Origin of the sequence: Melghirimyces algeriensis, from assembly GCF_900182565.1 — a bacterium.
Taxonomy (GTDB): Bacteria; Bacillota; Bacilli; order Thermoactinomycetales; family DSM-45169; genus Melghirimyces; species Melghirimyces algeriensis.
On the sequence record NZ_FXTI01000011.1, the window covers coordinates 1 to 103,594 of the forward strand.

Here is a 103,594-nt window from a genome sequence, read left to right on the forward strand (position 1 = left end):
CACCCGTTCCCATCCCGAACACGGAAGTTAAGCCCTCCAGCGCCGATGGTACTTGGGGCGCAGGCCCCTGGGAGAGTAGGACGTTGCCAGGCAATCCCTTCATAAAAATATGAAAAATCCCTTGACATTACTGAGTAAGCATTATATAATATGTATCGTTGTTAAGCGATGATCCTCAGTAGCTCAATGGTAGAGCGCCCGGCTGTTAACCGGTAGGTTGCAGGTTCGAGTCCTGCCTGAGGAGCCAACTGCTCCCATAGCTCAGTCGGTAGAGCGCTTCCATGGTAAGGAAGAGGTCACCAGTTCGAGTCTGGTTGGGAGCTCCACACGGCCCGTTGGTGAAGCGGTTAACACACCAGCCTTTCACGCTGGCATGCAGGGGTTCGAATCCCCTACGGGTCACCAGAAACAGCGCCGGATTGATTTCGGCGATTCATGGACGGTTAGCTCAGTTGGGAGAGCACCTGCCTTACAAGCAGGGGGTCGCAGGTTCGAGCCCTGCACCGTCCACCACATTTGGAGGGATAGCGAAGTGGCCAAACGCAGCAGACTGTAAATCTGCCGGCTTTGCCTTCGTAGGTTCGAATCCTACTCCCTCCACCATTTGATGGGGCGTAGCCAAGTGGTAAGGCAACGGACTTTGACTCCGTGATGCGTAGGTTCGATCCCTACCGCCCCAGCCATCATACGACCCATTAGCTCAGTCGGCAGAGCACCTGACTTTTAATCAGGGTGTCCCAGGTTCGAATCCTGGATGGGTCACCATTATGCGGAAGTGGCTCAGTGGTAGAGCACCGCCTTGCCAAGGCGGGGGTCGCGGGTTCGAATCCCGTCTTCCGCTCCATAACCAACACCACCTAAAACAGGTGGTGTTTTATTTTACCGGAAAGAGAAATTCTCTTTCCGGTTTTTGTTTGTAAAAATGGATTCACTTTGGGCGATATGATCTTCAAAGAGGAACCACTCCATGATAAACACATAAATATTCATTTAATCTCTTTTTTATACCATTATATGAATATCAGTGTATAAAAAATCTGAAATGCTGTGTTAAATAGATGAAAGCGTTTAAATATGTTAAACTGTAGAGGAATCTCAAAATGAGCACATCACAAAACAGAAAATCGGGTGGGGCGTGTGATTGCAGAGTTAACGGAGTCCGATTCTCGACAGTATCCAGCAGAAGCTCCACGGGCCGAAGCGTTTAGCGGTCACCTGTTTTTTCTTTGGTCGCTAAACGGTTCGGAGGGACGGAAAAATATTCAGTATCTGTGGAGAGACGAGGGATCAGGGTTGAAATCGACTCCGTCTGACACGCCCTGTCCAAAATAAGAGACAGGTGTTGCTTGGATTATTTTTACCTATTGAGTTGTTTTTCATCCCTTAGGGTAAAACGGTTAAAGCACCTACTTTCATCTTGTGATGCTCAACAAATTTGCTTTAGCGGGAGGGGATTGTTCACATGAAGAACAACAAAGTGACAATTGTGGGGGTTCCAATGGATCTTGGTGCGGATCGTCGAGGGGTCGATATGGGTCCCAGCGCGATTCGGTATGCCTCTGTCAAAGAGAAACTGACCCAATTAGGATATGAGGTAAGCGATCAGGGAAATCTGTCCGTACCCACTCCTGAATCGTATGATGTGGGAGAAAAACAACTGAAGTATTTACGGGAAATCACATTGGTTAGTGATGAACTGATGCGTACGGTGGATGCAGTTAAACAGGAGGGGCGGTTTCCTCTGATTTTGGGTGGAGATCACAGTATTGCGATTGGAACTATTGCCGGGGCAGCCAAGCACCATCAACGCATGGGGGTTATTTGGTTTGACGCTCACGGAGATTTAAATACCGGCGAGACCAGTCCATCCGGAAACATTCACGGAATGCCTTTGGCTGTCAGCTTGGGTCTGGGCCATCCGGATCTGGTAGACTTGGGTGGCTTTGCACCAAAAGTGCATCCTGAAAATGTGGTGATCATTGGAGCGCGTCAGTTGGATGAAGGTGAAAGGGTTCTGATTCGGGAACGGGGAATAAAAGTCTATACCATGCACGATATTGATCGTATGGGAATGGCAACTGTGATGAATGAGGCATTGGAAATTGTATCGAACGGAACGGATGGTGTCCATCTCAGCCTGGACCTGGATGGATTGGACCCCCATGATGCTCCAGGAGTTGGGACTCCGGTTTCTGGAGGAGTTACCTATCGGGAAAGCCATCTGGCTATGGAAATTTTAGCTGAAGCGGATATTCTGACTTCAGCGGAATTTGTGGAAGTCAATCCGATTCTCGACCAGAGCAATCGGACGGCAAAAGTTGCTGTTGCACTGATCGGCTCGGTTTTTGGTGAAAAAGTGTTGTAAGCGCGAGAGTTCTCCGCAAAAGCGGAGAGCTTTTTTGCATCGATCCCAATAAAACAAGAGATCCGCTGGTTCAGCGGATGGATTCATTCTGTATTTCTTTGTTTGGTATCGAGCCTTCAGTTACTTCGCTCCTGCGATATCCGCCATAACGGAAGGGTCAATGTTGCCTCCGCTGATGATGACACCCACTTTATGTAAATCTTTGGGTAACCGGCCGAATAACAAGGCGGCTAAAGGAACCGCTCCTGAGGGTTCCACCACAAGTTTGAGACGAAAGAAGGCAAACCGGGTGGCCTCTCGAATTTCACCCTCCGATACGGTAAGAATGGTTTCCGTATATTTTTGGATGACGGGAAACGTGATTTCACCGGGGGTGGTAATGCGCAATCCGTCAGCGATCGTGGGAGGTGCAGGAATGGTGATTCGATTTCCAGCCTCGAAGGAGCGGCGTGTATCGTCCGCCTCGGCGGGTTCCACCCCAAATACCCGAATCATGGGTTGTATACCTTTAGCGGCGACAGCAGTGCCGGACAATAGCCCTCCTCCCCCAATCGGAGCGATGATCCCATCCAAGTCAGGAACTTCCCGGAGAAGTTCAAGAGCTGCCGTTCCCGCTCCAGCCATAATATGAGGATGGTTGTATGGAGGTATGAGAGTAAGCCCCCGCTTTTTGGCAAGATCCTTGGCAACCACTTCCCGATCTTCCTTAAATCGATCATAATAAACAACTTCCGCACCATAACCCTTTGTAGCCTCCACCTTGACCTTGGGAGCATCCTTGGGCATACAAATGACGGCTGGCACATTGGACAGATGGGAGGCCAAAGCGACGGCCTGAGCGTGGTTTCCCGAAGAAAAAGCGATAACACCCTGTTTCTTTTGTTCCGCAGAAAGCTTGCTGATGGTGTTATAGGCACCCCGAAATTTAAAAGCCCCTACTTTTTGCAGATTCTCGCACTTGAGATAGACCTCACATCCTGCCTGTCCATTTAGTGTACGGGAGGTAAAGATGGGAGTCTTGTGACTGATGCCTTTCAACTGTTCTTCTGCTGATAAGATATCTTGCAATTGCAATGCTTGCTCCAAAAACATCCACCTTCTTTTTCTTCTTTATTGGGTTGTTTTTATTGATTCTGCAATGAACTTAGCGAATCCTCTTTGGCTATTCAGCCAGCGCAAGGGAAAAAATCTAAATAGTTGACGGATGAATGATCGGACAAAGTGTGATCCTAAAAGCATTGGATTGTCAAGCCTTTTGTTTGAAATCATGTCCTGGGGATTTCTTTTTTTCCTATCTTATCGCATAATGAAAAGATGGGGAAAATCGAAAAAAATGTAACCGAAATTAAACGGATGGGTTTGGGAGGAGGCCAATGGACTTATTGGATGGCATCACCCAATATTTGAATGACTTCGTCGATATCATGATCGTCAGTTATATCATTTATAAATTGTTGATGTTGGTAAAAGGAACCCGTGCAGTTCAACTGCTGAAAGGGATTTCTGTTGTTTTGGCTGTCTGGATTCTTTCAAGCTTCTTTCAACTCTCCACACTGGAGTGGTTGATGGAAAACCTGTTTTCTTGGGGGATCATTGTCGTCATTATTATCTTCCAGCCGGAGCTTCGCCGGGCGTTGGAACAACTGGGCCGAGGACGTTTCTTCAATCGAAGTGTCCGGGAAAATGAGCAGGCGCTTACCAAAATTGTAGGAGAAATCGTCAAGGCGATTTCTTATCTTGCCAATCGGAGGATTGGAGCTTTGATTGTCATGGAACGAGAGACGGGGCTATCCGATTATGTGGAAACAGGGATTGAACTGGATGCCAAATTGAGTTCCGAATGTCTAACCAATATCTTTATGCCTAAGGCCCCGTTGCACGACGGAGCTGTGATCATCCGTCATGATCGGTTGGTAGCGGCAAGCTGTTATCTTCCATTGTCGGAAAATCCGTTTATCAGTAATGATTTGGGCACCCGCCATCGAGCAGGCCTGGGCATCAGTGAAGGAACCGATGCAGTGACGATCATTGTTTCCGAAGAAACGGGAAAAATATCTCTTGCCATTCAAGGACAACTGGAGTGCGACTTGTCCGAAGAAGAGTTGATCTCCCGTCTTTATGAAGAGTTGAAACCTCCTAAAAAAGAAATGCCATTTATGCCCCGGAAGGGGGAGAAAGATGGATAAATGGCTACAAAACGACACTGTGGCTAAATTGGTTGCTTTTCTGTTGGCTGTTATGTTATGGTTGGTCGTCAGCGATGAGACCAATCAGTTTCAGGATCATGACACCAATAACATTGTTTCCAATGTGGTATTGGATGCTTATTATGATGAAGACAAGTTTGAGATCCGTGGCCTTCCAGAAACAATTACACTTCATGCACAAGGGCCCGATCCTTCAATAAAAAGGGTGGAAGCTTCTCGTTTGCAGGCTTATGTAGATCTTCGAAACAAAGAGGCGGGAAGACATAAAAATGTACCGATACAGGTGAAAACCAAAGGCTTGCCAGGAGTGGAAGTAAGCCCTCAGCCCCGCTCGGTAGATGTGGTGCTAGAGGAAAAGAGAAGTGAAACCTTTCCAGTTGAAGTGGAAATTATCGGGCGACCGGAAGCCAAATATCACATTGGGGAACCTGTGGTGGATCCGGGAAGGGTTCGGTTGTTTGGTTCTAAATCCACTTTGAAAAAGGTGCGATCGGTGAAAGCGTTGGTTCATGCTGAAGGAGCTACGGAAACGATCAGCCGCTCCGTCTCGTTACAAATATACGGGGAAGATGGACTGATGAGCGGGGTGGAAGCAGATCCACAGGTGATAGATGTGGAAGTCCCGATCGTCAGGACCGGAAAAGAGGTTCCCCTTCAATGGAATCAGATAACAGAACCCAAAAAAGGTTATGCTGTGAAAAATGTAAAACTGAGTACAAACAAAGTGATGGTGTACGGACCAAAAGATTACATCAAAGAGCTGAAGAACTATCCGCTTCCCAAGCTGGATCTTTCCAATGCTACAAGTGATCGTACGTTTAAATTGCCACTTTCTCTTTCCGGTGAAGCGGTAAAGGTGACGCCTGAACGGGTAAACGTTCAGGTAGAAATTGTAGAGGGAACGAAAAAAACGATGAAGGATGTCCCGATTGAGATACAAGGGAAGAAAGAAGGGTTCGATGTTCAAGTGGTAAGCCCGGACCGTTTTGATCTTACCCTTTTCGGGGCACCGTCCATTTTAAAAAACGTTGAAAAGGAAAATGTAAAAGGGTCCATTGATCTGGCGGATCTCCCTCCCGGAGAGCATCATGTTTCGGTAAAGGTAGATCTGCCCAAATATATCCGAGTCGTTGATGAAGAAGATCTGACAGTAACGGTTCGGATTCAGAAAAAATAGAGTATGAGTGGACCGAGAAGGAGGAGAAACCATGGGTAAATATTTTGGAACGGACGGTGTCAGAGGTGTGGCCAACCGAGAGTTGACCCCCGAACTGGTTTATCGTTTAGGTCGGGCAGGAGCCTATGTTCTGACCAATCATTCAGAGAAGGAGAATAGGGAGAGACCCTTGGTTTTGGTGGGCCGCGACCCACGGATTTCCGGAGAGATGTTGGAATCCGCCTTGGTTGCGGGAATGCTTTCGATCGGTGTGGATGTGATTCGTCTGGGTGTTGTATCCACACCAGGTGTTGCCTACTTAATCCGGAATTTTGAAGCAAGTGCTGGAGTGATGATCTCTGCATCTCATAACCCCTTTTCGGATAATGGAATTAAATTTTTTGGTCCAGATGGGTTTAAGTTAACGGATTCATTGGAAGAATCCATTGAGTCGCTTCTCATGGAGGAAGATCAAATGCCGCGTCCCGAAGGAGAGGGGATTGGTCGGGTGAATGACCGACCGGATGCATCCTTGAAGTATATTGAATATCTTCGTTCCACGATTCAAACGGATCTCTGTGGAATGGATATTGTCGTGGATTGTGCCAATGGTGCTGCTTCCCGGTTGGCTCCCTCGCTTCTACGGGATTTGGGAGCGGATGTTACAGCGATTAACGCCGATCCTGATGGGTTCAATATCAATGTGGACTGTGGATCAACCCATCCAGAACGATTGCGACAGGAAGTATTACAGCGAAATGCTCATATTGGTCTTGCCTTTGACGGAGATGCGGACCGATTGATTGCGGTGGATGAAAAAGGGGAAATCGTGGATGGAGACCGTGTTCTCTGCATTTGCGGGAGCTTTATGAAAGAGATGGGTGAGCTTAAAAAGGATACCATTGTCACCACCGTGATGAGTAATATCGGCCTGTTTAAAGCGACAGAATCCATGGGAATCCGGACTGAAAAGACCCAGGTGGGCGATCGGTATGTGATGGAAGCCATGCGCCAGGGAGGTTATAACCTGGGTGGTGAACAGTCCGGCCATATCATCTTCCTTGACTACAATACAACCGGTGACGGAATGTTGACCGCCCTTCAATTGTTGCGTGTCGTAAAGGAAAAAGCGACGACCTTAAACCAGCTGGCCCAGATGATGACACAGTATCCACAGATCATGGTAAATGTCCAAGTGAAAGATAAGGAAAAATGGGGCGAAAATGAAGCAATACGTCAGGAAATTGAACGAGTGGAGAAATCTTTAGGAGATGAAGGTCGCGTATTGGTACGACCGTCAGGTACTGAGCCATTAATCCGGGTGATGGCAGAAGGTCCCGATGAAAAGGAATTGGAGTCCCATGTAAATGCCATTGCGGATACGATTCGCAACGAACTGTCTTAAAACATGACCCCGTCGTTTAGACGGGGACTGCTTTTGATTAAAAAAACATCCAGTTATCGGATTTGTTTATTTGTCACCTTTAAAATAATAGTGATTAATACATTTTAGAATTTATTTACTTTACAAATGGAATAGACTTGCATAGCATAGTATTAGTTGCATTTTTGGAGGTGATGCAGGGAAAAGTTGGATGAATTTATGATTCCATAGGTTGTAAAGCGCCAGGACTGTGGCAGTGGGACCGCAGTTGACGAGGAGGAGGGGGATCGAGCAATCGGCGGATACCTCCCGGCTTGTGCACCGGAGCCGATGAACCGGAACACAAAAGAATGGGGTGACCTGTTCCACAAACGTTTCGGTACGGTGTACCACCGAAGGGGATCGAGATACAGGTGGTCAGACCAGAGATAAAAAAACAGAGAAGAAGTCCGCTTGGGTTATAAAGTGGTACTTCTGTTATTTTAGGGGGTTTGGTGAAACCGATGTGTGGAATCGTAGGTTATATCGGACAAAAACAGGCACAAAACATCCTGTTGGAAGGTCTTCGAAAGCTGGAATACCGGGGGTATGATTCGGCTGGGATCGCTGTTTATAACGACGGTAAACTGAATGTGAAAAAGACAAAAGGACCGCTTTCCGCTTTACAGCAACTGACGGACAAGGACCCGTTATCCGGCGAAATGGGAATTGGACATACCCGTTGGGCGACCCATGGGAAGCCTTCCGATGAAAACTCTCATCCCCATATGGATGAAAAACAGCAGTTTTCCATCGTTCACAACGGAATTATTGAAAACTACCTTGACATCAAAGAAGAACTTCAAGAAAAGGGATATACGTTTGCCTCTGAAACAGACACAGAAGTGATCGCACATCTCTTGTCCGAACTGTATGATGGAGACTTGGTATCCACGGTTCAGAAAGCTGTCAAACGGATGGAAGGAGCCTATGCATTGGCGATTGCCAATGTCATGGAGCCGGATAAACTGGTTGCTGTTCGTTTGGCCAGTCCATTGATTGTCGGTGTCGGTGATGGAGAGAACTTTATCGCCTCCGATATCCCGGCAATCCTGGAACACACTCGCGATGTGTATGTCCTGAATGATGGAGAAATGGCTGTTCTCACCCAGGATCGTGTGGAGCTCTTCACCACGGATGGAACACCCGTCAACCGGGACATGTTGCATGTCACTTGGGATGCTGCTACAGCGGAAAAGGATGGCTATGAGCATTTTATGCTGAAAGAAATCCATGAACAGCCCAAGGCGATCCGCGATACATTGGCCGCTCGGTTGAAAGAAGGCGTGGTAGATCTGTCACGGGAGATTTCTTTGACTCCGGAGGAGTTGAAGCGCTTTGACAAAGTGCATATTGTGGCCTGTGGGACCGCCTATCATGCAGGACTGATCGGAAAGTCCGTCATTGAATCACTGGTCCGCATCCCCGTGGAAGTGGATATCGCGTCTGAATACCGCTATCGCAACCCGATTCTCACCCCTTCCACCCTGGTGATTGTCATCAGCCAGTCCGGGGAAACGGCAGACACTCTGGCAGCGCTCAGGGAAGCCAAACAGGCAGGAGCCAGGGTACTGGGTATCACCAATGTTGTGGGAAGCTCTGTTGCCCGCGAAGCGGATGAAGTGTTGATGACCTGGGCAGGTCCTGAGATTGCTGTTGCCTCCACCAAAGCCTATACCAGCCAGTTGATCGCCATTTACCTGCTAGGTCTCTATCTGGCCCGTGTGCTGGGTACCCAACCGGAGGAACAGTTGCTGGAAGTGACGGAAGCCCTGCCTCGTCTTTCCGAGCAGGTGAAGAGCATCCTGGAGGACCATGGATCGATTCGGAAATTTGCTGAGAAGATTGCCCAGCATGAAAACCTCTTTTTCATCGGGCGTGGCCTGGACTATCCCGTTGTGCTGGAAGGGTCTCTGAAACTGAAGGAGATCTCCTATATTCATTCTGAGGCGTATGCCGCCGGAGAGCTGAAACATGGCACACTGGCCCTGATTGAAGAAGGCATCCCGGTGATTGCACTGGCTACACAGCAAGCGGTCCATGATAAAATGGTCTCCAACATTATTGAAGTAAAAGCCAGGGGGGCTCATGTATTGGGCCTGGGACTGGAAGGAAGAACCGACCTGGACCGCTCCGTGGATGAACACATCACCATCCCGGAAACCTTGTCCCTTCTCACACCGGTTCTCTCAGTCATCCCGCTTCAACTTCTGGCCTACTACACCTCCACCGCCCGCGGCATCAACGTCGACAAACCGCGCAACCTAGCCAAGAGTGTCACGGTGGAGTAAGAGTGTGATACCATATATAATTGTGTAGCTTTGAAATAAAGTTTAATAAAAATAGCCCTTTAGGAATCTAGTTCCTAAAGGGCTATTTTTTATTCTTAATTATGAATTTGGTTGCTGTAAAAGCCTTTTTAAAAACTGGTTTAACCGGTACGGGCTGGAGTGTCTTTTTCTGACTAACCCATTCTGCGTATTTGTTCCAAAAGCATTTCGTCAATCTCTTACTTCAAATATTGCTTAATAGTCTGGAACGTCAATAGTGATTAAAATCTTTCAAATCAACATCATTCATTTTCCCTTACACCATTTGTAAGTGTTTTTAGTCTTTTATACTGGTTATAATGTGTATACGAACAATGATAATTTCGGAAAATGATAATAAAAAAGGAGAGTTATACATGGTCAGACAAGGAAAATTGCTGGAAGTTAAAGACTTACAAAAAAACTACGGAAAGAAAAACAATATAACAAAAGCTTTAAACGGTGTTAGTTTTGACATTCTCCTAGGAGAATTCTTAGGAATCATGGGGCCAAGCGGTTCTGGTAAAACGACATTACTAAACTGCATTGCAACGATAATAAAGCCAACATCCGGGTGTGTCCTTTTAAAGGGGGAAAATATCAGTGCTTTTGACAGTAAGGATTTAGCGGAATATCGCGGCAGTCGAATCGGATATCTGTTTCAAGATTTCGCTTTGCTGGATAATCTAACGGGACAGGAAAATATACTATTACCATTGTCTATTCATGGGGTGGATTTTGCAAAAGCACGCGCTAAATTAGATGAACTGGCGGATTTTTTAGAAATTACAGATATTCTTAACAAATTCCCAGCTCAGATGTCTGGGGGACAAAAGCAAAGAGTAGCTGCTGCACGCAGTCTAATTTCTGATCCAGATATCGTTCTTGCGGATGAACCGACAGGGGCATTGGACACACGCTCTGCAAGAAATTTAATGAATAAGTTAGAAGGGATTAATAGAAATAGTGGAAGAACGATTTTAATGGTTACCCACGACCCTAATGCAGCAAGCTTTTGTTCAAGAATCCTTTTTATTCAAGATGGTGTGGTATTTCATGAACTGCGTCGCAAACAAGAGGAGTCTCGCGAGGAATTTTATGAAAGAATTTTGCAGTTACTTGCTCAGCTTGGGGGAGGAAGCGCAAATGTTTTCTAGGCTGATTTATCGTAATGCGAAACGCAGTCGGAAGGAGAATTTAATCTACTTTGCAACACTTGTTACAGCAGTAGCCTCGTTTTATATCATTCTATCACTGGGGAAACAGAATGTTATCTTATTCTTAAAGCAGTTTGAAAGTGATGCGATTGATAAACTCTTAGCGCAAATACCAATTGTATATATATTTGCATTATTTTTGTTGTTTTTCTTGATTTTATTTGCTAATCAGTACCAATTAAATCGAAGGAGTAAAGAGTTTGGGCTCTATCTCATGTTAGGAATGCGCAAGAAACGCCTTGTTCTTCAACTTTTAGCAGAAGGGTTTATGACTTCTATTTTCGCACTTATCGGGGGCATTTTCATAGGCGTATTCTTAGCAGAAATCATCAGCTTGACGGTTTCTAAATTAGTTGGACAGGGAATTATCGGTCATCAACTCAGCTTGTCGGTAGGTGCGATTTTCTTTACCATCATCGGTTTTTTATTCATCCAGTTTAGTGCACTAATCATTCTTGGTGGGAGATTATTCAATCGAGAAATACATCAATTACTTTATGAGCAAATGGATAACAAACAGGATATGGGACATATTAAAGGCAACGTACTCCATATTTTAGTAGGTTCTGTCTTACTAGGTGTTGCATATTGGATTGCTTTATATCGTTTGACGGATTTTGCAGGACTGACTCTTTTTGTGACATTGGCTCTCGGAAGTTTAGGAACAATCCTTTTTATGAGGGGATTTGGAAAATTACTAGGCTTATGGGCAAGCATGTCCGAGCATAAATCTACTAAAGGACTGCACACCTTTACATTAAGGCAGTTTCAAGAAAACATAGCGAATCGATCTACTTCTGTTGCCGTAACATCGATTCTAATCACGTTGTCGATCATTTTGATAGCAAATGGTGCCTCGACAATTTTGAGTTTAGAAAATTTATATAGTCGAGATGCCTCGGTTTATGATTTTACTGTTGACGGAGACAGCCAAAAGGTTGAGCAATTTTTGACTTCAGAAAAAATGGAACCATATGTAGAGGATTTAAACTTTCTCAAAATTGGAAGGATGAAGCATCAGGACGAGCAGAAGGAAGAGGATAGGCCGTCGCCGCTAGTGGATTGGTCTAAATTGAGAGAGCAACTTATTATGGCTCTGCCAAGCGAACAGAAAGAGCAATTTTTATCTGGGGAAATGCAGGGTTACTCGATCAGTTCGGAAAATCCCGAAGCGCTTAATCTGTTGGGGGTTCTGGAGATTGATGCCGCAACACCTTACCTCATTCCTGAATCATCTTACAATGGACTTTTAGAAGCGATAGGAGAAAAACCGCTGAACCTGCATTCAGATGAAATTGCCTTATACTTTAATCCAGATTTAGTACCTATCGATCAGCTTGATCGGATGCCTGTACTAGATCATATTCTTAAAAAGGCTAACAAAGAAGGACAAAGTTTGATGAGCATTCATGATCAGGCAATCGATATACGCTCATCCATTCCAATGAGAGGATTAGTAGCAGATCGCTCGGTAAAAATTTTTTCAGCGTTTATCGTCCCGGATCCTATGTTTGAACAATTATCAGAGTCCTATAATTCATATTGGAATTTTCGCATCCCACAAAAGATGCAGGAGCAGCAGGGTTTAATGAAACCGATGATGGAGGTGAGAGATATATTAAAATCTTCTGGCTTCCAGTTTGAAAGCTATTTACAAAACTTTGGACGTCAACTCTTCTATGTTGTTGCTGGAAGTTATACCATCTTATATATGGGATTCTTATTCTTAATTATTGCTTGTACGGTATTAGCTCTACAATTTTTAACGCAAATGAAGCAGACTGGACAACGCTATTTAACGCTTTCCATGCTGGGTGCCAAACGGAATCAAATGAAAAAATCGATGTATAAACAGGTATTGTGGACCTTTCTGTTACCGATGTCTCTGGCATGCGTGAGTGGATCTGTTGGGATTAGGGCTATGATTCTATTTGTGATTATTAACTTCGAAGATGAACCGTTACTGTATCCTATTGCCTTTACCTTTGCATGTTTTGTAATCGTCGTTGTGGCGATCTATGGCGTAGCAGTTGCCCGTTCAGCAGATCATGAAATCGATAAATTGCGTTGGAAGCCGAATATAGATTAAGGAACCGACCGTTACATTTCACATCAAAGGGGGTGCTGAAGTGGCGAGAATTGTAATGGTTGAAGATGATCCATTGATGCGAGAAGAGTTAATCGATATATTGCAAAAAGAAGGGTTTGAGACAGTAGCGATTACAGATTTTCATGATATCGCTCTTCAAATAGCCACTTTGGCACCGGACCTAGTCATATTAGACATTAATTTGCCGGAACAATCCGGATTTGAAATATGCAAAAGTCTAAAATCAAAGGGGATTGGTCCAATATTGGTTCTTACATCCAGAGATAAGTTGCAAGATGAATTACATGGTCTTTATTTAGGAGCAGATGATTACCTCACAAAGCCATGCAATCGTGATCGATTATTAGCGCGTATTCAAAACCTGCTGAGAAGATATGAAGGACAACCTTCCTTGATCGATGGGGGCAGTTTTTCACTGGACCCCAATACTTTTACGTTGTATAAGGGGTCTCAATCATTGGTGTTATCCGCCAATGAAGGGGGGATTTTACTGGCTTTAGTACAGAATAGACCTGAGATTGTATCCAAAAGGGCACTGAGTGAACGTTTATGGGGAACAGACCAATATATCGACGAAAATGCACTTCAAGTCAATCTCACGCGCTTACGAAAAACACTGCGACAATTAAACTTGGAAAATCAAATTGAAACAATAAGGGGTCAAGGTTATCGACTTAGGGGGTAGGGTGAAACCATGAAATGGATTAAGCAAATATATGATTGTTTTCATGCTTATAAGCTATGGTTTCTTATCTTAATTGTAACAAACCTCCTATTTATTTTTTTTGCTTGGTTAGCTTACCCAGAAACCTTTGAGGTGTTAGTTGGGCTCATGATTGTTTTTACTCTAGCAATGATATCGTTACCTGTATTCATGATTATGAGAAAGCAAAAAATCATAGAAGCTGCCTATGAAGATTTTTTGCTGGAACCGAATGAGACGAACGAAGAAATATTATGTCGGGTATCTCCTAAAATACATCGATCGTTTATCCATGGAATGGGAAATGTCCTAAGATCCTATCAGTCAAAACTGAATGAGCAAGCGATGGAGTTGGCCGATTATGAAAGCTATATAGAAGGATGGGTTCACGAAATGAAAAAGCCTCTGTCATTGATGACATTGCTATTAGATAACCGCAGGGACGAAATGTCTCCCCTTGTTAGACGGCGTATGATTCATGTTAGAGATCAAATGCTAGGAGATGTAGAGCGAATTTTGTATTTTGCGAGACTTCGGGCTGCTCATAAAGATTATATGTTTGAGCCAATACACTTACTGGCATTTTGCAAACAGATAACTGAAAACCATCAAACACTACTAGATGAATCCGGTTTTCAAATAGAGTTTATAGGTGAAGAAATGGAAATTATATCTGACCGCAAGGGATTAGCATTTATATTGGAACAAATTATCGCGAATAGTACGAAACACGTTGCACGGAATCAGAGTAGTCCAATATTGAAATTTGAAACAGTTTTTGATCAAGTGAGTGATCAAACCACTTTAAATATTAGTGATAATGGACCTGGTGTATCTGAAGAAGATTTACCATTTATTTTTGACAAGGGCTTTACGGGAAGGAGAGGTACTTATACAAGACAGGCAACAGGTATGGGGCTCTTCTTAGTGAGCAAGATGGCTTATGATTTAGCCATTCAGTTGGATGCAAAATCAGAGATTGGTTCGGGGTTGGTCATATCGCTGATATTTCCAAATGTAAAACAATAAGCTGTCATACGCCTGATGTTAAGTATAAAAGATAAATAGATAACACACAATTATTTTATTTTAAATGGAGTTCACAGATATTCCAGGCAAGGAGGATCACAAAGATATCCTTGCCATAAAAGGGAGCAAGCTGTTGTTATGAGCGAGTCATAATTGCAGCTTTTTTTCTTTATATTTGTTTGAGAAAGCCGTTTCTCACTACGTTTTATATACAAAGACTAACTGGCTTCTTCAGTGGGTTTGTCGGAAGAAAAATATAATTGGCGTCTGTATTTGATAAACAGAGAAGCGGTTAACGATAATGACAATATACCGAATAAGAGAGTCATCTGTTGTAGTCCAACACCATCTAATAGAAGGCCGGTCATTAGTAATGCGATTTGAAACAATGATCTGTCAGCCATATTGCGGAATGAAAAAAAACGCCCATGGAAAGCCTTTGGTACCTTTGTTTGAAAAACTGTAGCGGCTGTAGGAAAGAAAGATCCGACTGAAAAACCGAATATAGCGAACGATAAGATTGTGATCATTGGATGATAGGCAAAATAAAGGGTGAGCTGTGAACATCCAATTAAAATGGAAGAACCAAATAAAATGCGATATACTGACTGCTTTTCTCTTATTTTCTTTACCAAAAAAGCCCCCAACAAAAAAGCAATCCCCTCGACCGTGTAAATCCAACCTTTGATAGCAGGATTTTCTTGCAATTCACTGATATTCATGACAATCAAATTAAAACCACCGATAAACAGAATGGGTATGAAAGTCATAAACAATGTCATGCAGACAACCGGCAACTCTTTCATGACAGGGAACACATCTTTAAAACCCGAATTGGCGTCATTCTTTCTATGTAATGGTTGTTTTGCTTTTGTCTCGTCTATATTTAGAAAGGCGGTGAAGACGAACAAACCTAAATAGGCAAAAAATGACACGATATAAATCGTTGACAAGGAGACAGTGACTAACAATGTTCCGGCGATCGCTGTTCCTATAATACGGGATAGGGTAGAGACATTCATATGTAATCCGTTTAGTTGGAGTAATTCTTTTTCTTTGACTACGAGAGGAAGAGATGCTTGAAGAGCTGGGAAATAAAAAGCTGTTACAATATGTGTTACCATCAGAAAGATAATCATCCACCAAACAGAATCCGTTTCAATGGCAATAAACATAAAAATGACACTGATTGCTCGCGTGAAGCCTGATGCGAGCATCACTGTTTTCTTATTCAATTGATCCGTCAGTTTACCAGCCAAGGGCCCAAATGCGATACCAGCGATCAATCCAGAGGCGATAATCAGTGATTTTAGAAAGTCAGATGGAACCTTGTCTTGCATAAATTCCAAATTCCCGATAATGCTGACCCACAACCCCAAACCAGCGATCCATTCACCAGATAATAGAATCCATACATTTCTGTTATTCCACAATCTGATCCAACCTCTCCATCTAAAAATATTTACCAATGTGCTTTGCGGTGTAATTGAAAATGAATTTCGTTTTCAATTATGATAACATATCATTACATTTTAATGATTATTTACTTCTCCAATTGAAAGATCGTTGTCCTGGAAGGGCTTGGAGACAAAACACGGATTCGTTTTAACAAAGGGAGAATCGAGGAGTAGGCAGGATCGATTGATTCAGTGATATGAGGTCATGAAGAAAAGTCCGTTGTCAGAAAACCGGAAGAAGCATGTTGATCAGAGTAACAGTCCATTACCTAACGATGTCGAAAAATGATCAAGAACACTCATATAAAACAGCACTTATGTGATGATGATCGTTTTGTTACAAATAGTATAAAATAATGATAATGATTATCGTTATTAAAGTCAATTTTTTTGTAAATAATGATAAAAGGAGAGACAAGATGAAATTGATGCATAATCAGGAAAATCAATCTAAACGACTAGATGATAAAGTGGCGTGGAGTCGTTTATTCTGTCAAATCAAGGGGATCGACAGAGTGAAAACAAATGAACAGCCTCCAAGACTTGCGAATTCTTTTGAACTGATTATTGTGAAAGAAGGAAAGGGGTTAATAAGACTGGATCAAGCAAGCTTTTTTTTACATGCTCAAGATGTTTGTTTCATCCATCCCTCACAAGTGTATAGTGTGGAAACGAAGCACGATGAGAGCCTTGAGTATATATGTTGTAGGTTCGAGGTTTTCACGGTTGGAAGAGAAGGGTTGGAACTGACTTCGTTTAGAGAGCATCATCTTTTTCCGTTAAAGGGGAAGCAGTCCGTAGGAGAATTTCCGGAGATCCTAGAAACTGTGGAGTCGCTTTATCATTTCAAAGAGAGCGGGAAGGGTTTGGAACGATTTCACAAACGAATTTTATTGGAACAGTTGATCTATTTGATAGCCAAAAATCGAAAGACATCTTCAGAGAAGGATACGTTGAAGGCGATTGAGGAGACAAGGGTTTTTATGGAAAACCATTTCCATGAAAACATCTCGATTGGAATGCTAGCTTCAAAGGCTGAAATCAGTGCCAAATATTTCTCAGATCTATTTAAAAAAGAGTATGGGATCAGTGTCAGCGAATATTTGACAAATCTCAGAATCAATAAAGCAAAATCCCTGTTGGTAAAGGGGGAAGAAAAGATACGGGATATTGCCAATCAAGTTGGGTATAGTGATGAGTTTTATTTAAGCCGTAAGTTTAAACAGACCGTAGGCATTTCTCCTTCAATCTATCGTAAAAGGAGGAAGCAAAAGGTTGCAGCGTATGATCTACCGACGATTGGTCATTTATATGCCTTAAATATTTGCCCATATGCTGCCCCCATTCATCCCAAATGGACCTCCTATTATTATCAAACCCATCGTCATGAGATTTCCGTTCATTTAAGTGCCTTCCAAATCAATAAGGATTGGAAGGCCAATCTTCAGATCCTTGAAAAGAATCCCCCAGATCTTATTATTAGCAGGGATGGAATCAGCAAAGAAGAGAAGGAACAGCTGTCAAACATTGCTCCCGTCTATTTTTATCCCCAAAAGATTTCTTGGCGGGAACAGCTGCTTTCGATTGCCAAGTATTTAGGGGAATGGCAAGAGGCGAAAGAATGGTTGAAAACCTATGAAAGAAAGGTTATGCATACAAGAAATCGAATGAAAACGTATGTTGGAGCAGAGACGTTTTTACCTTTGCGGTTATATCGGGGTCTGCTTTACCTTGACTACACTCGCACAATCAAGGAAGTATTTTTTGGTGATTTGCAGATGAATGCCTATCCGTTAAATGATGGCAAGCCGAGGAAACGAGTGATTTTCCTTTCAGAACTAGCCCGATGCAATCCCGATCGGTTATTGCTGAATATCTGTCAGGAATCAGCGACGATCGAGAGCTGGTCTTCGCTTCAACAGGAAAGGTTGTGGAATGACCTGAACGCAGTCCGCTTTCATCAGGTTTATACGATTTCTTCAGATCCATGGAGGGAATATTCTTCCAGTTCACACAAACGCGTTCTAGAGGAAACGATCGCACTTTTTACAGGTTGTTCAGAGAATCAGAAAAACGGATCTTCGCTTCTTTTCTGAACATGTCATCATGTCAGAACCAATGATCCAATTAAAATGTTTCTGGAAATCGTCCAAATAGATTCTGGAATCTGTACATGTACGGAAGAGAGTGTCTATTTTATCATTGATAATGATTATCGATATTAGTTATTTCCGTTGAGAGGAGTTTTTCAGCGATTATGAAAAAGAAATGTCTGGGTATTGCCCTTATTACTGTGTTCATGCTTTTACTGGTAGCATGCGGTGCAAAGAAAGAGGCTGCACATGAAACCAGGACCATTCATTATCTTGGTCAAGAGTATACAGTTCCCAAAAATAGCGAACGGATTGTGATTGCCGGAAGTGTTGAAGCGATGGAAGATGCACTCGTACTTGGTGTTGAACCGATTGGTGGAATTACCGTAGGAGGGAAGTTTCCCGACATGTTCGCGGAAATTACAGATTCGACCGAACCGATCGGAGAAAAGAAACAACCCAACTTGGAAACGATATTAAAGCTGAAGCCGGATGTTATTTTAGGCAGTTCAAAATTCCCGGCGGATGTTAAGAAAAAGTTGGCTAAAATCGCTCCTACGATTCCGATTTCTTATATATCGACGGATTGGAAAGCAAATTTGCGTGTGCTGGCGGAATTGACAGGCAAACAGGATCAAGCCGAACGGATTTTGCAAAAATATGAGGATGATGTGGCTGCAGCCAAGAAGCAATTAAGTGAGAGATTAAAAGATAAAACGGTTGTCACTGTTCGAATCAGGGGCGGAAATATCATGATTTACCGAGAGGATGTGTTCTTCAATCCTACGTTATACAAGGATTTGGGACTGACCGTACCGGAACAGGTCAAATCCGCAAAAACTCAGGAAGTGATTTCACTGGAGAAATTCAGTGAGCTAAACCCGGACTACCTCTTTGTGCAGTTCTCTGCGGATGAGAATAAGGAGCAACCCAAGGTTTTTGAGGAGCTGCAAAAAAACCCCATCTGGAAGAGTATCAATGCGGTGAAAAACGACAAAGTATTCGTCAATGTGGTTGATCCTCATGCACAAGGGGGTACAGCATGGAGTAAGATTCACTTCCTCGAAGCAGCTGTTGAGAGGTTGTCCAATGAATAAAGTCAAGCGAATAAGAATTTCTTTGCCGGTCCTTATTTTAGGACTCTCGCCGATCATCATTGCATTTACAATGATAGGCTCCATACTCTATGGAGCCAAAGATATCGGTTGGAGCACGGTGTTGGATGCGTTCTTTCAGTTTGATTCGGGAAATGTAGATCACCAAATTGTGATGTATTCCCGTTTGCCAAGGGTGATTGGAGCGCTTTTGATTGGAGCCTTTCTTGCCATATCAGGAGCGATTATGCAGGGGATGACAAGAAACTATCTTGCATCCCCTTCAATTATGGGAGTTTCTGATGGGTCCGTTTTTGCCATTACATTCTGTATGATTTTTATTCCAAATGCCTCTCCCCTGGATATGATTGTATATTCACTTGTTGGCTCGGCAGTCGCAGTAGGCATTGTCTTGGGATTTATGTCACTGTTGCCCAATGGAATGTCCCCCGTTCGAATGGCAATCATTGGAACCATCATTGGAACGTTTCTGAGCAGTATATCAGCCGCCATGGCTTCCTATTTTCAGGTTTCACAGAATATCAGTTTTTGGTATAACGCTCGCTTGCATCAAATCGATCCAAACCTCATAAAATTGGCCATTCCTTTTGCACTTGTTGGAATAGGGTTGGCACTGCTCATTTCCAAGTCGATTACCGTTCTTTCATTGGGTCATGAGGTTTCCGTAAGTTTGGGGCAAAAAAATGTGTTTGTAAAAGTGGTTGCGATCATTAGTGTTGTCATTTTGACCGGTATTTCGGTCGCTTTGGCCGGTAATATCGGATTTGTAGGGCTGATCATTCCCCATATCACCCGGTTTTTGGTCGGCTTTGATTATCGATTGATTATTTCTTGTGCGGGTGTTATTGGGGCCATCTTTCTAGCGCTGTCCGATATCCTGAGTCGATTTCTAAATCATCCATTTGAAACGCCCATTGGGGTTGTCACCGCATTGATCGGGGTTCCTTTCTTCCTCTACTTGATTCGAAAAAGAGGGGGGATGAAATATGCCTCGTGACTCTGCAAGACGGTATTGGACAGTGTTGATTACAAGCTTTTTGATGATTTTGGCTGCAATATATGTCAGCCTGACCAACGGTGCATTTGACATTGCCGTCTGGGACGTGGTGAGGACCCTCCTTCGAATCGATCCAAATGCAGCGCATGATTTAGTCATATTTGAATTTCGACTTCCCCGTATTGTGATTGCGGGATTGGTCGGTTTCGGCCTGGGGATTGCAGGAGCGGTGCTCCAGGGGATCACCAGAAATGGATTGGCTGATCCTGGGATTTTGGGGATTAATGCAGGTGCAGGAGCGGCTATCGTCATCTTTATGTTTTTCTTTCAAGGTCAAATAACGGGAACAAGCTGGGTGTCAATTTTGGCAATGCCATTGTTTGGATTGGTTGGTGGCCTAGGAGCGGCAATTTTTATTTATCTGTTTTCATGGAGTAACGGAAGGTTGGACCCTCAACGCCTGATTTTAGTTGGAATCGCCATAGGGTCCGGATTTGGGGCGTTGTCCCTACACCTGTCGCTAAAGATGAATCCACAGGATTTCGAAATGGCGACGGTATGGTTTACAGGGAGTATTTGGAATGCGAACTGGAAATATATTGTACCGGTGTTTTTATGGCTTGTCATTTTAGTCCCTATTGTTATCAGGAAATCATATATTCTTGATCTTCTTCAGCTGGGAGAAGATATTGCCACAGGTCTGGGAGTCTCCACAGAAAAAGAAAAAAATGTGCTGCTTCTCTGTAGTATTGGAATCGTCAGCGCTTGTGTCTCTGTTTCCGGAAGTATTGGATTTGTCGGACTGATCGCGCCTCACATCAGTAAGCGTCTGATTGGCATTCATCATAACCGTGTCATTCCTGTCAGTGGTACCGTTGGGATGTTTCTTGTCATTATTTCCGATTTTATTGCTAAAACCGTCTTTTCTCCGGTTGAACTACCTGTTGGGATCGTTATTTCTCTCATTGGTGTTCCGTATTTCATCTATTTATTGTATAAAACCAAGGTTTAAGGATTTCATAATGGTATGAATGGGGGATTAATCATGAAGGAAGTTACAAATTCCGATCCATTTACGATTGTGGGAACAGAACAGTACAACATGGTTTCCAAAATGAATCGAGAATACCGAATCTTTGTGTCAAAGCCAAGTGAGAAGCCACCTGCATCCGGTTACCCAGTGATCTATCTGCTAGATGGGAATTCCATATTTGGAACAGTTGTAGAAGCAATCAGAATTCAATCAAAAAGACCTGAGAAAACGGGTATTGTACCGGCTATTGTCGTTGGCATCGGTTATCCGACGGAAGCCCCTTTTTCCCCTCATCGTTTTTACGACTATACAATGGCACAAACCGATCAAGAAATGCCCTTTAAGCCCGACGGAAAACCCTGGCCTAAACAGGGTGGGGCGAGTGAGTTCTTATCCTTTATAGAAGAAGAACTGAAGCCGAAGATTCACCAGACCCTTAAGGTTGACTCCAATAAACAGACGATCTTTGGTCACTCACTGGGTGGATTGTTTGTATTGTATACCCTCTTTACAAGTCCTCGTTCTTTTCAATCATATATTGCAGGAAGTCCTTCACTTCATTGGAATGAGCGGAACATTCTCGCAAAAGAAAGGAGCTTTATGGCTCGACTTGAAAGAGAAGCCATTCATGCCAAACTGTTAATAGGAATTGGGGAATTGGAGAAGGAGCATAAAAGCAATATCGGAGAACTGGCAAAAAAAATGTCAGAGCGGCTTTCTTTCTATAAAAATCGAGGGTTGAATGTAAAATTCATTCAGTTTGAGGATGAATGTCACACCTCTGTTCTACCACCTCTCATTAACAAATCTTTACGCTTTTCCTTGCATTCACAGGTGGATCAGTAAATATGGCTTCATCAATCATTGGATGAAGCCATTATATAAAATTGAAAACAGTATGATTCTACAAAAAATAATCTTGACGAGGCGGTTCAATTTTTGTAAGATGAGAAATAAATTTAGTGATAATGATTATCAATTTCAATAAATAAGCGATTTGGATTCGCAAAAAAAGGATGTGATCTGGTTGGGCCATTTACACATTGAAGGAAAAGTTGCTCTGGTGACAGGAGCAGCACAAGGAATTGGGAAGGAGGTGATGAGGTCTCTTGCGGAACATGGTGTGTGCGTGGCAGGGGTAGATAAAAATGCAGAAAAATTGATGAAGTGTGTCTTTGAGTTAAAGGAAGAGGGTTATGATGTGCATGCTTTTCATGCTGATGTCCGTAACAGCAATGCAGTAAACGATGTTATTGAGCGAATTGAAGAGATTTGTGGCGCGATTGACATTTTGGTAAATGTAGCCGGAATTCTTCGGACAGGTCCAATTGAAAGCTTTACGAATGAAGATTGGGAAGAGACCTTCAGCGTGAATACGGCAGGCGTTTTTCATGTATCACGGGCTGTCAGCCGGTTGATGATTCCCCGTCAATCGGGTGCGATTGTTACAGTGAGCTCAAACGCAGCTGACGTTCCACGAATGTTTATGTCGGCTTATGCTGCTTCAAAAGCTGCTTCAACCATGTTCACCAAATGTCTCGCTCTTGAGCTTGCTCCGCACCATATCCGTTGTAATATCGTATCCCCTGGTTCAACGGATACTGAAATGCAGACAGCGATGTGGGCTGATGAAGATGGGGCAAATAAAGTGATTGCGGGTACGTTGGAGGAGTATCGTCTGGGGATTCCTCTTCAAAAAATAGCCAAGCCTTGCGATATTGCAGATGCTGTCCTTTTTCTGGTTTCAGAACAATCACGTCATGTCACGATGCATGACTTGCGTGTAGATGGTGGGGCAACATTAGGAGCTTAGATGAAAAGGAGGCGTAACATTAATGCAAAAGATCATTGATGCAAGTACGGCTGAACAGCTGCTTCATGATTATCAACCTGGCTCATCGTTTTTTCTGTCATCCTCCAACCAAACGCTGTTGGCCGAAGGGGTCTTTGCCAGTGTACAGAGTGATCCTTCACATGAACGAACAGCACTGATTGAGCATACAGAATCATTGCTGAAGGAAGCCAAACGATCCGGAACAAGTCAACATCCAATGGTCGTTGGAGCGATTCCGTTTGATCTAACCAAACCGTCTCGCTTGATTGTCCCTTTAAAGGGTCAATGGGCAGGTCCGCTCCCTTTTGGTCAAATGAAAAATCAGATCGATGAACCGAGTGGTGCGGAATACGACATCCACCCTGTTCCGACACCAGAAGATTATAAGCATGCGGTTGAGCGGGGATTGGATAAAATCGCTGCGGGTGAATTGACGAAAATTGTATTGTCACGGTCCCTGCACCTTACAGCAAAAGAAAAGGTGGACATCCCTCATCTGCTTCGTAAGTTGGCGAGGCACAATCCAAAAGGTTACACATTTGCTGTGGATTTAAGTGGGCAAAAATCGCTTCAGAAACCTACAGAAACCACAGGTGGAAAAACGTTGTTGGGGGCAAGCCCGGAGCTGCTCGTTTCAAGATCGGGATTACAAGTGGTCGCCAACCCTTTGGCTGGGTCCGCCCCAAGAAGTGGAGATCCAAAAGAGGATCAACGCCGTGCATCCGGTCTACTAGCTTCAGTGAAAGATCGGCATGAGCATGCGGTTGTCGTGGATGCAGTTGCACAGGCACTTAAACCGTATTGTAAAACCTTATCGGTTCCAAAAGAGCCATCGCTTCTACATACTGAAACATTGTGGCATTTATCTTCGGAGATTAAAGGAGAATTGATACAGCCTTCCACGACATCTCTTGAGCTTGCTCTCGCTCTTCATCCGACACCGGCTGTTTGTGGAACGCCAACGGAGTTGGCAAGAAAAGCGATTCACGAAATTGAGCCTTTTGACCGCGGCTTTTTCAGCGGAATGGTTGGCTGGTGTGACAGTAAAGGAGATGGAGAATGGATTGTCACCATTCGATGTGCAGAGGCTGAAAGTCATTCACTGAAACTGTTTGCTGGAGCTGGTGTTGTGGAAGGATCAAACCCAGAGAAAGAACTGGCCGAAACCACGGCTAAGTTTCGGACGATGCTTCTGGCAATGGGCTTAAGCAGTGAAAAATGTTAAACAATGTTGGAGGTATCAACGATGTTTGCAAATTGCACTTCATGGCCAGAAGCGTTTACAGACCAGTATCGGAAGGAAGGATGCTGGAAAGGTGAAACGTTTGGCGAAATGCTGAGAGAAAGGGCTTTAAAATATGGTGATCGAACAGCCGTTACCGGTAAGGAAAGAGAGATCAGTTACAAGCATTTGGACCGGAACGTTGACCAATTGGCTGCCGGACTTCACCAAATGGGGATCAGACAATACGATCGTGTAGTTGTGCAATTGCCGAATCGAATTGAGTTTTTTGAAGTGATTTTTGCACTGTTTCGTTTGGGGGCGCTGCCTGTCTTTGCTTTGCCTTCCCATCGTTACAGTGAGATCCGTTATTTTTGTGAATTCAGTGAAGCGAAAGCCTATATCATTGCGGACCGTGACGCAGGATTTGACTTTCGCTCCCTGGCAAAGAAAGTAATCGAGACCGTACCCACTTTACAGCATATCGTCGTGATCGGTGATGGAGGTAAATTTCAAGCGCTCGATCAATTGTATCAAGACCCAATCGATTTACCCAACATTGATTCAAGCGAGATTGTATTCTTTCAGCTTTCAGGTGGAAGCACGGGACTCCCTAAATTCATTCCACGAACACATGATGATTACATATACAGCCTTCGATTGAGTGCAGAGGTTTGTAACCTTCATGAGAGCAGTGTGTATCTTGCCGTTCTCCCGATTGCTCATAATTATCCACTTAGCTCTCCGGGCGTTCTGGGTACGCTTTATGCGGGAGGAAGAGTGGTTCTTTCCGGTGATTCCAGTCCGGATGAAGCATTTCCATTGATTGAACGGGAACAGGTAACGATTACAGCGCTTGTACCACCAATTGCATTAGTGTGGTTAGAAGCGGTGTCATCCCGTCAATGCGATTTATCCAGCCTCGAAGTGTTACAGGTTGGCGGAGGGAAATTTGGTTCAGAGGCAGCGAGAAGAGTCAAGCCAGTGATTGGTTGTACATTACAGCAAGTGTATGGAATGGCTGAAGGATTGGTGAACTATACAAGACTGGATGATCCGGAAGAGATTTTGATTCATACACAGGGGAGGCCGATGTCACCCTATGATGAGATTCGCATTGTAGATGAGGAAGACCGAGAAGTGGCGTTGGGCGAAGTGGGAGAATTACTGACAAGAGGTCCCTATACCATCCGGGGATATTATAAAGCGAAAGAGTATAATAGAAAAGCCTTTACGTCAGATGGTTTTTATCGAACAGGGGATTTAGTCAGGATGACTCCTGAGGGATATTTGATTGTCGAGGGACGTGCAAAGGATCAAATCAATCGAGGTGGTGAAAAGATCGCTGCAGCGGAAGTGGAGAATCATCTTCTCGCCCATCCTTTGGTTCGGGATGCAGCAATCGTTTCCATGCCGGATGAATTTCTGGGTGAACGCTCTTGTGCCTTTGTCATTGCACAGGATGATTCATTGAACATTGCTGAGGTGAAAGCATTTTTAAGAGAGCGAGGGCTGGCAGCATTTAAAATCCCTGATCGGGTAGAGTTTATAGATTCTTTCCCAAAAACAGCTGTAGGAAAGGTGAATAAGCGATCATTGCGACAAATGGTTGCAAACAAATAAGAAGAAAAGAAAGGTCGTGATTAGATGCCTATACCGGCAATTGCATCCTATCAAATGCCTGGGAGCTCAGACTTGCCTGAAAACAGAGTTTCATGGACACCGGAACCGAACCGTTCAGTATTGCTCATCCATGATATGCAAAACTATTTTCTCCATGCTTTTATGCAAAAGGAGTCTCCGTTAGTAGAGCTGGTTCAACATATTAAAAGGATAAAAAGAAAGTGTCACGCACTTCAAATTCCTGTCGTTTACTCGGCCCAACCCGGCGGACAAACACCGGAACAGCGTGGTTTACTCCAGGATTTTTGGGGAGACGGAATTCCAAACCATTCGGATGAACAGAGTATTCATACGGATCTTTCACCGGATTCAAATGATATTGTACTGACAAAATGGCGATACAGTGCCTTCAAAAAAACGAATCTTCTGGAACTTGTAAAGGAACAGGGGCGAGACCAGCTCATCATTTGTGGAGTCTATGCACACATTGGATGCTTGTTAACAGCAAGTGAAGCCTTTATGCAAGATATACAACCGTTCTTTATAGCAGATGCAGTAGCTGACTTTTCTTTTGAACATCATCAGATGGCGATCCAATATGCTGCTGATCGTTGTGCTGTCACCATGTCGACTGAGCAACTGATTGATGAATGGAAAAAGAGCCTATCGGACGGCTATCACGCATTGCCGATGAGTTTACAGGAGGTTCAAAAACAAGTGGCTGAGCTTCTTCAGGAAGATCCTGTTCATCTCTCCGTTGATGAAGACTTGATCCATAGAGGGTTGGATTCCATTCGCATCATGAGTTTAGTGGAAAAGTGGAGAAGCAGCGGAGCCGAGGTTACCTTTGTTGATTTGGCGGAACGACCGACTCTTTCGGAATGGTGGAGCTTGTTGTCTGCCCAATCAGAAAAGATCGCCAGTCGAGATCTGGGTTAAAGGAGGGACACGCTATGTTGAATCGTCCAGCGTGGCGCTTGCCTTTATCTGTAGCACAATCGGGGATCTGGTTTGCTCAGCAGCTGGATCCCGATAATCCTATCTATAATACGGGAGAATATATTGAGATTGACGGACCGATTGATCCGGCACTCTTTGAGAAAGCCGTTAGAGACGTTTTGTCGGAAGCAGAAGCTTTGCACGCTCGTTTTGAGGAAGATGGGAATGGACCGTATCAAATCATCCAACCATCTGTTGATTTTACGTTTCATGTGATAGATGTCAGTACAGAAGATGATCCGGAAGAAGCGGCGATCCATTGGATGAAGGAAGATTTGTCTAAACCTGTCCGTTTACGCTGTGGCGAACTCTTTACCGAAGCCTTGTTTAAAGTATCTGCGAATCGTTTTTTCTGGTATCAGCGCATCCACCATATTGCGATCGATGGCTTTGGTGTTTCACTGATTGTTCAGAAAGTAGCAAAAGTGTATACAGAGCTTGCAAACCATTTCGTTCCAAGTGGACACTTCGCATCGATCACCTCAATGGTGAAAGAGGATGAAACCTATCAAGAATCGGAACAGTTTAAGCGTGATCGGAAATTTTGGCTGAAGCGTTTTGAAGACAAGCCGGAAATCGTCAGTTTTTCCGATCGCGTTGGCAGGACGTCCAATACGTTCATTCGACAAACAGCTTATCTGCCGGCTTCGGAGATAAAGCGTCTGAAACAGGGAACAGAAAAGCTTAAGACAAGCTGGCATGAAGCATTTATTGCCACAACAGCCCTTTACCTTTACCGAATGACAAATTCACCGAATGTTGTGCTTGGGTTACCGATGATGAATCGCCTCGGTTCTTCGCTGATCAATGTACCTGCAATGGTCATGAATATCGTACCTCTCCGTCTATACCTCCATTCAGAGATGAGTGTTTCGGAGCTGTTGACTTACATCAGACAGGAAGTAAGTGAAGTCAGACAGCATCAAAAATACCGTCATGAGCAGTTGCGCCGGGATTTAAAGCTTTTGGGGGAAGATCAGAGATTATTTGGCCCACAGTTGAACATGATGCCATTTGAATACAACCTCAGCTTTGCAGGGCATCCAGGGAAGATGCACAATCTTGCGGCAGGGCCGATTGATGATTTATCTATTAATATCAGAGCCAATGAAGATGGATTAACCATTGATTTTGATGCCAATCCGGCGATTTATCGTAACGATGAACTGTCAAGCCATCAACAGCGGTTCCTGGCATTACTGAAAACATTGACCGACATGAATCCGGCGCTGCCCATTGGAAATATCAATCTCCTTCTTCCGGAAGAGCGCCATCAAGTGATAAAAGCATGGAATGAAACGACACAAACACCATTAAACAAAAATTTTTTAGAACAATTTGAAAAAACGGCAGCTATGATGCCGGATGATCCAGCAATCGTATTTGAGAATGAGGTGCTGACGTATTCGGAGTTAAACAGACGAGCGAACCGTTTGGCCCATTTACTGCTTGAAAAGCATCAAATCGGACCCGAACAATATGTAGCGATGGCTCTTCCACGTTTACCGGAAATGGTGATTAGCATGTTGGCCGTTCTTAAAACGGGAGCGGCATATCTTCCGCTGGACATGGAATATCCAAAGGAACGCATTCATTTCATGCTTGAAGATACGAATCCAGCTTGTATCCTTACGCATTCGTCCATGGTGTCAAAACTGGTGAATGGAACTTCCGCTCCGCTGGTTGTTGTGGATAAGTCCACAACAGAAAAGGAACTTCAGAGGTGTTCGGATACCAATGTATGTAAGCGGCAGTCACCTCTTCATCCCGCTTATGTCATTTATACATCCGGATCTACGGGGAAACCAAAAGGTGTCGTTGTGTCATTGAATAGCTTGAATCATTTTCTGTTTGCGATGCAGGAGAGATTCACATTACAGAGACAAGATCGGTTACTGGCTGTAACCACCATTGCGTTTGATATTTCAGCATTGGAAATTTACCTGCCATTAATCAGCGGAGCCAGCGTTGTCATTGGGAAGAAGGAAACGGTTCAAGATCCACGGGCTTTGGCAACGCAGATTTCCAAAAATGAGATTACAGTGATGCAGGCAACGCCAACATTATGGCATATGCTTGTAACCTATCACCCGGATTGTGTGGCGGGTCTTCGTGTACTCGTGGGGGGAGAAGCACTCCCTGGCCATTTGGCATCCGCCTTGCATCATCTGGATTGCGAGGTTACGAACCTTTACGGACCGACAGAGACAACGATTTGGTCAACGGCAGCAACCATTTCCCCTGAAGATATTCAAAATCCACCCATTGGTCGCCCGATTTGGAATACACAGGTATATGTGTTAGACAATCGGCTTCAACCCGTTCCTCCAGGAGTCGTTGGAGAGCTGTATATTGCAGGTGAAGGGCTTGCCAGGGGATATTTGAAACGCCCAGACTTAACGGCAGAACGGTTTGTTGCGAACCCTTACGGTGCAGCAGGCAGCCGTATGTATCGAACAGGAGATCTTGTACGATGGGATGACAACGGTTCTCTCAATTATATAGGACGTGCAGATCAGCAAATGAAGATTCGTGGCTTCCGGATTGAGTTAGGTGAAATTGAGACGGCCATTATGAAGGATGAACGTGTTGAACAGGTGGCAGTCGTTGTTCGGGAAGACCAAGCCGGAGACAAACGTTTAATCGCTTACATTGTCCCATATACAAAAGAGAAGGTTGAGATAGGAACATTGCGTCAATTTTTGCATGAGAGCTTGCCGGATTACATGGTACCGTCTGTTTTCATGGTGATCGATCATTTACCTTTGACACCGAACGGAAAGGTTGACCGTAAAGCATTGCCAGATCCCCATACGCCATTATCCGATCATGTCAGGAAAGCTCGAACACCTCAGGAAGAAATCTTATGTGAATTGTTTGCGGAAGTACTAGGGGTATCCCATGTTGGAATTGACGATCATTTTTTTGAATTAGGGGGGCACTCATTACTTGCTGCACGTCTCATGAGTCAAATTCGCGATGTATTCGGAATGAACCTGACGATTGGTACACTGTTTCAAGCCCCTACCGTTGCAAGTCTGATGAAACAGTTAGCAAAAACGGACACTGCAAAACCGATGGTCAAATCAGTGGAACGTCCTGAGGTGGTCCCACTTTCCTTTGCCCAGCGAAGGCTTTGGTTTCTTCACTGCTTGGAAGGACCAAGCCCCACATATAATATTCCTGTGGTTGTACGACTGTCAGGAGAACTTCACTACGAAGCATTGCAGCAAGCCCTATATGATGTAATCGATCGACATGAATCACTCCGAACCATTTTCCCGGATCAACAGGGTACTTCCTGCCAGTTCATTTTACCTCCTTATCAAGTACGACCCGAATTGCAGGTCATCAAGACGAGTGAACAGGAATTATCGGGTGAGCTGAATGCTGCTGTACGCTACCGTTTCAATTTGTCTGAGGAACCTGCCATTCGGTTCTATCTGTTCAAGCTTCATTCAAATGAACATGTGTTATTACTGCTGATGCATCATATAATCATCGATGGTTGGTCTTTAACACCGTTAACGCGGGATTTGGCTTCTGCATATCATGCTCGCTGTCAAAATGAACAGATACGCTACTCACCTTTGCCTGTACAATATGCGGATTATGCGCTTTGGCAGCAACAATTGCTAGGAAAAGAGCAAGATCCGACGAGTTTAATGGCGAAGCAACTTGAATATTGGAAAGAGAACTTATCCAACTTACCGGACGAGTTGCCATTGCCTGCGGATTACCCTCGACCTCGTGAATCCAGTTATGAGGGAGGGGTTGTCAAGTTTGAAATGGACCCGACACTTCATCAACAACTCCTTGAATTGGCTCGCAAGAATAAAGTGAGTTTATTTATGGTGCTTCAAGCGGGATTTGCAGCTCTTCTGACTCGGCTGGGAGCAGGAACGGACATTCCGATCGGCAGTCCCATCGCAGGTAGAAGTGATGATTCTTTAGAGGATCTTGTCGGACTATTTATCAATACACTCGTTCTGCGAACGAATACTTCAGGAAATCCAAGCTTCAGAGAACTGCTTGAGAGAGTCAGAGATGTCAATTTATCTGCTTATGAACATCAGGATCTTCCATTTGAGAGGTTGGTGGAAGTTCTCAACCCACATCGATCCCGAACAAAGCACCCCTTATTCCAGGTAATGTTTGTATTTCAGAATACACCTGATCCGGTGGTGGATCTCAAAGGCCTGGAAAGTCATCTTGAAATTCGCAGTGTAGGCTCCGCTAAATTTGACTTAACCTTAGAGCTTCGCGAAAAACGTCAGCGTGACGGTTCACCTGATGGACTGAACGGTTTTTTTGAATACAGTGCCGATTTATTTAAATATGCGACAGTCGAATCGTTTGCCATGCGATTCAGGCAGTTGCTAACGGAAGTGGTGCAAAATCCTGATCTTGCCATTGGACACGTGGATATGCTGTTACCGGAAGAGCGCGAACACATGATCAGGAGTCGTGCTGATGACACGCGTCCGGAACGGGAGATCCATTTACCGAAATTATTTGAAAGCCAAGTTCAGATGACACCGGATCGAACAGCTGTTGTCTTTGAAGGGGAGAATTTAAGCTATGATGAGTTAAATCAACGAGCAAATCGGCTGGCACACTTACTGATTGAAAAAGGTGTTGGACCAGAAAAAATCGTAGCGTTGGCTTTCCCCCGTTCACTGGAGATGGTCATCGGTATACTGGCGGTTCTTAAGGCTGGAGGAACGTATTTACCATTAGACCCGGATTATCCAGAAGAACGTATCCTTTATATGTTGGAAGATGCTCAACCGGTATATGTGATTACCAATCAACAGCTGGCTTCCAAATTGCCCTGTGTCCATCATGCACAGCTACTGATTGTGGATGAGGAGAGAACAGTCCAAACATTGGAAGCCAATCATACCCATACGAATCCGACAGATTACGATCGAATCCGTCCGCTGTCATCTGATCATGCGGCTTATATCATTTACACATCCGGATCAACAGGCAATCCCAAAGGTGTCGTGATTCCACATCAAAATGTCATTCGTCTGTTTCAATCGACAGACCATTGGTTCCAATTTTCTTCTGACGATGTTTGGACGATGTTTCACTCCTATGCATTTGATTTTTCAGTATGGGAGATTTGGGGACCCTTACTGTACGGAGGAAAACTGGTCATTGTCCCCCACACCGTTAGCCGTTCCCCTGAAGATTTTTTATACCTGCTTGTGAATGAACAAGTAACGGTTCTAAATCAAACGCCTTCGGCATTTTATCAGCTGATGCAAACCGATAGAGAACATATGGAATTATCAAACCATCTTTCGTTGCGATATGTCATATACGGTGGAGAAGCATTAGAGCTTCGTCGTTTGGAAGACTGGTATGAACGTCATCCGGATTCGATGCCAAAACTGATCAACATGTATGGGATCACGGAAACAACCGTTCATGTAAGCTATATTGAACTGAATGAACAGATCATACGTGAAAGAGCCAATAGCTTAATCGGTCAGAGTATTCCCGATTTGGATGTATATATTTTGGATTCCCATTTACAGCCCGTTCCACCAGGTGTGGTTGGAGAGATGTATGTAGCGGGCAAAGGGTTGGCGCGTGGCTATTTAGAAAGACCCGATTTAACCGCAGAGCGATTTGTTGCCAACCCATTTGGTCCATCCGGTTCAAGAATGTATCGGACTGGAGATTTGGCCAAGTGGCGTTCAGACGGAACATTGGATTATATCGGACGGGCAGATCAACAGGTGAAAATCCGCGGTTTTCGGATTGAGCTTGGGGAAATTGAAGCTGTGATGGCGAAACATCCTTCTATCGAACAGATAGCAGTCGTGGACCGTGAAGATCAGCCTGGTGATAAACGTCTCGTTGCCTATGTCGTATCAGCAAATGGCATTTCTTTAGAAGCAGTTGAGTTAAGAAAATATGCAGCGGCGTTTCTGCCAAATTATATGGTACCATCCGCTATCATGTTGGTAGACGAAATCCCTTTAACCGCTAACGGGAAGCTGGATCGCAAGGCCCTCCCTACTCCTGAGCTTCCCATTACGGTTACAGATCAGGGACCAAGGACTCCACAGGAAGAGATATTGTGTGATCTTTTTTCAGACATTCTAAAGGTGTCTCAAGTAGGGGTTTATGACAGTTTTTTTGAACTTGGAGGCCATTCCCTGTTAGCTGTGCGTTTAATGAGTCGCATTCGTGAAGCGCTTGGAGTGGAGTTAAGTATCGGTGACCTGTTTGAATCCCCTACGGTTTCCGGACTCGCTGAAAGGCTGGAGATGGGGGGGAGCCAAAGTGCTTTGGACGTCTTATTACCGCTTCGGGCATCTGGTGACAAGTCTCCTGTATTTTGTGTTCATCCCGCTGGTGGGCTTAGCTGGTGTTATGCCGGATTAATGACTTCAATCGGAACGGACTATCCGATTTACGGATTACAGGCCAGAGGGATTGCGCAAAAAGAGGATTTGCCCAAAACGCTTGATGAAATGGCGGCAGATTATATTCAACAAATGAAGACGATCCAGCCAAATGGACCTTACAATCTGCTTGGATGGTCACTGGGGGGAAATGTGGTTCATGCGATGGCCTCACAACTGCAAAGCCAAGGGGAAGAAATCGCTCTTGTTGTTATGCTTGATGCATACCCCAATCACTTTTTACCGATCAAGGACGTACCGAATGAACAGGAAGCGCTTATAGCATTATTGGCGTTAGGAGGTTATGACCCAGAAAACATGGATGGAAGACCGTTGAACATGGACAATACGATGGACATTCTGCGTCGGGATGGAAGTGCTTTGGCCAGTTTAGACGAGTCCACCATCCTCAATTTAAAGGAAACGTATCTCAATTCTGTACGCATTCTTGGGGAATACAAACCGAAATGTTTTGATGGCGATCTACTCTTTTTTCGATCCACCATTATTCCGGATTGGTTTGATCCTATTGAACCTGAAGCTTGGTTGCCGTATGTACGTGGGAACATTGTCCAATATGACATTGAATGCCGACATAAAGATATGTGTCAACCGGGGCCGCTAGCTGAAATTGGGAAAATACTTGGAGATCAATTAAAGGAGAAGCAATCGCTCCTGCTGACGAACGGAAGGAGAGATGCGTAGTGACAAACCCATTTGAGGATCAAGAAAGTACCTACCTGGTATTGATGAATGAAGAAGGTCAGTATTCTATTTGGCCAGCTGATATCGATGTTCCCCCTGGTTGGTCCATTGTTTTTACTGAGAATACAAGGGAATCGTGCATCGAATATATTTACTCACACTGGACAGATTTAAAGCCTCATAGTCTCAGAAAATAGCTGTTCGTAATAACAATAACGCTGTTTTCAATTTCGTACCATGAAGTATACTGAAGGTAACTTCTGGTACGTTTTTTTCATGCCAGAAGGTTAGGAGGTGGTTGATGATGAACCTTCATGATTTTCTGGACTGGGCATTTGCTCGCCATTTGAATCCGCTAAGTTGGTATATTCGACCCATCTTTTTAATGATCATTTGTATCTTTGCTTATAAACGCAGTTGGAAAGGGATGGTTACCACCTTTTTTTTGATGACCAGCAGCATGGTTTGGTTTCCACCACCCCAGACAATCGATCCCAGAATGCAAGCCGTGTTGGAATATGAAAAAATGCTGTTACAGGATCCCCTTTCTGCAACCCTGACGATCTTTGTTGGAGTGATTTTTGTTGTACTCGCCTGTCTGGCTTTTTGGAAACATTCATTAAAAATGGGACTGGTTATTTTAAATGCGATGCTGATCGGAAAAGTTGTATTTGGACTCATTTTTACGGGTGAAAATGGCTGGGCTCCTATTGGGAATACCCTTTTTGGCTTAATCATCGTGAATGGAATCGCTGTTTATTTGCTTTATAGGAAACGGAAACCAGAAACAATAAAGGCCTGACTGCAAGGAGGATGAAATGGTGATCAGAGAAGAGATTTTAAACAGAAAAGGAGCCAGAAAAACAAGCGAAATCCCAGCGGAAGTGATGAGGTTACTCAATCAAGGGAAAATAGAGAGTGTCAATCTCACTGAATGGCTGGCTGTAAACCATATTTCGTTACTGAAAAGTGTTTTGCCATCTATCGGTTTCGAAGGTGCATCAGCATGGATCATATCTGAAATGGAAAAACGGAATGTCAAAACAGGAACGAAAGCGATCCGGATGGTTGGAGCTTTATTGGATCAGGTGATGATGGGTGAAAGGGATGAGAGAAAGACAAAGTTAACGGGTAAATGCTCCCATCACCTTTCCGACAGTGTGCGGTGTTGGGCGGCATTTATGAATAAAAATCGGAATGATTCATTACAGGACAAACTGTCGTACATCCGCCCTTTTGCAGCAGACCATCATTTTTGTGTTCGGGAAATCGCCTGGATGTCCGTTCGTGAAGACCTTTCCCAGGATATCGAAAAGAGTGTAGAGTTATTGATGGACTGGGCCAAAAGTGATGATGAAAATATTCGCCGATTTGCAGTTGAGTCGCTACGCCCCCGCGGTGTCTGGACAAAGCATATTGAAAGGCTAAAACAGGAACCCCGGTTAGCCCTTCCCATTCTGAACTTACTCAAATCCGATCCATCGAAGTATGTTCAGGACTCCGTTGGCAACTGGCTGAATGATGCGAGCAAAACGCAACCCGATTGGGTAATTCGCCTATGTGATCAGTGGGAAAAAGAATCCGATACAAAGGCAACCGCTCGAATCATTAAAAAAGCCAAACGAACCATCATGAAGAAGTGTTGAATGATAAGGATTCAAATTAAAGTACAGGTTAAACATCGCAAAAAGCACAGCATCAGCCCCTGAAATCCAACAATTGCTTGGAGCAAACCCGATGGATGCCAACTGTCTCTTTGTTTCCACCGGAGGGTTTACGTCCAATGAAAAGACGTTGCGAAGCAAAATACTGTTGAATGAGTTGATTTGGAAAGGCTTGTGAAATTGGTTGTTGATTGGTATGAAAAGATGCCGAATGATACGAGAGCCTTTCTCCCGTTACGAAAGATATATGTTCCGGAGTAATTGATCTTTAAAAGAAAGTTATTAACAACAGTAATCAGCGGAGCCCTTACACCGTCCATTTCATAGATGGTGTAAGGGTTTTTGCCGTGATATCGAATGGAGGAAGATCGAAAGTATATCTCTTTCTAGGACTGGTAGAGAAAACAGGAACTATAAAAATAATTTATAATTAATATAATGAGAACATTTAAAGGAGTGGTTTCATGAAATTGAGGAAGATATTATATTTTGTAGGGTTTGGATGCATCCTTTTATTAGCCGTTCATTTTTTCGTTATATGGCATATAACGGACACGATGAGCGAAAATACATATCGATTGGAAAATAGGATTTCAGCATTGGATAAAGAAATAAACGATTTACAGCGTAATGATGCAACAAAAATGAAGAATTCGGAGCATACCATGAAGTTCCTTCAGCAGGAATACGCCAACTACCGAGATTTTGCAAATAGTGAGAGACAGAATTTTATTCAGTTAGTAAATATTTTCTTTATCGCTTTAGGGGGTTTAGTTACAGGAGCAAGTATTGTGCTTTTTTGGATTTTTGGTCAGACCAAAAAGGAAGTTGAAGAGAATGCTGAGAGAATGATCCAAAAATCCGCAAAGGAAATAGCAGAGAGTGCGGATAACAAGCTAAGGAATTTAGTAAGTACTGAAATGGAAAATGTTGAAGGGAAATACCGTGAGTTAAAAAGATTGATGGATCATCAATACTCCCTTCGTCAAAGTCGGGTATTGGTGGTATCTCCTCCAGAACAAATAGAGGACATGAAGCGATTGGAGATAAAGCGGATGGAAGAAATCGTCAAGGAAGTTCAGATCCTTTGCAATGATGACTTAGACTTTGAAGAGTACGAAAAAAGGATAGAAGACGGGCAGGTTGATATCATCATATATCGGTATGAAAAGGGCGGAAAAGAACAAGAGGTAAAAATACGAAAATATATTCAATCATTAAAAGATCGAGGCTTAACGATTCCCGTGGTCGTTTATGCAAAGCGACCAATCCAAGTAGATGGAATAGATGAAGAATATGTGCATTCTTATCCCTTTTCTGTAATGGCCAACCTTCCGACCACCCTTACGGTCAATATGATTTCATTGACAAATATTTTGTCCTATGTCAGAAGATAAGAAAATATGTAGAGAAATAAGTGTATCTTTACCGGATACACTTATTTCTCTTTTTTATGCCGCTGCTGGTAACGAGTCACTTTTTTTCGGTTTCCACATATTTTCATCGAACACCATTTGCGCCTGCCACGTGTGTCCGTAAATAACAGTACACACTCTGGATTGGCACATCGGTGGATATGGTTTAATTTGTCAGAAGCGAAAAGGCGAAGGGCATCCCATGCGATTAGCGAAAGGAGGGCATCTGCGGGTTGCCCCATTGGAACAGGGATTAATGTCTGATCTTTTAACTGATAAGCAAATGGGGCACGTTTGATGAACGCTTCCAGATGATGCGCCCAGTGAGGGGAAAGTTCCTTTCCATCCGCCATCCTTTCGTAGCCGTCTCGAAGAAAGAAACGCACTTCCCGTAAACGGGGCAATGCATCTTCTGCCCATTCTTCCACCTCTGTATCAAATTGCTCCTTGTATAGGATATTTTGTTTAATTAACGTTCGAAACCATGCGATCACTTGTTCCGGGGTCGTGAGTAAATCATGTCGCCTTCCATGCCTTACCAGCTCCGTATTGACTAAATCGATTGAGATCTCCCCCGAAATCAGTGGAAAATGGTTTTCTACCGTCATCAACATCATCTGCCTTTTATTTTTAACCCATTATAACACAGTTGACAGGTTAAACTAAATGGAGTATATTATTAACCATTAAATACATCTTTTAATGGTTAATCAGGAGGGATTTGATGCAACAACCCTTTTTAGGTTCAAAAATTGTATGGGTGACGTTTTTAACGCTGATGGGTGCTTTTGGTTTAAACTTAACAGCGGGTCAATTTTTTTCTCCTTTAAATGACACATATGGTTGGGGTTTACCGATTTTAAGCTTGGCGGTATCGGTAAATATGATTACATGGGGTATTTTTCAGCCGATTATGGGAAGGTTGATTGATCGGTTTGGTCCGAAGTCCGTGATTGCAGGCAGTGCATCTTTAATGGGATTTGCCTTCCTGCTTTCGGCAACGATCACAGAGGTATGGCAATTCTTTCTGTACTATGGGATTCTGACAGCTATTGGATTTGCAGGCTGTGGTTCCATGGCCAATTCTGTATTGGTTTCCCGGTGGTATGTGAAAAAACGGGCGAAAATGCTTACGAGAAGCTCCATGGGAATGAACATCGGTCAATTGGTACTACTGCCGCTAACCGGATTTTTGATTGCCAATTCAGGGTTTCGAACTGCATTTGTTGTACTGGGCTTGATCATGCTCATCATTGTTGTTCCCATCGTATTATTCGTCGTAAAGAATAATCCGAATGATGTTGGCCAGATGCCGGATGGGGACACTACATCTGTATTTACAGCTACCAAGAGTGCTTCATTGACAGAAGCATTGCAGAGTCGAGAGTTCTGGATTGCCACTTTAGGATTTGCTACATGCGGCTTTACGCTATATTTTGTCACGATGCATCTTCCCAATTTTTCTGTTGATCTGGGGGGCGGAAAGTCGCTGGGGGGTCAGTTACTGGGGATCGCCGCCTTGGCAAGTGCGGTCTCCATGTGGATTACAGGTCAGCTGACCCGTGTGATGGGGAAAAAGAATTTACTGGTGATTCTTTATATCATCCGGTTTAGTGCTTTTATGTGGCTTGCCGTGTCACCCGGCATTTGGCAACTGTATGTCTTTGCCGTCGTATATGGGAGCTCTTCGATGCCGATTATTCCGCTTGTCACAGGAATGATTGGTGATCGATTCGGAAAAAACGCGATGGGAAGCATCCTTGGTTTCAGCTGGTTCATTCATCAGGCCTTTGCAGCTTTGGGTGTATTTTTGGGTGGTTATCTCCGGTCCGTGACAGGGGATTATACGTCTGGATTTTGGATGGGTGCTTTCTTGCTTGCATTTGGAGCCGTGTTAACAACAATGATGAAGGAACATTCTGTACATTCCGATCATCAAAGAGTGGTGCAGTAATATAATAGGTTCAAAAAAAGCCCAACAAAGGATTGGGCATATTGAAACCAGCTTCAATGAAAGGAGAACACTCCCCTGTGGGTAGTTAATACATTACAATTTAAATAGAATGCCCACCAGAGAATAAATAATAACTGTCGAAAATAAAACCGTCATATGAATCAGGGAAAAAATAAACAAGGATTTGGCCCATTTCTCTGAATCCATGTTTCTATAGCCCCAAACACTTAAAATCAGCCATGATATACTCAAAAGAAGCGCCACTAACATCAGACCAAGACTTAAAGATCCAAGAAGAAAACTGATGGCAATTAAAATCACCAAATAAACATTGGTCTGTCTATAGGTTCTTTTCACCCCTTTGACTACAGGAAGCATTGGAACGTTTGCCGCTTTATATTCATGGTGATTTCGAATCGCTATGGCATAGAAATGAGGCATCTGCCAAATCACTGCAATCACAAAAAGACCGAGAATCGCAGGGTGTGTGATGTCTGGATAAATCGCAGCCCATCCGATCAGAGGGGGCATGGCTCCAGAAATGCTCCCGATCTCCGTATTATAAATGGTTCTCCTTTTACTCCATATCGTGTAGGGAACAATATAAAAAAACAACCCTAGAAATCCTAGGAATGCTGCTAGGGGAGTGGCTAATGCAAGCGTTCCGATTCCAAAGACAGACATAAAAATCCCAAGCCACAATACGGCGTTGGGCTGTATTTCCCCGGTTACAGTGGGTCTGTTTTTGGTTCTCTCCATAATGGCATCAATATCGCGGTCATATAGGTTATTAAACGCTCCAGCGGCACCCATGACCAAGATCGAACCCACCAGAGCAAAGATCGTTTCTGGAAGCTTTTCCAACAGACTCATCTGATAGGTATATAGAGCCAATGTTAATCCAGCAAACATCGGAAATAGATTGGATTTAATAATTCCGGTCTTCACAGTCTTTGCTAAAATTTTTGGCAGAGTCTGTTTCGGGGTTGTCAATTTTTCTTCTCTTTGCATGATTAGCCTCTTCTCTTTTGCAAGATGATTCTACCACCCAAAATGGCTCGATGATATTTTGTCCAGAAATGTCAACTAGTATTTATGTACAATATATTTCGTATCATTGTCAAGGGAGGAGAAAAGGGAATGCACCAGGCCACAAACGGGCCAAAGAGGGAGAAAAGAAATGCGGCAAATGCTTTTGGAATCCATGCATTCAGTAAGCTTTCATTCTTCTGATCACCAAATAAAGTGTATATTTGATGAAATCTGTTTTTATCCAGCTGTTATTATGAGATGATTTGAATAACAGCTTTTTTTCTATATTTAAAAATAAATGCAGGTGATGACACGAAAAGTGATAAAGAGATCTAAGGGTGTGAGTTCGCTTGAAAAGCAGAATAACCGTATTGATCAGCGTTATATTGTCGCTGTTGGTAGCTTCGATGGATACAACCATTATGAATACGACGATGCCCATTATTACCAAGAGTTTGGGTGGATTTGATCTTTTTGCGTGGCCGTTTGCTACATACATGATTCTGGCAACTGTATTAACTCCAGTGGCCGGTCGGTTATCAGACTTATTTGGGAGAAAACGGGTTTTTGCTTTTGGCATTGTTTTATTTTTCGTTGGTTCTTTATTATGCGGGATGTCCCAAACGATGGTTCAGCTTGTCATCTTCCGTGCCGTTCAAGGGATGGGTGCTGGCATTATGATGCCGTTCCCTGCCATTATTGCAGGTGATCTGTTTTCATTGAGCAGCGCGGGAAAATTCAAGTGTTGGGTATGTCCATGTAGGGGCTGTCAGCAGTGCTCGCTCCCTTGTTGGGTGCTAAATGTTGATGTTGGCTCTTGATTGATTAACTTTTTGATGATATGGGTGGCGATGAAACCAGGAAATCCCTTCATAAAATACCTTTTTTTCATTTAAATTCCTTCAGTCCAGTGAAATAAAATAAAAAACACGCGCATTTGATTACATAAATTGTAATTAATGGCGTGTTTTTTGTATAGGGATAAAGTTTTTTAGTCTTATTGTATGATTCAAAAATAAAAAAACGTTAAGAGAAGCAAACATAACTGAGATTCAATACAAAGTAGTGAAAGGGTGATTTCCGTTTCCGCATCTCTTTCCTCCAGCGGGGAAGTGGAAGGCACCCCCTTTGGTTCCAACCAGCGGACAAAGTATCCGCTAAACGGTTGGGACCTTCGGGGATTTCGCTGGGTCGTCGGAAAAGGATGCTTCACCGGAAATCCCCCTCTTTTTACCTTTGTCAGCAGTCTCATAACTCTTTTTTTCGAAGTGTTCTCTCATCAATTTTTTATTTCGTTGTTTAAACCTTTCATTATGTGAGGAGACGATTCCAACAGCACTTGCATCCGGCTGAATATATTGCTTGGCTTTGTTGACCGCATTGGCTGCATCCTGGAAGGCTCCGGCAATTAAGTTGAGCTTTCCTTCATGCTTTAGGATATCCCCCGCAGCGTAAAGCCCCTCGATGGAGGATTCACTCATTGCATTTCCAGCAATACAGCATTGGTCCACCAATTCAATGTTCAGATCGCTGTTTTCAAGCAGTGATGCATCCCGATGAAAGCCGTGGTTGATGAGTACTTCATCAACGGATAGATAAGAGATGTCTCCCGTTTGATGATTGGTTAATTGCACACGTTCAATGGTATCCTGGGATTTGGAAGCGAGCAGCTTTGTGATGGATGTATGAAAAAAGCACTCCGCGGAGCTGTTTATCAGCTGTGTAATCTGGGATTCGTGTCCGGATAAACTCCCTTTGCGATGGGTGACATAAACCTTTTTCGCAATTGGCTCCAGTTCATTCGCCCAGTCAATAGCCGCATTTCCTCCACCGGAAATGATGACCGTTTTCTCTTTAAAATGCGCTAACGATTTAACTGTGTAGTGCAGGTTGGTTACTTCAAACCGCTCAGCACCTGTGATATGAAGCTTTTGCGGCTTCAATATGCCACTTCCGATCGCGACGATCACCGTTTTTGAATAGTGCTTTCGTCCTGAAGCAGCGTGTAATACAAATAACCCGTCATTTTTCCGTGAAATGGACACGATTTTTTCATTCAATACGACTTCGGGATGAAAGGTTAATCCTTGCTCAATCAATTGTTCCATTAACTCTGCACCTGTGATGGGTTTTAAGCCGCCCACATCCCAGATCATCTTCTCCGGATAGATATGAATCTTTCCTCCCAATTGAGGCTGACACTCGATGATCTTGGTCTTCATTTCTCTCACGCCACTGTAGAAAGCGGAATAAAGACCTGCAGGTCCTCCTCCAATAATCGTTATATCAAAACATTCATTTTCCTTCATTCTACCTCACTCCTCATCGGTAAACCGTAATCCTTATGCCGATACACCATTTGTATTAAATTCATAGTTGACACAAATCAAACCGGGGGTTATAGTGTCATTGTAAACATAAATGATAATCATTATCAATAGAAAAATGGATTTCTATATGGAATCGGAGGCTATAAAATGGTTCGCCTTTATACAGATTCATTACATGTTGGTTATGGTGAACGCTCCATTGTAAAGGATTTAACCATTGAAATTCCGGATCAGAAAATCACAACCATCATCGGTTCCAATGGTTGTGGAAAATCGACGCTCTTGAAAGCGATGACCCGGATTATTCCCCATCAGTCAGGGGGAATTGTCCTCGATGGGAAAATGATTGCAAAGGAAGATACAAAAATCCTTGCGAAAAAAATGGCCATTCTCCCGCAAACGCCTGAGAGTACAGCGGGATTAACGGTTGGGGAGTTGGTTTCATATGGGCGTTATCCCTATCACAAAGGTTTCGGGCGGTTAACGCAAAGCGACCTGGATGTTATTCACTGGGCGTTGGATGTGACTGGAACCACCGCATTTAAATATCAACCCTTGGATGCGCTCTCAGGGGGGCAACGTCAGCGCGTCTGGATCGCGATGGCTTTGGCTCAGGAAACAGAGATGATTTTTCTTGATGAACCGACAACCTATTTGGATATGGCCCATCAACTGGAGGTTCTGGAGCTTCTGCAACAGCTTAACAGAGAACAAGGTCGTACTATTGTGATGGTGCTTCACGATCTGAATCAGGCGGCCCGATTTGCTGACTACATTATTGCGCTAAAAGACGGGCAAATCGTAAAAACTGGTAGCAGTGAGGAAGTGATTTGTCATGAAGTATTGAAAGATGTGTTTCAGATTGATGCGGAAATTAGTCGAGATCCTCGAACTAACAAACCGATATGCATTACATACAACTTATTAAAGGGTGATCCAAATGAAAAAAATCATGATTTCCGTTCTTCTCTTGTCTGTGCTCATGCTTAGTGCATGTGGCAACAACCCGGAAGGGGCCGGGAACAAAGAAAAGAAAGGAGAGACGATTACCTACCAGTCTGAAAATGGTCCGGTTGAAGTTCCCGCTGACCCGAAGCGTGTGGTTGTTCTCTCCTCTTTTGCCGGCAATGTGATGGCTTTGGATGTCAATCTCGTTGGCGTTGACTCATGGGCAAAAAAGAACCCGCGTTGGAAAGAGGAACTGAAGGACGTGGAAGAGGTTTCCGATGAAAGCATTGAAAAAATTATTGAGCTGGATCCGGATTTGATTATTGGACTTTCCAGCATTAAGAATATTGACAAATTAAAGAAAATTGCTCCCACAGTCACCTTTACCTATGGAAAAGTGGATTACTTAACACAGCATATTGAAATTGGAAAACTTTTGAATAAAGAAAAGGAAGCCAGAGAATGGGTGAAAGATTTTAAAAAACGTGCCCATCAAGTCGGTGAAGAGATTAAAACGAAGATTGGCAAGGATACAACGGTTTCTGTGATTGAAAGCTTTGACAAACAACTTTATGTTTATGGTGAAAACTGGGGACGGGGAACGGAGATTTTATATCAGGAAATGAAGTTAAAGATGCCTGAAAAAGTAAAAGAAAAAGCATTGGGACCTGGATACTATGCACTTTCTTTGGAAGTTCTCCCAGAGTTTGCAGGGGACTATCTCATTGTAAGCAAACAGCCCGGTAAAGATCATTCCTTCATGAAGTCTAAAACCTATCAAAATATTCCAGCTGTTAAAAAGAAGCGAGTATATGAGGTAAATACTAATGAATTTTACTTTAATGATCCACTTACCCTGGAATATCAACTAGATTTCTTTCAAAAATCATTCTTGGGGGACTAACATGGTTCAAAGGAATGTTCAATACAGGAAAGATGAGAGGATATGAGCAATCAGCCAAAAATGGGTTCATTTATCGTTAAGCTTCAACTGGCTGGACTGATATTTGTCGGTTCATTTATTGTTTCCATGGTCTTTGGAGCGGCGGATACCAGCATGCATGATCTCTGGCTGGCACTTTCATCAGATGTGATCACGGATCAAGCAACCATCATTCGGGAAATTCGCTTGCCGCGTGAAGTTGCTGCCATGGTGGTTGGCGCAGCTCTTTCCGTTGCCGGTGCGATTATGCAAGGGTTGACGCGAAACCCGCTGGCCGATCCGGGGCTACTGGGGTTAACCGCTGGTGCGAATGCCGCCTTGGCATTGACGATCGCCCTGCTTCCGACGGCAAATGATTTCACCATCACCATTGCCTGTTTTATCGGAGCAGCGATCGGTGCTTTGCTGGTATTTAGCATTGGACTGTTGAAAAAAGGGGGATTATCTCCTTTTCGGATTGTACTAGCTGGAGCCGCCGTACATGCATTTTTTTTTGCGATTGCTGAAGGAATTGGTTTATATTTTAAAGTCTCCAAGGATGTTTCCATGTGGACAGCAGGGGGAGTGATCGGGACGACGTGGAGTCAACTGCAAATGATTACACCGTTTATTTTGATAGGGATCTTCATCTCTCTCTTTCTCTCTAAGCAACTGACTCTGCTCAGCCTGAATGAAGAGGTTGCCGTGGGACTGGGGCAAAAAACGACACAAATCAAATCCATTCTGTTTATCCTTATTATTTTACTTACCGGTGCTTCTGTGGCACTCGTTGGAAATATGACCTTTATCGGATTAATGATTCCTCATATTGTTCGTGGCATGGTTGGGACGGACTATCGTTTTGTCTTACCCATGTCAGCGATTATTGGCGCGGCGTTTATGCTGCTGGCTGATACACTCGGTCGCACCATCAATGCCCCTTATGAAACACCGGTCGTTGCAGTCGTCGCCGTATTGGGATTGCCCTTCTTCCTTTTTATTGTCCATAAAGGAGGGAGAGCGTTCTCATGATTCACCCAAAAATCATTAGAAGGCAACAAGTCATCCTCTTTGCTTTGGTGGGGCTGATTCTGGTGACGGTCCTCATTGGTATGGGCATGGGGAATGCTTCTGTATCGTACAATCGTTTGCTCCCGATCCTTTTTGGACAGGGAACCTTTAAAGAGGAATTTGTCTTGTTCTCGATTCGCTTGCCAAGAATCGCGATTACATTTTTGGCTGGAATGGCTCTGGCCGTATCCGGTGCCATTTTACAAGCAGTTACCCGCAATGATTTGGCTGAACCGGGGATGATTGGCATTAATTCAGGTGCGGGGGTTGCCATTGCCATTTTCTTTTTATTTTTCCCGCTTGATGCAGGGTCGTTTATTTACCTATTGCCTGTCATTGCCTTTTTTGGTTCGTTGCTTACGGCGTGTTTGATCTATCTGTTCTCTTATAAAAAAGGCGTGGGACTTCAACCTGTTCAGCTCATCCTTACAGGAGTCGGTTTTACGATGGCTCTATCCGGAGTCATGGTGGTTCTGATTTCATCAGCTGAGCGGCGAAAAGTGGATTTTATTGTGAAATGGCTATCCGGTAACATTTGGGGAAATGACTGGTCTTTTGTCCTAGCGATCCTGCCGTGGTTAGTGATTACGATTTTCTTTACCTTATACAAGTCCAACCGGTTAAATCTGTTGGGATTAAGTGAACCCGTCGCCATTGGCGTTGGCCTTTCTGTTCAGCGGGAGCGATTCATTCTCCTTTTGACCGCTGTTGCCTCCGCTGCTGCTGCGGTTTCCGTTACAGGCGGGATTGCTTTTATCGGATTATTGGCTCCTCATTTGGCAAAAGCTCTGATCGGTCCAAGAGCTCAACTGTTTCTTCCCATTGCAATCCTTACCGGTGGATGGTTGCTTTTGATTGCGGATACCATCGGGCGCAATCTCGTTGATCCTGAGGGGATTCCTGCAGGTATCATGGCAGCACTGATCGGTGCCCCTTACTTTATCTACTTGTTAATCAAAAAAGTATAGGTTTGCCCAAATCCGCATGATGGAATGATCACGCCATCATGCGGATGATTTCTTTTGCAGGGAGGTATTAAACATAATTCCCGCGATGGTTGATTTCCTTTACAATCAGGTGCACGCCTTGTTTGATTTGGGACTCGTTTACATTGAATACATGGAGCTTTAGAATCTTATCCTGTGGAAATGTTTGCAAATAGTGACGGTGGATGGGGTCCACCCATACGTTTTGCTGTTTCAAGCGTTTGATCAACTTGTTTACAATGATTGTTCTAGGCAATACCATATGGACATTCATACATAAAGAAGAAGGGCGATGGAAAGCGTCAGCTTTCAAATCAGTGGGAGCATGCCGTTCAAGCTCTTGATAGAGTGTGTTGGCACGACTCAGGTAGGAACGGTGTACCCGGTCCCTGTGCCGTTCAAACATCCCGCTTTTCATATAGATCTCCAAGGCGGCTTGGGAAATCATCGAACTGTCGATATCGGCAATTTTCTTATACTGTTGGAAGCTCTCCACCAATATTCGCGGTAAAACAGCTACACCCACCCGCAATCCGGGAAATATAATTTTTGAGAAACTTTTTAGATAAATGATTCGATCATTAGGTAGGTAAGAAAATAGGGGATCTATCTTTGAATCCTGTTCAAAGTCGGCTAGATAGTCATCCTCCACAATATAGACATCATACTGCTCTGCCAGTTTGACGATCGCTTCTTTTTCCTTTCTGGAATACGAAGTGCCCAAAGGATTGTGGAATCGGGGCATGGTATAGAAAAACTTGATATCCCCCTTGCTGAAAACCTTCTCCAACTCCTCCAGATCAATGCCTTTCGATGTTCGTCGAATTCCAACGGCTGGGATCTGATGGGTATTGAAATGTTCCATAAATAAATGGTAGCTTGGCTGTTCCACTGCGATTTTGGATTGGTGATTGGGAAATGGAAGTAAGGTGAGCAGAAAGAGGGCTTGTTGAACACCGGAAGTAATGACGATGTTTTCTTTTTTTGTAAAGACCTGATCCGTTTCCAGGTGCTTTTGCATCATTTCAATCAGGGATGGTAACCCCTTTGGGGTGCCATATACAAACAAGTCCTGTTGGTAGGAATGAATGGCTTGATTGATGCAATGTTGAAAGTCCAGGTAGGGAAATTGGTTCCAAGCGGGTGTGGAGGTGGCAAAGTCAATGTGATCGCTTGGAGGGCTTGGAAAGTCAAAATCTTTCTTTACGACGTAGTATCCGCTCTTGGGGACAGAGTATATTTGATGTCTTTTCTCCAATTCCTGCAATGCCTTGATGACAGTCGTTTTACTGCATTGATACTGCTTGGACAATATGCGAATGGAAGGGAGCTTTTCCCCTTCCTTTATTTGTTCGGTTTGGATCAACTGTTCCAGAGCGTTCAACAGAGATTGATATTTATGCATCGATGTCATTCCCATTCTGTACCGGTACAGATTGTATTTATTGATATTGTAAGCCATTCCCTTCAGCCATACAATACGGTTATTGGTTGAGGGGAGGTTTGATCAATGAACTTGCATAAAAAAGCCTATCTGGCGGCATTGTTATATGCTTCCATTATCGGTTTGTCGTTTATGCTTGTAAAAATTGCCCTTACGGTAGCCAGTCCGACGGATACATTGGCACACCGATTTACGATTGCGTTTGTATTTGCCACGCTTCCAGTTTTATTTGGAAAAGTAAGAGTAAAGGTTGCTGTAAGTGATCTTCTGCCCATATTTTCCCTGGCGCTCCTATACCCGGTGCTATTTTTTACATTTCAAGTGTTTGGTCTTGTCTATACCTCTTCTTCGGAAGCGGGCATTATCCAAGCCACCGTTCCCATCTTTACATTAATCCTGGCAACGCTCTTTCTAAAAGAACACTCCAGCATGGGACAAAAGGTTTCAATCCTTAGTTCCGTATCGGGTGTCATCTATATTTTTATAATGAATGGGTTCAGCATGGAAAATTACAGTATCAAGGGAACCTTGCTGATTCTTTTATCGGCTCTGTCTGTATCGTTTTATAGCATTTTGGCCAAAAAACTGACCAAGAAGTATACGTTATTTACATTAACCTATGTGATGACTTTCTTTGGATTTATAACGTTTAATGGATGGGCCATTACAAACCATATGGTTGAAAAAGATCTTGTCCACTTTTTTACACCCTTTTTAAGCTGGAAGTTTATCCTTGCTGTTTTCTATTTGGGTGTCCTGTCCTCTCTTTGTACTTTGTTATTATCCAATTATGTACTCTCCAAAATTGAAGCTTCCAAAAAGAGTGTGTTCAGTAATCTGGCAACGCTGATCACCATGATTGCCGGGGTACGATTCACTTTTATCATGTGATCGGTGCGGTGGTGATTCTTGCCGGTGTGTTTGGAACCAATTATCTTGGCTCCAAACCCGGAAGAAGAGAAGTAAGGATGATCAATAGCCGACCTGAAAAGAATATAGGATGATGAAAAGATCAGGAAAGAGGGAGCCTTTTAAAGAGATGTTTGCTGCAACCCTAGCAGGAAACATCTTTTTGGTATTTCACAAGGGTGGTTACCTTACCAAAGAAATCATCTTCCATTTGTTCGACTGGAAGAAAATTCATCGCCTGATAAAACTGCCTGCCCCGATGGTTTTCTTTTTCCACCCAGGCAAAAACCTGATGGATGTGCGGTTGGGCGTTAAAAAGTGTGGTCAGGAGTTGTTTGCCGATTCCCAGTCCCTGAAATGATGGTAACAGATAGATACGGGTTAATTCAAAATGGGCAGGGGCGTGTTCAGCCAACTCCGCATAACCAATGATTTGCTCTTCTTTACAAGCCACATAAAACTGCCGATGGGGTCGGTTACAATCGTCCTGATAAGCTTTGAGCAAGTTTTCAGTGGAATAAGCCCTGTTTAGAAACATTTCAATCGCTCTGTGTGGTAAAAATGAACCATAGGTTTGGAACTAGGTTTGATAAGCGACGTGCTGAATACCGGCGAGGTCCTTTTGTTGAACGGGTCGGATCTGCATTTTGATCACCTCCATCTCATGCGCATCACGGATTGACAACGAAACCCGTTATATCATCTTCAGAAAAATCCATATTTTGATACATAATCCATATCTCCCGCCCATACAATGGAGAATCATAGATTTTATGATAGGTCCAATCCATTCATCAGAAGGACAATTTATTGCATGGGGGGATTTGAATCATGGATCATCCCGGCAAGAAGGTGATGACTTCCTTAGCCTTGGCCGGTTCCTTGCTCCTTCCGAGTCAATCTGTCGATGCGGCTGTCTCGACGGAAGCGGAAGATGAAAAGGTGAAGAAGGACAAAGAAGGGAATCAGGCTACGCAAAGCACATCTGAAGTTCAACGATCTCCACAGAAAGTGGAATATCATGTGATTTCTTCAGGGATTCGGATGCACATGGGGGCATCTTCCGGGCAGGATTCCAGCTCTTCTGATGTTCAGTTTAAACGGTCCGCCGGGTTTCATATCGTTAAAAAAGGGGATACCTTGAGCGAAATCGCTGCGGACCATGGAATGAAGCTGAAGAATCTGTTAAAGCAGAATCCCCAGGTTGACAATCCCCATTGGATTCAAGTCGGGGACCGGATTCGCTTGGACGCATCTTCCAAAGAGAGTAAGGATTATACGAAATCCAAGCAGAAGAAAGGATCTTCCAACCTTTCTTCATCGAATGGAAGGCAAAGTGGAAAAGCGTACCAGGTGATTCGCGAAGCCAAAACGCTTCTGGATGCTTCTTACCAATACGGTGCGGAAGGACCGAATCATTTTGACTGCTCAGGATTTACGCAATATGTATTTAAGCAAAACGGATATCATCTTCCCCGAAGCAGCTCTGCGCAAGCATCGGTTGGTCAAGCCGTTCGTCGCAGTGCCCTGAAAATGGGAGATTTGCTTTTTTTCCGCACCGGTGGAGGTGGAATCAGTCATGTATCGATTTATATGGGGAATGGGCAAATGATCCATGCGACCAATCCTCGAAGCGATATCACCATCAGCAACTTAAATGAACGGTACTGGAGTAAACGATATGCCGGTGCCCGACGAGTGATCCAGTAGAAGAAACCAACGGCTTCCTTCGGGAAGTCGTTTTTTTATCCGTCGCCTTTGCGTAGCCAGAACAGAACCAGACCCATGAAGAAAAAAAGAAAGCCAATGGTCATAAAAAAAAGGTAAGATCCTATGGAGTCGGGGAGTGATTGGCCAGTAGCAGCCACAGGGAGTCCGACAGCCATTTCCAAATCCACCCAGGCGGTGGATGGAATCAGGATTAACATCCAAGTGAAAACAAATGAAGTGATCGGTCTCATATGGGTATCCCCCTTTGATGTCTCGGTTTTGTATATCACTATAAAGATATTTTCGCGTTTTGCCACTCCATTTACTTCTTTTTTTCAAAAAATATATCGTCCGGTATGTGACGGCTCCTCACTTATCCGGGTGACCTATTCATTTGGTTTTATTTTATGATTCATGCAAAAGATGCCATTTTTAGGTAGCGTCAGCATAAGGCTTTTGTATTGTGATAGAAAAGAGACCTAAAACGAGGCACATACATTCGAATAACAGGATAGGGGGAGGGAAAATGGTTCTATCATTTGGTCGAAAAGTAACGGTTTTACTCATTCTTGTTTTGCTGATTCTGGGTATGTTTCCATCCAAGGCCAGTGGAGAAAAGGTGGAGGACTGGAATTGGAGTATCTTGTTCACGGAAAAAAATCGTTCAGAGCGGGGAAATCTTTGAAAGAACGGCTGCTTCCTTTGTGGAAGCAGCTTTTTTAATGAAAATGACATTTTGGACAAAAGAAAGGGAATCATGTAAGCTGGTAAAAACAAGGGAAAAAAGGATATACAATCTGTGCCCAATTTTAAATGTTTTTAAACAGGTTGAATGTGAGACGGAGGAATGAACCAGAGATGCGAATCGGTTTTCGGACAACTAAAACAGTGATTGCCGTCCTCTGCTCCATTTTTATTGCGGAGGCGTTGGGATTGAAACTGTCTACCTTCGCAGGAATTGTGGCAACCCTTCTGATTCAGACAACCCGCCGGGAAACACTTGTGGCAGCTGTTAAATTATTGGCCGCCTCTTTCATCACCTTGGTGATCTCGACCCTGCTTTTATATTTTTTGGGGTTTCATTTGTTTGTAATCGGATTGATATTGCTGATCATTATCCCAATTCTGACCAGCACCCGCACTCAACGCGGTGTTGTTTTGAGTACAGTGGTCTGTATTCATCTTTATACAGCCGGGAGTGTCCAATGGGAAGTACTGGTCAATGAATTGGCTCTGCTGTTTGTGGGAATGACTGTGGCGATCACCATCAATCTCATCTATATGCCCAACCGAAAGGATGCCTTGGATCATATTCAAGTGCAACTGGAGAGAGAAATGGCTTCGTTTTTGGATCAATTAGCTTTGGCTTTGGAAGGGGAAAATGAGGACTGGGATGGAGGGGAGATTCTCCGGATCGGTTCATGGATTCAAGAGGGCAAACAACTGGCCGTGATTCATGAGGATAATTATATCACTCAGGACGATATGCTGGATCTTACGTATTTTGAAAGAAAAGAGAAACAGTTTTCCCATATGAAATATATGTTGGTGTTGGTTTCACGGGTGGAAACAGAAGTGGTTCAGGGAAAAATGATCGCCGGACTGTTGCGACGTCTGGCTCAATCGTTGCGGGAGCGACAGGAGACCGCATCGGAAGCGCTTATTCTGGAAACGGAATCCTTGCGGGAACGATTTGAAGCGATGGATCTTCCGGCCACACGGGAGGAGTTTGAAACCCGGTCCGCACTTCTTCAGATTTTGCATGAATTGAAGGCATTGATTCGGAAGGAAGTATGGTGAGTGAAAACAAGCCAGGCTCATCGAGTCTGGCTTGTTTTCACGGTTTAAAGTTCTTTAATGGCAGAAACGGCAATGAGCGCCCAGCCGATCAAAAATGAGACACCACCGAGTGGAGTGATCATTCCCAGCTTGGTAATGTTGGTTAAAGCCATGATATACAGGCTGCCGGAAAACAGAATGATTCCAACCAGCAGAAGCCACCCTCCACTTGTAACTAGGGGAGTGTTGATACGGGTGGTCAACAAACCGACAAAAAGCAGTCCCAGGGCATGGATCATATGATATTGAGCACCGGTTTGCCAATTGGCCAACATTCGTTCCGATACTTTTCCTTCCAGACCATGAGCTCCAAAGGCTCCTAGAGCGATGCTTAGAAACATATTGATGGCCCCCAACAAGATAAACCCCTTCATTTTACACCCTCCATTCTCGATTGTTTCTATGATTCCCATTCAGTATATCGTTTTCTCATGATAATGCACGTTACGGTCTTATTAAAACCAGGAGTTCTTTTGTCAAAAACCGAAAAGATTGTATAGGTAACGTGCTTAACGATTGTTCAGTTTCTGTTTAGGTTCTATTAAGGTGGACGATTTAGAATCAATATGAAGTGTTGTGGAAGGGAGCGAAACCGATGGATGGTGTCGCAAGAGAGCGGGTTCAAAATCCTGTCGTTCTTTTCGACGGTGTATGCAATGTATGTAACCAAACGGTGCAGTGGATTATCCGCAATGACCCGAAAGGGCAATTTCGGTTTGCTTCGCTGCAGTCTGATGTGGCGGAAGCGCTGTTGAAGGATGCAACCATGCGGTCAACCTTAGGGGATTCCATGATTCTGATTGAAGATAAACGTATATACATGGAATCCACAGCGGCATTGCGCATATGCCGAAGGTTGGCAGGCTGGAGAAAAGGGCTTTATGTGTTTATCCTTATTCCATCCTTTCTTCGGAATCGAGTGTACCGTTGGTTTGCCCGTCATCGATATCGGTGGTTTGGAAAACAGGATCAATGTATGCTTCCCACCCCAGAGATTCGGAGCCGCTTCCTAGATCAAATGGAAGGAGGAAAAAGACCTGAATGAAACAAATCCGATGGAAAAGGGTGTTTGCTCAATCCATTCCGACAACCTTTCGTTGGTTTTTGGCAGCCAACTTCCTGATCTATGGAGTGGTCAAGCTGGTCATAGGACAGTTTGGGGTTCCTTCGAATGAGATTGCAGCGGCAAATGGAGAAGGATTTGTCATGGCATGGACATTTTTTGGCTATTCCCGTGTTTATGAAATATTTATTGGATTGGGTGAGGTGGTCGCAGCCATCCTGATTCTGATTCCCCGTACAGCTACAGTGGGAGCGATTTGCTATTTTCCAATCACGATCAATGTAATGATGGTCAATTACTGTTTTGATATTGGCGTGCAGGATTTAAGCACAGTGATGACGGGAATGTGTGCGGTGCTGTTATGGATCGACCGTCATAAATTGATGGGTCTTCTGCGTCCTTCCTCACAAAAGGAAAAAAAGATTGGAAAAGAGGGGATCAGCGGATGACCAGCTTTGTCCTTATGCAATTGGTTGGATGCTTTATCCTATCCACCTTGTATTACACATTTAAGGAATGGAAGGGATAAGTCTCAGTCTGTCCAGAATGATGTCTTAGAATGGGAGCAAGGAGAAAAACAAAACGCATAAGCACGACGGATTCTGTCAAGGTCCTGAATAGCAGATCCCCGTTTTCCAGCAGTTGTTGGAAGCGGGGATTTGTTTTTAAAAAAGAATCCAATAAAGGATATTTACAAATAGTAAATATCAGTTTATAATAATTACAAATATATTTCACCTATTCAACTCTATTGCGCGAAACCAAAATCGATAATCATTCTCAACGTGTTGCTGTTTGTCGGATTTCCGGCAAACAGCTTCTGTCATTTTAAGGGGTCCGATATTGAATTTTATTCTCAATTGACCATAGCGAAAGGCGGGTGGGAGTATGTTACAAGAGTTGAAAATGGAGTCGCGGGCAACGATGTCTGCGATGAGGGATACAACATCAGAGAAAAATGTGCCCAAGAACGAAAGTCAAAAAGGTGGGAATTTGTTTTTACAGACGCATGGAGAAGCAATCGCGGCAGGAGTGAGCGGAGCATTGATTCTGCTGGCATGGCTAGGGCAAAGCTGGCTGGGGTCACTGGATGTCATATGTTATCTGACCGCTTATGTAATTGGTGGTTTTGCAAAAGCCAGAGAAGGGCTTCTTGCGTTTATCCATGAGAAAAAACTGGATGTGAACCTGCTCATGCTGTTGGCCGCAGCTGGAGCTGCGGGGATTGGATACTGGCTGGAAGGGGCGCTCTTGATTTTCATTTTTGCCTTGAGTGGAGCGCTGGAAGCCTATTCGGAACAAAAGAGCCGCCGGGATTTGTCCGCATTGATGTCAATGAAACCGGAAACGGCCCGGATCATCATCGGTGGAAAAGAACGCCGTGTGCCGATTGAGCAGCTGAAGGTGGAGGATCAGGTATTGGTAAAGCCGGGTGAGCAAATCCCTGTGGATGGAACGGTGGTCCGGGGTATGTCTGAGGTGAATCAAGCCGCGATTACCGGTGAATCCGTGCCGGTGGAAAAGGGAAAAGGAGCCGAAGTGTTTGCTGGAACGCTTAATGGAACGGGTTCGTTAATGATTCGTGTCGATCGGTTGTTGGAGGAAAGTACCTTTTCACGTATTGTTCGACTTGTACAGGAAGCGGAAGAACAGCAACCTTCCGCTCAACGAACGATTGAGCGTTTTGAAGGATGGTATGTCAAGGTTGTGTTGGCTGTCACAGCCCTGCTTCTCTTCTTGCCTCCACTCCTCTTCTCTTGGAGCTGGAGCGATGCAGGTTACCGGGCGATGGTGTTTATGGTCGTGGCTTCCCCTTGTGCAGTCGTTGCCTCCATTATGCCTGCGGTATTGGCTGCCATGTCCAATGGTGCCCGCAAGGGCCTTTTGTTCAAGGGAGGTTCTTACGTCCAAGCGTTGGCGGACATTGGGGTGGTGGCTTTTGATAAGACGGGAACGCTGACACATGGAGAACTTGCGGTAACAGATGTGGTACCTTTGAGGGATTGGAGCAAAGACGGAGTATTGAAAGTGGCTGCCACATTGGAATCGTTGTCGGAGCATCCCATTGCCCAGGCCATCATAAGAAAAGCACAGGAAAAGGAAATGGATGTTCAGCGTCCGGAGCATTTTGATTCATACACCGGACGGGGAGTGAAGGTGAGATGGAACGGAAGACATTGGCGGATCGGGAAGCCGGAATGGATTCTCTCTCCTGATGAAAGGGATCAACTGTTGCCAACATTGGAATCAGAAGGAAAAACGGTGGTTTGTCTCGCGAATGAAAACGGCCCTGTCGGTTTGATTGCTCTGAAGGATACCATTCGGACTGAAGCGCAAATGGCGATCCAGGCGTTGAAAAAAATGGGGATTACTACGGTCATGCTGACAGGTGATCGAAGGCAGACAGCGGAAGTGATCGCCAGGCAGGCGGGAGTGGATCATGTACGTGCCGAGCTTCTTCCGGAATCCAAGGTTCAGGCCATTCGCGAACTGGAAAAAACGTATGGATCGGTCGTGATGGTAGGAGATGGAGTGAATGATGCCCCCGCTCTGGCAGGAGCTACAGTGGGAATCGCCATGGGGGCCGCAGGAAGCGATGTTGCCTTGGAATCCGCTCAAGTGGTTTTGATGAATGACGATCTGAATAACCTTCCAAAAGCGATTGCCCTCGGAAAGCGGACTGGATCGGTGATTCGACAAAACCTGGTCTTTGCCCTGTTGATGATCGGGGTCTTGATCGGCACCAATCTGTTTCAGGGGCTTCCGTTGCCAATGGGTGTAGTGGGTCACGAGGGAAGTACGCTGCTCGTGATTTTAAATGGATTACGCCTGTTACGTTGAAGAAGTCAATCAGACGATCGTCCCAGAAAAGTCCTGCGATGGATGCAGGACTTTTTTGGTATGAAAAATCCGGACTTTTCGCAGAGGAGATTGCTTGGAGTCCATTGTATCATCAAAGATAGTTGACATCTCATTTTTGTTAGAAACAGGTGAAAAATGATGAATTCCATATGGAAAGAGCGACGAATCTATATATTGCTAATGGCCAATATCGCTTCATCGGTAGGGACAGGAATATCCGGGATTGCTGTTCCCTGGTTTCTGATCCAGCGATCCGGAGGGGAAGCCATTTATGGGTATTTGATGTTCGGAATGACGGTCGTCTCTTTTCTGTTGTCTCCGACGATTGGTGTATGGGTGGATCGTGTTTCCCGAAAGCGGCTGCTTTTATGGAATCAATGTTTCGGGATGATGGTAACATTTCCACTCGCTTTATGGGGATTCACGGTTGGACACTTTGAAATATGGCAGTTGGTAGCAGTTAGTGCTTCCAGCTTTCTGTATTACACTCTGCATTTCCCGGCTCAGTTTGCTTTGGTACAGGAGATTTTTGACCGTTCCCAGTATTCGACACTAAACAGTCTGCTTGAAGTGCAGAGTCAGGCAGCGGCTGTGATCAGTGGGGGGCTGGCCAGTTTGCTGTTGGATCGGGTGGGTCTGGACTGGATTTTATTCCTTGACTTTGCTACCTACTTACTCAGCTTCTTGCTGTTGTGGAGGATTCCCTACTCCCGGAAATCGAGGGAAGATGGGGAGACTCCTGTTTTCCGGAGTTGGTGGGGAGACTTCCTGGAAGGGTATCAGTATCTTCGAACAAAGCCGATGTTAACCCTTTTCTTTCTTTGTACATTGTTTCCGTTTATCGGGGTGATGGCAAGCAATTACCTGAATCCCATCTATGTGGTGAAAACGCTGAATGCGGATGCAACCGTTATGGGTCTTCAGGAGATTATGTATGCAGTGGGTGCTGTGGCGGCGGGGGTATTGATCCCATGGTTTGTGCGTCGTCTGGGTCCCTATGCCACTCTGCTCACCACAGTTGGCTGTTTTGTCCTCGCCACCGCGGTATTGGCCTTTGTTCCAATGGTGATGGTTTTTTTAATGATCAAGTTGCTGTTTGGTGTGGGAAATGCCGGAACACGGGTAGTTCGCAAGACACTGATGATGGAGAAGGTGCCCAACCGATTGATTGGAAGGGTCAATAGTTTTTTTATGGGGGTTGGTTACATCCTTCGCATCGTCCTGTTAGGCTTGTTTACTGAAATGGTTCCCGAAAAAGGGGCCATGTGGGCATATGCGATCTTGTTGATTCTTATGGTGGCGGCTTGGATCGGTATTGCTGCCAGTCGCAATGTGCTCAAAAATGATAGACAATACCCTAATTATCCAATAAAAATGAAACAGGTTGGGGTTCATGACAAAGTGGTGAAGGGGTGATTTCCATTTCTGCATCTCTTCCTCCAAGACAAAAGAGACAACATGGGTTGCAACCATGTTGTCTCTTTTGCTCTTTTAACTGTCGGTCTGATCAGGGACAGGTTTCGGTTTAGAGGGCTTATCTTCCTGTTCCAGCTGCGATTTCGCCAGAGAAATTTCCGGTTCTTTGGAGGTATGGTCTTGAATCATTTGGTTGATGTCAATTCCAGAGACTTGTTTCACCATTTCCGGAGCTTGAGCCATCAGTTGGGTGACATAATTGCTTACCTTGGAGGCACCATCCCCACCTTGGCCGGAATCCACGACGGTAATCTTATCGATTCGGGACATGGGTTCTGTTACTTTCCCTGCCAACTCAGGCAGCATTTTGACGACCAGATCCAAAACAGCTGCTTGACCATACTGTTCAAACGCTTCTGCCAGTTTTTGTTTCGCTTCTGCCTCTGCAAGACCTTTTGCCCGAATCACATCGGCCTGAGCCATTCCCTCTGCTTTCTCCACTTCTGCTCGTGCTTCCCCTTGGGCTTTATGGGCTGAGGCATCCGCCTCCCCTTTGGCTCGAATCGCCTCAGCTTCGGCTTTGGCCTGCGCTTCTTGCTCAAAACGGGTGGCTTCAGCGGACTGCTCTTTGGCGTAACGATCCGCATCTGCTTTTTTGCGGACCTCTGCATCATATTGCTTTTCCCGGCGCAGAATCTCTTTTTCTTCCAGTTCAATCGCTTTGCCCTTTCGAACCAGTTCAATCTTCATCTCTTCGTCCACCACTTGTTGCTTATACCGGTTTTCCTGCAGTTGATATGCCTGATCCGCTTCCGCTTTCTTCATATCCTGCTCAATTTTATATTGAGCCACTTTCAGTTCTTTTTCTTTCTGCGCTTCGGCAATATGTGTTTCAGAGATCAGAGTGGCTTTTGTCCCCTCTTGTTTTGCTTTGGCTGTCTGTATTTCTGTATCCCGACGAGCATTCGCTTCCGCAATATCTGCATCCCGACGTACGGCTGCAATCCGTGGTCGCCCAAGGGCGTCTAAGTAGCCGTTATTGTCACGAACATCCTTGATGGTAAAGGAGACGACCTGTAAGCCCATCTTTTTCAAGTCTTTAGCGGCAACTGCCTGAACTTCCTGTGCAAATCGATCCCGGTTTTTGTAGATTTCTTCCACTGTCATGGTTCCCAGAATGGCCCGAAGATGACCTTCCAAAACTTCTTCTGCCTCATCCTGAATCATTTCCGTTTCTTTGCCCATAAATTGTTCGGCAGCCGTGGCTACATCCTCCAGGGAACTGCCCACTTTAATGATGGCGACACCGTCAGCCATAACCGGTACACCTTGTTCCGTATAAACTTCTGGAGTGGAGACGGTTAATTTATGAGAGAGAAGAGAGAGACGTTCCGCTTGTTGAAAGATTGGGACAATAAACGCCCCGCCCCCACGGATGATTTTCATTTTTTTGGAGGAAGAATCCGTTAACACATTTTTTCTGCCTAGCATACTTCCGGTTACAATCATCGCTTCGTCCGCACCCACCGTTTTATACCGTGCCCAAAAGCAGACGGCCAAAACCAGGAGTGCGCTGCCTGCAAGAATGAGGATAAACAGGGCATTCATGATAAAATCATCCTTTATTATTTTGATTTTTTTCAACCGGGGTGACCCAGAGGGTATCATCCTCCACTTTGTGGATGATCACACGGGCTCCTTGAGGAATGGATTGATGAAGGAGACTGGATGCAATTTGATTGGTATGACCCCCTCCTGTCCAGATTAAAACTTCCCCGTATCCAACAGCAGGGATGGTGGTGATGACTTCACCCTCGCGGTCCGTCAGATCGGCCATCCGAAAGCTGGAGGAGCGTTCAGCGTTTTCAGCGGGTTTGACCACCAGAAGGTATAAGAGAATAGAGATTGTAGCAGCGATTCCCAAAGAGGATAAAATCAGGGTCAATCCTTCCAATGCTGTGGTTTGGGTCAGAAGAATTCCTGAAGCCCCAAAGGCGGTAAGACCTCCTGTCCAGAGGATCGGGGCAAGGAAAGGGGAAGAAGCACCTATGACTCCTTCAAACAATCCTTCCAGTAGGTCGCCAAGAAGCCATATGATTACGGTTAAAAGGAGTCCTGTAAAAAAAGAGCACCAAAACACCAGACTCCAATCCATGGAATCCGTCCCCCTTTTCGATTCTTCATGATTTGCGAATTGGAAGTTTTACAAAAAAGAGAAGATCCGCCTTTTGGCGGATAGCGAAGTATAGATTATTGGAACTTCAGGGTGACCACAAAGATAATGAACACTAACAAAAGCAGAGTGATGTTCAAAAGGTTGATATAACCTTTGACTGTCTTTGTCATCGCGGAAGGTTCTGTTTCCGACTTTACTCTTTTCAACAGACGGCCTCCATAGACAGGCAAGCCGACGGCATACAAAAGAACAATCAGGCTTCCAAACCGTTCTTTGATCAATAGATACATGGGCTTATCCGGTCCCCATTGAATCAGGAGATACAATCCAGAGGCTAGGGTAAGTATGGCTACCGGAACCATCATACGGACATTCAGGTTATGGACATTGACAAGGCTTTCAGTCATGGAGATGCCTTGCTCATGCAATTTTGTCGACTTTCTTAACCAAGTGGCCATGACGGTGAGCCCGCCTACCCAGCTCGCGATGCTCAGCACATGGATAAATAAGGCGATTTTTACGTCCATGAATTTTTTCCCCATTTCTGTTTGAGGTCAATATTTAGGTAATCAGCACTTCAAACCCTTTGATTTCAGAGTTCCGGGTCTGGGTCCGGTCGGATCGTTTCCGGCCACCGTGTGACTGGGCGAAGTGTTCACTTTCTGTCCAACGGATAAAGTCTTCCTTGCTTCTGAAAACTGTTTCCGCCACCAGATGTGTTCCATCTTCCGCTTGCAAGAGGCGAAAAGAGACAAACCCCGGAACCTCTTTCATTCGCTCAGGAGCTTGACGAAAACGTTCTACCAGGATCAGCATATGCTCCTTGGAATCCACTTGGATTTGGTTGTTTACTTGGTACATAACTGGACACCCCCTCTCTATTTTACACAAACAACTCCCCATTTTGGAGCAATCAAGGGGAACTATTTTTTCGTATGTCAAAAAGTCATGGATTTGCCATCGGGAAATAGAAGGTGCAAGATGGAGAAAGACCGTGTTTTTTAAACAGTGATGAAGGAGGGTTTGACTTTGATTACCTTTACCTCCGTGTCGAAAACCTATTCGGACGGCACGGAAGCGTTAAAGTCCCTTAATTTCCATGTAAAGGAAGGGGAGTTTTTTGTTTTGATCGGTCCCAGTGGTTGTGGAAAGACAACCACAATGAAGTTGATCAACCGCCTGATTGAGCCGACACAAGGAGAGATCTATTTTAAGGGTCAGGAAATTCATACCTATCCGATTCATGAACTTCGCTGGAACATTGGATATGTATTGCAGCGAATTGCTTTGTTTCCTCATATGACTGTGGCTGAAAATATTGCAGTCGTACCGGAAATGAGAAGATGGGAAAAAGCTAGGATTCGGGAACAGGTGGATCGGTTGCTGGAACGAGTGGGGATGGACCCTGTGACATATCGTCACCGCAAACCGGCAGAGCTTTCAGGAGGACAACAACAGAGAGTTGGGGTAGCTAGAGCGTTGGCTGGAGATCCCGATCTCATTCTGATGGATGAACCATTTAGTGCGCTGGACCCGATCAGTCGGGAACGTTTGCAGCTGGATATTCAAAATCTACAGCGGGAAATCCGGAAAACGGTGGTCTTTGTTACGCATGATATGGATGAAGCGATGGCTTTGGGGGATCGGGTTTGTCTAATGCGAAAAGGACGCATCATCCAACTGGACACTCCCCAACGTCTCATCCAACATCCGGAAGATGACTTTGTACGGACATTTATCGGAGACAGAAAAATGCCCTGGCAGACGGCGATTGATGTAATGGTGGATGCTAACAGTCCCTGGATCGTAATGGAAGGAGAGCGGAAAGAGACGGATGGTCCGCTGTTTGTTCGTGGAGAGAGGGGAGAATTTCTGGGTTGTTTGGAAAACGGGATTCTAAAGAAGGAGGTACCCGTGCTTCCAAATCACAGTCCGCTGCATGAAGCCCTTCAAATCTTTCGGGAAAACGGAGTGGAGCGAATGCCAGTCGTTCGGGAAGACAAGCTGGTTGGTGTTTTGTCTTACCGGAGTATCGTGGATTATCTGGAACGGGTGGAGCGCCAAAAGGGGATGACACGATGATCCGACAGTGGATTCAGTTGGTGGAGAAACATGCAGATGAGCTTGTTCAAACGACGTGGGAACATCTTCAGTTATCCATGCTTTCCCTTCTGCTGGCAGTGTTAATCGCTCTTCCTCTGGGAATCTATCTGAGCCGAAAACAGAAGCTGGCGGAATCGATCATTGGAGTGACCGCTGTATTGCAGACGATCCCCAGTTTGGCGTTGCTTGGGTTTATGATTCCTTTGCTCGGGATTGGAAAAACACCGGCTGTGATTGCGCTGACTGCGTATGCCCTTCTGCCGATCCTCCGGAATACATATACAGGCATCAAAGAGGTGGACCCAGTGCTGACAGAAGCGGCGACAGGAATGGGAATGAGTTCTTGGCGACGGCTTGTAAAAGTGGAACTTCCTTTGGCCATGCCTGTGATTATGGCCGGGATTCGAACGGCAATGGTATTGATTGTGGGCACGGCGACCCTGGCCGCTCTGATCGGAGCCGGCGGTCTGGGGGACCTGATCCTGACAGGGATTCAACGGGCGGATAATGGTTATATTCTGTTGGGAGCCATCCCCGCAGCATTATTGGCGATCTTTTTCGATCTCGTACTTCGGTTGACAGAGAAACGCTCCCGCAATGCTTCAGTTAGACCGATTGCGGTTGTGGGATTGTTGGCGGTCCTGGTGGTGCTGGCCCCGTTTGTCACCGTGGATTCCAAAGAGGATATCGTCATTGGTGGAAAGCTGGGGGCGGAACCAGAGATTCTGATTCATATGTATCAAATTCTGATTGAAGAAAAGACCGATCTTACCGTCCAATTAAAACCCCGTCTGGGAGGAACGGATTTTTTGTTCAAGGCTTTGCAAAAAGGGGATATTGATATTTATCCGGAATTTACGGGAACAGCCATTACCACTTTGTTGAAGAAAGAACCTTCCGGCACCGACGAGGAGGCTGTATATCGCCAAGCAAGGGAAGGACTTATGGATAAATATAATCTGGTGATGCTGAAACCTATGGCGTATAACAATACCTATGCTTTGGCGGTCAAAAAGAAGACGGCACAGAAATATAACCTGAAAACGATTTCTGACCTGAAACCTCACGTGGGTCAGTTGAAGGCGGGGTTTACCTTTGAGTTTAAGGATCGAAACGACGGATATCGAGGGATTCAAAAGGTATATGGTTTGATGTTTCCACATTTGCAAACCATGGATGCAGGGCTTCGCTCCAAAGCGATTCAAACTGGAGACGTAGATGTGATTGACGCTTATTCCACAGATGGATATATGATTGAGTATCGTTTGGTGGCGTTAAAAGATGATCAACAGCTCTTTCCAACCTATCAAGGGGCACCTTTGATGCGTAAGGAAACATTGGAGAAGTATCCGGAATTGGAAGGGGCACTCAACCAGCTGGCTGGCCGGATCACAGAAGAAGAGATGCAAAAAATGAACCACCAGGTGGACTTTAAAGATGCAGACCCCAAACAGGTGGCGAGCAATTATTTAAAGCAGGAAGGGCTGGTGGAGTGAAGAGATATATACTAATTTGCAAAACAGATAGATAAGAGGGGATATAAAAGGATTTTCACCTTGCTGCAAATTTAGGAGGAATTAGTGTATCACTTATTTCTCTTTTATTTTGTGGCTGGAGGGTTTATTTAACCTATTGAAATGAAGTTTAAAGGTTAATTCAGAAAGGGTATATGATAAACATAAGGGGTTTCACATGAATGCAAAAGCGCTTCCCCAGAAGAAGCGCTTGAATCATAAGGAGAGGTTTTCATGGACGTCATTCATACAAGAGTTTTTGAATTGAAGCAAGGTGGAGGGAATCCTTGTCCGGTTGTACTGGATGCAGATTATCTATGTGATAAACAAATGCAAAAAATGGCAGCTGATTTTGGTGTAGAGACAGCCTTCGTTGTTAGACCAACCAGTAAGGGTGCAGATTATAGACTACGGTACTTTGTACCTAAACATGAAATGGAGATGTGTATCCATGCAACGGTTGGTGTAGTTACTGTGTTAGTAAAAAAGAAAGGCGTAACAAAATCACCTTTACAAATTGAAACGCCTTTAGGGGTTATTTCTGTAAGATGGGAAATGGTAGCCGATCAGATTCGGGTTCGAGTAATGCAATTCCCGCCGAAGTTTTTTAAAAACAATCCACTTGTGAATGAAGTGGCCCAAGTGTTGAATATTTCCAAAGAAGATTTGGCTTTAAACGCTCCTGTGCAAACGGTGTCTACTTCTCGGCCTAAATTAATCATTCCTTTGAAAAATGAAGAGACTTTAAGCCATCTACAGCCCAATTTTCAAGGTTTGTGGGAACTTTGTAATCGTTATCATATCACGGGTTTTTATCCATATTCCGTTGTTGATCATGGTTTTGTTTCTGCTAGGCAGTTTCCTGATAAAGCAGGTTATAATGAGGACCCAGCTACGGGTGTGGCGGCTTGTGCTTTAGGTGCCTATTTGGTAGAACACCAAGTTTTTAAGAGGAAACAGGGGTGGAACGCTTTCAGAATAAAGCAAGGGGAAACAATGGGAAGCCCCAGCATCATTTTTGTTCGAGTTTATTATGACGAAGGAAATATCAAAAAAACGGAAGTTAGCGGAAATGCCAGGATTGTTAATGAGAAATAGAATCTTGCTGTCAGCTCACATCATATGTTCTTGTTGAGGGGATGTACCTTATCCTATCTTTTTTTGCAGATAAATGTAGATTCGTGATTTCCCTTCCAGCCCCTCGCTCACCTTTATGCTTCATTGATCTGGAACAAATCCATCGTCTGTCACATACGCAGGACAACTCCATATACCAACGCGTTTTTTCTTGGCCTTTAATTCTGTCCGCTGAAGTAAGTGGAGGAAATCCTGCCTCTTGGATGGTTCATTCTTCATTCGTGCCAGTCCATTTTTCAATAACTCCATCTGAACACTTTTCCCATCCGCAAAAACATAGGCTTTGACCCGAGAATCACTACTCTTCGGTTGAACATCGTATCTCAATTGAATTCTCTGCGCATTTTTTAAGAGAGAGTCTGTGAATTCCTTGGCTTCTTTCCCCAGAGGTTGTTTTTTCCGTACCTTTGGCGTTTCCATCTGAAGAAACTGTACCGTTTTCACTCTTCCATCTATGTTGAATCTGGCTTGGTCTCCATTTAACGTTTCAACAAAATCAGCCTTCACTACGATTTTATTCACAGGCATCTCAAGTACTTGATTTGGGTTCTTACATCCTGAAAGCAAGAGGAAAAACGGCAATACCCAAAACCATCCCCGATGCATCGAGAGCCTCCTTAAAATCGAATCTTTTGGGTGTAGTATAGCATACATGGCTCGTTTATGAGTTGAAGGACGTTAAAATATGCTTTGTAACTCCAGTTCCATCCGAAAATTACTTTATAGTGATTCATATCAAATGGAAGGAAATCCAATGGGAATGATTTGTTAATGAGTGTTGCTTGTTCTTTTGTTGGGTAGATCCGAAACTTAAACGCTTTGTGCATTTGTTTTTCACCTCCTTTTCCTATATTATATACGTTAATACGTAATAGGACGAGGAGGCAAAATGAATGGCACGAAAGAAATTTACCACTTCTTTAGATGGAGAAGTGATTAAGCAATTAAAGCTACAAGCTGTTAAAGAGAATACAGATGCTAGCAAGATTATTGAGAAGTTAGTCAAAGAATATTTACAAAAAATGTCGGACTTACGAGAGAGGGATTAACCCCTCTCTCGTCGGTGTGCTCGCTTTCATCCCAACCCTGAAGGGCTGGGTTTTCCCGCTCGCATTCTATAAAATATTGAAGACAGACTGATATATAATAAAGATAGCATTGGGAAGAAAGGGGTTTATGATGGAAAACACCTTTGAGTTGATCCTTTTGTTGCTTGTATTGGCCGCTGGGATCACGGCCATTGCCAAAAAATTAAACATTGCCTATCCGATTGTGTTGGTGGTGGCAGGTACCTTGATTGGTCTGGCTCCGATCAAGGGATTGGAGGAGTTGAAGCGGTTTGTGGCGGAAGAGGAAGTTTTCCGGTTTGCGGTGATTTCCATCTTTTTGCCTGCTCTGCTTGGGGAAGCAACATTGAAGTTGCCCTTTTCTCACTTAAGAGAGAACAAAAAGCCGATCTTGATATTGGCTCTGGTTGGAACCTTTTTATCCTATATGGTTGCGGGTTTTTTGTTTATGGGATGGATCGGCTTTTCCGCTGCGGTGGCTTTCACCTTTGCCGCGCTTATAGCGGCGACAGATCCGGTCAGTGTTCTGTCGATTTTTAAGAGTATGAGAGTCAATCCCCGACTGATGACCATTATGGAAGGGGAGAGTCTGGTCAATGACGGATTGGCCGTTGTTTTGTTCAATATCTCCTCATTGAGCCTTCTCGCTTACCTGGATGCCGGTGCGGCCGGGATCGGTTTGGCGGGGCTGGAGCTGTTGAAGGTTGTGGTTGGCGGTTTGGCTGTGGGGGGAATTCTTTCTTATGTTTTTTCCCAGTTGACTCGCTTTTTTGACGATTATCCGTTAGAGATTATATTTTCCATCATTCTGTTTTACGGTTCATTCTTGGTGGCTGAATTGTTTCATGTATCCGGGGTGATTGCTGTGGTGACTGCCGGGCTGATCTTTGGAAATTATGGGGCACGGATTGGGATGAATCCCACCACCAAATTAAACATTCGAACGTTCTGGGACGTTTTGGCCCTATTGGCCAACTCCCTCGTCTTTTTTATGGTAGGTTTGGAAGTGACGGCTGTGGAGATTGGGGATAAATGGGGATCGATTACCCTGGCCATCCTTATTGTATTGATTGCCCGCAGTGTGGCTGTTTATTTCAGCCTTTTGCCGGTTCGGGATCTTCCGCGCACATGGAAACACATTTTTAACTGGGGGGGACTGAAAGGATCGCTGTCAATTGCTCTTGCTCTCAGTCTTCCAACGGACTTTCCCGGTCGGGATGATGTGCTTCTTCTCGCTTACAGTGTGGTTTTATTCTCCTTGATCGTTCAGGGATTGACCATTAAACCGCTGGTTCGATGGTTAGGGGTGAAACAGGAATCCAATCGTTTGTCCGAATATGAAAACAAATTGGCGCTGGTGCAGCGAAGCCTGTCTGCACAGGAAGAATTGAATCGTTTAAGGGAAAAGGCAACACTTTCCCCAGTACTTCATGAGAAGTTGGTTCAAACCTATGAAGAAATGAAAGAAGAGGCTTTGGAACGGTTGGAAAAATTGTATGAGGAAAATCCGGAGCTACAACGGGAACAGATGGCAGACGCTGTACAACTGGCACTTTATGCGGAGCATCGAGCGGTTGACGAGATGGAGACGGAGCATACCATTTCCCATCGCATGGCGGATCAACACCGAAAGGAAATCGTCAATCGGTTGGTGGGAAATGAAGAAAAGCAAGAGACTTAATGTAAAACATTGTTTGTGCATCATTGTGTGAAGTGTAGAAGAGCGACTAGAAAAGTCACTCTGAGGTTTAAGACAAAGTGGTGAAAGGGAGGTTTCCGTTTCCGCATCTCTTTCCTCCAGCAACGAAGTGGAAGGAGTCTGCTTCACCCCCTCCGGTCCCAACCAGCGGACAAAATATCCGCTAAACGGTTGGGACCTCCAGGGGTTCCGCTGGGTCGTCGAAAGTCGAAAAAGGATGCTCCACCGGATCTCCCCCTCTTATTCCCTTTGTCAGCAGTCTCAGAGCGCCCTTTCCTTCTTTAGAACTCTTTTTGTGGTTTGAAAAAAACGCCCCCGCTCAGACTCTCAGTCTGTTTGGGGGCGTTTTGTAATGAAACAGTTATGATGGGGTTCGAAAGCGAAGCGATTTATGGACTGGTCGGGTTGTCTCCGCCATCCCCTTCGTTATTGCCGGATGAATCTTCATCTCCACCGGTGGTGTTACCGGGTGAATTATCCTCTCCACCCGTGGGGTTGTCAGGGTTGCTTCCTTCATCTCCCGGATTTTCTTCGTCTCCGCCCGTGGGGTTTCCGGAGGTATCACCATCGGGTGGATTTTCGGGAGTCTCTTTGTCTCCTGGGTTTGTTCCGGTTTCTCCTTCTTCATCGGAAGGGGTGGTCGAGTCAGGATTCTCTTCCGGTTCGTTTTCATACTGCTTTTTAGGCGATTCCGGTTGGTTTTTTGGGAAGGAATCACCTGTGTTACCGGAGCGCTTTCCAGAAGGGGGTTTAAAATGGCTGGCTTTTGTCCCTTTCAGGGTATCGCTCATTACTTGTTGAAAGATTCTTGCCGGATATTGGCCTCCGGTAAGGTCCACCTCGCTTCCGTTTTCGTTGAAGACGGTGGTTGCCATGACATATTCAGCAGTGTATCCGACAAACCAAGCTTCCTTACTGTTTTGTGTGGTTCCGGTTTTGCCCGCTACATCCCGTCCGTCGGATAGCTGCGCATTTTTACCGGTACCGGCGTCCACTGTATATTTCAGGATTTGACTCATGATGCGGGCGGTGTTTTTGGAGAAGACCTTCTTCTCTTTTACTTCTTTCTTAGGTTTCACCACTTCCCCGTCCACATTGACGATCTTTTGGATGGTATGGGCCTGGGTGTACTTCCCGTCATTCGGAAAGGAGCTATAGGCCTGAGCCATCTGAAGGGTGCTGACTCCTTCTGTTAAACCGCCGAGTGCCAAGGGGGCAGGGGAACGATCTTTTGAATTCAATTTTAATCCCAGCTTTTGAGCATACTCATACGCAGTATCCACACCGACAACCTCAGTCAGAATGCGTGCTGTCGATACATTGAGCGATTTGGCCGCCACCACCTTTAAAGGTACGGTGCCGTGGTAGGTGTGGTCATAGTTTTTTGGAGTCCAGTCCCGATAGGTGAACGGTGAATCGGAGACAAGGGTGTTCGCCGTGTATCCTTTTTCCTCAATCGCCGGAGCGTAAGTGGTCAGCGGTTTGATGGAGGAACCCGGTTGGATGCGGGACAGGGCCCGATTGGCAAATCCGCTGCCGATATAATGACGACCACCACCGATTGCGGCAATCAGCCCATTCTTGGGATCAATCATGGTGGCACCGGCGTCCAGCTTCTTGTGATTTTGATAAAAAGAGTCCTTTTTCAATGTTTTTTCCAAAGAGAGTTGTGCTTTTTTATTGAGTCCGGTATAGATTTTATATTTTCCGTTAGCCAAATCCTTAATCCCATAGCGCTTTTCCGCCTCTTCAATCACATAAGCGGTGTAGGCTTTATATTTCTGCTTGTGTTCATACTTGGCATAGTATTTTTTGTCCACACCAAGATCCATCTTTTGGTATTTTTCTTTTTCTTCCTCTGTAATCAGGTCATGTTCCGCCATCTTTTTCAATACAACATTTCTGCGCTGTTTGGCAGCCTTTGGTCGTCTGTAGGGATTGTATCCTTCCGGTGCTTTGGGAAGGCCAGCCAAAAGGGCGATTTCGTGGGGCTCCAGCTTATCCTTGGTCAAGTCTTTTCCAAAGTAGATCTTGGAGGCCATCTGAATGCCAGAAACGTTATTGCCAAAATAGATATAATTCAAATAGGCTTCCAGAATCTGCTCCTTTGTGTATTTTCGTTCCAGATTGTAGGCGAGAGCGATTTCGTTCACTTTTCGCATAAAGGTTTTATCCCGGTCTTGCAAGATAATATTTCGTGCAACCTGCATGGTGATGGTACTGGCACCTTCTTTGGGACTCATCGTCGCAATGTCGATCGCAATCGCACGGGCAAATCCCTTCAGGTCAGCACCATTGTGTTCATAGAAGCGTTCATCCTCCACAGCGACAAAAGCTTTCGCCAAATCTTTGGATTGAACCTTGTCCAGCTTTACAAACTCACGTTGCTCGGCTCCAAGGGAGGCCACTTTTTTCCCTTTATAATCATGAAGCGTAGTGGCAAATTGCATGTTTTTCAGGCTGTCCAGTTCATAAAAACTGGTTGTCATCAGGACTGCAACAAGCCCCCCAATGATAATCAAAATACTGGTGGACAGGACCAGTAACCACCATTTTTTCGTCATCATGGACTTCATAAACAAGCGGCCATACGATTTTAATTTTTGAGATTTCATCCGATTTTTCTCCTCCCAAACTACAATATATATCATATTGGATCGACAGGGGAAGATGAATGTTGTTCAAATAATTTTTATATTTTGTGGGATGGTCACTCGAAACAGCTGGGAGCCGGTTTAAGGATCTCGGCGCCCGTTGTCTGTTCGTGTTAAAATGAAGAAAGACTCATTTAATGTGGGCGTGCAGAGGTGATAGTAATGGGTATGCCGGATTGGGTCATTTGGTTAATGATCCCCTGGTTTTTATTTATGATCTGGTTTTTGTCCACCGGTGGGTACTTTATGTTCCGTAAATTTTTGAAGGGAATGCCAAAAAAGGACGGGAAGTCGGATCTGGATTGGCAACAGTATTATATTGAAAAGACTCACCATTTGTGGTCAGAGGAACAAAAAGCATTATTGGAAGAGTTGGTTCAACCTGTTCCCCAACTCTTCAGGGATACAGCAAAACAGACGATTGCCGGCAAGATTGGAGAGCTTGTCGTGAAAGAGAATGGGAAACAGTTGAATGAAGATTTCATTATACGGGGGTACATTATGGCGACTCCCAAGCGCGATCACAAATGGCTGGTTGAGACCCTGGAACGAAAACAGATTGATCTAACCCCCTATCGGGAGCTATTGCAGTAGCTGAAAGAAATGTTTTATCTATAGGGTGAAGAGAATCATTGTCGTGATTCTCTTTTTTGTTTGGTTAAGGGTTGGGTGTTTTTCGGGTTTTTGTCTTCCTGTGCTATACTGAACGGGAACAGTACATAAAAGCGGAGGCAATCATGATACGGGTACGAAATCTGGTGAAACGTTACGGTGGAATTCGGGTCGTGGACGGGGTTGGGTTTGATGTGGCTGAAGGAGAAGTGTTTGGACTCTTAGGCCCCAACGGCGCAGGAAAAACGACCACAATGGAAATGATTGAAGGGTTGAGAAAACCGGATTCGGGTGAGATTCAACTTTTTGGAGTGGACGGTGTTCGTGAGCCCGACAAGATGAAGGAAATGATCGGTGTACAACTTCAATCCACTGCACTGTTTGATCACTTGACCGCTGAGGAGAGTATTCTTCTGTACGGGAGTTTTTACCGACAGATGCGCCCGGTGGATGAACTGTTGAAGGCTTTTGATCTGGAGGAAAAACGGAAAACGCTGGTGAAACATCTGTCCGGAGGACAACGACAACGCTTGGCGATTGCCTTGGCTGTAGTGCACGATCCGCGGGTTATTTTCCTGGACGAACCGACCACCGGTTTAGACCCTAAAGCCCGGCGGGATTTGTGGCGAATCATTCTCACCTTGAAAGATGAAGGAAGAACGATCTTTCTGTCGACTCATTATATGGAAGAAGCGGAACAACTGTGTGACCGGGTGGCGATTATGAATGCCGGTCAGGTGATTGATTTGGACAGCCCTAGTGGCCTCATTCGTCAACTGGCTTCCGACAGTGTGATTGAATTTGCTTTGGAGAAAAAAGCGATGGAGGTCTCTCTTCGCCAGCTCCGTGGAGTCAAAGAAGTGAGACAGGATGAAGGATTGATCCTGCTATTGACGAACGATCTTCGCGGGACGTTGTCAGAACTGATCCGCACAGCCGATCAGGAAGAGCTGGCATTGAGTGGATTGCGTACCCGTACAGCAACACTGGAAGATGTGTTTCTTGAACGAACAGGAAAGAGGCTGACTGAAAAATGAAAGCATACTGGCGATTAACATGGGCTCAATTGTTGCTGTTTGCCCGCAATAAAAATACAATTATTTGGTCATTGCTTCTCCCCATTTTTATGATGCTTGCCTTGGGCACCTTTTTGGGAGATGGCACTGGAACGGATCAGTTTCAGTTGAATGTGACGGTGGCGGATGAAGATGATACATCCTATTCCCGAAATCTGGTCAAGGAGCTGTCTAAGACCGGGGGATTAAACGTGAGTGAAACGTCCCGCGCTTCTGGTCTGGCCCAGGTCAAACAGGGGAATGCCGAAGTATTTGTCCTGCTGAAAAAAGGGATGGGGAAGCGCCTCTCAACAGAAGGGAAGGCGGGTAAAAGCGAACCCCTGGTGGAACTGTACCTCGATCAGAGCAATCCGGCTGTTGCGGAAATTGGAAGCACCGTGATCCGTGAGGAAGTGGACCGGTTCAACAAAGAGGCGGTGAATTATCAGCCACCAGTTGAAACCAAGCTGGTGAATATCCAAACCCGCCCCTTGGGTTATATTGACTTCCTGGTTCCCGGAATTTTATCCTTGATGATTTTAAGCAACAATTTGAACGGAGTAGCTGCTACGATTGCTTCCTGGCGAGAGCGCGGCATTCTTCGCCGGATGCAAGGCACCCCACTCAAAAGTTCCACCTTTATCGCCGGTCAGATTACCGCTCGTGTACTCTTAAACGGCTTGCAGGCCGTGACGGTATTGCTGGTGGGCTATTTTGTTTTTGATGTCCATGTATATGGTTCTTGGATGCTATTACTGATGTTTATTCTGCTGGGGACGCTGACATTTATGTCGATCGGATTTATTATCGCCAGTTTGGCCCGGACACCGGAGAGTGCATCACCGATTGCCGGATTGGTTACCTTTCCGATGATTTTTGTGGGAGGAATCTTTTTTCCAGTTCGGGATCTTCCCGGCTTGTTGCAACCGTTGGTGAAGGCGATTCCGATCGGCTACCTGACGGATGCACTTCGTGGGGTGATGAACGAAGGTGCGACCCTTCCCCAACTGTGGGTGCCGGCGACGGTGTTGGGAGCCTGGTTGCTCATTTCGTTTACAATTGCAACACTGACGTTTCGATGGGATGTGAAATGAGAAAGGGGCATCGCGATGATTTTGGGTATCGGCACCGATCTGGTGGAAATTTCTCGGATTCGGAAAGTGGGGCTGGATCGGTTGTCGAAACGGATTCTCTCTGAGAAGGAACAGAAAGATCGACCGAATATGGAAGGCCGGCTCGCAGAATGGTTGGCTGGACGGTTTGCAGCCAAAGAAGCAGTGGCGAAGGCAGTTGGAACCGGAATTGGAGCGATGATTGGTTTTCAGGATATTCTTGTCCACAAAGATGCCAAAGGGAAACCGTGCGTAGCCATTTCGCCCGCTGTTTATCAACGATTAGGTTGGGATGAACACGTGGAAATTCATCTGTCGGTGACTCACACGAAGGACTATGCCATTGCATTCGCCGTTGTGGAATCCCGATAAAGAAAAGGCACGTCAACCTTGTCTGCATATCCGGACAGGGGCGGACATATAGTTATAACGCGGTTGGGAGGGACACGATTGGTTCTCTGCACTGCACAAGAGGCTCGCGATCTGGATCGGTATACCATTGAAGTACTCGGTATGCCGGGAGCGGCTTTGATGGAAAATGCAGGTCAAAATGCGACCCGGATGTTGTTGAAGCGTTTTTCGGAAGCGAAAAGGGCTGTGGTTCTCTCTGGAACAGGTAATAATGGCGGAGATGGTTTTGTGGTTGCCCGGTCGCTGTTTTCCGCCGGCTGGAAAGTCTCCGTCTGGGTGTCCGGTCAGGTAGAGAAAATGTCTTTAGAGACCCGTGCGTTTTACCAGGTCTGTCGAAACATGGGGTTGGCCGTCTCATTCTTTGATGGGGACCGCAAAGAAGAACTGTTGACCGACCTTCAAAAAGCGGACGTTGTGGTGGATGCTCTCTTGGGCACAGGGGTGCGAGGAGCGTTAAGGGAGCCGGTGCGATGTATGGTTCAAATGGTGAATGAAGCGGAACCTGGTTTCGTACTGGCTCTCGATGCTCCGACCGGAGTTGACACCGACACAGGTGCCATTCTGGGAGAAGCGATTCAGGCGGATCTGACTGTATCCTTTGCCACTTGGAAATGGTGTCACTATCTTTTACCTGCATCAGAGTTTTGTGGTGAGGTGAGGGTGGTTGACATCGGAATGCCGGAAGAGGCAATCCATCACCAGCCTCCCCAGACCTGGGTAAATGATCCTTCCCTTTGGCATGATCACCTCACTCCTCGATCCCCTTGGAGTCATAAAGGAACGTATGGACATCTCCTAGTGCTGGGCGGCTCAAAAGGAATGCTTGGGGCTGCGTATCTGTCCGGGATGGCGGCGCTCAAATCAGGGGTGGGTATGGTTACGATAGGCGTTCCTCACGGACAGGAAGCTTCCATGGCTACCAAGGTGACAGAAGCGTTGGTATGGGGCTGGCCGGATGAGGGAAGCGGTTTGTTTATTGGGGATTTTCCTTCAGATTGGGAAGAGCGGTTCTCCCGGTTTCATGTGGTGACGGCGGGTCCTGGTTTGGGGCGCTTTTCAGGGGAGAAAGCGTGGCTGGAGAGACTGCTTCACTGTACAGATGGTCCACTTGTACTGGATGCCGATGCACTAAATATTCTTTCCAGCGATTTATCCATGTTGCAGTTTCGAAAGAAACCGACCATTCTTACACCGCATCCTGGGGAGATGGCCCGTCTGATTGGGGGCACCGTGAAAGATGTGGAGGCTTCCCGGCATCGGGTAGCCAAGGAATTGGCGGAAAAAACCGGTGCAACGATCGTATTGAAGGGTTCCTTTACAGTGATTGCTTTTCCGGATGGACGGCAAGTTCTGAATGGAACCGCCAGTCCAGCTTTGGCCAAAGCTGGGTCTGGGGATGTATTGACCGGGGTGCTGGGAGCATTTCTGGCCCAAGGTATTCCGGTGGAGTCTGCGGCTCCAATGGCCGTCTACCTTCATGGAATGGCAGGTCGACTGGCCGTTCGCTCTTCGGACTACAGTGTCCTCGCTTCCGAGGTAATTGACAATCTGGGAAACGCCATTCATCAAACCCTCTGATCGCGATGGTGTCCGACCGACACATCTCTTGGAGAACAGAAGATGGAAATATTTCTCCATGAAGAAAGGGATGGTGACATGCGTCGGCTCATATGGGTGTTGACCGTTGTTTTGGCGTCTGTGCTCGCATTGTCCGGTTGTGGGGAAAAGACCCCGGAACAAGTGGTGAGCGATCTTTCCAAACGATCAGAGAAAATGAAAGGATACAAGAGCAAGGCAAAAATGGTGATTCACTCCGGTACCTCTCCACAGGAATATGATGTGGAAGTTTGGTATAAAAAGCCCCACTTTTACCGGGTTGCCTTGAAGAATACCAAAAAAGACGTGACGCAAATCCTGCTTCGAAATGATGAAGGTGTATTCGTCTTAACTCCCCATTTGGAGAAAAGCTTCCGGTTTCAGAGCGATTGGCCGGAAAATGGCGGGCAGGTTTATCTGTACCAGTCTTTGTTGAACAGTGTGATTGATGATTCTGCCCGTGAGATGACCTCTTCTGAAAAGGGCTACCAGTTTGAAGTGGCGGCGAACTACAGTCAGAATTTAGCGATGAACAAGCAACGGATTCAGATGGATAAGGATTACCGCCCCCAAAAGGTGGAAGTCTCAAACGAAGAGGGAAAAGTGATCGTCGAGGTTGAGTTTAACGAGTTTGAGTCAAACGCCTCTTTTGACAAAGATGCTTTTGATATGGAGAGAAACATGAACGGTGCCGCAAGCCGAAGCATTCCCAGCGGATCGGTGGAAAAAGAGAAAAGCCAGAGCAAAAAGAAAGAAGAGATCGAAGCGGTTACACCGGATTGGGTACCCAGCGGAAGCGAATTGACAGATGAAACGACAGTAAATACCCCGGATGGAAAATCGGTGATTATGCGCTATCAAGGGAAAAAACCGTTTACACTGACCCAGAAGAAACCAAAAGCTGTGGAAGCCAGTCTCCCCTTGATGGGAAAGCCCCTTGACCTGGGTTATACCACAGGTGTTCTTCTCAATACGGACAATAAGAAAAAACTTTCCTGGACCTGTAACGGAATTGACTTTGAGCTGATCGGAGAGCTGTCCGAACAGGAAATGTGGAAAATTGCCCGGTCCGTTTATCAGTCCAAGGAAAAATAAAACCGCCTACTTGGTGGTTTTATTTTGGAAATATGGAATTTTGCTTTTGCACGAGCCTGGAGACCAGAGTTGGTGCGTTTTTTTATTTATACGGAATATTTGAGTCCGTCATTAAGAAAACGTTAAGAATTGGTTTGCGAATTTGTTAAGGTGTCTCATTTATCTTGAGGTAAAATGAAGTCTTTAAGGTTATTCTGATTTGTATTTACACATTGATAAATTCCAAGGAGGTTAATCTATGAGTATTCTTTATTGGAGACTATTTCTGGCTCGTTTCTTCCGCTCACCGCTTCAGATTGGCAGTGTGATTCCCAGTTCCCAAAAGTTGGTTCAGGCCATGCTGAGTCCGGTCCCCTGGAATCAGATCGATACAGTTGTGGAGTTGGGAGCCGGAACCGGGGTCATTACCCAAGCGTTAAAAAAATACCACAAACCCGGTACGGAAACATTTATATTTGAAAACGACCCGGTTTTGCAATCGCTATTGCGTCGAAGATATCCAGAATTCCATTTTGCTTCTGATGCCGCCATGATGGATACTGTGTTATCCCAGCAGAATATGAATGGTTCGGACGTCATTCTATCTTCTCTTCCTTTTTCCAACTTCTCGATCGATTCTAGGGTCCGTATTTTGGATCAGATTTGTGATACCTTGAAAACAGATGGGATATTCATTGCCTATCAGTATTCACAACACATCAAACCATTGTTACAGGAACGTTTTCAGGAAGTGGAAATCCGATGGGTTCCTTGGAATATTCCGCCGGCCTTTGTCTATATTTGCCGAAAACCGATCCCGGAAGGGACGTGATTATATGGATGCAGAATTACTGATGCAATGGATTTCCGAGTAACAAAAAAACAGAAATTACTAAAACGCTCGGAAGAACTGATTCATAAATATTTCTTTCCGGGAGTCAGACATGTGATTCCTTATCTCATGGGTATGGGCAAGATGCGTTTTTATCAATACGTAATTTATTCCTACAGTACGGGCTTCATTTGGACAGCTATCTACTTTTACGTTGGGATGCTTACAGGGATGATAGATATAATGGTTTTATTGTCAGATCTCAATTGGATTTTTATATTATTAATCTCTTTATTGAGGATCTGTTCAGATCATTCAGATAAATCAACGCAGAAAACATGAATTCAAATTTTGTATACAGTTCTTTGCGAAATGCTTCGTAACTCATATCCGGATCGATCACTTTGCTTAACAACGCCATATGAGAGATCAAGAAACGGATCAATATCCACTTTTTCAGATAAAATGTTGCTTTTGCAGCTGTTGTAGATAACCTTTCAGTTTTTGAATCACTTGGTGACCTAACTCCAATAATACTGTAAACGTTGTCTCCCACTCTTTCCCTGCACTACATCTGAATCATTTTCTTTGCAAAACACGTTTTTCAATTGTATGATAGCGTTGGGTAGAACGAAAACTGAGGGATGATGGAAGAGAGGCTATAGCTCTTTCTCGATCAAAGGAGAAAAGAATGGAAAACGAGATCTTCATTCATCAGGAAAAAACGTTTTATACCGTATTGCTGTATCGAAAGAGCAAGGGATTGCGTTTGGTAGAGATGGGAGTATTCTTGGTTGGATTACTGACGATGATCCCTTTTTTTGAAGTGAGATCCACTCCGTTTGTTCTGGCTCTGTTAGGGTGGAGTGTGGCAGTCATGGTCGGCATTCCCGGTATCTATCGGGTGATTTGGCAACCGATGTACACGCTTTACCCAGACCGTCTTGTGATTCAGACGTTGCAAAGACGGGAAGAGATTCCCTTATCCAAAGTAGAGTCCGCTCATGATCTTCCCTATATCTATCGAGTTGACGGGAAAAAGCGATTCCTCTTGGTCAGCGACAGCTTTCTGGAATCCCTGAATACCCAATTAGAATTGGTAAAGCGTGGGTTGAATGGATGAAAACAGATCACCAATATTATCGCGATACAAAGGCCATTGTGGATTTGGATGCGATTGAATACAATGTAAAGGAGTTTCGTCGGCATTTGCCCAAATCCTGTCGACTGATGGCTACCGTGAAGGCGGATGCTTACGGGCATGGTGCAGTTCAGGTAGCCCGTGCCGCATTGTCTGCCGGTGCAACCCACTTGGCTGTTGCTTTTTTGGACGAGGCTCTGGAATTGAGACAAGCAGGGATCTCCGCACCTCTTTTGGTCTTGGGACAGACACCAGCCCGTGGAGTGAAAGAAGCGATTCAGCAGGATCTGATTCTGACGGCTTATGATCATGAAAGTGCGGAAGCAATCGCAAGGGAAGCTGGTAAAGTGGAACACCCCGCCCGTGTTCATATGAAAGTGGACACAGGGATGGGGCGGTTGGGATTGTGGAAAGATCAGTCAGTCTCCCTGATCCAACGCTGGGTGGACGACTCCCGGATCAAGGTGGAGGGGATGTTTACTCATTTTGCGACAGCTGATGAGGCGGACAAAGGATATGCTGTCGAACAGCATGAACGACTTTTAGAAGTGATTCAGGGTTTAGAGAACCGAGGAATATCCATTCCCCTCATTCACTGCGCCAACAGTGCCACCGCTATTGATATGCCACACTGGGCCTATGGGATGGTACGATTGGGGATCAGTATGTATGGTTACTATCCATCGGACGAAGTGAATCGGGAGGCGGTGAATCTCCGACCGGCTCTGACATTGAAAACTCGGATTGCTCAACTGAAACGTCCCCCAGCCGGAACGGGCATCAGTTATGGAAAGACGGCGGTTGTAAATGGAAACCAGTGGATTGCAACCTTACCGATTGGCTATGCTGACGGATACAGTCGTCTACTGTCCAATCGGGCAGTCGCACTGGTCCGGGGAAGGAAAGTTCCGGTGATTGGTCGGATCTGTATGGATCAAACCATGTTGGATGTTACCCAAGCGATGCCTGTCACGGTTGGAGATGAAGTGGTCCTCTATGGTTCTCAGGGCTCTGAAACCGTTCATGTGGATGAGATCGCCCATCTGCTGGGGACGATTTCCTATGAAATCACCTGTATGGTTGCTCGCAGGGTTCCCCGTGTTTATATACGGTCCGGTCAAGTGGTGGATATATCCAACCGCCTGAAAACGAACTCTGTGTAAAGAAAATGGAGACAAAGAAGGAATTTTAACGTATAAAGCGAAATACATTTAATATTGTCCCTTACGTCTGACAACCGGCGTAAAAGTATATTTTTGCATTGGCTTTATCATAATGGTAGTATTGATAAGGGAAATCGCCAACGGTGATGATTTGTTGGGGGTGCGTATTGTTGTCCGAGACAAAAAGAATTATGATCAGCCTACCTCAGCAATTGCTTCAGGAAGTAGACGGAATGGTGGAGAAAGAAAACTCCAACCGCAGTGAGTTTATCCGTCAGGCGATGAAGCTTTATCTTTATGAACGAAAAAAGCGGCTGATTCGTGAAATGATGCAACGGGGCTACATGGAGATGGCTAAGATCAACCTCAACATTGCGTCGGAGGCATTTGAGGCAGAAGAAGAGGCAGACGATACAACGATTCGTCTGGTTAGCGGGGTGTAATTCTTTTGATTGTGAAACGTGGCGATGTCTATTTTGCCGATCTCTCTCCAGTGGTCGGATCTGAACAAGGTGGGGTTCGGCCCGTTTTAGTGATCCAAAACAATATCGGGAACCGCTTCAGCCCCACTGTGATCATCGCCGCGATTACTGCCCAAATCCAAAAGGCCAAATTGCCCACCCATGTGGAAATCGATGCAAAGGATTATGGATTTGACCGGGATTCGGTAATCTTGTTGGAGCAGATTCGAACGATAGATAAACAGCGTCTGACAGATAAAATCACTCATCTGGATGAGGAAATGATGGCACGAGTGAATGAGGCGCTGAATATCAGCTTAGGTTTGATTGATTTTTGACGAAAGGGAGATGCATTTGATGCATCTTCTTTTTTATATTTTTTGCGAGCGAGAAAACCCCTGGCTTTAGATATGGGGATGAAAGCGAGCGACAGGAATGTCAAGCAATGGCTTTCCTGATAAATTGGTTGTATAATAAAGGCGAATTTCAAGGATTTTTGCTATTTCGAACCAAGTGCTTTCGGAATCCCGCGAAGTAAAATGCCCTTTCAAAAGGGGGAAACGGGCATTGTCACAGCCGATGGGACGGGTTTGCCGGGGTCGGTGCCACTGATTTGGGGTGACAGAATGAAAGATGAATTGTTTGAGCAATACCAGACGTTGCTTGCCTGCTATTTGCGGGATCGACGGGAAGACCAACTGTATGCGGCTCAGCAGATGAGCAAATGGATGATGGAACAGAAGATTCCGCCGGAGGAAATGGTCAGCTTTCATGCGGAGGCCTTAAAAAGCCTAATGCCTGATCTTCCGGAAGATGTTCATCTCTCCTTCAATTTTCTGATTGAGATGATGATTGGTTATGGAACAGCGCTGCGGGAGCACGAAAATCTTTTAAATAGACAGCGTGAGCTGGAGTATGAGATTGAAGTGGCGGTTGGGATGCAACAAACCCTGTTGCCGGATTCACCACCTGAGCTGCCGGAACTGGATATCGGTGTGATCAGTGTGCCGGCAAACCGCATGAGTGGAGATTACTACAATTTTGTCAATCATGACGGGGACTCCATTGGAGTGGCCCTTTCGGATATTATCGGGAAAGGGATTCCGGCAGCCCTTTGTATGTCCATGATTAAATATGCCATGGATCAACTGGATCATCCCTTGGACCCATCAGAGATTCTCCGTCGTTTAAATACCGTAGTAGAGAGAAACGTAGATCCAAGTATGTTTATCACGATGGTTTATGGGGTGTATGATTTAAACCGTCATATTTTTAGATATGCGGCTGCCGGACATGAACCTGGCATTTACATTTGTAAGGAAGATCAACATTTTGAGGATATGACCACACGTGGACTGGTTCTCGGAGTTACAAAAGAGGTTCAATATCAGGAGTATGCTTTAGCGCTGGACCCTGGAGACTTGATTGTCCTTTTTTCGGATGGGGTGACTGAAGCCCGGATTGATGGTCAGTTTCTGGGCAGAGAACGCTTGAAGGAACTGATCCGGTCGTATCTTCACCTACCTGCCCAGCGAATGGCAGAAACCCTCTATCGGAATTTATATGAAATGGCAGATTATCAACTGAAAGATGATCAGACGATTATTCTCATTCGCAGAAAAGAGTAAAGGTTTAAAAGAGAAGCCAGCGGGTAAAGTCTGAATGTGGGGGTTGAAAGAAATGAATGTTACAATTGAAGAACAAATCCGGTCCGATCAAGAAAGAACGTTGGTCGTCTCTGGTGAGGTGGATGCATTTACCGCACCTCAGCTGCGGGAAAAGCTGATGCCGTTGTGCCAGGAAAATTGTAAGGTGTATCTGAACTTATCCCAAGTGGACTATATGGATAGCACCGGTTTGGGTGTTCTGATCGGTGCATTTAAAAAGCTCCGCTCCCAAAGGGGACGGTTGATTTTAACAGGGGTGAGTCCCCGTCTGAAACGGTTGTTAAACATCACTGGCTTGTCTGAGATTTTGGAAATTGAAGACAGAGTGTAGGAGGAGCGGATTGGTATGGATCAAACCAAGGAAATCATTGAGATGACCTTACCTGCCAAAGCGCAATATGTGGGCGTGGTCCGTCTGACCGTCTCCGGGATCGCCAACCGCTTGGGATTTCATTATGATGATATTGAAGATATGAAGCTGGCTGTTGCCGAGGCTTGTACCAATGCGGTGGATCACGCATACAAAAAAAGTGTGGTTAAAGGAAAGATCGGAGTGACGTTTTTCATTTTTGAGGATCGCTTGGAGGTACAAATCAAAGATGAAGGAAACAGCTTTGATATTGCGGCAGTGAAAAAGAGATGCGGTCCGATTGAGAAACATCACCCATTTGCAGCGATGAGGGAAAGGGGGCTGGGTCTTCACCTCATGGAAGCCTTGATGGACCGTGTTGACATATACGGTGGGCAAGGCGTAGTGGTCTCCCTTACCAAGTATATTCACAGGGACGAGGTGGATTCAAATGTCAACTCGCCCACAAAAACGCAATCTAACCGATGATGAGATCATTGAAATGGTCCGTCGCATGCAAGAAGAGGGAGAAGAAGAGGTTCAAAATCTACTGGTGAAACATTTTACTCCCTTGGTAGAAACCCTGGCATCCAAGTTCTCAAAAGGTCCGGAATCCTTTGAAGACCTGACACAGGTGGGAATGATCGGTCTATTGGCAGCATTGAAGCGATATGATCCGACAGTTGGTCGAAGCTTTGAAAGCTTTGCTGTTCCGACCATCGTAGGGGAGATCAAACGTTATATTCGGGATAAGACATGGAGTGTTCATGTTCCACGCCGAATTAAAGAGTTGGGTCCCCGGATCAAAAGGGCCGCTGAGGAACTGACTACAAAACTTCAGCGTTCTCCCCGTGTCGATGAGATCGCTGACTTTCTGGAACTTTCTGCTGAAGAAGTGTTGGAAGCGATGGAGATGGGAAGGAGTTATAACGCAATATCTGTTGATAGCCCAATTGAGGCGAACAGCGATGGAAGCCAGGTGACCTTGTTGGACCTTGTAGGGGACCTTGATCGTCGTTTTGAACAGGTGGATCAACAGATCCTTCTGCAAAAAGTCTTCCAGGTTCTCAGTCATCGGGAGCAGGAAATTATAAAGATGATCTTTTTTGAGAATAAAAGCCAAAAGCAGACAGGGGAAAGCTTGGGAATTTCTCAAATGCATGTTTCCCGTCTTCAACGGCGTGCCCTCCGAAAATTGCGAGAAGCCATCCGAATGGAATCAACAGAAATTATGTGACTCCATCCTTACCGCTAAAGTCGGAGGCTTTGGTTGGTACATAGGGTGCTATGCCGGAAAACGGTGATGAAAAGAGGAGATAACAAAAACCATCTCGCATTCTTTGTAAAAGCAAGCGAGATGGTTTTTGTCCGTTTCAGCTTTGTTCGTCCTGAATCCGATGACTGCCCGTATAAACGTTAAATCGGTTTTCCCGCGCAAATCCAATCAGTGTGATATTAAACTCCTTTGCCACATCACAGGCAAGGCTGGAAGGAGCGGAGATTGCTGTGACGATCGGAATCCCGGCGACGGCTGCCTTTTGCATAATTTCGAAGCTGGTTCTTCCGCTGACCATTAAGATGCCGTTGGAAAATGAATGGTTTTTATGCAGAAACGCATGGCCCAGAAGTTTATCTACAGCATTATGGCGTCCCACATCTTCCCGAAGGAAAAGTGGATTGCCGAGCGGATCAAACCAACCGGCTGCATGCAGTCCCCCCGTTCGGTCAAAGATTTTCTGTTCCTGGCGAAGGGTCTCTCCCAGTCGGTGAATGGTGGAAGGTGTAACTGTCAAGTTGCTTTGGACAGGGGCAACGCCTCGGATGCGTACTGCTTCCAGGGACGCTTTGCCGCAAACACCACAGCTGGAGCTGGTATAGAAGTTTCGTTGAAGGCGATTGAGATCTATGGAGATTCCCGGACGAAGGTTGATATTTACAATATTGTATGGTTGCTCTCCATCCAATTTCAAGTGGTGGCAATAGGTTATGGTCTCCACATCATCGATAGAGGTCAGAATTCCTTCTGTAAACAGAAAGCCGGCGGCCAGCTCAAAGTCATTTCCCGGTGTTCGCATGGTCACAGCTACAGAAACAGGCTCAGGTAGGTGGGGAAAAACGAGGCGGATCTCCATGGGTTCTTCCACTACCAAAGAGTCTCTGCTTTGTACGGACGTATGATCCTTAAACTTCTGAATCCATCGATGGGTTGAGCGGGATCTGGTTTGACGCATGGGTCCTCCCTTTAAATCGATGAGATTGATCCTAACGGATCATTCTTTTTCTTAAAAGCGTACCGTTTCAGAAGATGAAGATCAACTACAGATGAAAGCTTAAGATCCATCTTTGGACCGAATGAGCCTAGACGGAAAGCGGAATTTTTTAATCCAAAAGAATAAATTTATGTGATTGAGGAAACCCGACGGTCTCCTTGGTCGTTTTTTGTTGTTTGAGGGAATCATTACACACGGAGGGGAGAGAATGTATGAAGCGCCTTCTTCTGGTGGGAATTGTGACCAGCAGTCTGCTCGCTGGGATGATACCGTATCAGACTGTCAACGCGGAGGGGAGTGTCGGTGAGAAGAAACAGGAATTGAAGGATGTACAAAAAGAACAGAAGGATACAAAGGAGACACTGAAGGAATTAAAGAGTAAAATTGAACCGCATAAGAAAAAAGTTGAGAAGATGGAAAAGAAAATTTCCCAAATCAACAAAAAAATCCAGAAATCGGAAAAAGAGAACAAAAAGAATGAAAAGAAACTGAAAAAATATGATCAATTGTTCAAGGACCGTGTCCGTCTGATCTATGCCAAAGGGGAAATGGGTTCCATGCAAGCGTTGCTTGAATCAGAGGACTTTGGCGAGTTTTTGGAGCGATTTGAAACACTCCGACTGATCTTGATGAGGGATAAGACGTTATTTAACAAATATGATAAAGTTCGGAAAGAGCATGAAAAATTGAAAAAAGAGTTGTCCGACTTAAGAAAAAAGCAGGAGAAAGAAGCGGAAAAAACGAGAAAGGTTTACGACGAAATCAATAAAGAGATTGCAAAAGCGCAAGAAAAGCTTGCTTCGCTTCATTCCAAGGAGAGCAGCATCCAGGAAGAAATTAATCGACTGACCCTGGTGGATGCTTCCCTGTATCCTTATAAATATGCCAGTACTTCCGGGGTGGACCCATGGGGATTCTACATCCGACAGTGTACCTCATTTGTCGCTTGGCGGCTCAATCAACAAGGGGTTCGGTTTACCAACACCATGCGGGGGGGCCGTTTCGGCAATGCCGGGAATTGGGATGATAATGCGAGAGCCCTTGGGATCCGTGTGGACAAACGACCGGCTGTCGGAGCCGTTGCACAATTTAATCCCGGTGTGGGTGGTGCCAGCAGTGTCTATGGACATGTTGCCTTTGTCACGGCTGTTCATGGTTCCACGATCACGATTGAAGAATATAATCATCGTCCCTATGCATTTAGTCGTCGAGTGATTCCCGTCTCTTCTGTCAGCAATTTTATTCATATGAACTAGTCAATAAAAAGCGGAGGCAACTGATGTTCACAGTTCCTCCGCTTTTTATTGATTCATGTTAAGTCTTCCACCAATCATCAAAAGGTGTAACAGGCAGAGCACGCTTGTGACGGGTGGAAAGGAATTTCTGTTCAATTCGTTTTGCGACGGAAAGGGGGACTTCCTTTCCTTCCAAGTAATTATCAATTTGGTTATAGGTGAGTTGCAGCTCATCTTCATCTGAGCGCCCTGGCTGATCATCCAGAAGGTCTGCGGTTGGCGTTTTTTCATAAAGGGACGGCTCAGCTCCCAAATATTTCAGAAGCTGTTTCCCTTGGCGTTTGTTCAGTCCAAATAAAGGGATCAGATCACATCCCCCGTCTCCATATTTGGTGAAGAAACCTGTCACGGCTTCAGCTGCATGATCGGTGCCCACCACAAGCAAGTTATAAGTGCCAGCAATTTCATATTGGGCAACCATTCGTTCCCGTGCTTTTGCATTTCCTTTTACATAATCGGATATTTCCTGGCCAGTGGCTTCCTTAAATCCACGGACGGAACCATCCACCGCTTCTTTAATGTTAAAGGTGAGAGTGCGATCGGGTTGAATAAACTGAAGGGACTGACGGGCATCCTCTTCATCCCGCTGAACACCATAGGGAAGCCGCATAGCGATAAATTGATAGTTTTGCTGCGTTTCCTTTCTTAATTCCTCCACAGCCATTTGACATAGCTTTCCTGCCAATGTGGAGTCCTGTCCACCGGAGATGCCCAGTACCAGTCCTTGGGTACCAGTGCTCAAAATATATTGTTTGATAAACTGAACGCGTTTTTGAATCTCCTTTTCCAAATCAATGGTTGGTTGAACATGAAGTTCATCGATGATCCTTTGTTGAATCGGACGCATGGGTAAAAAAGCCTCCTTACCTTTACTTCTGTTTTCTCTTTCCACTCACTTTACCTTAAACGATGCTGGGATGCACCTTTGTTTTGATGGTATTTCCAAGAGTGGGTGGGGAATGGTAGATAATAAGCAGGTTAAAGGAGCGGTTGCAATGACTTATTTAAAGTGGAGCGGCATGGCGGTTTTAATTTTGGCGGTTGGAACCTTGTTACTGCGATTGGGAGGGAGAAAATCAATCTCTCAGATGACCATCGTTGAGACGGTGATCATGATTTCCATCGGTACTTTATTGATTCAGCCGGTCAGCGGGAAAGATATGACGATCACGTTTGTTGTGGCCGCAGTACTGATTATTATGTTACGGCTATTTGAACACCTTCAGGTGAAATCGGACATAATGGAAACATTACTTACCGGAAAAGCCATCCCCGTGATCCAAAATGGACAGGTTTTGACGGATCAGCTAAAGAAGCTGAGATTGACCATCGACCAGCTGGAAATGCGGCTGAGACAAAACAGTATCACACATATCGAGGATGTAAAATGGGCAACGTTGGAGCCAAGTGGTCAGTTGGGTTATGAATTAAAAGAACATGCCAAACCTGCCACCAAAGGAGATATTGAGCAACTGATGGCCTCCATTGAAAGTAAAATCAAGCTGGTACACGTTCCGCCCCCTGCCCAGCCGAGTCAGGAGAACTTGTTTACAGAAGTAAACCGAAAAGAAAAAGATAATCCCGATCAGGGAGAGTTACAGTAAAGGGGTAGTTCCTATTTACGGATAAAAGCATATCAGGGTGGAAACAGTCGAACTGACATAGACCCCTTCCTCTGTCTACCGGGTGCAAATCGTGGAAAGGGGTAGTTCGTTTTTGTTCCCGTTACGTTTATGGTTGTAAGGTTTGGGTATGTTTCTCTGAAAGATGTACGAGCTTAGGTTTGACTGTTATGGGTACTGTTGGGTGACATCCCGCTTTTTTTGCTTCCGATTATGATCATCACAACGACAAAAATCACTGCCAATGCGATTAAGCCACCTAATACACCAAATACATATACCGGCCAATTCGCCTTGCTGGTTACAGTTACAATTTTTTGATTTTCTTTTGCTTTGGTCAGATCGATATTCCAATGGGCTGTATTTTCTTTTAGTGATGATGTACTGGTTTGATCCTCTTCGATCGATCCAGGCATGGTTACCTCCACCAAAAACCTGGGATCAATCCTCTCCTCCTCCGCATCAGACCAATCCCTGAGATCGTCATCCAATTTTAAAGGGAGTAAATATGTATCAAAAAAGAATCCTTCTTCTTTTTTGATTTCTACTTCCAGATCTTCCTCTTTGCAATATTTATTGAAATCATCAATGCTTGCAAAGTCCAATTGTGCTTCTACAATATTTTTATCACCTTCTGTACGTGTTGTTGTTTTGATATGTTCGATGAGGTCTGTGTCATCTTGGTCCGTAAGTTCTTCTTCCAGATCAGACGCGGACTCAGAAATCACTTCTTCAAACAGCCCAGATCCTCCCAGACCAACTACCATTCGTACAGAATCATCGTCATTCACTTTTATTTTCCAGCGTGTTTCAAAAAGGCTCTTCTCCTTTGCTTGCACAGGTGTGATCCAAAGAGAAAACAACATAACAAATGTAAATATCAGTCCCAAAGATTTTTTGCAATCAGGCATGTAAACATCCCTCTCCTGTTTTATTCAACTTTATGGATTTTCCTACTATTATCGATTAGTAGTATATCATTTTTTTCCTACGTCACACCAAACAATAAAAATTCGCCTTTATGTTATGTGAGAGAGGTTTAAAGGACAAATGGCGCCCAGGGTTGCTTCACTCCTTGGGCGCGTTTGCTGTCCAAGAAGGGTGTTTGCTCCGTGTAGGCAGGTGTGGATGCAACACAGTGAAATCTTAAAACATCCTTCTTGAATTGATTTTCTGTAAAGTTACAATTATATAACAATCCTCCCATTTAGGTAAATATTTAGAATAATGGTAGGTTTGTGGCGGTTTGGGTGAAGTAGTGATGAAATGGCGAAAAATCAAACCATAATGGAGAGTGATGGATTCATGCCTTCTTACAAATGATGGGATGTCTTCAGCTGGCTTCAGCCTTGGTTTGAACTGCTTTTGGTCCTGTTGGAGAAAGGTGTTCAGGATAACCGTAGCTACCATGTTCACTCAGATCCAATCCGATCCTTTCATCGTTTTCCGTAACCCGAAGACCCGTTAGTTTATCCAGTACCCATAGGATCAGAAAGGAGGTGAGAGCCACATAGATGGCAGAAACCAAAACTCCCGTTGCCTGGACTCCCAGTTGACTCCATCCGCCTCCGTACAGAAGCCCTGGTTTACCGATCCCTGTGATCTCCACTAGGCGTGGGGAAGCGAAGAAGCCAGTGGACAGGGTTCCCCAAATTCCCGCAATTCCATGAACAGAAAAGGCATAGACAGGATCGTCCACTCCTTTTTGTTCAAAGTACAGAGCGGTAAACACGGTGAGCGAACCTGCGACAGCTCCGATGACTACGGCAGCCCAAGGCTCCACAAAGGCACAGGCGGCTGTAATCGCGACCAAGCCTGCCAAAACGCCGTTTAGTATCATGGGAATCTCCGGTTTTCCCACTAACAGGTGAACCGTTGCCAGAGCGGCGACAGCACCGGCCGCAGCAGCCAGATTGGTGGTGAGGGCGACATATCCAAAGAAACCGTCCTGTGCGCTCAGGGTACTCCCTGGATTAAATCCAAACCAGCCCAGCCAGATGATTAAGGTTCCCAACACCGTATACACCTGATTGTGTCCAGGAATAGCATTGGGCTTTCCATTGGCATTAAATTTTCCAATTCGGGGTCCCAGGATTAATGTGGCCACCAGAGCGGCAATCCCTCCCTGTAGATGAACAACCGTTGAACCGGCGAAATCCTGTTTTCCCAGTTCACTCAACCAGCCTCCACCCCAGATCCAGTGCCCTACGACAGGATAGATGACTGTGGTGTATAACAGACTGAAGATCACATAAACACTCAGCTTGCCCCGTTCAGCAAATCCCCCCCATGCAATTCCCAAGGAAACCGCTACAAAGGAAAGCTGGAACAGATAAGAAATCTCCAGAGGAAGACCTCCCTCCTCGGTTGGAATGTCCAAGAACCAACCGGAGGTTCCGATCCACTGGTTCCCTTCTCCGAAAGTAAGCCCATAACCGATGGCCCAGAATGCCAGCGCAGCGATTGAAAATGTAATGAGTTGTTTGCCGGCGATGTGACCGGCATTTTTCATTCGTGCGGAACCGGCTTCCAACAATACAAACCCCGCCTGCATAAAGATGACCAGGATGGCACAGACCATTACCCAGATCGCATCAACGGATATGATGACATTTTCCATAAGAGGAAACCTCCTTAACGTTCTATGTAAGAATACTTAACATGTAATTGATAATACCACATCATTAATCTGAACACAACAATTAATGTCAAAAAACATGACATAAAAAGGGCGGTGGCAGACATTTCAGAGGAAAAGCGGTACCTTTTGGTGGCAGAAACGTGCTCTTATCCCATATCGATGGGGAGTGTCAAGAGGAAAATATCATCAAATTGGATGTGGTCAATCAAGAACAGGACCGATCCTGTACGAATTTCTAGGGAAAGAGCAACCTCCTGCACCTTCGCATAGAATAAATAAAAAATTTTAAATATTGATTTTTTTGATGGCAAATGATAGTATGAATTACGCCTATATCTGTGGAATGTTGTAACTCATATCTGAAAGTGGGTATACGGATGAAATTGGGTGTATTTACTGTCCTGTTTCAGGAGAAACCGTTTGCAGAGATGCTAGATTACGTCAAGGGTGCAGGACTGGATGCAATCGAGTTGGGAACGGGCAATAATCCGGGAAATGCACATTGTAATCCAGATCTGTTGTTGGATGATGCGTCTAAATTACGGTCTTTTAAGAAAACGGTTGCACAAAAGGGATTGATTATCAGTGGGTTAAGTTGCCATGGAAATCCGCTTTCACCTGTGCAATCGATTGCTGTAAACAGTCATGAGACGTTTGTAAAGACGGTACAATTGGCAGAAAAACTGGAAGTGCCAGTGGTTAACTGTTTTTCCGGTGTTCCGGGAGACCATGAACACGCCAAATATCCAAACTGGCCGGTAGCACCCTGGCCAAATGAGTATCGTGAGGTATTAGAGTGGCAATGGAAAGAAAAGGTGATTCCGTATTGGAAGGAGTGGGGCCATTATGCTGCCGATCATCATGTGAAAGTGGCGGTGGAACTGCATGGAGGCTTTTCTGTGCATACCCCGGCGACCATGCTGCGTCTGCGGGAGGAAGTGGGTGAGGTGATGGGAGCCAATTTGGACCCCAGTCATCTGTGGTGGCAAGGAATTGATCCGGTTGCCGCTATTAAGATTTTGGGGCGTGCGGGTGCCATTCATCATTTTCATGCCAAGGATACGTATATTGACCAAGAGCAAGTCAATATGCATGGATTGACTGATATGCAGCCATATGACAAGATGCAGGATCGTGCCTGGATCTTCCGTACAGTAGGATTGGGTCATGATATGAAAGAATGGGCAGATATGATCAGTGCACTCCGTCTGGTGGGCTATGATTATGTTGTCAGCATTGAGCATGAAGATGCACTTTTGTCGACAGAGGAAGGGTTTCACAAAGCGGTAACCAACTTAAAATCCGTGATACCCAAAGATCCGATGCCCAGCATGTGGTGGGTATAAAGTTGGGAGGATAACAGAGATGGAAAAGCTCAGGGTGGGTGTAATCGGATGTGGCAGTATTGCCAAGTACCGTCATATACCGGAATATGCAGAGGATAAGCGAGTGGAGCTGGTTGCCTTTTGCGATCCAGTGCATATGCGTGCGCGAGCATTTGCTGATCAATATGGGGGAAAGGTGTATACGGATTATAAAGAGATGCTCGAAGAGACGGATTTGGATGCTGTCAGTGTGTGTACACCCAATGTATGGCACGCTCCGATTACAATTGCGGCGGCCAACGCCGGAAAGCATATACTCTGCGAAAAACCGATGGCTACTTCTACGGCAGAAGGTAAAGCAATGATTGCAGCTGCACAGGATAACAATGTGCATCTGATGATTGGACATAATCAACGATTGATGCCCCCACACATCAAAGCAAAGGAACTGCTGACAAGTGGCAAGTTGGGTGAAGTGCGAATTTTCCGTACTGTGTTTGCACATGGTGGACCGGAGACTTGGAGTGTGGAAGGGGAAGGCGGCTGGTTTTTTCAGAAGGAGCAGGCTGCAATTGGAGCGATGGGTGACCTGGGTGTACACAAGGTGGATCTGATTCGCTGGTTATTGGATGATGAGGTCCAGGAAGTGGCTGGTATGACGGGTATCCTGCAAAAAGAAACAGCGGACGTTGATGACAATGCCGTTGTTATTATGCGTATGAGACATGGAGCCATGGGAACAATGACCGCCAGTTGGACACATCAACCGGGAGAAGATAACAGTACGGTTTTATATTGCAGCAACGGAATCGTTCGGATCGGAACCGATCCCATCCACCAAGTGATTGTGGAGTGGAAAGATAAAGAGGTGGAACGGTTCCAGACAGGATCACTGGCTAGTAATGAAGAAGGAGGCCAAGAAGTGAACAGTGGAATCATTACTGCTTTCGTGGATGGTGTATTACAGGGAACACCACCGCTGATTCCCGGCGAAGAAGGGCTAAAGTCATTAAGTGTAATATTGGCCGTGTTGAAATCTGTGGATCAGAAGCGTTTGGTGCATATGTAACCGAATATCATTGGGAAAAGGAATTTTACGGATTGGAATCCTTTTCTGGGTGTCATTTGTGCAAACGCTTTCCTGAAGAATTCCTGTTAATGAAAACGGTTGCGCAGTAAAAGGTGAAAGGGGATCTGATGTAATGAAATGGAAAAAAATGATCTCGTACCTTACGGTGGTAGCAATGGTAGGGGTATTGGTCGCGTGTGGACCGGATCGTAACCGTACAGGGGCGGATGGTGAAGAGTCCGAAAAAACGGAACAATTGGTCATCTGGGAAAATAAAGAGTCCAGTATGTTGAACCATACTCAAAAAATGGCAAAGGAATATGAGGAAAAAACCGGTATCAAGGTGAAAGTGGTTGGCGTCGATCTTTTGAAAATGCAAGATAAACTGACATTGGACGGACCCGCCGGAAAAGGGCCGGACTTGGTCACATGGCCACATGACCGTCTTGGTTCTACGGCTATTACAGGGTTGGTCCAACCGATTGACATAAAGCAAGGTTTGATGGATCAGTACAGTGAAAGTGCGATCCAGGCGATGACCTATGATGGAAAACTATATGGATTGCCTTATGCGACGGAAAGTATTGCTTTATATTACAACAAGAAGCTGATGAAAAAGATCCCAAAAACATGGGATGAACTGATCCAATTTGCAGAAGAAAATTCAAAACCATCAAAAAAGAAATACGGTTTTCTCTTTGAAGGGGAGAACTTCTATTACGACTACTTTTTGTTTGACGCGATGGGAGGCTATGTATTTCGGTATCAAAACGGAAAGTACGATGTAAATGATATCGGCTTGAATAATAAAGGCTCTGAAGAAGCTCTTAAAAAAATCAAGGAGTTGTACGAGAAGAAACTGATTCCGCAAGGGCTTAAAGCGGATACTGTCAACGGTCTGTTTAAGGAAGAAAAAGTGGCAGCCGTGATCAACGGTCCATGGGCCATCAAAGATTATGAATCAGCAGGCATTGATTTTGGTGTCATCCCACTGCCGAAAGTGGAGGGAAAAGATCCGCAAACCTTTATTGGAGTGAAAGGGTGGTATTTATCCGCTTTTACGAATCATAAAAAGGCTTCAACGGATTTAATGCGGTTTTTGTCCAGCAAAGAAGCCCTTAAAAAACGCTATCAGGCAACAGGGGAGATTCCGCCACATAAAGAGCTGTTACAAGATCCACTGATCAAAGACGATTCCATCGTCCACAGTTTTTCGAAACAAGCCAGCCAGGGGACACCCATGCCCAACATTCCGGCGATGGGGCAGGTGTGGGAACCGATCAACAATGCTTTATCCTTTGTTGCACAAGGGAAACGATCACCTGAGGCCGCGCTGGACGAATCGGTCAAGATGATAGAAGAGAAGATCAAAGCGCAAAAACAATAATCCATAACAGGGCGCGGCAATGAGTTGCCGCGCCGGAAAGGAGGTTGGAAATGGAAGCAAAGTTCAATCCCAAACCTGAGAATGGCTGTTTTCTTCGTGCTAGTCGAATTGCCGCCGCCTTATCGGTTCTATCGATGGGGTTAGGTCAGTTATATAACGGACAATGGATCAAGGGGATTTGCTTCTTCGTCCTTCAGTTTTGCTATATTGGGTTGTTTTTTGAATTTCTGAATGTAGGGCTGTGGGGGATTGTAACGCTCGGCACCAGTGTGGAGCACGGAGATCATTCCATTATGTTGTTAGCACAAGGTATTATCTCGCTTTTAGTGATTGCGCTGGGTTTGCTGTTTTATGTTTTAAATGTGCGGGACGCGTATAAGGTGGGATTGATGCGTGAGTCCGGGGAAAAGCCCCCAACGATTGCCAAAACATATCAGAATGTAACGGATCAAGGGTATCCGTATCTTTTAATTACTCCCAGCTTAGTTTTGTTGGTTTTTGTGGTTTTGTTTCCACTGCTTTTTATGGTATTGATTGCATTTACCAACTATGACCTTTACCATTCACCGCCTGCCAAACTGGTGGATTGGGTGGGGTTTAACAACTTTTTCAACCTGTTTGGATCGGAACTATGGCGCAACTCGTTTATAAGTGTTTTTCAGTGGACAGTGGTGTGGACGTTAATCTCAACCACCGTTCAGTTTGGCTTGGGGTTGTTTCTGGCTATATTGATCAATCAAAAGCAGGTCAAGTTTAAGCGCTTTTTCCGTACGGTATTGATTTTGCCGTGGGCGGTTCCCGCATTTGTGTCGATCTTGGTGTTCTCTGGAATGTTTGATGAACATTTTGGTCCTATTAACCAGATGTTAAACAGTGTTGGGATTGAAAGTATCCCATGGATGGTCGATCCATTCTGGTCCAAGATCGCCATTTTGCTGATTCAATTCTGGCTCGGCTTTCCCTTCAGTTTGGCGCTGTGTACGGGTGTGCTGCAAGGAATTCCGGCTGATTTGTATGAGGCAGCCAAGGTGGATGGGGCAACGGCATGGCAGAAGTTTCGACAGATTACGCTCCCATTGGTGCTGTATGCCACAGCGCCTGTGTTGATTACGCAGTACGCCTATAACTTTAATAACTTTAACGTGATCTATCTGTTTAATAAAGGAGGGCCTCCTGTTCCAGGGCAGACGGCAGGTGGCACGGATATCCTGATCTCTTGGGTATATAAGCTTACCTTCGACGTGTACAAATACAACTATGCGGCGGCTGTATCCATCATGATTGCGATGGTTGTGATGGGATTTGCCGTATATCAATTCCGACGGCTTCGATCATTTCAAGAAGAGGATATGATCCAATGAATACAAAGTGGAAATCGCATATGGGGATCGTACTGACGTATCTTGTTTTACTGTTTATGGTGGTGATTTCAATCTATCCGATCTTGTGGGTGATCGGATCGTCACTCAATCCGGGAACCAGCTTGTTTTCCAGTAGCTTGATTCCCCAAAATGCTACGTTGAAGCATTATATATGGTTGTTTACCAGCTCGGATAGTCAATATGTAACATGGTATCTAAATACCCTTAAAATCGCAGTGATCAATTCGTTGATCTCCATTCTGTTAACGACGGCGACGGCATATGCCTTTTCGCGTTACCGTTTTATCGGGCGAAAACACGGTTTAATGGCCTTTTTGATTTTACAAATGTTCCCGTCATTGATGGCGATGGTGGCCTTTTATGTGTTGTTAAATATGGTCAATCTGTTAGATACGCATTGGGGATTGATTTTGATCTATGCAGGTGGGCAGATCCCGTTTAACACCTGGTTAGTCAAAGGATTTTTTGATACGATCCCGCGAGGGTTGGATGAAGCGGCCAAAATCGATGGCGCAGGGCATAATACGATTTTCTTTCGCATTATGTTGCCACTGGCAAAGCCGATTGTTGCTGTCGTCGCATTGTTTAACTTTATTACACCGATGACTGACTTTTTGTTGCCGCAGATTATATTGACCAGTTCGGAAAAGCAGACGTTGGCAGTGGGTCTGTTTAGCTTTATCAATGAGCAATTTGGAAAAAACTTTACCCAATTTGCCGCAGGGGCTGTTTTGATTGCCATTCCAATTGCTGTGGTTTTTATTGCTCTACAGCGGTACTTTATCTCCGGTTTGACAACGGGGGCAACCAAAGGGTGAGTAGATATGGAAAGAGGAGAGGTTTCGATTGGAGAAAGCAGCGATTTTTCATCAACCGTATGGAGCGTATGCCGATCCGCTCAGCCCGTATTGTTTGCGCGTCCGCTTGCGGGTCAAAAAAGGGGATCTCACAGCATGTACCGTGTATCATGGTGACCGGTACAGCCAAGAGGAAGACCAAGATTACGTCCAGTTACAGAAAACGGCTTCTGATATGTATTTTGACTATTTTACAGGAGATCTTCCTACCCAAACGAAACGCATTCGCTATGTGTTTTATGTACAGAACGAGCGTGAAGCGTATTGGTATGGAGAAAATGGATTTTCGCAAGATCGCCGTTCAGCAGGTGTGTTTCAATATGCCTATATAACGTACAGTAACTTATTTGATCTTCCTGAATGGGCGTTAGATGGTGTGGTATATCAAATTTTTCCGGAACGGTTTGCCAACGGTGATCGAAGCAATGATCCGCAGAATGTGGAACCCTGGACAGTTGGCGCTCGACCGAAGCCGGATAGTTATTACGGCGGGGATTTACAGGGGGTTATGGATCGATTGCCCTATTTGGAGAAGCTGGGCGTCAATGTTTTGTACTTTACGCCCATTTTCCGTTCCCCGTCCAATCATAAATATGATACGACCGACTATTATCAGATTGATCCGCATTTTGGAGATATGAAAACGTTTCGGAAATTGGTGGAAAAAGCGCACCGTCATGGTATGCGTGTCATTTTGGATGCGGTGATGAACCATACGGGGGTCGGTTTCTTTGCTTTTCGGGATGTAATCGATCATGGGTCCGTTTCCCGCTATGCTGATTGGTTCCATATCAGCTCCTTTCCAGTGCAAACAGAGCCTCGTCCCAACTATGAGACGTTTGCCAACGATGTGTGGACGATGCCAAAGTTGAGGACGCAACATCCTGAGGTGAAGGCTTATTTTCTGGATGTTGCGGAGTACTGGGTAAAAGAGGTGGGCATTGATGGATGGCGACTGGACGTAGCGAATGAAGTGGAGGCAGATTTTTGGCGCGCATTCCGCCAGCGTGTAAAGAAGGCGAACCCGGAAGCGTTGATTGTCGGTGAGGTTTGGCATGATGCCAGTCCGTGGCTGATGGGAGATCAGTTTGATTCCGTCATGAATTATTTATTTCGCGATGCGGTTGTCGATTTTTTTGGCCGAGGTAGGATTGGGGCAGAAGAACTGGATGCGCGTCTTGCCCATTCGCGGATGCTGTATCGAACACAACCGCAGTACGCGATGTTTAACTTGCTGGACTCCCACGATACAGAACGGTTTTTAACCACCTGCGGTGGAAATGAGAAGCGTATGCGTTTGGCTGTTTTGTTTCAAACCACCTATGTAGGCATGCCGATGATTTATTATGGCGATGAAGTGGGTATGCAAGGCGGTTCCGATCCAGACTGCCGCCGACCGATGATTTGGGAAAAACGGAGACAGAATCGGGCGCTGTTTAATTTTTACCGTAAAGTATTGCGGATTCGCCGTGAACAGACAGCGTTGCGTCGGGGGAATATTCGTGTTTGGGTTGCACAAGGGCGTATTTACGGCTTCTTACGCCGGCTTGAGAATGATTGTGTGGGAGTGATCGTTAACAACAGTGATCACATGTGTGAAATTTCTTTGGATACAGCGGCGTTTGGTCAGCCAACGGTGTTGGTAGAGCTTTTGAGCGGGCAATCTGTACAAACAACGAAAGAGGGGAGACTTTTCATCACCTTGGCCCCCTATGAGGGGAGGGTTTATACAGCACCATCCACGAATGGTGCAAAAAAGCCAGCATTGAACAGATCCAATATTCCATTGTAAGGAGGGTTTTCGATGGGTGAGGAAATAACCAAAAAGGAGAGAAAGGCAAATGGCACAGGTGAAACTCAACCATATCTATAAACGGTTTGGCGATGTCACAGCGGTATCTGACTTTGATCTGGAGATCAAGGATAAAGAATTTTTGGTGCTGGTAGGCCCGTCTGGTTGTGGGAAATCAACGACATTGCGTATGATTGCAGGATTGGAAGAGATTAGCGAAGGCAAGCTGTATATTGGGGATCGCCTCGTAAATGATATCTCCCCCAAGGATCGGGATATTGCCATGGTGTTTCAGAGCTATGCTCTTTACCCACATATGAGTGTATATGAAAATATGGCCTTTGGATTGAAGTTACGCAGGTTTGGAAAGGAAGAAATCGACGCAAGGGTAAAAGAAGCCGCAAAGATCCTGGATATTGAGCATTTGTTGGATCGAAAGCCAAAAGCGCTCTCAGGAGGACAGCGGCAGCGTGTGGCGTTGGGGCGTGCCATTGTGCGCGAACCGCAGGTCTTTTTAATGGATGAACCGCTGTCCAATCTGGATGCCAAGCTGCGCGTACAAATGCGCACGGAAATCAGTAAGTTGCATCAGCGATTGGAGACAACCGTCATCTATGTTACCCATGATCAAACAGAAGCGATGACCATGGGGGACCGTGTTGTTGTGATGAAAGATGGAGTCATTCAACAAGTGGATACTCCGGATAGGATTTATCACCGCCCGGTGAATCGGTTTGTCGCTGGATTTATCGGATCACCTGCGATGAATTTTATCGATGGGAGATTAGTGAAAGAGAAGGGGGAAGTTTTTTTCCATGCACAAAACTTAAACGTTAAAATTCCGCAGGGACGCGTAAAAACGTTGCAGGAGAAAGGGTATGTGGGCAAAGACGTTGTGTTTGGCATTCGACCAGAAGATCTGCACGATGAACCCGTCTTTATCGAGGCATCAACGGACAGTAGGGTAACATTACAAGTAGAGATTGTTGAAAATATGGGCTCCGAAATCTATTTATATCTCAAGGGGATCACTCAGGATTCCATTATCGCACGTGTTAAAGCTCGGAATTTATTTTCTCCGGGCAGTAAGGTGACCTTGGCTTTTGATATGAATAAAGCACATATTTTTGATAAAAAAACCGAAGAAACGGTTTTTTAAGGTGCGATCAATCGGTGGTTTCTGCCGACGGAATAGTCGGAATAGATAAAATGACTTTCTTTAACCGTATGGATGGGTGGAAGCAGATGATTTTCCAGTTTCCGCTTTCTGTCGTATAATAATAGGCGAAAACGATTGCACAGACTGTGCAAAAGGAGTCGTTTGATGTCGACCATTAAAGATGTAGCAAAGGTTGCTGGAGTATCTCCTTCCACCGTTTCCCGTGTGATTGCGGGAAACAGGCGGATCAGCAAAAAAACGCGTTTACGGGTGCAACGTGCGATGGCGGAATTAAACTATGTTCCCAATGCGATTGCACGCAGTCTGGCACGTAGCCATACGCGTACGATTGGGTTTACAATATCGCGTGCCGTGGATCAGGCTTTTTCCAATCCGTTTTTTTCGGAAGTGCTCCGTGGTATGTCTTCTGTCGCTCAGATGCACGATTACAATATCCTGCTATCCATAAGTATGGACCCGAAAGAAGAGATGGAAAAGTGCCTCCGTCTCATTCAGGAACGTCGGGTCGATGGGTTAATCCTATCAACGTCACGTCTCCATGATCCCTTAATAGCCGCTTTGTCTGAAGATGATGTTCCGTTTGTCGTGATGGGTCGCAGTGTGGATCTACCCGTCTTATCAGTGAACAATGATAATGTAAAAGCGGGATATCATGCCACGATGCACTTAATTGAACAAGGATACTGCAACATTGCTTTTTTAAGCGGACCCAAGGATCTGGTCGTTAGCATGGATCGTTTCAATGGTTATAAACAGGCGATGTCAGAGAAAGATTTGCCTTTGGATTCACAACGGGTCGTCTTTACGGAGTTGACGGAACAGGGTGGCTTTGATGCGCTGGAGCAACTGAAAGAACAGGGAGTTTTATTTGATGCCGTTCTCGCGGCGGATGATCTCTTGGCTTTGGGGGCCTTTCAGTTTGCCAAGCATTTCTCCATTTCGGTACCGGAGGATTTGGGGATTGTCGGTTTTAACGATACGCCTGTCATGGAGTATATGACACCCTCATTAACTAGTGTTCGCATTTTATCATACGACTTGGGAGCGGAAGTGGTTGATCTGCTGATCAATCATTTAGAGAATCCCGATAAAAGGCGTGCAAAAAAGGAAATAGTGCTTCCGTCGGAGCTAATTATAAGAGATTCAAGTCGTCGCAAGAAAGATTAGCCCACAATCAAAAGTCAGGCACCTTCTATAAAAGGGTGCCTAGTCCTTTCCCGTTTCTTTGTATGTTTCACTCCATTTTTTGCTAAAAAATGATTAAATACGAATCGACTACATAGGAAGTTTGTCCATAGAGAGGGGATTCGCGATTTCAAATTCTTGCCTCAAGACTCGTGATGTCTACCCTTTGAGATGCTTAACTACATTATGTATCCCAAATTGTGGGTCACATTGTATTTGCAAATGTACATAATCAGGCATGATCTCCATGCTTGCAATCGTTGCTCCAAGCTCTCTTGCTTTTTCTATGAATTTTTTTCAGCCGATCACTTACAGGTGGAACGAGTCCTTTCCGTCGGTACTTGGGACAAAAAACAACGTAATATTATATTATTTTGAATATTTCTAAAACTAACCAAGGAATGTCGAAGGATAGAAAATTGCGTTGATTTGGGCAAAACGGTATGATGAGGTAGCAGAAATTTAAGCAAAAATGGAGGATTACATGGACGCGAAGGAACGATTGCAGACAATTGCTGATGAATGTAATCTGGAATTTGCTCAAGTCAAGTCGGCAGTTCAGTTGATGGAAGAGGGAAACACCATTCCCTTTATCGCCCGTTACCGGAAAGAGATGACCAAGGAATTGGATGAGGAACAGCTTCGTCTCATTGAAGAACGAAATAAATATTTAATCCAGTTGGATCAGCGGAAAGAAGAAGTGATCCGGCTGATTGATGAACAGGGAAAGTTATCCGAGGAACTTCGCGGAAAAATTGAAGCGGCTGTCAAGCTGCAAACGGTGGAAGATCTTTATCGACCCTATCGTCCAAAGCGGAAAACCAGGGCGTCCAAAGCACGGGAACGGGGTTTGGCTCCGTTGGCGGAAGTGATGCGACAATCCTCGGATAAACATGAAGTGCAAGCGGAAGCGGACAATTTTATCAATCCTGAAAAAGACGTGGAAACTACAGAGGACGCTCTTCAAGGAGCGATGGATATCCTTGCCGAAGAATTGGCGGATGATCCGGAGGTTCGCAAATGGGTACGGACATTTCACTGGAAGCATGGCGTTTTGGTGACGGAGGCCAAAGATCCTGAAACGCAGTCCGTCTATGAAATGTATTATGATTATCGGGAACCGGCTCAAAAAATGCCTTCTCACCGTGTATTGGCTGTCAACCGCGGGGAAAGGGAAGGAATACTCAAGGTGCGTTTAGAGGTGGAACGTGAGGAAGAGATCTATCCGTTTTTGGAACGAAAACTTTCCAAAAGACCTCATCGATATATCGAGGAAACGGCGGAAGATGCGTATAAGCGCTTAATCGCCCCTTCCATTGAACGAGAGATTCGTGCCACGATGACAGAAAACGCAGAGACGCAGGCCATTCATATTTTTTCCGAAAATCTGCGCAACCTGTTGCTTCAGCCTCCTATTCGAGGGAAAAAGGTATTGGGGGTGGACCCTGCCTATCGGACGGGTTGCAAGCTGGCAGTCGTGGATGAAACCGGAAAAGTGCTCTATGTGGGTGTCATTTATCCGACCCCGCCCCAAAGCCGTGTGGAGGAGGCCAAAGAAACGGTTCGCCAACTGATCGAAGAGCATACCATTGATATGATCGCGATTGGAAATGGAACAGCATCCAGGGAAACAGAGTCCTTTATCGCTGAGCTGATTCAGGAGTTGGATCATAAGGTTTACTACACGATCGTCAATGAAGCGGGAGCCAGCGTTTATTCCGCTTCCAAACTGGCTCGTGAAGAATTCCCCGATCTGGATGCGGCCCAGCGCAGTGCCGTTTCCATTGCACGGCGCCTGCAAGATCCATTGGCTGAGTTGGTGAAGATTGAGCCCAAGGCGGTCGGTGTGGGACAGTATCAACATGATGTGTCGCAAAAGCAATTGGGGGAAAGCCTGACAACCGTGGTAGAGTCAGCGGTAAACCATGTGGGTGTCGATGTGAATACCGCTTCGGTTTCTTTGTTGCAATATGTTTCCGGTGTCAATGCTTCGGTAGCCAAAAATATCATTAAAAAACGTGAAAGTGAAGGGCGATTTACAGATCGAAGTCAATTGAAGGACGTTCCCCGTCTCGGTGCCAAGACATATGAACAGTGTATTGGCTTTCTTCGGGTGACAGATGGAGAGAATCCGTTGGACAAGACTCCGATCCACCCGGAGTCCTATCCTGTTGTGACGGATCTTTTGACGCAATTAAACTGCAATCCTGAAGCCATTGGCAGTAAAGAATTAAATGAACGGTTGCGACAGGTGAATATACAAGCGATGGCAGAGACATTGGATAGCGGTGAGCCCACTTTGCGCGATATTGTAGATGCCCTTCTGCGTCCGGGACGAGATCCCCGTGAAGAGCTACCCGCTCCGATTCTTCGCTCCGATGTGTTGCAGTTGGAAGATCTAAAAAAAGGAATGAACTTAAAGGGAACCGTTCGCAATGTGGTTGACTTTGGCGTATTTGTGGATATTGGATTGAAAAATGATGGACTTGTTCATATTTCCAAGATGAGTGAACGGTTTGTACGGCATCCGATGGATATCGTCGGTGTAGGTGATGTGGTGGATGTCTGGGTATTGGATGTGGATCATCAACGGGAACGGGTGGCTCTCAGTATGATACCGATCAGCTTCGGAGAATGATCCTCGAATGGTGAGAGGGGCGACAATGATGAGGTGGATACTGGGGATACTGCTGGTGGCAGCTCTCGCAGTGGTGGGAGTTTGGGTGTATGATCAGACGCGGACGGTTGAGATACCTGAAATGAAGATTCCGGGAAGGTTGGCCCCGGCTTATGTGGAGATCGCTGAAACAACCGGTGTTCCCTGGTCATATCTTGCGGCGGCAGATGAAGTGGACAAGGGCTATAAAGAAGTGACCCCTGAAACGATCCGTAAGCGAGCCAAGCGGATTCAACAGATATCGGATTTGGATCGTCCAGGTGATCAGGGAGCCCAAAAAGCGATTCGCCAACTCTTTTCCAAACAGAAGGCGGAAGACATTTTAAAACTGGCTGAGTCTTACGCTTGGGCCGCTGCTATTTTAGAAGATGCCACATTTCCCTTTTCGTCCAATGCGAATGTCTCTTATGGGGATACGTGGGGAGCCAGTCGGAGTTATGGCGGAGACCGCACCCATGAAGGAACGGACATAATGGCTGAAAAAGGGACACCGATTCGCTCGGTAAGTGATGGACGAGTGGTATCCAAAGGTTGGAATGAATTGGGTGGGTGGCGTTTGACAGTATTGGACACCGATCACCCTCAAATATCCGTTTACTATGCACATCTGTCCAAGTATAAAGAAGGCATTGACGTGGGTTCCAAAGTAAAAAAAGGTGAAGTGATCGGATATGTGGGGGATAGTGGATATGGTCCGGAAGGGACCACAGGGAAGTTTGATCCACACCTTCATCTGGGAATCTATGTGCGTGAAAGTATGCTTTCCTTTCAGAGAGAAGCGATTAATCCTTATCCATTGCTGAAGGCTTGGGAAGAAAAATAGAGTGCATCACCAAAAACCGCCGGAACGGCGGTTTTTGTATTGCGGTATGGTGGGAGTAAAAAAAGACTGATACACAGATTGCAGGAAAACAGGTAAATAAATCTAATATTTCTACTGTGCATCTTTTATGGGGAGGATGGATAACTATAGGTTTATAATCTTTTACGAGGATTAATTTTGACCTTTCAGTAGGCAGTTACTCTTATGAAATAAGGAGGGAAACCGTTTTCGAAAAACATGAAATCTTTGCAGGATTTTATACGTTTTTCACAACGGAGAATCATGTTTAAAACCGTCGGAATATACAAAAAAATGGACAACATCCGTGAGTTTGAGGAATTTTATATCTTTGCTCTCTTTTTTTGCACCTGTTTAATTAGATATATTGAATCTATATAATATTCGTTGTAAAATTGGCAATAGGTGATGAATTTGAGAACGGTTCAAAGTAATCGAAATGTCGTGTACGACTGCAAGTATCATGTAGTTTTTTGTCCCAAGTATCGACGAAAAGTGCTGGTTTCGCCTGTAAGTGATCGGCTGAAAGAGCTGTTCGCAGAAAAAGCAAGAGAGCTGGAAGTTATGATTTCCAGTATGGAAATCATGCCCAATCATGTGCATTTACTCATACAATGTGATCCGCAGTTTGGGATACACAGGGCAGCTAAACATCTCAAAG

At 45.0% G+C, this 103,594-nt stretch carries 89 protein-coding genes, 8 tRNA genes, 1 rRNA gene and 5 pseudogenes; 81 read left to right on the forward strand and 22 right to left on the reverse strand.

Going from position 1 to position 103,594, the window contains the following annotated elements; translation table 11 throughout:
• From rrf to rocF, 11 genes are all read left to right on the forward strand, one after another.
• A 5S ribosomal RNA gene (rrf, locus tag FN782_RS13845) occupies positions 1 to 92 on the forward strand; the annotation flags it as partial.
• Positions 93 to 172: 80 nt separating this feature from the next.
• Positions 173 to 247, forward strand: a tRNA-Asn gene (locus FN782_RS13850).
• 3 nt (positions 248 to 250) lie between these two features.
• Positions 251 to 326: transfer RNA gene (locus FN782_RS13855), tRNA-Thr, on the forward strand.
• A 3-nt stretch (positions 327 to 329) separates the two neighbouring features.
• A tRNA-Glu gene (locus FN782_RS13860) sits at positions 330 to 405 on the forward strand.
• Between the two features lie 32 nt (positions 406 to 437).
• Positions 438 to 513: transfer RNA gene (locus FN782_RS13865), tRNA-Val, on the forward strand.
• 5 nt (positions 514 to 518) lie between these two features.
• Positions 519 to 603 (forward strand) — tRNA-Tyr (locus FN782_RS13870).
• 5 nt (positions 604 to 608) lie between these two features.
• Positions 609 to 683: transfer RNA gene (locus FN782_RS13875), tRNA-Gln, on the forward strand.
• Positions 684 to 689: 6 nt separating this feature from the next.
• Positions 690 to 765, forward strand: a tRNA-Lys gene (locus FN782_RS13880).
• A gap of 4 nt (positions 766 to 769) precedes the next feature.
• A tRNA-Gly gene (locus tag FN782_RS13885) sits at positions 770 to 844 on the forward strand.
• A gap of 293 nt (positions 845 to 1,137) precedes the next feature.
• Complete coding sequence (locus FN782_RS13890; RefSeq protein WP_142506406.1) at positions 1,138 to 1,332, forward strand: hypothetical protein; 195 nt, start codon at positions 1,138 to 1,140, stop codon at positions 1,330 to 1,332.
• A 130-nt stretch (positions 1,333 to 1,462) separates the two neighbouring features.
• Positions 1,463 to 2,365, forward strand: coding sequence for an arginase (gene rocF, locus FN782_RS13895; RefSeq protein ID WP_142506407.1), 903 nt, complete (start codon positions 1,463 to 1,465; stop codon positions 2,363 to 2,365).
• A 120-nt stretch (positions 2,366 to 2,485) separates the two neighbouring features.
• Here the strand turns inward: rocF and FN782_RS13900 are convergent, their stop codons facing one another.
• Positions 2,486 to 3,451: a pyridoxal-phosphate dependent enzyme gene (locus tag FN782_RS13900; RefSeq protein WP_246064966.1), complete on the reverse strand. Its 966-nt coding sequence runs from the start codon at positions 3,449 to 3,451 to the stop codon at positions 2,486 to 2,488.
• A 287-nt stretch (positions 3,452 to 3,738) separates the two neighbouring features.
• Between FN782_RS13900 and cdaA the strand changes: the two genes are divergently transcribed.
• From cdaA to FN782_RS13940, 8 genes are all read left to right on the forward strand, one after another.
• Positions 3,739 to 4,551 carry a diadenylate cyclase CdaA gene (gene cdaA / locus FN782_RS13905; RefSeq protein ID WP_142506409.1) on the forward strand — a complete coding sequence of 271 codons (813 nt, stop codon included), beginning with the start codon at positions 3,739 to 3,741 and terminating at the stop codon, positions 4,549 to 4,551.
• On the forward strand, positions 4,544 to 5,749 hold the full coding sequence (locus tag FN782_RS13910; protein ID WP_142506410.1) for a CdaR family protein: 1,206 nt from the start codon (positions 4,544 to 4,546) through the stop codon (positions 5,747 to 5,749). The genes cdaA and FN782_RS13910 overlap by 8 nt, the downstream gene beginning before the upstream one ends.
• 31 nt (positions 5,750 to 5,780) lie before the next feature.
• Entirely contained in the window at positions 5,781 to 7,133 is a 1,353-nt protein-coding gene (gene glmM, locus FN782_RS13915; protein ID WP_142506411.1) for a phosphoglucosamine mutase, read from the forward strand.
• Between the two features lie 482 nt (positions 7,134 to 7,615).
• A complete protein-coding gene (gene glmS / locus FN782_RS13920; protein WP_142506412.1) occupies positions 7,616 to 9,442 on the forward strand; it encodes a glutamine--fructose-6-phosphate transaminase (isomerizing) in 1,827 nt (608 codons plus the stop codon).
• 395 nt (positions 9,443 to 9,837) lie between these two features.
• Entirely contained in the window at positions 9,838 to 10,617 is a 780-nt protein-coding gene (locus tag FN782_RS13925; RefSeq protein ID WP_142506413.1) for an ABC transporter ATP-binding protein, read from the forward strand.
• Positions 10,607 to 12,766 (forward strand): ABC transporter permease, encoded by a 2,160-nt coding sequence (locus tag FN782_RS13930; RefSeq protein WP_142506414.1) that lies wholly within the window; start codon positions 10,607 to 10,609, stop codon positions 12,764 to 12,766. Before FN782_RS13925 ends, FN782_RS13930 begins: the two co-directional genes overlap by 11 nt.
• A 40-nt stretch (positions 12,767 to 12,806) precedes the next feature.
• Positions 12,807 to 13,472 carry a response regulator transcription factor gene (locus FN782_RS13935; protein ID WP_185956325.1) on the forward strand — a complete coding sequence of 222 codons (666 nt, stop codon included), beginning with the start codon at positions 12,807 to 12,809 and terminating at the stop codon, positions 13,470 to 13,472.
• A gap of 9 nt (positions 13,473 to 13,481) precedes the next feature.
• Positions 13,482 to 14,519: a sensor histidine kinase gene (locus tag FN782_RS13940; protein WP_142506415.1), complete on the forward strand. Its 1,038-nt coding sequence runs from the start codon at positions 13,482 to 13,484 to the stop codon at positions 14,517 to 14,519.
• Between the two features lie 218 nt (positions 14,520 to 14,737).
• Here the strand turns inward: FN782_RS13940 and FN782_RS13945 are convergent, their stop codons facing one another.
• Complete coding sequence (locus FN782_RS13945; RefSeq protein ID WP_185956326.1) at positions 14,738 to 15,952, reverse strand: MFS transporter; 1,215 nt, start codon at positions 15,950 to 15,952, stop codon at positions 14,738 to 14,740.
• A 443-nt stretch (positions 15,953 to 16,395) separates the two neighbouring features.
• On the opposite strand from FN782_RS13945, the gene FN782_RS13950 reads away from it, so the two are divergent.
• The 15 genes and pseudogenes from FN782_RS13950 (at position 16,396) to FN782_RS14020 (ending at position 37,083) form a co-directional block, all read left to right on the forward strand.
• On the forward strand, positions 16,396 to 18,072 hold the full coding sequence (locus FN782_RS13950; protein WP_185956327.1) for an AraC family transcriptional regulator: 1,677 nt from the start codon (positions 16,396 to 16,398) through the stop codon (positions 18,070 to 18,072).
• 161 nt (positions 18,073 to 18,233) lie between these two features.
• Positions 18,234 to 19,166, forward strand: coding sequence for an iron-hydroxamate ABC transporter substrate-binding protein (locus FN782_RS13955; RefSeq protein WP_142506417.1), 933 nt, complete (start codon positions 18,234 to 18,236; stop codon positions 19,164 to 19,166).
• Entirely contained in the window at positions 19,159 to 20,181 is a 1,023-nt protein-coding gene (locus FN782_RS13960) for a FecCD family ABC transporter permease (RefSeq protein WP_142506418.1), read from the forward strand. The genes FN782_RS13955 and FN782_RS13960 overlap by 8 nt, the downstream gene beginning before the upstream one ends.
• On the forward strand, positions 20,171 to 21,193 hold the full coding sequence (locus FN782_RS13965) for a FecCD family ABC transporter permease (protein ID WP_142506419.1): 1,023 nt from the start codon (positions 20,171 to 20,173) through the stop codon (positions 21,191 to 21,193). Before FN782_RS13960 ends, FN782_RS13965 begins: the two co-directional genes overlap by 11 nt.
• Positions 21,194 to 21,208: 15 nt before the next feature.
• Positions 21,209 to 22,060, forward strand: a complete 852-nt coding sequence (locus tag FN782_RS13970) for an alpha/beta hydrolase (RefSeq protein ID WP_142506420.1) — start codon at positions 21,209 to 21,211, stop codon at positions 22,058 to 22,060.
• A gap of 181 nt (positions 22,061 to 22,241) precedes the next feature.
• A complete protein-coding gene (locus FN782_RS13975; RefSeq protein WP_142506421.1) occupies positions 22,242 to 23,027 on the forward strand; it encodes a 2,3-dihydro-2,3-dihydroxybenzoate dehydrogenase in 786 nt (261 codons plus the stop codon).
• A gap of 22 nt (positions 23,028 to 23,049) precedes the next feature.
• A complete protein-coding gene (dhbC, locus tag FN782_RS13980) occupies positions 23,050 to 24,273 on the forward strand; it encodes an isochorismate synthase DhbC (protein WP_142506422.1) in 1,224 nt (407 codons plus the stop codon).
• 21 nt (positions 24,274 to 24,294) lie between these two features.
• Entirely contained in the window at positions 24,295 to 25,893 is a 1,599-nt protein-coding gene (locus FN782_RS13985; RefSeq protein WP_142506423.1) for a (2,3-dihydroxybenzoyl)adenylate synthase, read from the forward strand.
• Between the two features lie 24 nt (positions 25,894 to 25,917).
• Entirely contained in the window at positions 25,918 to 26,832 is a 915-nt protein-coding gene (locus tag FN782_RS13990) for an isochorismatase family protein (RefSeq protein ID WP_142506424.1), read from the forward strand.
• 14 nt (positions 26,833 to 26,846) lie between these two features.
• Positions 26,847 to 34,022: an amino acid adenylation domain-containing protein gene (locus FN782_RS13995; RefSeq protein WP_142506425.1), complete on the forward strand. Its 7,176-nt coding sequence runs from the start codon at positions 26,847 to 26,849 to the stop codon at positions 34,020 to 34,022.
• Positions 34,022 to 34,219: an MbtH family protein gene (locus FN782_RS14000; protein ID WP_142506426.1), complete on the forward strand. Its 198-nt coding sequence runs from the start codon at positions 34,022 to 34,024 to the stop codon at positions 34,217 to 34,219. The genes FN782_RS13995 and FN782_RS14000 overlap by 1 nt, the downstream gene beginning before the upstream one ends.
• Before the next feature lie 107 nt (positions 34,220 to 34,326).
• The gene (locus tag FN782_RS14005; RefSeq protein WP_142506427.1) at positions 34,327 to 34,824 is read left to right on the forward strand and encodes a hypothetical protein; all 498 of its coding nucleotides are present in this window, start codon (positions 34,327 to 34,329) and stop codon (positions 34,822 to 34,824) included.
• 16 nt (positions 34,825 to 34,840) lie between these two features.
• A complete protein-coding gene (locus FN782_RS14010; RefSeq protein WP_142506428.1) occupies positions 34,841 to 35,668 on the forward strand; it encodes a DNA alkylation repair protein in 828 nt (275 codons plus the stop codon).
• A gap of 15 nt (positions 35,669 to 35,683) precedes the next feature.
• Positions 35,684 to 35,947 (forward strand): annotated as a pseudogene (locus FN782_RS17185) (restriction endonuclease); the annotation flags it as partial.
• Positions 35,948 to 36,150: 203 nt separating this feature from the next.
• Complete coding sequence (locus FN782_RS14020) at positions 36,151 to 37,083, forward strand: hypothetical protein (protein WP_185956328.1); 933 nt, start codon at positions 36,151 to 36,153, stop codon at positions 37,081 to 37,083.
• Positions 37,084 to 37,124: 41 nt separating this feature from the next.
• On the opposite strand, the gene FN782_RS14025 is transcribed toward FN782_RS14020, so the two are convergent.
• A complete protein-coding gene (locus FN782_RS14025) occupies positions 37,125 to 37,709 on the reverse strand; it encodes a CGNR zinc finger domain-containing protein (protein WP_142506430.1) in 585 nt (194 codons plus the stop codon).
• Positions 37,710 to 37,825: 116 nt separating this feature from the next.
• Between FN782_RS14025 and FN782_RS14030 the strand changes: the two genes are divergently transcribed.
• Positions 37,826 to 39,055, forward strand: coding sequence for an MFS transporter (locus FN782_RS14030; protein ID WP_142506431.1), 1,230 nt, complete (start codon positions 37,826 to 37,828; stop codon positions 39,053 to 39,055).
• A gap of 93 nt (positions 39,056 to 39,148) precedes the next feature.
• On the opposite strand, the gene cyoE is transcribed toward FN782_RS14030, so the two are convergent.
• Positions 39,149 to 40,066: a heme o synthase gene (cyoE, locus tag FN782_RS14035; RefSeq protein WP_142506432.1), complete on the reverse strand. Its 918-nt coding sequence runs from the start codon at positions 40,064 to 40,066 to the stop codon at positions 39,149 to 39,151.
• Between the two features lie 371 nt (positions 40,067 to 40,437).
• Between cyoE and FN782_RS14040 the strand changes: the two are divergent.
• A pseudogene (locus FN782_RS14040) lies at positions 40,438 to 40,847 on the forward strand (MFS transporter); the annotation flags it as partial.
• Positions 40,848 to 41,096: 249 nt separating this feature from the next.
• Here FN782_RS14040 and FN782_RS14045 read toward each other — a convergent pair.
• On the reverse strand, positions 41,097 to 41,300 hold the full coding sequence (locus FN782_RS14045; RefSeq protein WP_142506433.1) for a hypothetical protein: 204 nt from the start codon (positions 41,298 to 41,300) through the stop codon (positions 41,097 to 41,099).
• Between the two features lie 58 nt (positions 41,301 to 41,358).
• A pseudogene (locus FN782_RS14050) lies at positions 41,359 to 42,396 on the reverse strand (NAD(P)/FAD-dependent oxidoreductase); the annotation flags it as partial.
• A gap of 168 nt (positions 42,397 to 42,564) precedes the next feature.
• On the opposite strand from FN782_RS14050, the gene FN782_RS14055 reads away from it, so the two are divergent.
• From FN782_RS14055 to FN782_RS14070, 4 genes are read left to right on the forward strand one after another with little or no spacing between them, the layout of a single operon-like run.
• Positions 42,565 to 43,407 (forward strand): ABC transporter ATP-binding protein, encoded by an 843-nt coding sequence (locus FN782_RS14055; RefSeq protein WP_142506435.1) that lies wholly within the window; start codon positions 42,565 to 42,567, stop codon positions 43,405 to 43,407.
• Positions 43,358 to 44,269: an iron-hydroxamate ABC transporter substrate-binding protein gene (locus FN782_RS14060; protein ID WP_142506436.1), complete on the forward strand. Its 912-nt coding sequence runs from the start codon at positions 43,358 to 43,360 to the stop codon at positions 44,267 to 44,269. The genes FN782_RS14055 and FN782_RS14060 overlap by 50 nt, the downstream gene beginning before the upstream one ends.
• Positions 44,270 to 44,329: 60 nt before the next feature.
• Positions 44,330 to 45,319, forward strand: a complete 990-nt coding sequence (locus tag FN782_RS14065) for a FecCD family ABC transporter permease (RefSeq protein WP_246064969.1) — start codon at positions 44,330 to 44,332, stop codon at positions 45,317 to 45,319.
• On the forward strand, positions 45,316 to 46,326 hold the full coding sequence (locus FN782_RS14070; protein ID WP_142506438.1) for a FecCD family ABC transporter permease: 1,011 nt from the start codon (positions 45,316 to 45,318) through the stop codon (positions 46,324 to 46,326). The genes FN782_RS14065 and FN782_RS14070 overlap by 4 nt, the downstream gene beginning before the upstream one ends.
• A 67-nt stretch (positions 46,327 to 46,393) precedes the next feature.
• Here FN782_RS14070 and FN782_RS14075 read toward each other — a convergent pair whose 3' ends face one another.
• On the reverse strand, positions 46,394 to 47,749 hold the full coding sequence (locus FN782_RS14075; RefSeq protein WP_142506439.1) for an aminotransferase-like domain-containing protein: 1,356 nt from the start codon (positions 47,747 to 47,749) through the stop codon (positions 46,394 to 46,396).
• 105 nt (positions 47,750 to 47,854) lie between these two features.
• On the opposite strand from FN782_RS14075, the pseudogene FN782_RS14080 reads away from it, so the two are divergent.
• Positions 47,855 to 48,792 (forward strand): annotated as a pseudogene (locus tag FN782_RS14080) (DMT family transporter).
• A gap of 50 nt (positions 48,793 to 48,842) precedes the next feature.
• Here the strand turns inward: FN782_RS14080 and FN782_RS14085 are convergent.
• Positions 48,843 to 49,235: a GNAT family N-acetyltransferase gene (locus FN782_RS14085; protein WP_142506440.1), complete on the reverse strand. Its 393-nt coding sequence runs from the start codon at positions 49,233 to 49,235 to the stop codon at positions 48,843 to 48,845.
• Positions 49,236 to 49,528: 293 nt separating this feature from the next.
• Here FN782_RS14085 and FN782_RS17080 point away from each other — a divergent pair, with 293 nt between their 5' ends.
• On the forward strand, positions 49,529 to 50,407 hold the full coding sequence (locus FN782_RS17080; RefSeq protein WP_142506441.1) for a LysM peptidoglycan-binding domain-containing C40 family peptidase: 879 nt from the start codon (positions 49,529 to 49,531) through the stop codon (positions 50,405 to 50,407).
• A 35-nt stretch (positions 50,408 to 50,442) separates the two neighbouring features.
• Here FN782_RS17080 and FN782_RS14095 read toward each other — a convergent pair whose 3' ends face one another.
• A complete protein-coding gene (locus tag FN782_RS14095; protein ID WP_142506442.1) occupies positions 50,443 to 50,658 on the reverse strand; it encodes a hypothetical protein in 216 nt (71 codons plus the stop codon).
• Between the two features lie 275 nt (positions 50,659 to 50,933).
• Between FN782_RS14095 and FN782_RS16955 the strand changes: the two genes are divergently transcribed.
• Both FN782_RS16955 and FN782_RS14100 read left to right on the forward strand, forming a co-directional pair.
• The gene (locus FN782_RS16955) at positions 50,934 to 51,092 is read left to right on the forward strand and encodes a hypothetical protein (RefSeq protein ID WP_185956329.1); all 159 of its coding nucleotides are present in this window, start codon (positions 50,934 to 50,936) and stop codon (positions 51,090 to 51,092) included.
• 173 nt (positions 51,093 to 51,265) lie between these two features.
• Positions 51,266 to 52,207, forward strand: coding sequence for an aromatic acid exporter family protein (locus tag FN782_RS14100; protein ID WP_185956330.1), 942 nt, complete (start codon positions 51,266 to 51,268; stop codon positions 52,205 to 52,207).
• Between the two features lie 44 nt (positions 52,208 to 52,251).
• On the opposite strand, the gene FN782_RS14105 is transcribed toward FN782_RS14100, so the two are convergent.
• Complete coding sequence (locus FN782_RS14105; protein ID WP_142506444.1) at positions 52,252 to 52,620, reverse strand: DUF423 domain-containing protein; 369 nt, start codon at positions 52,618 to 52,620, stop codon at positions 52,252 to 52,254.
• Between the two features lie 221 nt (positions 52,621 to 52,841).
• Here FN782_RS14105 and FN782_RS14110 point away from each other — a divergent pair, with 221 nt between their 5' ends.
• The 4 genes from FN782_RS14110 to FN782_RS14125 all read left to right on the forward strand — a co-directional run bounded on the left by FN782_RS14110 (position 52,842) and on the right by FN782_RS14125 (position 57,587).
• A complete protein-coding gene (locus FN782_RS14110; RefSeq protein ID WP_142506445.1) occupies positions 52,842 to 53,291 on the forward strand; it encodes a thiol-disulfide oxidoreductase DCC family protein in 450 nt (149 codons plus the stop codon).
• A complete protein-coding gene (locus tag FN782_RS14115) occupies positions 53,288 to 53,758 on the forward strand; it encodes a hypothetical protein (protein ID WP_142506446.1) in 471 nt (156 codons plus the stop codon). The genes FN782_RS14110 and FN782_RS14115 overlap by 4 nt, the downstream gene beginning before the upstream one ends.
• A gap of 439 nt (positions 53,759 to 54,197) precedes the next feature.
• Entirely contained in the window at positions 54,198 to 56,150 is a 1,953-nt protein-coding gene (locus tag FN782_RS14120) for a heavy metal translocating P-type ATPase (protein WP_142506447.1), read from the forward strand.
• A 159-nt stretch (positions 56,151 to 56,309) separates the two neighbouring features.
• Positions 56,310 to 57,587, forward strand: a complete 1,278-nt coding sequence (locus tag FN782_RS14125) for an MFS transporter (RefSeq protein WP_185956331.1) — start codon at positions 56,310 to 56,312, stop codon at positions 57,585 to 57,587.
• Positions 57,588 to 57,662: 75 nt separating this feature from the next.
• Here the strand turns inward: FN782_RS14125 and FN782_RS14130 are convergent, their stop codons facing one another.
• From FN782_RS14130 to FN782_RS14145, 4 genes are all read right to left on the reverse strand, one after another.
• Positions 57,663 to 59,195: a flotillin lipid rafts scaffold protein FloT gene (locus FN782_RS14130; protein ID WP_142506449.1), complete on the reverse strand. Its 1,533-nt coding sequence runs from the start codon at positions 59,193 to 59,195 to the stop codon at positions 57,663 to 57,665.
• Positions 59,196 to 59,202: 7 nt separating this feature from the next.
• Positions 59,203 to 59,742 (reverse strand): NfeD family protein, encoded by a 540-nt coding sequence (locus FN782_RS14135; RefSeq protein ID WP_142506450.1) that lies wholly within the window; start codon positions 59,740 to 59,742, stop codon positions 59,203 to 59,205.
• 95 nt (positions 59,743 to 59,837) lie between these two features.
• Positions 59,838 to 60,290 carry a hypothetical protein gene (locus FN782_RS14140; protein WP_142506451.1) on the reverse strand — a complete coding sequence of 151 codons (453 nt, stop codon included), beginning with the start codon at positions 60,288 to 60,290 and terminating at the stop codon, positions 59,838 to 59,840.
• Positions 60,291 to 60,324: 34 nt separating this feature from the next.
• Positions 60,325 to 60,624, reverse strand: coding sequence for an antibiotic biosynthesis monooxygenase family protein (locus FN782_RS14145; protein WP_185956332.1), 300 nt, complete (start codon positions 60,622 to 60,624; stop codon positions 60,325 to 60,327).
• A gap of 168 nt (positions 60,625 to 60,792) precedes the next feature.
• Between FN782_RS14145 and FN782_RS14150 the strand changes: the two genes are divergently transcribed.
• The 3 genes from FN782_RS14150 (at position 60,793) to FN782_RS14160 (ending at position 64,478) form a co-directional block, all read left to right on the forward strand.
• On the forward strand, positions 60,793 to 61,845 hold the full coding sequence (locus FN782_RS14150) for an ABC transporter ATP-binding protein (RefSeq protein WP_142506453.1): 1,053 nt from the start codon (positions 60,793 to 60,795) through the stop codon (positions 61,843 to 61,845).
• The gene (locus FN782_RS14155; protein WP_142506454.1) at positions 61,842 to 63,362 is read left to right on the forward strand and encodes an ABC transporter permease/substrate-binding protein; all 1,521 of its coding nucleotides are present in this window, start codon (positions 61,842 to 61,844) and stop codon (positions 63,360 to 63,362) included. Before FN782_RS14150 ends, FN782_RS14155 begins: the two co-directional genes overlap by 4 nt.
• Before the next feature lie 252 nt (positions 63,363 to 63,614).
• Positions 63,615 to 64,478, forward strand: a complete 864-nt coding sequence (locus FN782_RS14160) for a PhzF family phenazine biosynthesis protein (protein ID WP_142506455.1) — start codon at positions 63,615 to 63,617, stop codon at positions 64,476 to 64,478.
• A gap of 120 nt (positions 64,479 to 64,598) precedes the next feature.
• Here FN782_RS14160 and FN782_RS14165 read toward each other — a convergent pair whose 3' ends face one another.
• Together FN782_RS14165 and FN782_RS17535 are read right to left on the reverse strand one after the other, a co-directional pair.
• A complete protein-coding gene (locus FN782_RS14165; RefSeq protein ID WP_185956333.1) occupies positions 64,599 to 65,123 on the reverse strand; it encodes a thermonuclease family protein in 525 nt (174 codons plus the stop codon).
• Positions 65,124 to 65,134: 11 nt separating this feature from the next.
• Positions 65,135 to 65,344 (reverse strand): helix-turn-helix domain-containing protein, encoded by a 210-nt coding sequence (locus FN782_RS17535; protein ID WP_142506457.1) that lies wholly within the window; start codon positions 65,342 to 65,344, stop codon positions 65,135 to 65,137.
• A gap of 66 nt (positions 65,345 to 65,410) precedes the next feature.
• Between FN782_RS17535 and FN782_RS16960 the strand changes: the two genes are divergently transcribed.
• Both FN782_RS16960 and FN782_RS14175 read left to right on the forward strand, forming a co-directional pair.
• The gene (locus FN782_RS16960; protein ID WP_185956334.1) at positions 65,411 to 65,566 is read left to right on the forward strand and encodes a hypothetical protein; all 156 of its coding nucleotides are present in this window, start codon (positions 65,411 to 65,413) and stop codon (positions 65,564 to 65,566) included.
• A gap of 130 nt (positions 65,567 to 65,696) precedes the next feature.
• A complete protein-coding gene (locus tag FN782_RS14175) occupies positions 65,697 to 67,265 on the forward strand; it encodes a cation:proton antiporter (RefSeq protein WP_246064967.1) in 1,569 nt (522 codons plus the stop codon).
• A 407-nt stretch (positions 67,266 to 67,672) separates the two neighbouring features.
• Here FN782_RS14175 and FN782_RS14180 read toward each other — a convergent pair whose 3' ends face one another.
• Complete coding sequence (locus FN782_RS14180; protein WP_185956335.1) at positions 67,673 to 69,898, reverse strand: PBP1A family penicillin-binding protein; 2,226 nt, start codon at positions 69,896 to 69,898, stop codon at positions 67,673 to 67,675.
• Between the two features lie 207 nt (positions 69,899 to 70,105).
• Between FN782_RS14180 and FN782_RS14185 the strand changes: the two genes are divergently transcribed.
• From FN782_RS14185 to sigB, 15 genes are all read left to right on the forward strand, one after another.
• Complete coding sequence (locus tag FN782_RS14185) at positions 70,106 to 70,531, forward strand: DUF2621 family protein (protein ID WP_142506492.1); 426 nt, start codon at positions 70,106 to 70,108, stop codon at positions 70,529 to 70,531.
• A gap of 143 nt (positions 70,532 to 70,674) precedes the next feature.
• The gene (locus FN782_RS14190) at positions 70,675 to 71,586 is read left to right on the forward strand and encodes an ABC transporter ATP-binding protein (protein ID WP_142506460.1); all 912 of its coding nucleotides are present in this window, start codon (positions 70,675 to 70,677) and stop codon (positions 71,584 to 71,586) included.
• Complete coding sequence (locus FN782_RS14195) at positions 71,583 to 72,698, forward strand: ABC transporter permease (RefSeq protein ID WP_142506461.1); 1,116 nt, start codon at positions 71,583 to 71,585, stop codon at positions 72,696 to 72,698. The genes FN782_RS14190 and FN782_RS14195 overlap by 4 nt, the downstream gene beginning before the upstream one ends.
• 15 nt (positions 72,699 to 72,713) lie before the next feature.
• Positions 72,714 to 73,088 (forward strand): holo-ACP synthase, encoded by a 375-nt coding sequence (gene acpS, locus FN782_RS14200; protein ID WP_142506462.1) that lies wholly within the window; start codon positions 72,714 to 72,716, stop codon positions 73,086 to 73,088.
• 78 nt (positions 73,089 to 73,166) lie between these two features.
• Positions 73,167 to 74,705: an NAD(P)H-hydrate dehydratase gene (locus FN782_RS14205; RefSeq protein ID WP_185956336.1), complete on the forward strand. Its 1,539-nt coding sequence runs from the start codon at positions 73,167 to 73,169 to the stop codon at positions 74,703 to 74,705.
• Between the two features lie 42 nt (positions 74,706 to 74,747).
• Positions 74,748 to 75,818: an outer membrane lipoprotein-sorting protein gene (locus FN782_RS14210; RefSeq protein WP_142506464.1), complete on the forward strand. Its 1,071-nt coding sequence runs from the start codon at positions 74,748 to 74,750 to the stop codon at positions 75,816 to 75,818.
• 238 nt (positions 75,819 to 76,056) lie between these two features.
• Entirely contained in the window at positions 76,057 to 76,629 is a 573-nt protein-coding gene (locus tag FN782_RS14215) for a class I SAM-dependent methyltransferase (protein WP_142506465.1), read from the forward strand.
• Positions 76,630 to 77,320: 691 nt separating this feature from the next.
• Positions 77,321 to 77,752, forward strand: a complete 432-nt coding sequence (locus FN782_RS14220) for a hypothetical protein (RefSeq protein ID WP_142506466.1) — start codon at positions 77,321 to 77,323, stop codon at positions 77,750 to 77,752.
• Positions 77,749 to 78,933, forward strand: coding sequence for an alanine racemase (gene alr / locus FN782_RS14225; RefSeq protein WP_142506467.1), 1,185 nt, complete (start codon positions 77,749 to 77,751; stop codon positions 78,931 to 78,933). The genes FN782_RS14220 and alr overlap by 4 nt, the downstream gene beginning before the upstream one ends.
• Before the next feature lie 146 nt (positions 78,934 to 79,079).
• Positions 79,080 to 79,376, forward strand: a complete 297-nt coding sequence (locus tag FN782_RS14230) for a CopG family ribbon-helix-helix protein (RefSeq protein ID WP_142506468.1) — start codon at positions 79,080 to 79,082, stop codon at positions 79,374 to 79,376.
• Positions 79,377 to 79,381: 5 nt separating this feature from the next.
• The gene (locus FN782_RS14235; protein WP_142506469.1) at positions 79,382 to 79,732 is read left to right on the forward strand and encodes a type II toxin-antitoxin system PemK/MazF family toxin; all 351 of its coding nucleotides are present in this window, start codon (positions 79,382 to 79,384) and stop codon (positions 79,730 to 79,732) included.
• A gap of 288 nt (positions 79,733 to 80,020) precedes the next feature.
• Positions 80,021 to 81,022: a PP2C family protein-serine/threonine phosphatase gene (locus FN782_RS14240; protein ID WP_142506493.1), complete on the forward strand. Its 1,002-nt coding sequence runs from the start codon at positions 80,021 to 80,023 to the stop codon at positions 81,020 to 81,022.
• Positions 81,023 to 81,074: 52 nt separating this feature from the next.
• Positions 81,075 to 81,392 (forward strand): STAS domain-containing protein, encoded by a 318-nt coding sequence (locus FN782_RS14245; protein ID WP_142506470.1) that lies wholly within the window; start codon positions 81,075 to 81,077, stop codon positions 81,390 to 81,392.
• 15 nt (positions 81,393 to 81,407) lie between these two features.
• Positions 81,408 to 81,899 (forward strand): anti-sigma B factor RsbW, encoded by a 492-nt coding sequence (rsbW, locus tag FN782_RS14250; RefSeq protein WP_142506471.1) that lies wholly within the window; start codon positions 81,408 to 81,410, stop codon positions 81,897 to 81,899.
• Positions 81,862 to 82,647, forward strand: coding sequence for an RNA polymerase sigma factor SigB (sigB, locus tag FN782_RS14255; RefSeq protein ID WP_142506472.1), 786 nt, complete (start codon positions 81,862 to 81,864; stop codon positions 82,645 to 82,647). Before rsbW ends, sigB begins: the two co-directional genes overlap by 38 nt.
• Before the next feature lie 136 nt (positions 82,648 to 82,783).
• Here sigB and fdhD read toward each other — a convergent pair whose 3' ends face one another.
• The gene (gene fdhD, locus FN782_RS14260) at positions 82,784 to 83,641 is read right to left on the reverse strand and encodes a formate dehydrogenase accessory sulfurtransferase FdhD (RefSeq protein WP_142506473.1); all 858 of its coding nucleotides are present in this window, start codon (positions 83,639 to 83,641) and stop codon (positions 82,784 to 82,786) included.
• Between the two features lie 251 nt (positions 83,642 to 83,892).
• Between fdhD and FN782_RS14265 the strand changes: the two genes are divergently transcribed.
• Entirely contained in the window at positions 83,893 to 84,936 is a 1,044-nt protein-coding gene (locus tag FN782_RS14265) for a CHAP domain-containing protein (RefSeq protein WP_142506474.1), read from the forward strand.
• Between the two features lie 58 nt (positions 84,937 to 84,994).
• Here FN782_RS14265 and nadE read toward each other — a convergent pair whose 3' ends face one another.
• Complete coding sequence (nadE, locus tag FN782_RS14270; RefSeq protein ID WP_142506475.1) at positions 84,995 to 85,822, reverse strand: ammonia-dependent NAD(+) synthetase; 828 nt, start codon at positions 85,820 to 85,822, stop codon at positions 84,995 to 84,997.
• Positions 85,823 to 85,970: 148 nt separating this feature from the next.
• Here nadE and FN782_RS14275 point away from each other — a divergent pair, with 148 nt between their 5' ends.
• On the forward strand, positions 85,971 to 86,579 hold the full coding sequence (locus FN782_RS14275; protein ID WP_142506494.1) for a DUF421 domain-containing protein: 609 nt from the start codon (positions 85,971 to 85,973) through the stop codon (positions 86,577 to 86,579).
• Positions 86,580 to 86,752: 173 nt separating this feature from the next.
• On the opposite strand, the gene FN782_RS14280 is transcribed toward FN782_RS14275, so the two are convergent.
• Together FN782_RS14280 and FN782_RS14285 are read right to left on the reverse strand one after the other, a co-directional pair.
• A complete protein-coding gene (locus FN782_RS14280; protein ID WP_142506476.1) occupies positions 86,753 to 87,508 on the reverse strand; it encodes a hypothetical protein in 756 nt (251 codons plus the stop codon).
• A 422-nt stretch (positions 87,509 to 87,930) separates the two neighbouring features.
• Positions 87,931 to 89,217 carry an ammonium transporter gene (locus tag FN782_RS14285; RefSeq protein ID WP_142506477.1) on the reverse strand — a complete coding sequence of 429 codons (1,287 nt, stop codon included), beginning with the start codon at positions 89,215 to 89,217 and terminating at the stop codon, positions 87,931 to 87,933.
• Positions 89,218 to 89,615: 398 nt separating this feature from the next.
• Here FN782_RS14285 and FN782_RS14290 point away from each other — a divergent pair, with 398 nt between their 5' ends.
• The 8 genes from FN782_RS14290 to FN782_RS14330 all read left to right on the forward strand — a co-directional run bounded on the left by FN782_RS14290 (position 89,616) and on the right by FN782_RS14330 (position 99,397).
• The gene (locus FN782_RS14290; protein ID WP_142506478.1) at positions 89,616 to 90,584 is read left to right on the forward strand and encodes a sugar phosphate isomerase/epimerase family protein; all 969 of its coding nucleotides are present in this window, start codon (positions 89,616 to 89,618) and stop codon (positions 90,582 to 90,584) included.
• Positions 90,585 to 90,603: 19 nt separating this feature from the next.
• Complete coding sequence (locus tag FN782_RS14295; protein ID WP_142506479.1) at positions 90,604 to 91,632, forward strand: Gfo/Idh/MocA family protein; 1,029 nt, start codon at positions 90,604 to 90,606, stop codon at positions 91,630 to 91,632.
• Positions 91,633 to 91,765: 133 nt separating this feature from the next.
• Positions 91,766 to 93,019, forward strand: coding sequence for an extracellular solute-binding protein (locus FN782_RS14300; protein ID WP_142506480.1), 1,254 nt, complete (start codon positions 91,766 to 91,768; stop codon positions 93,017 to 93,019).
• Positions 93,020 to 93,069: 50 nt separating this feature from the next.
• On the forward strand, positions 93,070 to 94,380 hold the full coding sequence (locus FN782_RS14305; protein WP_142506481.1) for a carbohydrate ABC transporter permease: 1,311 nt from the start codon (positions 93,070 to 93,072) through the stop codon (positions 94,378 to 94,380).
• Entirely contained in the window at positions 94,377 to 95,219 is an 843-nt protein-coding gene (locus tag FN782_RS14310) for a sugar ABC transporter permease (protein WP_142506482.1), read from the forward strand. Before FN782_RS14305 ends, FN782_RS14310 begins: the two co-directional genes overlap by 4 nt.
• 28 nt (positions 95,220 to 95,247) lie before the next feature.
• Complete coding sequence (locus tag FN782_RS14315; protein ID WP_142506483.1) at positions 95,248 to 97,050, forward strand: alpha-glycosidase; 1,803 nt, start codon at positions 95,248 to 95,250, stop codon at positions 97,048 to 97,050.
• 49 nt (positions 97,051 to 97,099) lie between these two features.
• The gene (locus tag FN782_RS14320; protein ID WP_142506484.1) at positions 97,100 to 98,209 is read left to right on the forward strand and encodes an ABC transporter ATP-binding protein; all 1,110 of its coding nucleotides are present in this window, start codon (positions 97,100 to 97,102) and stop codon (positions 98,207 to 98,209) included.
• 165 nt (positions 98,210 to 98,374) lie between these two features.
• Positions 98,375 to 99,397, forward strand: coding sequence for a LacI family DNA-binding transcriptional regulator (locus FN782_RS14330; protein WP_142506486.1), 1,023 nt, complete (start codon positions 98,375 to 98,377; stop codon positions 99,395 to 99,397).
• Positions 99,398 to 99,411: 14 nt separating this feature from the next.
• Here the strand turns inward: FN782_RS14330 and tnpA (FN782_RS17540) are convergent.
• Positions 99,412 to 99,779, reverse strand: a pseudogene (gene tnpA / locus FN782_RS17540) (IS200/IS605 family transposase); the annotation flags it as partial.
• Between the two features lie 120 nt (positions 99,780 to 99,899).
• Here tnpA (FN782_RS17540) and FN782_RS14340 point away from each other — a divergent pair.
• The 3 genes from FN782_RS14340 to tnpA (FN782_RS14350) all read left to right on the forward strand — a co-directional run.
• Complete coding sequence (locus FN782_RS14340) at positions 99,900 to 102,053, forward strand: Tex family protein (protein ID WP_142506487.1); 2,154 nt, start codon at positions 99,900 to 99,902, stop codon at positions 102,051 to 102,053.
• A gap of 28 nt (positions 102,054 to 102,081) precedes the next feature.
• Entirely contained in the window at positions 102,082 to 102,915 is an 834-nt protein-coding gene (locus FN782_RS14345; RefSeq protein ID WP_185956337.1) for a M23 family metallopeptidase, read from the forward strand.
• Positions 102,916 to 103,341: 426 nt separating this feature from the next.
• A partial coding sequence (gene tnpA / locus FN782_RS14350; RefSeq protein ID WP_246064968.1) for an IS200/IS605 family transposase occupies positions 103,342 to 103,594 on the forward strand: 253 nt, incomplete at its 3' end.

Coding starts and splice junctions, on each gene's coding strand:
- dhbC (WP_142506422.1), top strand. CDS start 23,050: ATGCAAAAGATCATTGATGCAAGTACGGCTGAACAGCTGCTTCATGAT.
- FN782_RS14165 (WP_185956333.1), bottom strand. CDS start 65,123: ATGCATCGGGGATGGTTTTGGGTATTGCCGTTTTTCCTCTTGCTTTCA.
- FN782_RS14120 (WP_142506447.1), top strand. CDS start 54,198: ATGTTACAAGAGTTGAAAATGGAGTCGCGGGCAACGATGTCTGCGATG.
- FN782_RS14195 (WP_142506461.1), top strand. CDS start 71,583: ATGAAAGCATACTGGCGATTAACATGGGCTCAATTGTTGCTGTTTGCC.
- FN782_RS16955 (WP_185956329.1), top strand. CDS start 50,934: ATGGTTCTATCATTTGGTCGAAAAGTAACGGTTTTACTCATTCTTGTT.
- nadE (WP_142506475.1), bottom strand. CDS start 85,822: ATGCGTCCGATTCAACAAAGGATCATCGATGAACTTCATGTTCAACCA.
- FN782_RS14125 (WP_185956331.1), top strand. CDS start 56,310: ATGAATTCCATATGGAAAGAGCGACGAATCTATATATTGCTAATGGCC.
- FN782_RS14060 (WP_142506436.1), top strand. CDS start 43,358: ATGAAAAAAATCATGATTTCCGTTCTTCTCTTGTCTGTGCTCATGCTT.
- FN782_RS14095 (WP_142506442.1), bottom strand. CDS start 50,658: ATGAGACCGATCACTTCATTTGTTTTCACTTGGATGTTAATCCTGATT.
- FN782_RS14160 (WP_142506455.1), top strand. CDS start 63,615: ATGGACGTCATTCATACAAGAGTTTTTGAATTGAAGCAAGGTGGAGGG.
- FN782_RS14230 (WP_142506468.1), top strand. CDS start 79,080: ATGATTTGTTGGGGGTGCGTATTGTTGTCCGAGACAAAAAGAATTATG.
- FN782_RS14070 (WP_142506438.1), top strand. CDS start 45,316: ATGATTCACCCAAAAATCATTAGAAGGCAACAAGTCATCCTCTTTGCT.
- FN782_RS14300 (WP_142506480.1), top strand. CDS start 91,766: ATGAAATGGAAAAAAATGATCTCGTACCTTACGGTGGTAGCAATGGTA.
- rsbW (WP_142506471.1), top strand. CDS start 81,408: ATGGATCAAACCAAGGAAATCATTGAGATGACCTTACCTGCCAAAGCG.
- FN782_RS14310 (WP_142506482.1), top strand. CDS start 94,377: ATGAATACAAAGTGGAAATCGCATATGGGGATCGTACTGACGTATCTT.
- FN782_RS13940 (WP_142506415.1), top strand. CDS start 13,482: ATGAAATGGATTAAGCAAATATATGATTGTTTTCATGCTTATAAGCTA.
- FN782_RS14185 (WP_142506492.1), top strand. CDS start 70,106: ATGCCGGATTGGGTCATTTGGTTAATGATCCCCTGGTTTTTATTTATG.
- fdhD (WP_142506473.1), bottom strand. CDS start 83,641: ATGCGTCAAACCAGATCCCGCTCAACCCATCGATGGATTCAGAAGTTT.
- FN782_RS14245 (WP_142506470.1), top strand. CDS start 81,075: ATGAATGTTACAATTGAAGAACAAATCCGGTCCGATCAAGAAAGAACG.
- FN782_RS13960 (WP_142506418.1), top strand. CDS start 19,159: ATGAATAAAGTCAAGCGAATAAGAATTTCTTTGCCGGTCCTTATTTTA.
- FN782_RS14115 (WP_142506446.1), top strand. CDS start 53,288: ATGAAACAAATCCGATGGAAAAGGGTGTTTGCTCAATCCATTCCGACA.
- FN782_RS14290 (WP_142506478.1), top strand. CDS start 89,616: ATGAAATTGGGTGTATTTACTGTCCTGTTTCAGGAGAAACCGTTTGCA.
- FN782_RS14340 (WP_142506487.1), top strand. CDS start 99,900: ATGGACGCGAAGGAACGATTGCAGACAATTGCTGATGAATGTAATCTG.
- FN782_RS13990 (WP_142506424.1), top strand. CDS start 25,918: ATGCCTATACCGGCAATTGCATCCTATCAAATGCCTGGGAGCTCAGAC.
- glmM (WP_142506411.1), top strand. CDS start 5,781: ATGGGTAAATATTTTGGAACGGACGGTGTCAGAGGTGTGGCCAACCGA.
- FN782_RS14065 (WP_246064969.1), top strand. CDS start 44,330: ATGGGTTCATTTATCGTTAAGCTTCAACTGGCTGGACTGATATTTGTC.
- FN782_RS13985 (WP_142506423.1), top strand. CDS start 24,295: ATGTTTGCAAATTGCACTTCATGGCCAGAAGCGTTTACAGACCAGTAT.
- FN782_RS13965 (WP_142506419.1), top strand. CDS start 20,171: ATGCCTCGTGACTCTGCAAGACGGTATTGGACAGTGTTGATTACAAGC.
- FN782_RS16960 (WP_185956334.1), top strand. CDS start 65,411: ATGGCACGAAAGAAATTTACCACTTCTTTAGATGGAGAAGTGATTAAG.
- FN782_RS14295 (WP_142506479.1), top strand. CDS start 90,604: ATGGAAAAGCTCAGGGTGGGTGTAATCGGATGTGGCAGTATTGCCAAG.
- FN782_RS13925 (WP_142506413.1), top strand. CDS start 9,838: ATGGTCAGACAAGGAAAATTGCTGGAAGTTAAAGACTTACAAAAAAAC.
- alr (WP_142506467.1), top strand. CDS start 77,749: ATGAAAACAGATCACCAATATTATCGCGATACAAAGGCCATTGTGGAT.
- FN782_RS17080 (WP_142506441.1), top strand. CDS start 49,529: ATGGATCATCCCGGCAAGAAGGTGATGACTTCCTTAGCCTTGGCCGGT.
- FN782_RS14055 (WP_142506435.1), top strand. CDS start 42,565: ATGGTTCGCCTTTATACAGATTCATTACATGTTGGTTATGGTGAACGC.
- FN782_RS14220 (WP_142506466.1), top strand. CDS start 77,321: ATGGAAAACGAGATCTTCATTCATCAGGAAAAAACGTTTTATACCGTA.
- acpS (WP_142506462.1), top strand. CDS start 72,714: ATGATTTTGGGTATCGGCACCGATCTGGTGGAAATTTCTCGGATTCGG.
- FN782_RS14135 (WP_142506450.1), bottom strand. CDS start 59,742: ATGGATTGGAGTCTGGTGTTTTGGTGCTCTTTTTTTACAGGACTCCTT.
- FN782_RS14010 (WP_142506428.1), top strand. CDS start 34,841: ATGGTGATCAGAGAAGAGATTTTAAACAGAAAAGGAGCCAGAAAAACA.
- FN782_RS14100 (WP_185956330.1), top strand. CDS start 51,266: ATGCGAATCGGTTTTCGGACAACTAAAACAGTGATTGCCGTCCTCTGC.
- FN782_RS14240 (WP_142506493.1), top strand. CDS start 80,021: ATGAAAGATGAATTGTTTGAGCAATACCAGACGTTGCTTGCCTGCTAT.
- FN782_RS14275 (WP_142506494.1), top strand. CDS start 85,971: ATGACTTATTTAAAGTGGAGCGGCATGGCGGTTTTAATTTTGGCGGTT.
- FN782_RS14020 (WP_185956328.1), top strand. CDS start 36,151: ATGAAATTGAGGAAGATATTATATTTTGTAGGGTTTGGATGCATCCTT.
- FN782_RS14210 (WP_142506464.1), top strand. CDS start 74,748: ATGGAAATATTTCTCCATGAAGAAAGGGATGGTGACATGCGTCGGCTC.
- FN782_RS14145 (WP_185956332.1), bottom strand. CDS start 60,624: ATGTACCAAGTAAACAACCAAATCCAAGTGGATTCCAAGGAGCATATG.
- FN782_RS13995 (WP_142506425.1), top strand. CDS start 26,847: ATGTTGAATCGTCCAGCGTGGCGCTTGCCTTTATCTGTAGCACAATCG.
- FN782_RS14085 (WP_142506440.1), bottom strand. CDS start 49,235: ATGTTTCTAAACAGGGCTTATTCCACTGAAAACTTGCTCAAAGCTTAT.
- FN782_RS17535 (WP_142506457.1), bottom strand. CDS start 65,344: ATGCACAAAGCGTTTAAGTTTCGGATCTACCCAACAAAAGAACAAGCA.
- rocF (WP_142506407.1), top strand. CDS start 1,463: ATGAAGAACAACAAAGTGACAATTGTGGGGGTTCCAATGGATCTTGGT.
- FN782_RS14305 (WP_142506481.1), top strand. CDS start 93,070: ATGGAAGCAAAGTTCAATCCCAAACCTGAGAATGGCTGTTTTCTTCGT.
- FN782_RS14105 (WP_142506444.1), bottom strand. CDS start 52,620: ATGAAGGGGTTTATCTTGTTGGGGGCCATCAATATGTTTCTAAGCATC.
- FN782_RS14285 (WP_142506477.1), bottom strand. CDS start 89,217: ATGGAAAATGTCATCATATCCGTTGATGCGATCTGGGTAATGGTCTGT.
- FN782_RS13950 (WP_185956327.1), top strand. CDS start 16,396: ATGAAATTGATGCATAATCAGGAAAATCAATCTAAACGACTAGATGAT.
- FN782_RS14140 (WP_142506451.1), bottom strand. CDS start 60,290: ATGGACGTAAAAATCGCCTTATTTATCCATGTGCTGAGCATCGCGAGC.
- FN782_RS14110 (WP_142506445.1), top strand. CDS start 52,842: ATGGATGGTGTCGCAAGAGAGCGGGTTCAAAATCCTGTCGTTCTTTTC.
- FN782_RS13955 (WP_142506417.1), top strand. CDS start 18,234: ATGAAAAAGAAATGTCTGGGTATTGCCCTTATTACTGTGTTCATGCTT.
- FN782_RS14320 (WP_142506484.1), top strand. CDS start 97,100: ATGGCACAGGTGAAACTCAACCATATCTATAAACGGTTTGGCGATGTC.
- FN782_RS13910 (WP_142506410.1), top strand. CDS start 4,544: ATGGATAAATGGCTACAAAACGACACTGTGGCTAAATTGGTTGCTTTT.
- glmS (WP_142506412.1), top strand. CDS start 7,616: ATGTGTGGAATCGTAGGTTATATCGGACAAAAACAGGCACAAAACATC.
- cyoE (WP_142506432.1), bottom strand. CDS start 40,066: ATGCAAAGAGAAGAAAAATTGACAACCCCGAAACAGACTCTGCCAAAA.
- FN782_RS14180 (WP_185956335.1), bottom strand. CDS start 69,898: ATGAAATCTCAAAAATTAAAATCGTATGGCCGCTTGTTTATGAAGTCC.
- sigB (WP_142506472.1), top strand. CDS start 81,862: ATGTCAACTCGCCCACAAAAACGCAATCTAACCGATGATGAGATCATT.
- FN782_RS14075 (WP_142506439.1), bottom strand. CDS start 47,749: ATGCATAAATATCAATCTCTGTTGAACGCTCTGGAACAGTTGATCCAA.
- FN782_RS14155 (WP_142506454.1), top strand. CDS start 61,842: ATGATCCGACAGTGGATTCAGTTGGTGGAGAAACATGCAGATGAGCTT.
- FN782_RS14175 (WP_246064967.1), top strand. CDS start 65,697: ATGGAAAACACCTTTGAGTTGATCCTTTTGTTGCTTGTATTGGCCGCT.
- FN782_RS13930 (WP_142506414.1), top strand. CDS start 10,607: ATGTTTTCTAGGCTGATTTATCGTAATGCGAAACGCAGTCGGAAGGAG.
- FN782_RS14190 (WP_142506460.1), top strand. CDS start 70,675: ATGATACGGGTACGAAATCTGGTGAAACGTTACGGTGGAATTCGGGTC.
- FN782_RS14345 (WP_185956337.1), top strand. CDS start 102,082: ATGAGGTGGATACTGGGGATACTGCTGGTGGCAGCTCTCGCAGTGGTG.
- cdaA (WP_142506409.1), top strand. CDS start 3,739: ATGGACTTATTGGATGGCATCACCCAATATTTGAATGACTTCGTCGAT.
- FN782_RS14130 (WP_142506449.1), bottom strand. CDS start 59,195: ATGAATGCCCTGTTTATCCTCATTCTTGCAGGCAGCGCACTCCTGGTT.
- FN782_RS14265 (WP_142506474.1), top strand. CDS start 83,893: ATGAAGCGCCTTCTTCTGGTGGGAATTGTGACCAGCAGTCTGCTCGCT.
- FN782_RS14005 (WP_142506427.1), top strand. CDS start 34,327: ATGAACCTTCATGATTTTCTGGACTGGGCATTTGCTCGCCATTTGAAT.
- FN782_RS14030 (WP_142506431.1), top strand. CDS start 37,826: ATGCAACAACCCTTTTTAGGTTCAAAAATTGTATGGGTGACGTTTTTA.
- FN782_RS14330 (WP_142506486.1), top strand. CDS start 98,375: ATGTCGACCATTAAAGATGTAGCAAAGGTTGCTGGAGTATCTCCTTCC.
- FN782_RS14025 (WP_142506430.1), bottom strand. CDS start 37,709: ATGACGGTAGAAAACCATTTTCCACTGATTTCGGGGGAGATCTCAATC.
- FN782_RS14215 (WP_142506465.1), top strand. CDS start 76,057: ATGAGTATTCTTTATTGGAGACTATTTCTGGCTCGTTTCTTCCGCTCA.
- FN782_RS13970 (WP_142506420.1), top strand. CDS start 21,209: ATGAATGGGGGATTAATCATGAAGGAAGTTACAAATTCCGATCCATTT.
- FN782_RS14280 (WP_142506476.1), bottom strand. CDS start 87,508: ATGCCTGATTGCAAAAAATCTTTGGGACTGATATTTACATTTGTTATG.